Source organism: Streptomyces sp. NPDC050439 (assembly GCF_040655335.1).
Taxonomy (GTDB): domain Bacteria; phylum Actinomycetota; class Actinomycetes; order Streptomycetales; family Streptomycetaceae; genus Streptomyces.
On the sequence record NZ_JBFAJT010000006.1, the window covers coordinates 113,213 to 224,784 of the forward strand.

The following is a 111,572-nucleotide window of genomic DNA, read 5'->3' on the forward strand; positions in this document are numbered from 1 at the left end:
GGATGTTCGGCCACAGGGTCCGCGGATCGGGCCCGCCCACGGGAGCCGAAGCCTGGGCCGGGGCCTGCGCCGGAGCCGGGGAGGCCGCCGGAGCGGGCGTCGCCTGCGCGGGCGCGGGCTGCTGCGGAGCCGGGGCGCCACCCCCCGCCGCCGCGGCCGTGGGCCAGCCGCCCGGCCGGGGGGCCGCCTCCGCAGCGGGAGCGGGAGCAGACGGAGCGGAGGCCGCGGGGGCGGCCTTCGCCGGGCCGCTGCCGGGCGCCGAAGCCGTGGGCCACCCACCGGGGCGCCGCTCGCCGGACGGTGGGGCGGCAGCCGGCTCCGGAGGGGCAACCGGAGGGCTCTCCTGAACCGGAGCCGCCGGCTCAGGGGCGGGGGGAGCAGTGGGAGCGGGCGCAGGGGCCGACGCAGGGCCGGGAGCAGGAGCCGCCTGGCCCCCGCCCCGCACCGCGGCCCGCGCCGCCGCGACCCCGCCCCCCGGCGGAACCTGCGACGCGGCAGGCCCCGGCTGCATGGGCGCCCCCTGCTGCACACTCGCGTGAGCCTCGGGCCCCGGCGCATACCCCATGGCCGGTCCGGGCCCCCCGCCCTGCGCCCCCGCCATGAAATTGCCGCCGCGCTCCAGCCGGTCGAGGCGGGCCATGAGCGAGCGCTCGTCGTCGTACGCCGCCGGAAGCAGCACTCGGGCGCAGATCAGCTCCAGCTGCAGTCGGGGCGACGTCGCTCCCCGCATCTCCGTGAGGCCTTCGTTCACGAGGTCGGCCGCGCGGCTGAGCTCCGCGCCGCCGAAGACGCTCGCCTGCGCCTGCATCCGCTCCACGACGTCCGACGGGGCGTCGATGAGCCCCTTCTCCGCCGCGTCCGGCACCGCGGCGAGGATCACCAGGTCCCGCAGCCGCTCGAGCAGGTCGGCGACGAAGCGCCGCGGGTCGTTGCCGCCCTCGATGACGGTGTCGACGATCTCGAAGGCGGCGGCGCCGTCCCCCGAGGCAAAGGCCTCCACCACGGAGTCGAGCAACGACCCGTCCGTGTAACCGAGAAGGGACGTCGCCATGGCATACGTCACACCGTCGTCGGCCGCGGAGGCGAGGAGCTGGTCCATGACGGACATCGAGTCACGCACGGACCCGGCACCGGCCCGCACGACCAGCGGGAACACACCCTCCTCGACGGCCATCTGCTCCCGGCCGCATACCTCGGCCAAGTACTCGCGGAGGGTCCCCGGCGGCACGAGACGGAACGGATAGTGATGCGTGCGCGACCGGATCGTCCCGATGACCTTCTCGGGCTCCGTCGTCGCGAAGATGAACTTGAGGTGCTCCGGCGGCTCCTCGACCACCTTCAGCAGGGCGTTGAAGCCCGCCGAGGTGACCATGTGCGCCTCGTCGATGATGTAGATCTTGTACCGGCTGCTCGCCGGGCCGAAGAAGGCCTTCTCGCGCAGATCACGGGCGTCGTCCACGCCTCCGTGCGAGGCGGCGTCGATCTCGATGACGTCGATCGATCCCGGGCCGTTCCTCGCCAGGTCGCGGCAGGACTGGCACTCGCCGCAGGGCGTCGGGGTGGGACCTTGCTCACAGTTGAGACAGCGGGCCAGGATGCGCGCGCTCGTCGTCTTGCCGCAGCCGCGCGGGCCACTGAACAGGTAGGCGTGGTTGACCCGGTTGTTGCGCAGCGCCTGCTGCAGCGGGTCGGTTACATGCTCCTGCCCGATGACCTCGGCGAACGACTCCGGGCGATAACGGCGGTACAACGCGAGAGACGACACACATACGAGGTTAATGGCGACCACTGACAACCAGGACCGCCCCAACGCAAAGCGCCCCCCACGCACCCGCCAGAGCCAACCTACCCTTGCTGCCTTCCGGCCCTGGGGGAGTTCAGTCAGATAGCGCCACGTGAGGGGCTGAGCCCCACCCTAGCCGATCCCGGGGCCCGGAAGCGACGCCGGACCCGACCTCGGTGCTCGCCCCCGGGAGACCGGAGGACGATCTTCGAGTTCGAAGCGGATCGTGTTCGCGAGCACTCCCCAACGTCTTGTATTGTTTGCGGCGGAGGATTCGCCTAGTGGCCTAGGGCGCACGCTTGGAAAGCGTGTTGGGGGCAACCCCTCACGAGTTCGAATCTCGTATCCTCCGCCAGTGCCTCACCGGGCACGATGTTGAAGGGCCTCGCTGCTTGCAGCGGGGCCCTTCTCCGTTGTCCGTCTCAGTTTCCGTCTCAGTCGGCTTCTGGGGCCTCCGGGGACGCCTCCCAAAGAGCGTCGCCCACTTGCTGCGCGACCTTCCGCAGCATCGGCCCGGTGATGTGCATGTACCGCGCGCGCATCCGAGCCGCTCCCCCGGGCTCCCAGCCCATGATCGAGTCGACAACGACGTCCGGGACGCCGAGGAGCAGCAGCACGGTCGCGGCGGTGTGGCGTGCGTCATGGAGTCGGCCGTCCCGTACGCCCGCGTCCCGAAGGAGCCGCTTCCACACGTGGAAGTCGGTGTTGGGGTTCAGCGGCCCACCGAGCGGAGACGCGAAGACGTACCCCTTGCCCTCCCAGTCGGACCCGGCGCGAGCCCGCTCCCTGTCCTGCTCCTCCTGGTGCTGGCGCAGAAGCTTGATGAGCGGATCGGGCAGCCCGATCGTGCGCCGCCCGGCACGCGACTTGGTGCTCTTGTGCTCACGGCGGATCTGCTCGCGGTGCGGGCAGTAACCAGGCCTCCGGCCGCAGGGCTTGGCGCCGCATCCGTGCGCGTACTTCGGCCGCAGCCGGTTCTTACGGATACGGGCGTACCCCGCGTCGAGGTCGACGTCCTCCCAGTGCAGCCCGAGCGCTTCTCCTTGCCGAAGACCGAGCGCCAGGGCGACCACCCAACGAGAGCTGTTGCGCAGCTTGGCCGCCTCCACGAGCACGCTCTGAACCTCCTCGATGGTGAACGGCTCGATGTCCTCCTCTTCGAGCCGCGGGGCCTTGGCGATCTCGGCGACATTCGTGGCGACGTGCCCGCGCCTCACGGCCTCACCGAGGGCGACGCGAACGGTCCGGTGGACGTGGTGGGCGGTGCCGGCCGAGCTCCCGGATTGCTGCATCTTCCGGTAGAAGCGTTCCAAGTGCTCGGGCTCCACCTTGTCGAGCTTGTGGGCGCCCAGGCCCGGGACGATGTGCACGCGTACGTCGACTTCGTAGCCGTCGTACGTGTTCTCGGAGACGTACGGCTTGGCGATGTTCTCGACCCAGTGCTCAAGCCAGCTCTGCACGGTCCAGCTCTGTCCCGGCTTCCGGAGCTTCTTGGCGTCCCGGTCCCGCTCCATCTGCCGTACGGCCTTGGTGACTTCGGCGCGGGTCTTCCGCTCGACGTGGCGGCGGTCCGGCTTGCCGTCGTCGCGGACTCCGACGGTGACGCGGCCGTGCCATTTGCCGTCCTTACCAAGGTAGATCGACGAGGCCCCGTTGGGCTGACGAGTGCGCTTCTTCGGCTCTGTCATGTCGCCCCTCCTCAGGCCGCTTCTGCGGGTCGGTGACGCAGCTTCGCCACGAAGGCGGGCAGAGCGTCGGCGGGAACCCTGCGCAGCCGCCCAACGGTCACCGATTCGATCTCTCCGTCCAGGACGAGCCGGAAGGCCGTCGTACGTCCGATACGCAGTCGCCGAGCTGCCTCCTCGACGGTCAGCAGCACCAAGGCGGAATCGACCGCCTCCAGGACGGCGACAGCGGAACTGGACTCAGTCACGGGTCGGTTCTCCTTCTGTTCCGAGGGCGGGTTCGAGGGTTTCGGCAAGCCAGGCTTCGGCGTCGGTGAGGCCGGTTCCGGCGTAGACCCAGTGGGCGAGGACGAGGGTCGTGTCGACCACCTCCGGATTTCCGTAGGTGGTCTCGCTGTTGGTGGCCGCTGCGGCTTGAGCTGCGCGCCATTCGGCGCGGGCCGTGCGGAGGGCTCCGAGGGTGGTCGAGTAGCGGCGGGACTTCGTCGAGAAGTGGCCGCGAAAGCCGAGCATGTGGGCCCAGGCCCGGAGCCGGAGTTCTTCCAGTTCCTTGCGGGCGCCGAGGGTCCAGGCGGTGCGGATCATGCAGCGGGCGTGGTCGCTGATGTCGAGCTGGGCCAGCTCGGCGAGGAACTTGAGGGGACGGTCCAGAGCTCCCGTGGCAGTCTCGGCGCCCTTGGTCGCGTACTTGGCGATGTACGCGGCGACAGCCCGTTCGGTCAGCTCCTGGCCGCCGTCGAAGTCGGCCGAGCGGATCGTGCGTACGTCGAGTTGGCGGCCGAAGGCGAAGGCGTGGGCGCGGCCGTCGATGACCGGGCCGTCCACGCTGGCGGCGGTGGCAGCAGCTCGGATGGCGTCCGTCAGCAGCTCGGCGGTTGCCCAGGCGGGAGGCGGAGTGTCACCGCCGTCCGGGCCGTCGATGCGGATGACCGCGTGGAAGTGGACCGCGCCGCGCTTCTGGTACTCGGCGACCTTGGCGAAGGACACACGTGCGTAGTCGCGGAAGGCGCGCTGTGTGAGTCCGGCGCGCTTGGCGACCTCCCGCCGGAGGTACGTGGAGAAGCGCCGCCAGAGCGCACCGGCGTGTGCGTTCCAAAGCACGGCCGCTTCGTAGTCGTAGGTGTCGGGGTTCAGTGGGGTGCCGAGGGCGGCGTCCTCCTGGTCGTGGACGACGCCGCAGCGGCAGGGGCGGACCGTTCGGGCCGGTCCGGTGGGACGGTTGTGGACCGGGCCGAAGCCAGGAGCCGTGAAGGTGGCGAAGACGCGCGGGTGGGCCGCGACGCGTTCGGGGACGCCCTTGCCGCCTCGCAGGCCGGAGGTGATCAGGTGGAAGGTGTCGCGGCGGTAGACCTCCGCGCAGGCCGCGCAGCGGGTCGTACGGCGGTTGTTGCAGCGGACCAAGAGGTGACCGGCCGGGAGGGCGGTCGAGTCGAGGTGGTGGAGGACGTTGCCGATCTCGCCGGTTCGGGTGTCGACGGTGTGCTCGGTGCGGTGGCCGTCGAGGCGGATCGGGTGCGTGCAGCCGCCGAGGCCGGAGAGCTGGCGTAGGAGTGCGGGCATGGTGCCGAACGCGGCCAGTTGACCGATCTCGCGGAGCGGGGGCGGGGTGGCGCGGGTGACGATGGCAGTTCTCCTTCTGGCTACGGCTAGGAGGGGCAGGGCCCCCGGGGCGGCGGATGCTTGGCGGTATCAGGGCCGCCCCGGGGGTCTGGCAGTGCTGGCGTCTAGCGGCGGCGCTGGTCGCGGAGCATCGAGCGGATGACCACGGCGCACACCGCTACGGAGATGGCCGTGACGGCGACGGCGGTCAGGAGCGCGGTCAGCACGACGCCGCCGACGAGGATGGCCGCGACCGCTCCGGTAGTGACGGATATCTGCGGCGCAGGCCGCTGCGCGGGGGCTGCCGGGTCGGCAACGGTGTGGGGGTGCGCGGGCGGCGGTGTCGGGCTGTCGGGGTACTTGGGCAGGAACACGGCGAAGTTCTCCTTACCTACTCGTCTAGTCATGTGAGCCGTTTACGACGCCCACGCCGGAGCGCGTACCGGATTCGATGGCCGGGGCCATGAAGGTGTGCGAGAGCCAGAAGCCGAACAGTGCGATCAGCACGACGATCCAGGTGCGGACGCCGAGGAACTTGACCGCTCCCCAGGCGAAGAAGCCGAGGACGACCACGAGCGGCAGGCTGACGGTCACGGAGACGGGTCCTTTCAGCGGACGGGGCAGCGGTGGGTACGGGCGGCCAGCTCGGCGGCGGCGCGACTGTCGTAGTCGGCGGAGAAGCCGCAGCGCGGGGCCGTGCAGGCGGCGGTGTGCTTCTCGCGGCCACGGCTGTCGTACGCCGTGCCGACCTGGACGGGACCGATACGGACCACGTGGCGGAAGCGCTTCTGCAGAGACATACGTCATCCCTCCTGTCGGAGGCTGGGGCCGGAGTAGTCGCGCAGGATGCGGGCCGCCTGCACGGGGTCGGCGGTGCGCTCGGCGGCCTCTTCGGCGAGGAGCCGGGCCAACGTCGGGCGGCCGGTGTCGGCCATCTCGCGGGCGGCGTCGAGGTAGTCAGCGGCGGTGTCGTAGGGGTGCTGCGGCATTGGTGAAGCCTCCTTGTCAGGTGAGACGGGCAGAGATGGCCTCGGCCATTGGTGCGGGGACCCCCAGCCGAGCGCGCAGGGTCGTGGTGTCGATGGCCGTACCGGTCCGGGTGCGGTGCTCAGCGGCGACCTTGCGGGCGTGCTCGACCAGGGCGGCCGGGACCGGGACGGCGGGCGCAGGAGCCGGAGAGGGCACGACGTCGACCGATGTCTGCGGGAGCTCCGGCACGGGATCGGGCGCGTCCTCCTGGTCGTCGATGTCCTCGGACTCTCGGCCGTCCTCCTCGATCGCCTCGTGCCAGGTCGGCGCCGAGTGGGCGAGGAGCGTCCCGCCGAGGAAGGCGACCGCAGGCCAGCCCGCGACGAGGATGCGGAGCCAGGCCGGCACATGGCCCATGTCGAGCAGTCCGGCAGTGGCGACGTTCGCGCCGAGGGAGGCCGCGAGCGCGATGACGAACCAGCACCAGCCCGCGGCTTTGGCGTCACCGGTCCGCAGTCGACGCCAGGCGGCGACGAGCAGCAGGTCGACCGAGACCGGATAGGCCCACGCTTTCCATCCGTCCTGTCCGGCCGCCGAGGCGACGTCGTGGATGTGGGCGAAGGACAGGGCGGCGGCGATGACGGCTTGGACGAGTACCGCATCGATACGGGCCAGTTGGGCGCGCATGCTGCGGCTCCTTCCGGATTCAGGCATGGCAGGGGTAGGGACGTGGCGCGAGGCGGTCACGCCGACCGGGGTGGGAGGGTGCGGGTCAGCCGGTGACCGGTCGCGGCTTCACGGCCGGGGCCGAGGACTCGACCGGCTGTACCGGCACGGAGGGCCGGAAGGACTTCAGCGCGGGCAGGTCAGGGACCTGGTCGGCCGACGCACGACAGGTCTCGGCCGCATCAGCCAGCGAGAGATACGGCGTACGGATGCGGGACCAGCCGCCCGAGGTGTCACCGGCAACGGCGAGGCCGGGCCGTTCGGCAGGGATGGCGCAGGCGGCGGAGACCGCTTCGGGGGCGATGTCGCCGAGTGCCATTTTCGCGGAGGCTTCGTCGTTCACGCGGTGGCAGACCCGCCCGGTGAGCTGGGCTCGAAGCATGGTCGCGCCCTTGCCCAGTTCGGCGCCGAAGCGCTGCCCGCACACCTCCAGGTAGATACCGGCCGCGCGGCCGAGCTGAGCGAGCCGGATGAGCTGGGTGACCATCTCGTCCCGCCGCTCTTCCTCCTTCTTCGTGGCGACGAGGAACAGTTCCGCCACCTCGTCGACGAACAGCACCACGGGTACGGGCCGTTGCTGCTCGGGAAGTCCCCAGATGTCGGAGGTGATCTCCTCGTCCGGAGTGCCCGGGGCGATCCCCTGCCGGGCCTTGATCAGGTCGTACCGGTCCTCCATCTCCTTGATGAGCACGGGCAGCAGCTCGGCGGCCTGCTCGGGGTCGGTGGCGAGTGCCGACAGTCGTGGGGCGAAGGGCGCCAGTTCCACACCGCGCTTGCAGTCGATGCCGACCAGGGCGACGGACTGCGTCGCGAGTCCGGCGACGAGGTGCCGCAGGTACATGGACTTGCCCGACAGGGTGGCGCCGAGGGAGAGGCCGTGCGGCACGGCCCGGTAGTCCCGTACGAAGGGCGTCGCGTCCTCCCGCAGCGCCACGGGCACTCGCAGGAACCCGCCCTCCGCTTTACGCGGCATGCGGACCTTGCTCAGCACGTCGTAGCCGACGAGTCGCAGGTCGACCACGCCAGGCTTGACCGTGGTGACGTAGACGGCGTGAACTCCCCAGGCGTGGCGCAGACGTTCGGCCGAAGCGGCCACGTCGGCGGGTTCCTGGCCGGGCGCGAGTCGCAGGCGGAGCCGTAAGCCGGTCGTGGTCGGACGGATGATCCCGCGACGAGGCGGTACGGGCCGGATCTCCCCACGGGTGGTGGCCTTGGTCGCCAGGACCCGCAGTCGGGACGGAGCCACCGTCAGACCGCAGGCCTCCATGACCGAGCCGTACGAGCTGAGCAGTCGGGCCGTGGATATCGGCAGGCCGACCGCAGACCAGTAAGCCCCCGGGTGCTTGGCCCGGGCGTAGGCAGCCCCGCCGCCGAGCGCGGCGACAGGACCACCCACCTCCAGAAGCGTCGTCAGGTCGGTCATCAGGCCGAGGCCTCCATGGCGGCCGGGAAGGCGGCCGGAGTGACGGCGGCGCAGCGGTAGGCGATGCCGTGCCGCTGCTGGCCGTTGAACACGCTTTCCCACGGCCGGGCCACGAGCCCCGGCAGCGAGACCGGCGCACCGAGCGCCAGCCCTTCTGACACTCCGCTCTCCGGGATGGTCACCTTGATCAGCGACGACTCCCCTTCCTCGATGTAGACGACGCCGATCGTCATGAGTGCCTCGCCGCTGTTGATGTCCTTGGCGATCTCGCCGGTCTGACGGTCGCGGACCTTGGGCTCAGGCGCCTCGGTCAGCAGGATCGTCGCGGCCGAGGTCTCCACACGGATGGTTCGCAAGATTCTTCCCATCTACTCGTCTATACAAGATGCAGCCTTCGAACCCGATCTCCGGGAACGACGACCACGTTGCCACAGAACTTGCCCACTCGTCTATACGAGTATGCCTGTTGGCGTGTACGAGTTCGAGGAGCGGACCACCGTGCGCCACGGCCGCCAAGGCCCTTACGTGGCCGGGAGTTGGTACGACAGGACGTATGCGTCCGCCGCCATGACGGTGTCGCAGACTTCGACGGCCCGACCCTCGGTGTCGTATGCGGTACGAATCAGGCTGATGACCGGCACACCGGAGGCCAACCGCAGGGTCCGCACCTCGGAGGGCGAAGGCATCCGAGCCCGGATCTCCTCCTCGAAGTGGTCAAGGTGGTGCCCCAACTCTTCAAGGCGGGCGTAGATGCCGCCGGGGCCGGGGTTGGGCTCGGCGATCTGCGTACCGCGCGCGATGTCGAGCGGCAGGAAGGAACTGGCGAACTCAACCGGCCGACCGTCGAGGAGATACCGACGCCGACGAGCGAGCACGCGCCGCACGGAGCCAAGGCGGGTGGCGATGTCCTGGCTGGCCTTCTCCTCCTTGACCTCCAGGCTGTCGACCTGCGGATGACTGCCTGCGGCATCAGCTTCGACGATGAAGGCGGACTTGCCCTGCTCACGGTGGCGCCGGGCGAAGCGGTCGGAGGCCAGACGCCGGACGGGCGGGCGGGGCCGTACGAAGACGCCCTTGCCATGCTCGGCATGGACCAGGCCCTCACCCGTGAGTACAGAGAAGGAGTTCCGAACGGTCATCCGAGAGACGCCGTAATGCTCGACAAGTTCGGCTTCGGAGGGCAGCTTCTCCCCCTCCTTGAATCGCCCACGGTCGATGGCCTCGCGCAGCTGGTCGGCGATCTGTCGAAAGACCGCACGATCGCTCGTGGGGTCGATATCGCCGAGCAGGCTCGGGAGTGACGTCACGTGTACTCCTTTAGGTATCTAGACGAGTGGGCGAGTGTTGTTGCTACGGTGGAGAGCCTAGCCATTCGGGAGGATCGAGGACCTTGAGCACTGACCGTCCGCACTCCGTGAGCGTTGCCGGAGTCATCGTCGACGACCAGGGCCGAGCCCTCCTGATCAAGCGCCGCGACAACGGCCACTGGGAGCCCCCGGGCGGCATCCTCGAACGCGAGGAAACCATCCCCGAGGCCCTGCAACGCGAAGTTCTCGAAGAGACCGGCATCAAGATCGCGCTTCCTGCGACCCTCACCGGCATCTACAAGAACATGACGGGGTTGATCGTCTCCATGGTCTTCCGCTGCGAGGCCGCCGACGGTACGCCCACTACCGGCGACGAGACCCGAGCTCTGCGCTGGGCCACCCGCGAAGAAGTCAACGAACTCGCCGACGAGGCATACGCGATCCGCGTCCTGGACGCACTCGACGCCACGTCCCCGCCGGCCATCCGCGCCCACGACGGCGTCAAACTCGTCTAGCTCGAACCCGCTGCACATGGCGGCCTACCAGCACGAAGGAACTTGTATGCACGAGTATACGAGCACTATCCGAGTCTGGGGCCTCACTTGCCCAGGTTTCCCTGAAGAGGTCAGCCGGGCCCGACGCTGGACGCGCGACATCCTCCGTGACTCGCCCCTGGCGGAGGACGCCGAACTGATCGTGAGCGAGCTGAGCGCGAACGCGATCCTGCATACGGCGAGCGGCCACCAGGCAGGCAGCTTCTCCCTGGCCGTCGAGGTATCACCGCAGATGGTCGCCCTGTCGGTCACCGACAACGGAGGCACGGGAACCGCCCCGAAGGTCGAGCACCATGACGAGGAGTCGGAACACGGCAGAGGCCTGGGCATGGTCAGCGCGATCGCACACCGGGTCGTCGTCCGCGACAGCGACAAGGGCCACACAGTCACCGCGGAGCTCTTTACGGGTGCCGGCCGAGGAGTCCAACCATGCGGATGAGCGAGCCCCGGCGGGGCTACTGGTGCGAGTGCTGGACGGAGGCCGCGGGCCACCAGGGCGGGCCGCAGCTACGAGGATCGTTCGACGCCTATTCGGCACCGCAGGCGGACAGGTGGATCGCGATCGCACTCCGCACGATCTCACCAGCCCTGGACGCCGACGCTTCGGATGAAGCCTGGGGGTGGCTGTACGCGGGACGGGTCCAGACCCGCAGAGCCCTCATGCGTATGGAGCCCTGCACGGTCACAGTGACGCATGCCGACACCCGCATAACGTGGACGATCCGCCCAGTCCTCTTCTTGCCGCTCGCCCAGCGACAGGCAGCCGAACTCCCAGCCTGCGCATACGACTTCAAGCCCCAGCAGACAGACTGAGTTACAACTTTCTCTACGGGTTCAAGGCGGCTCGCTCCGCTCCCCGCGCGCGGCCCGGCTCCCCGGGCCGCCGCTCCTGTCTCCGCCCCGCTCCGGCCCGGTCCACCAGGCCGCGCGACAAGAGCTGGCGGCCAGCTGCACTCAGAGAATGGGTACATCGTGGCTGGGGCGGTCGGCTCCACGGCTTTACGCAGCCACTTTGGGGCGAGCCTCTAAGATCATGGCCCCAACGTCGTGCTTTAACGGGCAGGTCCACAGACTGCCCGACTCGCCGGAAGCTTACGGGGCCATGATCACTCGCCCCAAAGCAGCTCCAGCCCAAAGCCGCTCCACCGACCTGGCGTTGCTGATGGATCATTAGTCCACGGAAATGGGAGAAACGAAGTTGGCACGCGGACGATCCCCTTTCCCATGCTCATCGACCTCGAAGATGACGTGTACGCCAACAGGATTGATGGAGTCCCACTCCACCCCATGTCTTTCCTGTACCGCTGCTCCCGGAAAAAACACGTCGCTAGGATAATCGGGGTGAGAAATGAACCCGTAAGTCCCGCGCCAAGCCTTAACGATCCCGCGGGTAGAAGCATCCGAGCCATCACCTTGTTTCGGTTTGGCCACATTCACCAAGTCCTCGCAAAGGCTTGATACCTCCTCACTAACTCCCGTTAGTCGGTACACTCTGCCCACCCGTCCAGGGAAGTGACGCCAAGCAACGCAGCGCTCAAAAAGCACGGCGTGGCGCTTCACGCCTTTCAGGGTACGGACCGCATCGTTCTCGAAGATTGGAGGAAAGACCCCGAGTTCACCGATCGCCCGCAGGAAGGCATTCGCACACTCCAAAAGCATCTCGGCAAGTCGCTGGTCCCACGCCCCAGCGTCCAGCTCTTTAACTCCCTGGGAGAACCCTGCCGATGCCTTATGCGCCGCTTCTACGGGCCGCCGGTCATCCTCAAGTAGCGACTCGGACCACCGACGCCAAGAGTCGACGAGGCTAGTAAGGATGATTAGCCGAAGTCTTCCTCGGCCAGTCATGTTTTCTAGGGCCCATTCAAGGTGCTCTTGAGAATCTTCGTAGTTGCGGGCCCAAAGGTTTATCTTGCCCAGAAGCTGCGCCGTGTCGGCCGTTCGGAAATACTCATGCGCAGACTTGGCCATAGGAAGTGCAGAGTCCACGTCATGACCGCGGCCAGCAAGGTGTCCAGCGAAGTAATAGTAGATGATGGCCTTGCCAGCTCCGTCAGCCTTACGCAAAGCCGATCGATAAAGGGAAGTGGCCTGGTCGATCTGATCATTCTGGGAGAGGATGAAGGCCTCAACACGGTCTACCTCCCAAAACTCGGGGTTCAGCGCCCGGGCACGCCTCAGATAACTTTGGGCGCGATCGATCGACCCGGCGCGTGATTGCGCCAGGGCCAGCCGCAATAGATGTGCTGTGGGTTCATCGTGAGCCGAACGAACCCTGACGACGTTAGGAGCGAGTTGACGCTTACTCTCGTCCGCACGACGTTGCTCCTCTGAGCGCTTGAACTCCTGTTCTCGCATCAGCGTCCCACTGATGTCAGCTTTGGGTGGCGGTGCGACTCGACGCAGAAAGTGTTGAGCCGCTTCAGTTATCTGGACTCGCGAAATCAACTCGTCGTCGGAGTCGGGCTTTTGGCTGACTAGAGAACCTGCACTCAACTCTTTAACTGCTAGGTTCAAGGCGTCAATTGGGGAATCTGTCAGGATTGCCAGTTCGTCGAATGTCGAAGATCGATCAAGAGCATAGAGAACAGACAAGATGGCTTTCGGTGTTTCACTGAGAGCATCAAATACCGACCGAACACAAAAGTCGATCAACTCATCCTGGTCAGTCAAGGTCGGGTGAGGCTCTCGCCCGGATTCGACAGAGAGTACGTACCATCGAATAGCCAAGGGGCTAAATCGCAACCGAGTCACAATCTGCTCGACAGTTTCCTGTCTGAGACTTGCCAGGAAATCGGCCCTTCCTCCGCGCACTCTAGCAAACGACCTAAACAGCGTCTGCGCATCTTTCTTTTCTAGTGGGGGGAGAGGAATTCGGCGCTCAATTTGACCCACACCGATCCTGCTCGTCATGAGATAAGTGACGTTATCGGGGAGCGTTTCATATAGCGTTACGATTTCGCTTCCACTTACCGTCTCAAGGTTATCGATGACGAGTAGCGTCTCGATGCCCTGAAGAGCCTCGGCTAGCTCCTCGGCACCGCCCTTAAAGTCATCTGCTAGCACCCTTCCGAGCGATTGAGTGGCACCAGTAATGTCACGCACCGCGCCTGCGATCTCTACGACTCCGTTGGCCGTTAGCCGCTCAGTCTTCAGAGAGGTCCAGAGAATGCACTCGTACGGAGAGTCCGGATTATCGAGGAGCGAATAGGCCACGTCAGATGCGAGGGCTGTCTTACCGATCCCGCCTTCCCCAGTGATCGTAATCATTGGCTCGCGACGACGGAGAAGATGCTTCACGATAGCATTGCATGCCTGAGACCTACCAATAAGGCCAGTGTCATCGTAATCGAAAGGGGGAAGGTTATGGAGAATTCGGTCCGAGTAGCGTCGCTCTGAGCCGTTGAACGCCGGCTCCCACTCCGGCTCGGCTCCCAGCCTGTCCAAGGTGTCGCGCATGGTTGGCCAGAAGCGACTTTTGAATTCTCGACATACACTTATCGCCCCTTCGGCATCACCGGCCTGTAGTGGCCGACCATGCATGACGCGGTTACGGACAGGTACCAGCGTGTCCATTCTCGGCGTGCCATGCCGAAGCTCTCGGGCTAGCTCCACGGGGAGCGCTTCCCGATGACGATTGAGAATGTCGTACGCCTCACGCATGTCGAGGTACTCAACAATGGAGAGTTCATCGTCACTCGCATCGGCATAACGGCGCTCAGCTGCGCGTTGGTAGCTGTCACCCAAAGCCTCACTCTCACTCATGTGGTCGAGAATGAACCGTAGGATCATTTGCCGTACGTCAGATTCGAACGAGTCCACGAGTACGTAGAGCCGTGCGCGCGTCATGCGAGTGTGAAGCAAGTGGCCCCCTCCGCCGCCCTGTCCACCCAGATTATGTGACGGATGACACCATGTCAGGCAGTCGTCGCAGTAACCTTCGGAACCTGCCCCGATTGACGACAGCAAGGGCATGGCTGACGCCGCTGGGAGCACTGTGAGGCGCATGCTCACCATGCCGACGACACGAACGTACGGTTCTCGACCAAGACACGAGGGCAGTCACGTCTACGTGAGCGATGACCACAAGCAGGAGCTACACGACCTCGTCAGCCACTTGGGCACCGATATACGCGATACCCACTACCGACCTGCGTACGACGCAGCCGCGAACGTCTGTTCCGGAATCTTTGCTGCGATCCCGGTAGACCTCCACGACGTCTCACACAAGGCGCCCACAGCTGGATACGCAGTCGCGCAGCACGATTTGGAGAAGGGCAAGTCTGACTCCCACGTTCGAGCGCGATCCGAGATCATCGAGTGAGATGCCGTGCCGTGGACCGTCTCAGTCTCCGTCTCATTCAACCCCATTCATTGACGTTCAGACGAGACGTGTCGCAGTCCTGACGGTAGGTGTCAGCCGCCCACGAACGCAGGTGAACGGCCCCGTTCAGAGCCCCAAGGACCACCACCACAGTTGGAAAGCGTGTTGGGGGCAACCCCTCACGAGTTCGAATCTCGTATCCTCCGCCAGTGCCTCACCGGGCACGAGGTTGATGGGCCCCACTGTTCGCAGTGGGGCCCTTCGACGTTTCCGGGGGCCCTCAATGGCAGAGGACCGGGACGCGTTGTGTGGCGTTGTTTCCGAAGCCGCCTCTGTTCCAGGGGGGTTTGAGGGGCTGGGTGTGGCCGGTGGTGTCGGAGGCGCGGACGGTCAGGGTGTGGTGGCCGGGGGTCGCGGTCCAGGTGGTGTGCCAGGGCTGCCAGGCCCAGCGGTGCGGGCCGGGCGGGGTCACCTCGGCGTCCGTCCAGGTGTGGCCGTCGTCCGTGCTCAGCTCGACCCGCGTGACGGGGCCCTGTCCGGACCACGCGCGTCCCCGCAGAAGCACCGGGCCGCTCTGCACCACACGTACCCGTGACATGAAGTCCGGGAAGCCCGGCGGGATCAGCAGGGCGCGCGGGGCGATCCGCGTGACGGGCTCACCGGGGTCCTCCGGAGACTGCCGGTAGCGGTACGCCACCGCCTGTTGGAAGCCGGTGAAGGGGGTGTCGACCAGCTCGATGGAGCGAAGCCATTTGACGTTCCCCATGCCGTACCAGCCGGGAACCACGAGACGCAGCGGGTGGCCGTGCTGGGGCGGGATCGGGGCCCCGTTCATCTCGTACGCGAGCAGCACGTCCGCGTCCACCGGGAGCGGCAGGCTGCGCCGGTAGTCCTGCTCCACGCCGCGCTCGACGCCGTGGTCCGCGCCCGTGAACACCGCCTCGACCGCGTCGGCGTCGACCCCTGCCCCGGACAGCACGGTCCGCAGCGGTACGCCCGTCCAGTCCGCCGTGCCCACCGCCTCCACCAGCCAGGGCTGGCTCACCGGGCGCGGCATCAGTCCGGCGCGGCCGTTGCCCGCGCACTCCATCGTGACCCGGTGCGTGACGGACGGCAGTCGCCGCAGTTCCGCGAGGCCGAGGCTGAGGGGGTCACTGACCCGCCCGCCTACGGAGAGCCGCCATTCGTTCGCGTCCGCCTCGGGGACGTACGGGATGTCGTAGTGGACCAGTACGTAGTGCAGGCCCGGCGGTGTGAGGTCGTGGCGCAACGCCTCAAGCGGCAGCCCGTGATTGCGTGCCGCGAGCGCCAGTTCTTCCTCGCTGATGCCCTCACCGGCCGCGGCGACGCGTCCCGGTGTGCTGACATCGCCCAGGGGTGCCGGCTCCATCGAAGTCCGCTCCACGGTGGCCTCGCTCAGGCTCCGGGGATCCAGTGGTTGTAGATCGTGGACACCTCGGACTTGCCTCCGCTGACCGGCCAGCCGAGGCCGGCCGCCACCGGCATCATCTTGTCGCCGAACGCGTTCATGTGCTCCTCGGACTCCCAGACGTCGTAGATGTCGATGCCGTCCTGGCCCGCCACGCACACGTGGGCGATACAGCCGTCGAAGATCTCGGGTGTCTCCTGGAGCTTCGCGTTGAGGGTGTCGTACTGGTCCGTGGTGATTCCCGGGACGGCAGCGTGCATGAAGATCGGCATGACTACTGCTCCTTGTCGAGTGATGAGGTGAGTGATGGGTCGGTCGGTCGTCGCTTCGCGACGCGGGGTCACGGTGCCGGGGCGATGTTCTGGTTGGCGTGGAAGAGATTGGCCGGGTCGTACGCGTTCTTGATGCGGGTGAGGCGGGCGTAGTGGTCCCGGTAGGTGGCCCGCACGCGGCTGTGGCTCTCGTCCTCGCCGATGAAGTTCACGTACGCGCCGCCCATGGAGTGCGGGTGCAGCTCCTCCCAGTAGTCGACGCACCACTGCCTGATCGCCCCGGCGTTGGCCGGGTCCGGGTCGATGCCGCCGATGACCCCGGACCAGACCGCGTCGCGGTAGCCCCACGCGGTGTCCTCCTGGTCGACGCGGGCGGCGGCGCCGTCGACGGGGTAGAGGTGCATCGTCGACAGGTCGGTGGGGAGGTTCTCGGCGTACTTTTTGTGCACGTCGATCGCGTCGTCGGTGATCCGGTCGAAGAAGTCGCCGCGCCAGTACCACTGGAGGCCGGCGGGGATCAGCTCGTCGAACATGGTCTGCAGCGCCGGGTAGGGCATCGGCGCGGTGAAGTGGAAGGCGGGCGGGCCCGGTTCGCGTACGGCGGCCAGGGCGTCCCCGGCGTCGTCCGGGTCGCCGGTCCAGCACCACACGACACCGCACATCTTCTGGCCGTGGATCTCCTCCGGGAACGGCGGGCCCGGCGGAACGGTGAGCGCGGCGAAGAAGCCGTTCAGGTCGTCGGGTGCCTGCGGCAGGAAGTCGCGGTACCAGCGCAGTACGTCACCGGTCAGGTCGACCGGCCACACGGTGGCCCCGGCGACCACGTCGCCCACCGGGTGCAGCCGGAAGCGGAACGAGGTGACGACGCCGAAGTTGCCGCCTCCGCCGCGCAGCGCCCAGAACAGGTCCGGGTGCTGGGACTCGCTGGCGGTGACGAAGCTGCCGTCGGCGAGCACCACGTCCGCGGCGACGAGGTTGTCGATCGTCAGGCCGTACTTGCGGGTGAGGTGGCCGTGCCCGCCGCCGAGGGTGAGGCCGCCGACGCCCGTCGTCGACATGATCCCGGCGGGGGTGGCGAGGCCGAAGGCGTGGGCGGCGTGGTCCAGGTCGCCCAGCTGGCTGCCGCCGCCGACCCGGGCCGTCCTCGCCACGGGGTCGACGCGCGCCCAGCGCATCGGCGAGAGGTCGATGGTGACCGCGTCGTCCACCTCACAGAGCCCGGCGCCGCTGTGGCCGCCGCCGCGGACGGCGAGTTCCAGGCCCCGGTCGCGGACGAAGTCGACGGCGGCCATGACGTCCGCCGCGTCCGCACACCGCACCAGGGCGGCCGGGCGGCGGTCGATCATCGCGTTGTAGATCGTGCGGGCCCGGTCGTATTCAGGGTCCGTCGGACCGATGACCGGGCCGCGCAGCGCGGCTCTCATGTCTTCGAGGGTGCTGCCGTCCATGACGGACTCCTTGCCGAGGCGCACACCGCTTCTCGCCACCGGCCTCGCGACCGGCCTCCCCCTGTCGGGCCGTCGGTGAGCGGTGCGTGCGCCGGCGTCCTGGCGCCCCCCGTCAGCCGCGGAGCCGACATCTTCCACCAGCCCCAGAGCTGACTTCTCCAGCGTCCCGCCGTTCGGCCATGACCGCAATTCATCGGCCGTGACCGCGAATCCGTGACCGCTGTTCATGGGCGCCGCCGCTCCAACTGACAGGCACCGACAGGCGCTGACAGCTTCTGTCAGCTTGCCGTCCGCCCGCTGTCAGCGGCCCCCGGCATCGTCTTGCTCGTCGAGAAGGACAGGACGCAGCACAGGACGAGAGGCCCGGACAGGGCCGCGGAGGAGAACCACGATGTCGTACGCCATCAAGGCCGAGGGTCTGGTCAAGAAGTACGGGGACTTCGTCGCGCTGGACGGCGTCGACCTGGAGGTCCCGGCCGGGCAGGTGATCGGGGTGCTCGGTCCGAACGGTGCCGGGAAGACCACCACCGTGCGCATCCTGTCGACGCTGCTGCGGCCCGACGCGGGGCACGCCACCGTCGGGGGCCACGACGTGGTCAGGGACCAGGTGCGGGTCCGCGGCCTGATCGGGCTCACCGGTCAGTGCGCCTCCGTGGACGAGGAGCTGTCCGGCGCCGAGAACCTCGTGCTCCTCGGGCGGCTGCTCGATCTGTCGCGGCGGGACGCCAAGGCGCGGGCCGCCGAGCTCCTTGAGCAGTTCGAGCTGACGGAGGCCGCCCAGCGGCCGATCAGCACCTTCTCCGGAGGGATGCGGCGTCGGCTCGACCTCGCGGCGAGCCTCGTCGGACGGCCCGAGGTGCTGTACCTGGACGAGCCGACCACCGGTCTGGACCCGCATGCCCGCAAGGAGGTCTGGTCGGTCGTGCGGCGGCTCGTCGCCGACGGCGCCACCGTGCTGCTCACCACGCAGTATCTGGAGGAGGCCGATCAACTGGCCGATTCCATCACCGTGTTCGACCGTGGCCGGGTCGTCGCGGAGGGGCGTCCCGACGAGCTCAAGCGGCGGGTCGGCGGTCAGACGCTGCAGGTGCGGCCGACCGTCGCCGGTGACCTGGACGTCGTGAGCGGCATCCTCGCCGAGCTGACCGGCACCGCGCCCCAGCGGGACACCGACAACGGTCTGCTCACCGTGCCGGTCGACGACCCGATGCTCGTCTCCGCCCTCGTACGACGCCTCGACGGGGCCGGCATCACGGCCGACGAGCTGGGGCTGCGCCTGCCCAGCCTGGACGAGGTGTTCCTGGCGCTCACGGGCGGGGCGGCGAAGAAGGCCGCCGTCGGGTGAGCGGTCACCACGCCGCGACCCGACGCCCCGACCACCGCACGCAGACCACGACCTCACGCCGAAAAGGACCCGCCATGAGCACCGTCACCCTCCCGCACGCCCCTCGGTCGGCCGCCCCCGCGCTCCGCATCACCCCGGCCAAGGCCGCCCGCCACAGCCTCGCGCTCGCCGGGCGCGGCATCACCAAGTTCGTCAAGTCGCCCGCACGGCTCGTCGACGTCGTCCTCACGCCGATCGTCTTCCTGCTGATGTTCGTCTACCTCTTCGGTGGCGCCATCGCGGGCGGCGACACCGACGCCTACCTGCAGATGATCACGCCCGGCATCATGGTGATGACCGTCTTCCAGGCCAGCATCGGCATCGGCGTCTCCCTCAACGCCGACTCCGGCACCGGCATCTTCGACCGCTTCCGCAGCATGCCGATCGCCCGCTCTGCGCCGCTGATCGGCGCGGTGCTCGCCGACGTCGTCCGGTACGTGGTCTGCCTCGTCACGCTGGTCGCCCTCGCCCTGGTCATGGGCTATCGGCCCGACACCGACCCGGTGGCGGCACTGGCCGCGCTCGCGGTGCTCATCGGCTTCGCCGTCAGCTTCTCGTGGATGTCGGTGTATGTCGGCATGCTGGTCAAGACGCCCGGCTCGGTGCAGGGCCTGATGACCGTCCTGGTCCTGCCGCTCACCTTCGCCAGCAACGTCTTCGTGCCGGACACCACCATGCCGGGCTGGCTGCAGGTCTGGTCGGACGTGAACCCGGTCAGCCTGATGTCGGACACCATGCGCGGCCTGCTCAACGGCGGCGAGGTCGCGACACCGCTCCTCGGCGGCCTGGCCTGGATGGTCGGCGTGATCGCGGTCTTCGCACCCCTCGCGATGCGGGCCTACCGCAAGCGCGCCGCCTGAGCCGCCGTCACCGCCGCCGTCACCAGCACGCCCCCGGAGTACACCTCACCAGTACGACGTCACCGGCTGACCGGCCTCCCCGGTCAGTCGGTTCAGTGCGTCCGCCCTCGGGAGCCCCGCACCCAGGCCGTACGCCTCCTCGTACCCGGCGGCGCCGAGCCGCCCCGTCACCTCGCCCACCAGCTCCCGCAGCTGCGGATCCCCCTCGTCGAACACACCCCGGACGACCTGGCTCATGCCCAGCGCGGTGGCCGCCCCCGCCGCGTCACCCTCCGACAGGAGCAGCCGGGCCAGGAGTTCGGCGGCCCGCGCGATGTCCGCGACCTCGCCCCGGGCGAAGGCGCCGCTCACCGCTCTCGGCAGGAGCTCGCGCGCCCGTACGGTGTCGCCCTGCGCGAGCCGGTTCGCCATGCGGGCGCCCGCGATCAGGTCGCGGGCCATGTCGTCGGGGAGCGTGAGCCGGTCGGCGACGCTGTCCAGGCGGTCGAGGATCAGGTCGGCCTGCTCCCACTCGCCCGACCTGCGGTGCAGATCGGCCAGGCTGAACAGCATCTCGGCCTCCATCCGCCGGTAGCCCCGCTCCTTGGCCTGCCGCTGTGCCGCGTGGATGTCCCGCAGGGCGCCCTCCCGGTCACCGCTGCGCAGCCGCTCCGCCGCGAGCCGGGCCAGGCTGTTGAACAGGTCGTCCTCGGCGCCCAGTTCACCGCTGACGGCCACCGCTCCGGCGTACGCGGCGATCGCCTCGCCGTGCTCCCCGCGCAGGGAGTGGTCACCGCCGACGGCGAGCAGCGCCAGGCCGAGGCCCCACCGGTCGCCCACCGCCTCGAAGCCCTCCAGGGCCGCGCGGCGCGCCTCGGCTCCCGCGGGCTGCTCGCCCCGCCCGGTGAGCACGAAGTCCCGCGCCCAGTGCGCGGTCGCCCGCACCCAGGGCTCCGGCCGCTCCGCCGCGCGCCGCAGGCCGCTCTCGCCCAGGTCGGAGTTGCCGGTGAGGAACGCGAGCATCGGTATCCACAGCAGCAGCGCCGGGTGGAACTCTCCGGCGTCGGCCCGCTCGCAGTCCTCGATCAGGGTCCGTACGGGGATGTCGTCGGAGTCCGCGGCTCCGGGCGTGCCCGCCATCAGGCGCACCACGCGGAAGGCGGCCCGCGCCCGGCCGGGCAGGGCCTCGTCGAAGGTGAGCACCTCGGCGAGGAACGTCTCGAACTGGGTGCTCATCCCCCTGATCCCCCAGTACCAGAACAGCGCGCGCACGAACCGGGACGCCAGGGCCGCGTCCCGGGCCTCGAAGGCGCCGCGCAGGGCGGCGACCAGGTTGTCGTGCTCGGCGTCGAACAGCGCGAGCGAGCGGAGCTGGTCGCCGGTGCGCAGAGCGGGTTCGTGGTGCTCCGCGAGGGCGAGGAAGTAGGTGGCGAAGCGGTCCGCGGTACGGGCGCCGGCGCCGCCCTCGGGCAAGGGTGCGGCCTCCGCCTCCGCCTCGGCCAGGCGGCCCGCCGCGAAGGCGCGCACCGTCTCCGACATCCGGTAGCGCTGCTCGCCGTCGGCGTCATCGGAGGTCTCCACGAGGGATTTCTCCACCAGGGAGCCGAGGACGTACAGCACGTCGTCGGCCGGCAGCGTCTCGTCCGAGCAGACCGCCTCCAGGGCCGCGACGGTCGCCCCGCCGGGGAACACCGACAGCCTGCGGGCGAGGAGACGCTCGGGCTCGTCGAGCAGGTCCCAGCTCCACTCGACGAGCGCGTGCAGCGTGCGCTGGCGCGGCAGCGCGGTCCTGCTCCCCGAGGTGAGCAGCCGGAACCGGTCGTCGAGGCGGCGCGCGATCTGGCCGACGCTCATCGAACGCAGCTTGGCCGCGGCCAGTTCGAGGGCGAGCGGGAGGCCGTCGAGACGCCGGCAGATCTCCACCACCGGGTCCACGGTGGACGCGTCGAGCGCGAAGCCGGGCCGTACCCCGGACGCCCGGTCGGTGAAGAGGCGTACCGCCGCCGAGTCCGCCGCCTCCGCGAGCTCCGGGGTCCCCGTGGGCACCCCGAGCGGCCCGAGGTGGCACAGCGCCTCGCCGGTGATGGCGAGGGGTTCCCTGCTGGTGGCGAGGATGCTCAGGTGCGGGAGGCGCTCCAGGAGTTCGTGCGCCAGGTCCGCCGACGCCTCCACCAGGTGCTCGCAGTTGTCCAGGACGAGGACGGTCTCGCCGACGTCGAGCACCTCGGTCACGCGGTCGACCCCCGCGCCGCCACCGGCCGGGCCTCCGCCGCCGGACGTCACCGATCCCGTGCTGAGCGCGGCGTGCACGGCGTCCGCCAGCTGGTCCGGGGTGCCCACACCGGCCAGCGGCACGAACCACACCCGGCCGAGCCGGTGGGCCCGGTGCCGGGTGACGGCTTCGAGCGCCAGCCTGGTCTTGCCCGCGCCGCCTGGCCCGACGAGCGTGACGAGACGGGAGGCGGCGAGGAGCGCGGCGACCTCGTCGAGTTCGGCGTCACGGCCGACGAAGCTGGTGAGGCGGGCGGGGAGGCGGTCCGGTGCGGGGGCGGCTCCGGTGCGTGCGGGCGGCAGCTTCAACTCCCCGCGCAGGAGCGCGAGATGGACGGCTTTCAGTTCGGCGGACGGGTCCACGCCGAGTTCGTCGTCGAGCCGTCCCCGCATCTCCTCGTACACGCCGAGCGCGTCGGCGTTACGGCCCGCGGCGGACAGCGCGCGCATCCGCAGGGCGGCCGTGCGCTCGCTCAACGGGCGTTCCGCGCCCGCCGATTCGAGGTCGGCGAGAACGTCGGCGTACCGCCCGATGCGCAGTTCCGCGTCGAAGCGGTCCTCGGCTGCGGCGGTCCGCAGGTCGTCGAGACGGGCGGCCGCGGGGCGGGCGAAGGGGGCGTCGAGGATGTCCGTGAGGGCCGGGCCCCGCCACAGGGCGAGGGCGTCGGCGAGTGTCGACGCGGCCTCCGCCGGGCGTTCCGCGGCCAGTTCACGCCTGCCCTGCGCGGCCAGCGCCTCGAAGCGGTGCGCGTCCACGTCGTCGGCGTCCACCGTGACGCGGTAGCCGCCCGCGACCGCTTCCACCGTCCCGGCGCCGCGCAGCGCCTTGCGCAGCCGGGACACGAGCGCCTGGAGGGCGTTGCCCGCGTCCGCGGGCGGCTGCTCGCCCCACAGGCCGTCGACCAGCGCGTCGACGGAGACCGGGCGCCCGCCTTCCAGGGCGAGCCGCGCGAGCAGCATGCGCAGCCGTACGCCGCCCAGGGCGAGGGGCTCCGCGTCGCCGGCGGTGACTTCGAGCGGGCCGAGCAGGCAGATCTTCACCGGGGTCCTCAGCCCTCGACGAAGTAGCTGTCGTGCTTGACGAGGAACTCGCCGAACTCCTTGCCGCCCTTCTGGGCCATCTCCGCCACCTGCTCGAAGTACTCCTCGCGCGGGGCGCCCGGCGCGAACAGCAGGAGCATGGAGGCGGGGTCGTCGCCGTCGTTCTTGAAGGCGTGCAGGCCGCCGACCGGGACGTACAGGAAGTCGCCGGGACCGCCGGTGATCCAGCGCTCGCCGTTGTAGAGCTGGACCTGGCCGGACAGGACGAAGAAGGACTCCGAGATCGCCTTGTGGAAGTGGGTCTTCGGACCGGGGGACTTCGGGCCCAAGTCCACCTTGTAAAGGCCGAATTCACCGCCGGTCGAGGCGTGCGTGGCCAGGTAGTGCGTGCGGTTGCCGCCGGGGCGTACCAGCTCGGGCTCCTGGTCGGCCGGCCTGAACACGGCGTTGATCTCGCCCTCTTCGCCGAGATAGCGGGGCTCCGGGTAGGACATGGTCCGCTCCTTGCGTCGTGACAGGGTCAGTTGTCGCTCATTGGCAGTTGTCGCTCCCTGGTTGCCGACCTTATCCAGTGGCTGCCCGCTCACCCTGTTAGTTGTGCGAAAGGGTTGCCGGGCGGGATTAAGGTGACCTGCATGCTTGATACGCGGCGCATGCAGGTCCTGCGGGCAGTGGTCACCAGTGGCTCCGTGACCGCGGCGGCACGCAACCTCGGGTACACGCCCTCCGCGGTCAGCCAGCAGATGGCGGCCCTGGAGAAGGAGGCGGGCATCGCCCTCCTGGAGCGCACCGGCCGCGGGGTGCGGGCGACGGACGCCGGGCGGCTGCTCACCGAGTACGCGGTCGCGATCGGCAACCAGCTCGCCGAGGCGGAGACGGCGCTGGCCGAGCTGCGGGCGGGGCGGACGGGCCGGGTCGCCATGCGGTACTTCACGACGGCGGGCGCCAAGCTGGTCGCCCCGGCCCTGGCCGCGCTCCGGCGCGCGCAGCCGGGTGTGCAGGTCGAGTTGAAGCTGTCGGACCCCGACGATCCGCTGCCCGCCGTCCGGGACCGGCAGGCCGACCTCGCCCTCGTGGTCAGGCCGCGGGGCCAACTGGGCGTGGAGGGTGTCCGGTTCGAGCATCTTCTGGACGACCGGTACCAGGCGGTGCTGCCCGCGGGTCACCCCCTGGCCGCGAAGCAGCTCCTGGAGATGACGGACCTGGCCGACGAGCCGTGGGTGGCGAGCGAGTCGCCGGGGCCCTGCCTCGACCCCATCCTCGACGCGTGCGGGTCGGCCGGTTTCAGCCCGGACTTCGTGGTGGAGAGCGGGGACTACGCCACGGCGCAGGGCTTCGTCGCCGCGGGGCTCGGCGTCAGCCTCGTACCGGAACTGGGCCTGGACACGCCCCACCCCGGTGTCGTCGTCCGCGAGGTCCGCAATCCGGTGCCGCTCCGGTCGATCCACGCGGCGGTGCGGGGTCCGGCGCCGGACCGTCCGGCGGTCGGCGGCCTCCTGGACGCGCTCCGGGCCACGGCGGCTCAGCTGCCCTAAGGCCAGACATTTGCCCTTCTTTAGGTTAAATACAACCTATGTCGCAGCCGGGGACCCTCATCCTGATCATGGCCATCGCCGTGCTCGCACCCCTCCTCACCCACGGCTTCAGCCGCTGGCTCCCCGTCCCCCTGGTCATCTTCGAGATCCTGCTCGGCATCCTCATCGGCCCCGACGTGCTGGCGTGGGCCCACCAGGACGCGGCCATCGACATGCTCTCGGACCTCGGCCTCTCGATGCTGATCTTCCTCGCGGGTTACGAGATCCAGTTCGGCGCCGTCCGCGGCGACACCCTGCGCCGTTCGGTGTGGGCGTGGGTGATCTCGCTGGCGCTCGGCCTCGGCGTCGCGTTCGCGCTGACCGGAGGCGCCGTCACCAAGAGCTTCGTCATCGGCACGGCGCTGACCAGCACCGCGCTCGCCACGGTGCTCCCGATCCTGCGCGACTCCGGGGACCTGCGGGGCCGCTTCGGGACGGTGATGATGGCCTTCGGCGCGGTCGGCGAGTTCGGCCCGATCATCGCGATGTCGCTGCTCCTGAGCGGACGCTCCCCCGGCGTCTCGACCGTGGTGCTCGTCGCCTTCGCCGCCGTCACGGCCGCCGCGGTCTGCTGGGCGCTGCGGCCGAGGCCTCCCTGGTTCTCCCAGGTCATCGCCAAGACCCTGCACAGCAGCGGCCAGTTCGCGGTGCGCTTCGTCATGCTGCTGCTCGCCGCGATGCTCGGCCTCTCGTACGCCTTCGGCCTCGACACGCTCCTGGGCGCGTTCGCGGCGGGCCTGCTCACCCGGCTCGTGCTGCAGGGCGCGGTGCCCGGGAGCAGCGAGGTGATCCTCGGGAAGATCGAGGCGATGGGCTTCGGCTTCCTGGTGCCGGTCTTCTTCATCGTCACCGGCATCGACTTCGACCTGGACGCCCTGCTGAGCGGCGGCCGCGCGCTCGTCCTGCTGCCCGCCTTCCTCCTCCTCTTCCTCGTCGTGCGCGGCCTGCCGGTGTACTTCCTGGCCCCTCGTGACCTGGCCGCGCACGACCGGCGCGCGCTCACGCTCTACTCCTCGACGGCCCTGCCGCTCGTCGTCGCGATCACCACCATCGGCCTCGACGACAAGGCGCTGACGGCGGGGGAGGCCGCGGCGCTCGTCGGGGCCGCGATGGTGTCGGTGCTCGTCTTCCCGCTCCTCGCGCTGAGGCTGCGGGCACGTTCGCCGCGCAGCCTCAGCGTTCCCGGCACCGGCTGAGGTCCTGCTGCCGGGCCTCCCCGTGCGGAGCCCCTCGTGGCGCGGGATGATCACTCCATGGACGTCACCCTGCACCTGGCCCAGGAGCCGGAAGCCGATGAGCTCCTCGGCCGCAGTCCGCTGGCCGCGCTCGTCGGGATGCTGCTGGACCAGCAGGTTCCGATGGAGTGGGCGTTCGCGGGCCCGCACACGATCGCGCGGCGGTTGAACGCGGACGATCTCGACGCGCACGAGATCGCCGCGTACGACCCCGATGAGTTCGCCGCCCTGCTCTCCACGAAGCCCGCGGTGCACCGTTATCCGGGGTCGATGGCGAAACGGATCCAGCAGCTGTGCGCGTACCTCGTGGAGCATTACGGGGGTGACCCCGCCGCCCTGTGGGAGGGCGCCGCGTCCGGCAAGGATCTCCTGCAGCGGCTGAACGACCTCCCCGGCTTCGGCAAGCAGAAGTCCCAGATCTTCCTGGCCCTGCTCGGCAAGCAGCTGGGCGTACGCCCCGAGGGGTGGCGGGAGGCTGCGGGGGCTTACGGGGAGCCGGAGGCGTACCGCTCCGTCGCGGACATCACGGGCCCCGAATCCCTTCAGCGGGTCCGCGCCCACAAGCAGCAGCTCAAAGCGGCGAAGGCCTCCGGCCAGTAACCCCCGGACCAGTAACCCCCGGTCCAGTTGCCCCGCACCTCTCCCCACCGAACGGGCCTCTCCCACCCACCCGCCCGAGTGCCCCGCACACCCCCGCCCTCGTAGCCCAAGAGGGCGGATCTGCGTGTCGGGGTACAGCAATGGGGGTTGGCCGTGGGAGATGACCCTCATGAGCCGCGCCGCGTCCCCCCGCCCCGCGTGGCTGCGTGCTGCTCTCATTCTGTTGGCCCTGCTCGGCACCGTCCTCGCCCCCGCGACCCCCTCCGAAGCCGTCTCCGCCCCGCCCGCGGTCGTCTCCGGCGAGCCCGCCGGGGAGGCCCATCAAGACACCGTCGACAGTTCCGTCCGGGTGTCCGGCAGGCGGGCCGTCGCCGTCAGCGTTCCGGCCGCCCGGCGCCGGACCCCGCGCCGGAGCCTCCCTCTCCCCGCCCGGTGTCGCAGACACGTACCCGCGCCACGCTCCGTCGTCCTCCGCTGCTGACAGGTCCGCTCCCCCCGCGACCACGTCCACCACAGCAGCGAGGACAGACACCCATGCCCATCGACCCGTACGCGGCCCTGCACGCCCTCCTCCGCGCCGAAGCCGTGCGCAACGCACCTGCCCCGGCGCAGCCGGAAGAGGCCGATCAGCAGCAGGAAAGGGAGAAGGAGCAGGAGCGGGGCGTGCAGACCACGCGCGACCTCTAGGTCCCTTCTGGTGGATCTCTGTGGAAGAAGGAGCGGCGTTCGGTGCGTGCGCTCGGCGCGCGGTGTGAAGGGTCATGTGGCGGAGCCACCTGTCCCTTTGCGCCGTGCGGCGAGAGTGCGTGCCGGGCGTCGCGACGCCACAGAGATCCATCACAAGGGGCCTAGGCCCACCAGGCGCAGACGCCGACGCCAGGCGCCCCCGCCAGGATCAGCGTCTGCGCCGCGCCGTCCCGAACACCGACCGCGAGATCTCCCGCCCGATCTGCGTCCCCAACGACCGCGCGAGCGACTTGAAGATCCCGCTCCCCACCACCTGGTCCACCACGGACCCGGGAGCCTGCGACGCCTTGCCGCCCTCCGCCCCCGCCTTCCCCGCCTTCCCCGCCTTCGCCGCCTCCGCGGCCGCCGCGACCTCCGCGGCCGCCTCCTCCGCCTCCGCCTGACGCGCGGTCAGCTTCTCGTACGCCGACTCCCGGTCGACCGCCTCCGCGTACCGCCCGTACAGCGGCGAACCCTTCACCGCCGCGTCGAGCGCACCGGCTTCCACCGGCCCCATCAGCGACTCCGGGGCCCGCAGCCGTGTCACGGCCACCGGCGTGGGCGCGCCCTTCTCGCTCAGTACGGTGATCACCGCCTCGCCCGTGCCGAGCGTGGTCAGCGTCTCCTCCAGGTCGTACGCCGAGTCCGGGAACGTGCGGACCGTCGCCCTCAGCGCCTTCTGGTCGTCCGGGGTGAAGGCCCGCAGCGCGTGCTGGACGCGGTTGCCCAGCTGGGCGAGGACATCGGACGGCACGTCCTTCGGCGTCTGCGTCACGAAGAAGACGCCGACCCCTTTCGAGCGGATCAGCCGCACGGTCTGCGTGATCGCCTCCAGGAACGCCTTCGACGCCCCGTTGAAGAGCAGGTGCGCCTCGTCGAAGAAGAAGACGAGCTTCGGCTTCTCCACGTCGCCCACCTCGGGCAGGTCGTTGTAGAGGTCCGCGAGGAGCCACATCAGGAACGTCGAGAACAGCTGCGGCTTGTCCTGCACGGCCGGCAGTTCGAGGACCGACACCAGGCCCCGCCCGTCCGGCACCGCCCGCAGGAACTCGCTCGTGTCGAACTCCGGCTCCCCGAAGAAGTCCCCCATGCCCTGCGCCTCGAAGGCGGTCAGCGCCCGCAGGATGACGCCCGCGGTGACCGTGGAGAGCCCGCCGATCCCCTTCAGCTCGGACTTGCCCTCGTCCGACGTCAGGAACGTCACCACGGCCCGCAGGTCCTTCAGGTCGACCAGTTCAAGCCCTTTCTGATCGGCGTAGTAGAAGATCAGGCCGAGCGACTGCTCCTGCGTCTGGTTCAGCTGGAGCACCTTCGAGAGCAGCACGGGACCGAAGCTCGTGATCGTGGCCCGTACCGGAATCCCGGTGCCGATCCCGCCCAGCGCGTAGAACTCGCTCGGGAAGCCCGTCGCCTCCCACGTCTGCCCGACCTCCCGCGCCCGCCCGGCGACCTTCTCGCCGCTCTCCCCGGGGGCCGAGATCCCGGAGACGTCCCCCTTGATGTCGGCGAGGAACACCGGCACGCCCTGCGCGGCCAGCTGTTCGGCGATGAGCTGGAGGGTTTTCGTCTTTCCGGTGCCGGTCGCGCCTGCGACGAGCCCGTGCCGGTTGAGCATGGCCAGCGGAATCCGGATCTGGGCGTCGGGGAGGCACTGTCCGTCCCACAGGAGCGCGCCGAGGTCCAGCGCGGGCCCGGCGAAGGCATACCCGGAGACGATCTCCATCGCTTCCTGCGGCAGCGCGGCACCCCCGTGCCCGGCACCCGCACCCCCACCGGAACCTTCCCCTCCGGTCGTCACCCCTGTGACCGGCGAAGACACGTTAGAGGGGTTTGAGGTCCCCGTGATGGACGGGATCGGATGGCTCTCGCTCACTTCTGCCCCTGTTCCCGGCTTGCGCGTTCCCGGTTTGCCCCGATATCAGACGTCATTTCCCAGAGTCGCACTGCGTCTCCATGGCTGCGCCCGGAGAGCCTCGCCCGGTAGGCTTTCCGTGTGATCTTCAAGCGCATCGGAAACGGCCGGCCGTACCCCGACCACGGCCGGGAAAGCACCCGGCAGTGGGCGGACGTCGCGCCGCGCCCGGTCCGCCTCGATCAGCTCGTGACGACCAAGGGCCAGCTGGACCTAGAGACACTCCTCGCGGAGGACTCGACGTTCTACGGCGACCTGTTCGCGCACGTGGTGAAGTGGCAGGGCGACCTGTACCTGGAAGACGGACTGCACCGCGCGGTCCGCGCGGCGCTCCAGCAGCGCCAGGTGCTGCACGCCCGCGTACTCGAACTGGGCTGACGGCGGCACACACACAGCCGTGACAACGGGCACGCGTGTCACACGCGTGCCCACCTCACGTTCACACCCGTGCCCGCGCCCACACCCTCATTGGCCCTTTCGGGTTGGACTGCGCCCGAGCCAATGATCATTTAGTAGGCATCACGGCGTCGTCGCACTACGCTGCGCCCATGAGCATGCTCACTCCCCCCGGCATGGGCGGCAAGTACCGCATCACGGGGGCCAAGTACCCGCGAATGCGCCGGCCCCGCGGCCGCCGCAGGCTCGTGCTCGCGGTGGTCGCGTCCGTCGTGGCGGTCGGCCTGATCGGCTGGGGAACACTGCAGCTCATCGACGTCTTCACGGGCGGCGACAAGGCCACCGCGGCGAGCTCGCGCAGCGGCTGCGCGGCCAAGCCCGCCCCCTCGGCCTCGCAGGCAGCCCCCAAGGCGCTGCCCAAGCCGGGCCAGGTCAAGGTCAACGTCTACAACGCCACGCCCCGCTCCGGCCTCGCCAAGGACGTGGCGGCCGAACTCAAGAAGCGCGGCTTCACCATCGGCAAGGTGGACAACGCGCCGAAGGAGTACGACAAGAAGGTCAAGGGCACCGGGATGCTGCTCGGCGCCAAGACCGCCACGGACACCGCGCTGCCGGTGCTCGGCACGCAGCTCGCGGGCACCGAGAGCAAGGCCGACGCCCGCAAGAGCGGCGAGGTCGACCTCATCCTGGGCACGAAGTTCAAGGATCTGGCAAAGAAAGAGGACGCCGACAAGGCTCTGGCGGTGCTCGCCGAGCCCAAGCCGGCGCCCTCGACGTCCGACGGCAAGAAGGACTGCTGAGCGCTACTCCGCGGTCCCGTACATCCGGTCCCCGGCGTCGCCGAGGCCCGGCACGATGTAGCCGTTCTCGTTCAGCCGCTCGTCCACCGACGCCGTCACGACCGTCACCGGCGTGCCCGCGAGCTCACGCTCCATGATCTCGACGCCCTCGGGCGCGGCGAGGAGCACCACGGCGGTGACATCGTCGGCGCCGCGCTTGATCAGTTCCTGGATGGCCGCGACGAGCGTGCCGCCGGTGGCCAGCATCGGGTCCAGGACGTACACCTGACGCCCGGAGAGGTCCTCCGGCATGCGCGTCGCGTACGTCGACGCCTGCAGGGTCTCCTCGTCGCGGATCATCCCGAGGAAGCCCACCTCGGCGGTCGGCAGGAGCCGCACCATGCCGTCCAGCATGCCGAGCCCGGCGCGCAGGATCGGCACCACCAGGGGGCGCGGGTGCGACAGCTTGACGCCGGTCGTCGGGGTGACCGGGGTCTCGATGTCGACCTGCTCGGTGCGCACGTCCCGGGTGGCCTCGTACGCGAGCAGGGTGACCAGCTCGTCGGCGAGGCGCCGGAAGGTAGGGGAGTCGGTGCGCTTGTCGCGCAGCGTGGTGAGTTTGTGCGCCACCAGCGGGTGGTCGACGACGTGGATACGCATGCCTTCAACGGTAACCGCGCCCGGGACCACCTGGTCTCCCCTCGTCACGGGCACCTCCGGCGCCGCCCCGCGCCGGCCCGCGCTGGCATCAAACCCGCCGTACGGGGGAAAGTGGACGTACGACCTGGGGTGGTGTTGCCCATGCCGGACAGAGAGCCCGGCGGCCGAGAGCCGGACCGCGAGACCGAAGCCGAGCGCGGCCGCCGTCGTGCCCAGTTCCTGCGCGAAAGGGCCGAGGCCCTTGAGCTCCGCGACCGGGTGAAGCCGCGCCGCGCCCGGGCGGCACGGATGCGTCAGCAGATGCGTATGCGCACGTTCCGCTGGTAGCGGCCACCTCTCACGCAGGCGTCGGGGAGCTGTCCGGGAGACGCGACGCGGACACAGCGGGCGGAAGACCTCTCCTCAGGCCGTGGTTTCTGCCACGATTCCGAGTGGGCGGGGCATGGAACAGCAACTCCCCCGCTCCCCGAACTCGCCGGGGGGACACCCAAACCGTCAACCGGCACTGTCTATGACCAGTGGGAGAGTCACGGTGTACTTCGCCGCACTGCTCGCGCGCACCGAAGACGGGTGGGAAGCGAGCGACACGGAGCTCGACGATGTGGAGACCCTGTCGGATCTCGCCGACCTGGCCCGTGAGGCCACGGCCGGAAGCGCCGAGGACGACACCGTCCTCGTCTTCATCGAACAGGAGGGCGCCTGGTTCGGCGTCGTCCGTGTGGACGGTGAGGAGGACCCTCGTATCTACGTCTCGGACGCGGCCGCGGCCGCCCGGAGTTCGTACGGCGAGATCCTGCTCACCGACGAGATGCTCGGCCGCGAGCCGGGCAACGACGATCCGGGCGTCGATCTGGACGCCCTCGACCTGGACGGCACGGAGGACGGCGAACCCGCCGGCTCCGACGCCGCCCCCGATTCCGCCGCTGACGACGAACCGGGGGACGCCTCGGGCGACGCGGTGCCCGCGGGGCCCCTCGGCGACTCCGAGCTGATGGCCGACCTCGGCGTGCCCGAGAAGGACCTGCTCGGTCTGGAGCCCGGTGACGCGCTCAGCGACATCGCCGAGATCCTCGGGGCGGCGGAGGTGCTCGAGGCCGTCCGTTAGGTTCAGGTGTGACCGAAACCGGGCGAGAAGCCGATCCCGTGCGCGACCGCTGGCGGGCCGCCATGCGGCTCGCCCTGGCAGAGGCCGAACTGGCCGCGCAGGGCGGCGACGTGCCCGTCGGCGCCGTCGTGCTGTCCCCGGACGGCACGACGGTGCTCGCGTCGGGCCACAACGAACGCGAGGCGACCGGCGACCCGACGGCGCACGCGGAGGTCCTCGCCGTGCGCCGGGCCGCTGCCGCGCTCGGGGAATGGCGGCTCACCGGCTGCACGCTGGTGGTGACCCTGGAGCCCTGCACGATGTGCGCGGGCGCGCTCGTCCAGTCCCGGGTCGACCGGGTCGTCTACGGAGCGCGTGACGAGAAGGCGGGCGCCGCGGGTTCCGTGTGGGACGTCGTACGCGACAGAAGGCTCAACCACCGGCCCGAGGTGATCGAGGGAGTGCTCGCGGAAGAGACCGCGGGGGTGCTCACGCGCTTCTTCCGGGAACGCTGAGCGGCCCTCCGGGATACGGATTTCTGACCACGGCCCTCTTTGGGCTAGAGTTCCTCTCGGTAGCGTGTCCGAGCGGCCGAAGGAGCTCGCCTCGAAAGCGAGTGTGGGGAAACTCACCGTGGGTTCAAATCCCACCGCTACCGCTCTTGAAACGAAAGCCCCGTCCGCGAGGACGGGGCTTTCGTCGTTCAGGAAGTGGTCTGGACGGTGTCAGGGCGGGGCGTGTGGACGGGGGGAGCGGCATCGGGGGGACAAGCCGCTCCCCCCGATGAGGACCGGAACCCCTAAGCCAGCGCCGTCTTCCGGGGGGAAGCCGACGGCGCGTGACCCCGCAGTGGGGCCAGTCCCGTGCCCGCGGATTCCTGCCAGATCCGCCGGGCACAGCACCCATCCTGCGCCCGGCGCCACCGGGGGCGGCACGGCAAAGGGCCTCTGCTGCCGGGCCGTTGGTCCTTAAAGACCTTGTGAGCACTGGCCGGGTTAGACTCACCGCCGTCACAGGGGCCACAGAGCGCAGCAGGTAAGGGGAGGCCGAGAGCATGGCGGTGCAGTGGAAAAAGATCGGGCTCTTCGCGCTCGTCGTCTTCATGCTCTACGTGATCATCACTGACCCGGCCAAGGCCGCGGACTACGTCCAGATAGGCTTCGAGGCGGTCTCGGACGCCGCTCAGAGCATCGGCGACTTCATGACGTGGGTCGCCAACGGAGGCAAGGACTGAGCGGCTCGGCCCGCCGTCCTCACCCTCCTCTCCCCGCTTCCCAGGAGTGCGCATGATCCGCCATCTGGTCCTCTTCAAGCTCAACGACGGTGTGGAGCGCGACGAGCCGCGCGTCGTCGAGGGCGTCAAGGCCTTCCGCGCGCTCGGCGAGCAGATCCCGGAGCTGGCGTTCTGGGAGTGCGAGTGGAACATCACCGACCGGCCCATCGCGTACGACTTCGCCATCAACTCGGCGGTCGAGGACACCGATGCGCTGAAGCGGTACATCGAGCACCCGGCCCATCAGGCGGGCGTCGCGCTGTGGCGGGAGTTCGCCACGTGGGTGATCGCCGACTACGAGTACTGAGCCACCCGGCTCAGCACCCCCGCCCGAAGCGGCCCCTCACCGGAACGGTGAGGGGCTTTTCTGCGTCTTATGGCCCAACTTGGCCCACAACACGTAGTTATCGGGTGCTTGCACACAGTGCACATGTCTTGTGATGCTATGACCGCTTTTGACGGATGAGTTGACGAAGGTCGACTGATCTTGACTGAGCTCGACAGGACTTGACTTGGCTTGACCGAGAAGGGGTGGCGTTGACCGTGCCGGCCAGTACTGCGCCCGAAGCACCACCCGTGACCCCGCAGGCGAGCAGCCCCGGCCCACCTGGCGCACAGATCGCCGGCAGCCCCCAGAACGCGCCGGCCCTCCAGGACACGCAGCCGGCCCCCAGCACCCCCAGCAGCAGGGGCGCCGACACCCGGGCCCTCACCCAGGTGCTCTTCGGCCAGCTCAAGGGCCTGGAGCCGGGCAGCCCCGAGCACGGCCGCGTCCGCGGTGCGCTCATCGAGGCCAACCTCCCCCTGGTGCGGTATGCCGCCGCCCGCTTCCGCAGCCGCAATGAGCCGATGGAGGACGTCGTCCAGGTCGGCACGATCGGTCTGATCAACGCCATCGACCGCTTCGACCCCGAGCGCGGCGTGCAGTTCCCGACCTTCGCGATGCCCACCGTGGTCGGCGAGATCAAGCGGTACTTCCGCGACAACGTACGAACGGTCCATGTGCCGCGCCGTCTTCACGAGCTGTGGGTGCAGGTGACCGGGGCGACCGAGGACCTCACCACGGCCCACGGGCGCTCGCCCACGACCGCGGAGATCGCCGAACGGCTGCGGATCACCGAGGAGGAGGTCCTGGCCTGCATCGAGGCCGGACGTTCGTACCACGCCACTTCGTTGGAAGCGGCTCAGGAGGGCGACGGCCTGCCCGGCCTGCTCGACCGGCTCGGCTATGAGGACCCGGCACTCGACGGCGTCGAGCACCGCGATCTCGTCCGTCATCTTCTCGTCCAACTGCCCGAGCGCGAACAGCGCATCCTGCTGCTGCGCTACTACAGCAATCTGACGCAATCACAGATCAGCGCCGAATTGGGCGTTTCTCAGATGCATGTGTCAAGACTGCTGGCCAGAAGCTTCGCGCGACTTCGATCCGCAAACCGTATCGAGGCGTAACCGTATCGAGTGGACTGCCTCGATGGCGGTTCCCGACGATCTCGCGTGCAGAAATGCCCCAGACCCCCTCTTTCCTGCATCGATGTCACCCTTCTTTGTCGACATGTAACTACAGCGTGTTGCCGACATGTGACATTCTGCTGGAACCGCGTTTGCCGGAGCCCCACGTCCGGTATTCAGGTGGAGGCTGCGTTCCTCCGACGGGAACGTCCGCCGCGACCGTCCGCGACCTCAAGGGGGTGGCATGTCCGCAGACCAGGGCAGCTCGAAGGTGCTCACGCTCACGAAGAGCGAATCAGCGCCGAGCGAATCAGCGCCTGACGCGCTTGTGAGTTCAGTAGTTTCCGGGACTTCCGGAGCCATCGACACCCGCACCCTGTCCCGCTCCCTGTTCCTGCGGCTCGCCGCGCTCGACCAGGACAGCCCGGAGCGTGTCTACGTCAGAGACACGCTGATCGAGCTCAACCTCCCCCTCGTCCGGTACGCGGCGGCGCGCTTCCGCAGCCGGAACGAACCGATGGAGGACATCGTCCAGGTCGGCACGATCGGCCTGATTAAGGCGATCGACCGCTTCGACTGCGAACGGGGCGTGGAATTCCCGACGTTCGCGATGCCGACGGTCGTCGGTGAGATCAAGCGCTTCTTCCGCGACACCAGTTGGTCGGTGCGCGTCCCGCGCCGCCTCCAGGAGCTGCGGCTCGCGCTGACGAAGACGAGCGACGAGCTGGCGCAGCGCCTGGACCGCTCGCCCACCGTCCCCGAACTCGCCAAGGCGCTCGGGGTGTCCGAGGAGGACGTGGTCGACGGCCTGGCCGTCGGGAACGCGTACACCGCCTCCTCGCTCGACTCCCCGGCACCCGAGGACGACGGCGGCGAGGGCTCCCTCGCGGACCGCCTGGGGTACGAGGACAGCGCACTGGAAGGCGTCGAGTACCGCGAGTCGCTCAAGCCGCTGCTCGCCAAGCTCCCGCCGCGCGAGCGCCGCATCATCATGCTGCGCTTCTTCGCGAACATGACGCAGTCGCAGATCGGCGAGGAAGTCGGCATCTCCCAGATGCACGTCTCGCGCCTGCTCACGCGGACGCTCTCGCAGCTGCGCGAAGGTCTCATCGCGGATTGATGTCGCTCCCCCTGTGGCCCAAGACACCGCAGGGGAGCAGGAGTTGCCGTAGGCCTACAGTTGCTGACGGGGTTCCTAATTGACGACCCGTCAGCCACACTGTCGCGATGCGACGTGGCATGCGGAACGTACTGAGTGCGTCTACGGCTGCCCTGTGCCTGGGCGGGCTCCTCGCGGCCTGCGGCGGCGGGGACGGCGACGGCTATGTGGCCACGGGGCCGGCTGCGGCGGGGCCTGAGCGGGCGCCGGGGCAGGGTGTCGCCCCCACCGGGGACGTGGAGTTGGTTCCCTTGGACGGCCAGTCGCCTCCCGGCAAGGGCGACGACAGGCGTGACGGCTCCGGGTCGCCGGAGCCCGGCTCCCCTGACTCCTCCGACAAGTCCTCTGCCGACGAGGCCAGTTCAGACTCTCCGGCCGCCTCGGACAGCAGTGACTCCCCGGCCGACGGCGCCAAGTCCGGGCGTACGGAGAGCAGTTCCGGAAGCGGCTCAGCGGGGCGCTCTGAGGGCTCTGGGGCCTCTGGGGGCCCGAGTGGCTCTCCCTCCGCGCCCGGTGGCTCCAGCGGGCCCAGCGGGCCCGCGAAGCTCAGCGTCGGTGAGCCGCAGCGGAAGCCCGCGGACGATCGCTGGTGCGAGAAAGTGACCGTCTCCTTCCGGAACACCGGCGGATCGCCGGTGCGGTCCGGCACGGTCACCTTCGGTACGCATGTCATCGGTGCGCTCGGCGTCGACTGGGCCACGCTTGAATCCACGGAGAAGCTTCCCGCACCCATTGGTGCGGGGGAGACCGTGAAGAAGACCTGGCCTGTGTGTGTGGAGGCCTGGCGGGTGCCGCTGGGGATGCATGTGGAGACGCGGGACGTCTCGGTGAAGTGGGATTAGCGAGTTCTCTGTCCGCGGGCCGGCTGTGGCTGGTCGCGCAGTTCCCCGCGCCCCTGAACGCCCCTCCGGGGCGTCCTGAGGCGCCCCTCCGGGGCGCTCCAGGGCACCCGTCCCGGCCGGGAGGTCTACTTCAGCGCCAGCCAAGCCACCCCCGCGATCACCACGATCGCGAGGACGACGCCGATGATCAGGCCGACGCGCGGGCCCGCGGACGCGGTCGCCGGCTGCTGGGTGCGGCCCTGCGGGGACTCGTCGACGAAGGCGCGGAACATCTGCGTGCTGCCGGCGGGGTCGGGGGTGTTCTGGGGGCCCTGGGGGTTGTGTGCCATAGCGCAGGACCCTAGCGAATCAGCGGGGGTCCGCCCAACCCCCGCTGACCATGGACTTTACGAGCGCTCCCCCAGACCTTTGCCGACTCTTTAGGGCGTTGGTCCAGTTTTAGTTTGCCTGCGGCAACCAACTGTCTCTATGGTTGCCCTAAGCAACAACATAGGAGGTGCCGTGGCCGCGCAGCGTCATTACGAGGAGCTGGCCCGACAGCTCAGCGCCATCGGTGCCGTGAAGCGTGGCCTCGGCAGAGGCTTGCCGCACGACTGCCCCGGCGGGTCCGCCGCCGTACTCATCCTGCTCGACCGGCACGGAGAGATGCGGATGAGCAGGCTCGCCGAGCTGCTCGCCGTGGACATGTCGGTGACCAGTCGCCACGTGGCCCATGTCGCCGAGAAGGAGTGGATCCTGCGGGACCCCGACCCGGCCGACAAGCGCTCCCGGATCCTGCGCCTGACCCCCGAGGGCAAGGCAAAGGTCAACGAGCTGTCCGACCTGTCCATCAGGACACTCACCCACTACTTGCATGACTGGTCAGACGACGAGGTCGTCCAGCTCAGCACGCTGCTCGCGCGACTGCGCGACAGCTTCGGGGACTGCCGTGCGGCTTCGGCCCGGCTCCCCCTGGAAGAGACCACCCGTACACCCGCGTAACGAAGAGGAAGCCCATGGCAACAACCACACCATCCGGTGTGCGGGGCAGCCACGCCAAGCACGGAGCGGCGCATGACGCGTCCGCCCCGATGACACACCGGCAGATCATGGAGGCCCTCTCCGGCCTCCTGCTCGGCATGTTCGTCGCGATCCTGTCGTCGACGATCGTCTCCAACGCCCTGCCTGAAATCATCGGCGACCTGGGCGGCGGCCAGTCCGCCTACACCTGGGTCGTCACCGCCTCGCTCCTGGCGATGACGGCGACCACGCCCCTGTGGGGCAAGCTGTCGGACCTCTTCAGCAAGAAGGCCCTGGTCCAGATAGCCCTGATCATCTACGTCGGCGGCTCGGTCGTCGCGGGTCTCTCGCAGAGCGCCGAGATGCTGATCGCCTGCCGTGTCGTGCAGGGCATCGGCGTGGGCGGTCTCTCCGCCCTCGCGCAGATCGTGATGGCCGCGATGATCTCCCCGCGCGAGCGGGGCCGCTACTCCGGCTACCTCGGCGCGACCTTCGCCGTCGCCACCGTCGGCGGCCCGCTGCTCGGCGGTGTCATCACCGACACCTCGTGGCTGGGCTGGCGCTGGTGCTTCTACGTCGGTGTGCCCTTCGCGATCATCGCCCTGATCGTCCTGCAGAAGACCCTGAAGCTCCCCGTCGTGAAGCGGGACGTCAAGGTCGACTGGGGCGGCGCCTTCTTCATCACGGCGGCCGTCTGCCTGCTCCTGGTCTGGGTGACCTTCGCGGGCGACAAGTACGACTGGATGTCCTGGCAGACCGGCGCCATGGTCGGCGGTTCGATCGTCCTCGGCCTGCTCTTCCTGCTCGTCGAGTCCAAGGCGAGCGAGCCGATCATCCCGCTGCGCCTCTTCCGCAACCGCACCATCACCCTCGCCTCGCTCGCCTCGCTCTTCGTGGGTGTCGGCATGTTCGCGGGCACGGTGTTCTTCAGCCAGTACTTCCAGCTGGCGCGCGACAAGTCGCCGACGATGTCCGGCGTCATGACGATCCCGATGATCGGTGGCCTGTTCATCTCCTCGACGGTGTCGGGGCAGATCATCACCAAGACCGGCAAGTGGAAGGTCTGGCTGGTCGCCGGCGGTGCGCTCCTGACCGCGGGTCTGGGCCTGCTCGGCACCATGCGGTACGACACCGAGTACTGGCACATCGCGATCTTCATGGCGCTGATGGGTCTCGGCATCGGCATGATGATGCAGAACCTGGTGCTCGCCACGCAGAACCAGGTCGCTCCCGAGGACCTCGGCTCCGCGAGCTCGGTCGTCACCTTCTTCCGTTCCCTCGGTGGCGCCATCGGCGTCTCGGCGCTCGGCGCCGTGATGGCCACCCGCATCACCGACTACGTGAAGGACGGCCTGGCCGACCTCGGCCCCAAGGCCGCGCAGGCGGGGCACGGCGGCACGGGTGGCGGCGCCATCCCGGACCTGGACAAGCTCCCGGCCCCGTTCCGCACGGTCATGGAGAGCGCCTACGGGCACGGCATCGCCGACGTCTTCCTGATCGCCGCGCCGCTGGCGTTCCTCGCCTTCCTCATCACGATCTTCATCAAGGAGGTTCCGTTGCGTACGTCGGGTGCGCTGGCGCAGGCCAACGAGGCGTCCGAGTCTCCGGCCGCCTCTCCCGCCTCTCCCGCCACGGCCGACACGGCAGCCACCGAGCAGCCCGTCCTCGCCTCCGTCGGCGCGCACACCGAGACGGGCCCCGACGGCACGCAGAAGCTCGCCGCCCTGGCCTCGTCGGCCGCCGGTGACGCCCCTCTGCAGACCACCGGCGGCACTCCCGTCCGCGGCTTCGTCCGCGGCGCGGAGAGCACCCCGGTCCCGCGGGCCGCGGTCACGCTGATCTCCCTCGGGGGACGGCAGCTGGGCCGCTCGGTCGCGCAGGGCGACGGGTCCTACGCGGTCGACGCCCCCGGCGCCGGCTCGTACGTGCTGATCGCGTCGGCCGACGGCTTCCAGCCGCAGGCCTCCACGATCGTCGTCTCCGACGAGGCCCTGACGTACGACATCCTGCTGAGCGGCACGAGCGGCCTCAGCGGTGTGGTGCGGGCCTCCGACGGCAAGCTGCCGGTCGCGGGCGCCATGGTCATCGTGACCGACGTGCGCGGCGACGTCCTGGCCACCGGGCTCACCGGTGAGCAGGGCGAGTTCACCTTCGCCGAGCTGGTGCCCGGCCAGGTCACCATCGCGGTGAACGCCGCGGGGCACCGTCCGATGGCGCTGCCCGTCGAGGTCGGCGCGGTCGGTGTCACCCGGGTCGAGGTCGAGCTCAACTCCGGTTCGCAGGTGCTCGGCACCGTGCGTGCCGCGGGCGGGCCGCTGAACGACGCGCGGGTCACGCTGGTGGACGCGGCGGGCAACGTCGTCGCCACCGCGACCACCGGCTCGGACGGCGCGTACGCCTTCACCGACCTGGACAGCGGCGAGTACACGGTCATCGCGACCGGTTACCCGCCGGTCGCGACGGGCCTGACCGTCGCCGGTGAAGGTGTCGGCGACCACGACATCGAACTCGCCCACCCGGGCGAGTAGTTGACCCCGGCCCGTGCGCGCGCTTTCGAGCGGATGGGCGCGCACGGGCCGGTTGTGGAAAGGGCCCCCGGGTTGGTGGTGACGTACACGGCAGGGGACGGCCGTGTCACCACCGCCGGGGGCCGCACCCTTTTTAGAGACTTTTTGAGACTTCTGAGCTCTTGCGCTCTTGAGCTCTGGCAAGGAGAAACGGGATGGGACTCAGCGCTCGGATCCGGACGCGCGACGGGTGGGCGGTGTCGCACGCCGTCGTCACCCTGACGGACATGACCGGCGCGCAGGTGCTGCGCGCGGCCGCGGACCAGGAAGGTGCCGTGCGCGACGCGACGGACCTGCCGCCCGGCCCGTACACCGTCATCGTCACCGCGGTCGGCTACGCGCCCGTGGCCTCGACCGCGCTCGTCACGGCGAGCGGCCGTGCCGAGGTCGGCAACATCGTCCTCGCCCGGCAGGGCGGCACGGAGCTGCCGCCGCCCGGGCCGTGGACCATCGACCCCGCGCACTCGACCGTGGGCGCGGTCGCCCAGCACCTGGGGATCACCAGTGTGCACGGCCGGTTCACCGAGTTCGGGGGGCTCGTGGAGATCGCCGAGGACGTGGCGAAGTCGCGCGTCGAGGCGGTCATCAGGTCGGCGTCCATCGACACCGGCAACGGCATGCGCGACGGCCACCTGAAGTCGCCGGACTTCCTGGACGTCGAGCAGTACCCGGAGCTCGTCTACCGGTCGACCGGCCTCACGCCCGCCGGCGCGGACCGCTGGACGTTGCACGGCGAGCTGCAGATGCACGGCGTCGTACGCCCGGTCGACCTGGACCTCAGCTACCTCGGTACGGGGGCGGACCCCTGGGGCGGGACCCGCGCGGCGTTCCGGGCCACGGCCGAACTGCGCCGCGAGGACTTCGCCATGAACTACAACCAGGTGGTCCAGGCGGGCATCTCGGCGATCGGCACCACCCTGCGGGTGGAGCTGGACATCCAGGCCGTGCAAGGCGACTCGCTTCCGCAGGTCTAGCCGTCCGCGGCCAGAGGGGACCTAGGGTGCGGTCATGGCACCCAACATCGCTACCAACACCGCGGTCTCCCTCGACGAGTTGCTGGACTTCGTCCGGTCCCGGCACCGGGCGGTCCTGCTCACCGCCCGTGCCGACGGCACCCCGCAGGGATCTCCCCTGACCTGCGGGGTCGACGACTCCGGCCGGATCGTGGTGTCCACCTACCCGGAGCGGGCCAAGACGCGGAACGCCAAGCGGAATCCGCGGGTCAGCATCATCGTGCTGAGCGACGACTGGAACGGGCCGTGGGTCCAGATCGACGGCACGGCCGAGGTCATCGACTCCCCGGAGTCGGTCGAGCCCCTCGTCGAGTACTTCCGGAACATCTCCGGCGAGCACCCTGACTGGGACGAGTACCGCGAGGCCATGGTCAAGCAGGGCAAGTCCATCATCCGCGTCACCCCGGAGCGGTGGGGGCCGGTGGCCACCGGGGGGTTCCCGGCGCCCAAGGCCTAGCGGTCACCGGGCCGGGGGGTCTACAGCGTCGCCTCGATGCCCGCGACCAGCAGGTCGAGCGCGACCTTGAAGTCCAGCTCCCACATCTCCTCGACCGTGGCCCCGCCCCGCGCCTTCATCAGGTCGGCGGAGCTGTGCAGGGTCTCCTCCAGGCTCGGATGGTCGCTCACCGCGCCCATCGCCTCCCTGAAGTACTCCTCCGGCGTGAGCCCGGCCGCCGCGCACCGCGCGATGTAGTGGCCCTGCACGGTGCCGAATCCGTACACGAACTGAAAGACCGCGGCGATCGTGCCGGCCTGCTTCTCCGCGGGCAGGCCGGTCCCGCGGACCACTTCCTGCACGGCGAGGGCGAACTTGATCCAGTTCGGCCCGATGTTCAGGAAGTTGCCGACCAGCGGTGACACCCAGGCATGCCGGACGAGCAACCGCCGGTACTCCTCGGCCAGTTCGCGCAGCGCCTCGCGCCACCGCTCGGTCGTGACCGACTCCGGGTCGGGCAGGACCATCTCCCCGGCTGCGGCGTCCAGGGCCAGTTCGAGGAGGTCGTCCTTGGTGTCGACGTACCAGTACACGGACATCGCCGTGACGTTCAGGTCCGCCGCCAGACGGCGCATGGAGAACTTGGCGAGGCCCTCCTCGTCCAGGAGGCGGACCGTGGCCTCGGTGATGCGCTCCCGGTCCAGGCCCGACGGCTGATCACTCCTGCGGCCCGCGCCGTTCCGGGGGGCCTTGCCCTCCAGCCAGACGCTGGTCCGCGCGGGGCGCTTCGCGCGGTCGGCTGCCTTCGCCATGGCGCACCTTCCTGGTCCTGAGCTCTTGTACTGGTACCGGTGGTCCGAAGCGGGCGACAGACCGGAACAAGCCAGTCCGCCGCCCGTCCGTCGATGCTATGCGGACGCCGGGGCCGGGTCCGTCTTCGCAGAGTCTGCCCTCTCCGCACGCTTCAGCAACGCCGCTGCCAGCATGCCCCCGAGGAACACGGCCACCGCGCCCACCAGCTGACTGGTCTGAAGACCCGAGGAGAAAGCGTCGGCGATCCTGGTGCGTTCGGCGTCCGACCCCGCCGCGGCAAGCGCGGCGGGCAGCGAGACCGCGGAGACGGTGACGAGCGAGGCGAAGCGAGAGTTCAGGACAGCGCCGAGCACGGCCACGCCGAGACCGTTGCCGAACTCCGCGAGCGTCCCGTTGACGCCCGCCCCCACGCCCGCCTTCTCCGGCGGGATGGCGCTCATGATCGCGTTGGCCATGGCGGGCATGGCGAGCGCGATGCCCGCGCCCATCACGATCAGACCCGCCAGCATCCCGCCGTAGTTGTCGCCGCCGAGCACGGCGATCGCCGCGAGGCCCGCGGCGAGCAGGCTCATGCCGATCGCGATCGTCGCGGGGGTGCTGGTCTTCTTCAGGAGGCGCGCGCCGAGCCCGGTGAGGTTCAGCGCCACGACGGTCACCGCGAGCGGCGCCGTGCGCAGGCCCGCCTCCAACGGCGTGTACCCGAGCACGAACTGCAGGTGCTGGGTGAGCAGGAACAGCGAGCCGCCCATGCCGAAGGCGACCAGGATGGCGCCCGCGACGGCGCCGATGAACTTCTGGTTGCGGAAGAAGTGCATGTCCAGCATCGGGTACGGGATGCGCAGCTCCCAGACGACGAAGACGCCGAGGACCACCACGCCCACCGCGGCCGCCGCCAGGACCTGCGTCGACGTCCAGCCGTGCTCGGGGCCGGAGATGATCGCGTACACGATCGAGGCCATGCCGATGGTGGAGAGCAGCGCGCCGAGCAGGTCGGGGCGGTCACCCAGGGGGTTCTTGGACTCGGGGACCAGCTTGACCGTGGCGACGAGCCCGATGAGCGCGACCGGGATGTTGATCAGGAAGATCGCGCCCCACCAGAAGTGGTTGAGCATGACTCCGCCCATCAGCGGACCGAGCGCGAAGCCGAGGGAGTTGACGGTCGACCAGAGGCCGATCGCCTTCATCCGCTCGGTGTCGTCGAAGATCTGGACGACCACCGCGAGCGTGGTGGTCATCAGGAGCGCACCGCCGACGCCCATCCCGGCCCGTGCGGCGATGAGCTGCGACGAGGACTGGGCGAGGCCCGCGACCAGCGAGCCGATCCCGAAGAGGGCCAGGCCCGCGACGAGCATCTTCTTGCGGCCGTAGCGGTCGGCCGCGCTGCCCGCGGTGAGCAGCAGGCCGGACTGGACGAGCGAGTAGGCGTTGATCATCCACTGGATGTCGGCCGTGGACGCGTCCAGTTCCTCGGTGAGGGAGGGGATGGCGACGTTCAGGACGGTGTTGTCCAGGAGGACGGTGAGCTGAGCGAGGCAGATGACGCCGAGGATCAGCCAGCGCTGCGGGTGCCCTTGTGAGGGGGTGGGGGTCTCGGCGGTCGTCGTTGCCGTCATGCCCTCTCCTTCTGCTTATACGGTGTACGTGTGGGGTGTGATGTACACCGTAGAGCATGTCCCGTACGGCGTACAAGAGAGTTTTCGGCGGGCATGCGTGAGGGGCCGGCCGCGGGTGGCGGCCGACCCCTCGCCGTACGGGTCGCGTCAGCTCTTGGGCTGGGTCAGGACTTGGGCTTGGGTCAGCTCTTGGGCTGGGTCAGGTCGTAGAACGTCGCGCTGCCGACCGTGACCTTCCTGTAGTTGTCCTCCACCCAGGAGGTGATCTTGGAAGAGGTGCCGCTGTCGCCGCCCATGCCGCCTCCGCCTCCACCCATGCCGCCGCCCGAGATGAAGTAGTGGATCTTCCCGTCATCGACGTACTGCTTGAACTGGGCGAGGGTCGGGGACGGGTCGCTGCCGTTGAACCCGCCGATGGCCATCACCGGATCGCCGGTGGCGAGTTGATAACTCGCGGCATTCTGCGAGCCGATGGCGGCCGCCGCCCAGGTGTAGTCCTCGGAGTCGGCCTCCAGAAGCTTCTTCGCCTTGGCGCTGACCTGGGCGCCGTCGAGGAGACCGCCCATGCCGCCGCCTCCGCCCATGCCACCCCGCTCGGCGGTACGGCCGCCCTGCTGCTTGCCCTGGGCGTTGTTCCCCTGCTGGCCGTTCTGGCCCGGGGGCTGGCCCATGCCGCCGCCGTTCTGGCCGCCGGTCGGGGGCTGCATGGCGTTGCCGCCCTGCTGGCCGCCCTGCTGGCCGTTCTGCCCCTGCTGGCCGGGCGGCTGCATCCCGCCGCCCCCGCCACCAGGCCGACCGCCGCCACCGCCACCGGGTCCGCCACCGGGTCCGCCCATCCCGCCCGCCGAAGCCGGCCCCGCGGTCACGATCGACCCGGTGTGCGCGCTTTTCACGGTGGAGAGGGTGTACGCGACCGGTCCGGCCATGGAGGCGGCGAAGCTCAGGCCCACCGCCGCGAGCGCGAGTTGCCGTCCGAGCCGCGCCGCGAGCAGCAGCCCGAGCGCGCCCACGAGGCCGCCGATCAGCACCGCCCAGCGCAGCCACGGAAGGTAGTCAGGGGTGCGGCCGAGCAGGACGTACGCCCACCACGCCGTGCCCGCGACGCTCACGCCGAGCAGCGCGCCCGCCCACCACTTGGCCCGCTCCTCCCACAGGACCGTGGCGCCCATGCCGACCAGTGCGGCGATGTAGGGGGCGAGGGCGACCGTGTAGTACTGGTGGAAGATCCCCGCCATGAAGCTGAAGACGGCCGCCGTCATCAGCAGGGCGCTGCCCCACGCCACGAACGCCGAGCGTGTGGTGTCCGTCCTGCGGGCCTTCCAGGTGAGGACGATGCCGCCGACGAGCAGGATCAGCGCGGCGGGCAGCAGCCAGGAAATCTGGGCGCCGACCTCGGAGTTGAACATCCGCCCGAGCCCGGTCTCACCCCACTGCATGCCACCGCCGCCACCGCCGGGGCCGCCCCCGCCTCCGACGCTGCCGGTCTCCTCGCCGTTGATGCGGCCGAGGCCGTTGTAGCCGAAGGTCAGCTCAAGGAAGGAGTTCTTCTGCGAGCCGCCGATGTACGGGCGCGATGACGCGGGCCACAGCTCCACGATCGCGACCCACCAGCCGCCGGCCACGATCATCGCGAGCCCGGAGAGGGCCAGCTGACCGAAGCGCTTGCGCAGCCGCACGGGTGCGCACACCGCGTAGAGGACGGCGAGCGGCGGCAGGATCAGGAACGCCTGGAGCGTCTTGGCGAGGAAGGCGAGACCGACCGCGACGCCCGCCCACACCAGCCACTTGGTCCGGCCGTGCTCCAGGGCGCGCAGGACGCAGTACACGGTGACGGTCATCAGGAGCGCGAGCAGCGCGTCCGGGTTGTTGAACCGGAACATCAGCGCGGCGACGGGCGTCAGCGCGAGCACGGCGCCCGCGATCAGCCCGGCCGCCGGGCTGAAGCGACGGCGTACGGCGGCGTAGAGGACACCGACCGTGGCGACGCCCATCAGCACCTGCGGGGCGAGCACGGCCCAGGAGTTGAGCCCGAAAAGCCGTACCGACAGGGCCATCGGCCAGAGCGCGGCCGGGGGCTTGTCGACCGTGATCGCGTTGCCCGCGTCGAGCGAGCCGAAGAACATCGCCTTCCAGCTCTGGCTGCCCGCCTGGACGGCCGCGGAGTAGAAGGAGTTGGCGTAGCCGGACGCGCTGAGGTTCCAGAGGTAGAGGACCGCGGTCGCGAGCAGCAGGCCCAGGAAGGCGGGGCGTGCCCAGCGGGGGTCGTCGGGGCGTCCGCGCCAGAGCCGCGTGGGGAGAGTGCGGGTGGCCCGGTGGGCGGGCTCACCCGGCACCGCGAGCGGCGGCAAAGGCGCTTGTGTGGGTGAGGTCGTCGTCATCGTGCGTTCCTCGGGTCGTGTGCGGAGGTGAGCTCGTACGAGGACGAGGCGTCGGGCGAGGGCAGTGGCGCGGGCAGTGGCGCGGGCAGTGCCGGATCCAGGCGGCGCTCCGGGAAGACCCAGGCCCGCAGGAGCAGGAACCGCAGCACGGTCGCCGCGAGGTTGGCGGCTATCAGCACGGCGAGTTCCGTGGAGTGGGACGGGTCGCCGGAAGCCGCGCCGAGTGCGGCGAGCGAGCCGCTGGTGAGGGCGAGGCCGATCCCGAACACCACGAGCCCCTGTGCCTGATGGCGCATCGCCCGGTCACGCCCGCGCACCCCGAAGGTGAGCCTCCGGTTCGCGGCGGTGTTGGCGACCGCCGACACGAGGAGGGCGAGCGCGTTGGCCACCTGCGAGCCCGAGAACGTACGGAAGCCGGAGTACAGGAGCAGGTAGAAGAGCGTGGAGAGCGCGCCGACCACGCAGAAGCCGACCAGTTGGCGGGCCAGGCCACCCGGCACGCCGGTCAGCTGCCGGTCGCGCGGGTCGTCCCCGAAGGGGCGCGCGAGGCGGTCGAGCGGGAGCGCGCCGACCGCGAGGGCGCGCCCGACCCGCCACACCCCCTTGAGGTCGTCCGTGGCCGTCCTGACCAGGTGAACCGTGGAGTTCGGGTCGTCCACCCAGTCGACCGGTACCTCATGGATACGGAGCCCCGCGCGCTCGGCGAGCACCAGCATCTCGGTGTCGAAGAACCACCCCGTGTCCTCGACGAGCGGCAGCAGCACCCCCGCCACGTCACCCCTGATCGCCTTGAACCCGCACTGGGCGTCGGAGAAACGGGCCTGCAAGGAGCCGCGCAGGATGAGGTTGTACGAGCGCGAGATGAACTCACGCTTCGGGCCGCGCACCACGCGCGAGCTGCGCGCGAGGCGGGAGCCGATCGCCAGGTCGGAGTGCCCCGAGATCAGCGGCGCCACCAGCGGAAGCAGCGCGTTCAGGTCGGTGGAAAGGTCCACGTCCATGTACGCGAGGACGGGGGCGTCCGAGGCGGACCACACGGCGCGCAGGGCCCGCCCGCGCCCCTTCTGCTCAAGCCGCGTGTAGCGGACCTCTTCGCTCGACGCGGCGAGCCGCGCCGCCACCTCGGGGGTGCGGTCCGTGGAGGCGTTGTCCGCGATGGTGATGCGGAAGGGGTAGGGGAAGGTGCGTACGAGATGGTCGTGCAGGCGCAGTACGCACGGCCCGAGGTCCTTCTCCTCGTTGTAGACGGGGATCGCGATGTCCAGGACGGGCACGTCGCGCCAGGCGGCGGGGAGGTGGGCCCGGGCCGGCAGAGGGACCGAGAAAGCACCGCCCGAAGCAGAGTCGGTTTGCATGACACCGACATTCGCCAACTGCTCTGTCAGGCCTGTGTGGTGAGCCTGTGCCCCGCCTGTGAGTGCCGGCCGACCTCGCTGACCTGCTCGGACGCCGCAGGCAGCGTCACCGTGAAGACGGTCCGCCCCGGCACGCTCTCGACCCCCACACCACCGCCGTGCGCCGCGACGATGGCCTGTACGAGGGCGAGGCCGAGCCCGGTGGACCCGGCGTTGCGGGAGCGCGAGGCGTCGCCGCGGGCGAAGCGTTCGAAGACGTGGGGGAGGAGGGCGGTCGAGATACCGGGTCCGTTGTCCTCGACCTCCAGGCAGACACCGGTCCCGGCCCGCCGTACGCGTGCGGTGACCTTGGTGCCCGGTGGCGTGTGGGTGCGCGCGTTGGCCAGCAGATTGACGACGACCTGCTGGAGGCGGGCCGGGTCGGCGAGGACGAGAGCGGGCTCGTCCGGCAGCTCCAGGGCCCAGAGGTGCTCGGGCCCCGCGGCGCGCGCGTCGCTGACGGTGTCCACGACGAGCGGAGAGAGATCGGTGCTCTGATACGAGAGCGGCAGTCTGGCTCCTGGGCGGCCGGAGGTCGCGGAATGCCCGCCATCCCGCCCCTCGTCGAGGCGCGCGAGCAGGAGCAGATCCTCCACGAGCCCCGTCATCCTCTGGGCCTCGGACTCGATCCGCCCGAGCGCGTGCCGGGTATCGGGCCCCGTGGACTCCCGCCCCCGGCGCGTCAGTTCGGCATAACCACGAATCGAGGCCAGCGGCGTACGCAGCTCATGGCTGGCGTCCGCGACGAACTGGCGTACGCGCGTCTCGCTCTCCTGGCGGGCGTGCAGCGCGGAGTGGACATGGTCGAGCATGCGGTTGAGCGCGGCGCCCACCTGCCCGACCTCCGTGTTCGGCGCGGCGTCGGGGACGCGCTCGTACAGCGTCACTTCACCGCTGTGCAGCGGGAGTTCGGATACGCGGGTCGCGGTGGCGGCGACCCTGCGCAACGGCCGGAGCGCGACGCCGACCATGGCGGCGCCGGCCAGTGAGGCGGCGACCAGGCCCGCGGCGGTGACGCTGACCTCGACGATGATCAGCGTGTTGAGGGTGTTCTGCACCTTGGCGGTGGGGACGCCGACGAGGAAGTCGCCGTGCGGACCGCTCGTGTACTCGACGCGGTACTCGCCGAGACCCGGGATGTCGACGTTGTGGGCGCGCTCGTCGCGCGGGACGGAGCCGAGCGCGTCCGACTGCGCCGCGTCGAGCCGCTCGGTCTGCGGGACCACGTCACCGCTGTCACTGTCCTTGCTGACCAGAGCCTCGCCCACCGCGCCGTCCTTCTCGACGACGGCGCCGATGGTGCCGATCTCCTGCGGCCCCTTGGACACGAACCGCAACGGATCGCCCGAGTCGTCGGAGAAGCCTCCGGGAAGGTCCTCCCCCGGCTTGGGCACCGGCCCCGAGGCTCGCATGGCCACCGCGCCGAGCGAGCCGTCCAGTTGCTCGTACAGGTGCGAGCGCAGCGCGATGGTGGTCACCGTGCCGATCACCGCGCAGACGACGGCGATCAGCGCGACGGCCGAGACGACGAGCCGCGTCCGCAACGACCGCAGCTGCGGCCGCCGCTTCATCGCTTCATCGCTTCATGAGGCGGCAGCCACCTCGGTCGAGGGCGCGGCCTTGATCAGATACCCGGCGCCGCGCCGGGTGTGGATCATCGGCTCACGTCCGGCGTCGATCTTCCTCCTGAGATACGAGATGTAGAGCTCGACGACGTTGGCCTGGCCCCCGAAGTCGTAGTTCCACACGCGGTCCAGGATCTGCGCCTTGCTGAGCACGCGGCGCGGGTTGCGCATGAGGAAGCGCAGCAGCTCGAACTCGGTGGCGGTGAGGTGGATTGAGTCCCCGCCCCGCGTCACCTCATGGCTGTCCTCGTCGAGGGTCAGATCCCCGACGGCGAGGACGGACTCACTGCGCCGGTCGGCGGCCCCCGCCCGGCGGATGAGCCCGCGCAGCCGGGCCACGACCTCCTCCAGGCTGAAGGGCTTGGTGACGTAGTCGTCGCCCCCGGCGGTGAGTCCGGCGATGCGGTCCTCGACGGCGTCCTTGGCGGTCAGGAACAGCACGGGCACGTCGGGCAGTTCACGGCGCAGCCGCCCGAGGACGGCGAGGCCGTCCATGTCGGGCAGCATCATGTCGAGCACGACGGCATCGGGCCGGAAGGACCGCGCGGCGCGTACGGCTCCGGCGCCGTCCCCGGCGCTGCGGATCTGCCAGCCTTCGTAGCGAAGGGCCATGGAGAGCAGCTCGGTCAACGAAACTTCGTCATCGACGACGAGCACGCGAACGGGGCTCCCGTCCGCCCTGAGCAGTTCGGTACGCCCCTGGGGCGAGGTCGTAGTCATGCCACATAGCGTGCGGGGCGGCCCTAAGAGGGTTCTTGCCGGAACCTGTGAATTCCCTGAGAAAGGGGGGTGGGGGGTACTGCCTGGCTGCGGGCCAGGGGCTACCGGCTACCGGTTACGGGCCCGGGCTCTGGGGTACGGCCCGGGCTACGGGCTACGGGCTACGGGCTACGGCCCAGAGCTACCGGCCAAGACCCGGGCTCCCAGGCCCCGGGCAACCTGCACCGGCCTTCGAGCTCCGGCTCCGGCTCCGGCTCCGGCTCCGGCTCCGGCTCCGGCTCCGGCTCCGGCCCAGAGCTACCGGCCATGTCCCGCGCTCCCCGGCCCCGGGCCACCTGCACCGGCTACCGGCCCCTGCTCTGGGGTACAGCCCGGGCTCCGGCCCGTACGGCTCCGGCTCGGGGTCGGGCTACGGCTCGGGCTCGGGCTCGGGCTACAGCCCAGAGCTACCGGCCAGGTCCGGGCTCCCAGGCCCCGGGCCACCTGCACCGGCTACCGGCTACCGGCTACCGGCTACCGGCTACCGGCTACCGGCCCATGCTCTGGGCTACCGCCCAGGCTCCGGACTACTGCTCAGGCTCTCGGGACGCTCGGCCACGAACGAGCCGAGACCGACCTCGGCTCGGACGAGGCCCTTGTCCCGAAGGTGAGCCAGGACCTTGTGGGCAGTGGATTCCGAGATGCTGAACTCGGAGGACAGCTTCGCCACCGATGGCACCGGTGCACCCACGGGGTAATCGCCCTCCGCGATACGCGCAGCCATGACCGTGGCGACTCTCCGCCAGATGGGCTGAACGTCCCGGATGTCAGGGGCCCTCCCGGGCGGCGGGGCATCGGCGGGGGAGACGAACGAGCCGAGACCTGGCTCCGTGTAGGTCAGCCCTTCAGCGCGCAGCCCGCCGAGCACTTTGTGCGCGGTCGCGTTGGCGATGCCGAACTCGGCAGTCAACTGGATGACGGACGGCACACGTGTACGCGGTGGGTAGGTGCCGTCCTCGATCCGATCACGGATCACGTCGGCCACCTGGCGCCAGCGGGCTTTGTCTGGAGCGAATTCCATCACCAGACCATGATGAGTATGCCGCGCACTCTAGTGCGATTCATGCATTGCCTAGATATCCCTAGCATGCTTACTAAACCGGCAGTACGGTGACGGAACGCAAGACCCCCGCGACGGCAGCAACCGCCCGGGGGCACGGCCACCAGCTACATCGGAGCTGACGACATGCCCGACCTTATCCGCCACCTCACCGCCTGGGTGAGACTCCTCCTGTTCCCCCACCCCACGCCCACGGCAACCGCCCCCGCACCACCAGCACAACCGAACCCCGACCCTGCGCACCCCCGCAGCCGCTACGGCCTCGACGCCCTACTCCCCCTGACCGGTGAGGCGACCCGCCTCGTACGCCCCTACCTCACCGCGCACGAACAACACACCCGCCGCCGTGAACTGGTCCTGGCGACACTCGGGTTGGATACGCCCGGCCCGTACTGGATCCACGGCGTGGAGGTGGCCTGATGGCGGACGACGACGACCTCATCGCCCCCGCCCGCCTGCTGCCCTGGTCCGGCCCCGAGGGCAAGCCCTGCTACCTGATCGGCGATGCCACGGGCCCGGTGTCCCGGGTCGCCGACGCCATGGAGTCCGTACAACTCGGCATGGGCGGCGAACTACTCACATACGCGCACGGCATGCTCGCCGACGCCCCCGAGGGCGAACTCCGCTACCTCGCCCAACGGTTGACGGAGGCATTGCAGGACGCGCTGCGGGTGGCGGAGAGCCGGGGTCACAGACTGCGCTGAGCGGGGGGCGTTGCAGGAAAATCCCGGCGGGAGGACGTACCGCCGGGATTTTCCTGCAACGGACAGCCGGCCAGGCCGCCGCCCCTACCCCCGCTCGAAGCCGTAGCTCCGCTCCACCTTGGCCACATGCACGACGTACCGCTCGTACCACTCGCCGCGCCCCCGCTGCTGCGCAGTACGGTGCTCGGCGTGGCCGCGCCACTGCTTGATCGCGTCTACGTCGCGGAAGTACCCGACGGTGATACCGAGCCCGCCGGGCGTCCGCGCGACGTCCATCCCCAGGAAGCCGGGCACGGAGGCGACGAGCTCGTCCAAGCGGTCGCCGGTCTCGTCGTAACCATCGTCGACGTCGGTCCTCACGGAGCTGAACACGACGGCGTAGTAGGGGGGTTCAAGATTCGGGACAGGTCTGACGGATTGATCACTCATGACCACAGCCTCAACGGCCCCCACCTGCCTGTCCACCCTCGCCCGCCCTTCATTGCCGTACGGGCAGAGAGACTTGACCATCCGGTCAGCTGGGGGGCGCGGGGTCGCGCCACCCCGCAGGCACCGCAGCGTGACGGCACCCGGCAGCCCCCTCCGTAGACGATCAGCGCCCCCAGCTTTAGCCACGCGCGGCAGCCATGAGCGCGGTATCGCGGTGAGCGTGGTCGCGGCCTACCGGCTCGGGCGGCCGTGAGCGTGGCTGCGGCCTACCGCCTCAGCCATGGCCGCAGCCTCCCCCGGCAGCCAGGTCAGAAAAGGCCGCCCTGGATCACCGGAATCTCCCGTACCGGAACAGTCGTACGCGCCGCTGCCCCCGCTCCCTCCAGCCGCCACCCCCGCAGCAGCCTGCTGTCCAGGACGAGCAGGCGGCCTCCGTCGTCGAGGTAGACGTCGGGGCCCGCCACCGCGACGAGGTCCCCGAGAACCACCCCGCCGTCTACGAGTTCCGTCACCGCGTGACCCGCGTCGCCCGCCAGGCGGTCAAGGCCGAACGCCTCGCCGTGGTCCACGACGGCCGCCCGCACCCGTTCCAGGGACTCCGGCCAGCCTTCGAGGGCGAGGGCGAAGCCATGCAGCGCCTCCAGTTCGCGGCGGCGCTCCTCCATGCCCGGCAAGTTCGCCCTCACGGCACGCTTCCTGGCGTACGAGATCCGGTCCGGCACCCCGAGTGCCACCCGCAGCAACTCCTCGGCCCGGCGCGCGGCCATCAAGGGCCCGCGACCCAGCCAGGCGAAGGCCACCGCGCCCTGTTCGAGGAGCCGGGCCGGCCCTCGCTCCTCCCGGGTGATCCCCACCTTCAGCAGTTCGGCACCGAACCATGCCAAGTACACGCGGTACGTACGCGGATCGTCGGCGATCGTGTCGGCGGCCACCGAGTGCGCACGGTCGAGGCGCGCGCACTCCGCGCATCGGGCCTGCGTCCCCCGCGCCGGGACCGCGGCGGCCACGGGGCAGGGATTTCCTCGTGCTCCCACGCACTGCCGGTGGCCCCGCGCGCGGAAACCCACGCGCCGACCCACGGCCAAGGGACTGACGACGTCCCCCCGCTCCCACACGAGCACAGGCCGGCCACCTGCACCGCCCGCGTCCGCGTCCGCCCAGTTCAACCCCGCACTTCGCCACTCCATACCGCCAGTCTCGCGCGAAGCGCTACTGCTCCGCCCGCTCCGTCTGCCGCGGCCGGCCCGTCGCCGCGGCCACCACCCCCGTCAGCCACAGCAGCACGGCCACCACCGCAGCCGACGTACTGGACGACGCGTGCAGCGACCAGGCCCACGACTCCGGAGCGTTGTCGCTGTCCACGCCGAGCAGCAGCGTCGGGCCGAACATGCCGAGCGGCAGGAGCCAGGCGAGCCCGCTGCCGAAGAGGCGGGCGCTGATCATGCTCAGGCCGAGGTAGCCGACGACGTTGCGGGCCGCCGAGGCGAACACCTCGGCGGTCGCGCCGGTGAGCAGCGGCAGCGCGGTCAGGCCGAGGGCGAGCACGAGCAGCAGCACCAGATACCCGCCCCGCAGGCGGCTCATCGGCTGGGCCGCCGTCTGCTCCAGGTCCGCCATCGGCGAGAAGAGCGTGGTGGCGAGGACCACCGCGTGGGCGAGCGGCACGATCTCCGCCACCGGCACGCTGAAGTCGACCAGATAGCGGAACTCGGGGACCGCCACCCGCTGCCCCGCGAACGCGGTCGCCGCGAGGGCGATCAGCAGCGCGACACCGGCGGCCCGGGGCAGGCCACGACACCGTACGAAGGCGGCCGCAGCGCTCACCGCGGCGGCTCCGGGACGGCGCGGCAGGCGCGGATGTCCCCGGCCGCCTCCTCGATCCACGCGTCCTGCCGGGCGGCCGGAGCCCCGGTGACCCGGGCGAGGACGCGGCCGAACTTCTCCCCGTAGTACTCGCTGGGCGCCCCGGCGCGATCACGGATTACGGCCTCGAAGAGGAACGTGTCGGGGTAGCCGCCGGTCTCCTTGAGCAAGTGGGGCTCGCAGGAAGAGGACTTGGGCTGGGGAAGCGCCGCCGCGAAGAGCGCGTCGGTGAGGTCGGCCTCGGTCTCCGCGGGCGTCATCAGGGACAGTTCGGCGGCGCCCGACGGCCGCTTCAACCCGCTCGCGTAGAAGGCGCGGTTGAGCCCCTTCAGGCCGCCGAGCCGCGCGTCGACGGTCTTCACCGCGGCACGCGCCTTCGGCAGCAGATGGCGGTCCTCCGGCCAGAGGCACACCTCCGTGCCGCCACTGGTGGCGCAGAGCGGCCGCGCCGGCTGGGCCTTGCGCACCGCCCAGTACGAGTCGGGCGTCGGCGTACGGAAGGCCACGAGCGCCCCGCCCGCGACGACGGCCGCCACGACGAGCGCGCCGAGGGCGACGGGACGCGGGGTGAGCGACGCACGGCGGCGCAGTGCGGGCAGTGCGGTCAGGAGCAGGCCGAGGGCCAGGCACCAGGCGAAGGCGATCAGCATGCGCGTGGTGTTGGGCTCGAACTCCGAGCTCCAGAACTCGTCTATCGCCGGGAACAGCTTGTCCAGCGGGGTGTCGGGGACGAACGCGACGAAGACGAAGAGCCCGTACCAGAAAATTCCCGCGAAGGGCGCGACGACGCGGGACGGCAGCGCCGAACCGATCGCGACCCCCACGGCGATCTCCAGGCCCATCATCCCGGCCCCAAGGAGCAGCGGCGTCCAGGCGGGCTCGCTGACGTCACTGACGCCCGCGGTCCGCGAGAACGCGACAGCCACGAGCACGGCGTACGCGAGCAGCGCCCACAGCCACACCGCGAGCCACAGCAGCAGCGCCTGCGACCAGCCGCCGCGCGCCGTGGTGTCCGCCCAGACCCTGGTGCGGTGCCGGAAGGCGCGGCCCGCTCCCCAGGCGGCCGCCGCGCTCATCACGGAGCCCATCACGATCACCGAGTAGAGCTGGACCTGGAGGCTGGTCTGGGTCCACCAGCCGATCCAGTCGCTCTCGTCGGGGCTGTCGGCGGTGAAGTAGTAGACGCCGATCGCGCCCATGAGCGCGGCGGCCCACTTGGCCTCGCCGCGCCGCATCTCGGTCAGCAGCACACGCATCAGGTCGCCACCGCCTCCGTACCGGCGAGATGCAGATAACCGGCTTCCACGGCTCCCCCGTCGACTTCCTTGCCGTCCGCTCCTGACGGACCCCCGTCCGGCAGCGCGCACAGCTCGGCGACCGTCCCCGTGAAGCGGACCGAACCTTCGAGGAGAACGGCCACCCGGTCGCACACGTGGGCGACGTCCTCGGCGAGGTGCGTGCTCATCACGACGGCCGAACGCTCGCCCAACTCCTGGATCAGCGCACGGAATCCGACGCGCTGGGCCGGGTCGAGGCCCACGGTCGGTTCGTCGAGGAGCACCAGGGCCGGTTCGTTGACCATGGCCTGGGCGATGCCGACGCGGCGCAGCATGCCGCCGGACAGGGCGCCCATCTTCCGGTCCGCGTGCTTCTCCATCTGTACGAGGCGCAACGCGGCGCGGGCCCGCTCGCGCCGCTCGCCCGCGGGCACCTTGCGCAGCCAGGCCGCGTACTCGGTGAACTCAAGGACGGTGAAACGGGGATAGAACCCGAAGGACTGCGGCAGCACCCCGATCCGCTGCCGGATGCGCTGCACCCGCGCCCGTCCGGGCGCCTCGTCACCGAGGAGGGTGACCGAACCGGACTTGGGTCTGCGGGCCGTGCTGAGCAGCGACAACAGGGTGCTCTTCCCCGCCCCGTTGGGGCCGAGCAGTCCGGTGACGCCGGAGGGAAATTCGAGGGACACGTCGTCGAGGGCGACCGTGGAGCCGTACTTGACGGTCACGGCGGTCACGGCCGCGACCGCCGCGACCGGCCGGGAGCCGGTCGCGGCGGCGCGCTTGCTGATGGTCACGTGATTCCTGATCAGTTCTGGTTGTTCACGAATCAGTTCTGGGCGTTCACGTAACCGTAGGCCCGGCTGCCGGGGATCCCCGCCCAGGTGGCCTTGGTGTAGTACTTGCCGCTGGTGCTGGTGCCCTTGTAACCACTGCAGCCGTACGCCTGCTTGTAGCTGCGGGAGGTGCCGGCGATCTTCGGGTCGGGGCGGAAGCTCTTGTCCTGGTAGATGTACGCGCTGAACGTCCTGGTGTCGTTCACCGGCACATCGCCACAGGCCTTGGCGTGACCGCTGCTCTTGCCCTTCCAGCGGTCACCGTCCTCCTTGTTCCCCGCGGTGGCTATGGAGAAGGGCATCCTGCTGCCGCTGATCTCCGCCGCCACCGCACCCACGGCCGGCACACCGATGGCGATCGCCGTCAGCGTCCCGACCACCGCGAGCTTGCGCTTCCCCGTGTACAACTTGCGCATCAATCCTCCAATAAAGCAGGACTTACTTGGTCGTTGATCACGCTATGTGTGGAATCCGTGACTCCGGCGACGATCACCACGTCTGTGCCGATGATCACATCGGCGGTCGGCACGGGGGCGCGGGCTAGGATCCGCAGCATGGCTCTGACCGTGAATGACGTGGACCGGTTCGAGGCCGCGAGGCCCCGCCTCGAGGCCATCGCCTACCGCCTCCTCGGCTCGGCGAGCGACGCCGAGGACGCCGTGCAGGACACCTTCCTGCGCTGGCAGGCCGCCGACGTCGACCACGTCGAGGTCCCCGAGGCCTGGCTGACGAAGGTCCTCACCAACCTGTGCCTCAACCAGCTCACCTCGGCCCGCGCCCGCCGCGAGACCTACGTGGGCCAGTGGCTGCCCGAACCCCTGCTCGCCGGTGACCCGATGCTCGGCCCCGCCGACACCGCCGAGCAGCGCGAGTCCGTCTCGTACGCGGTCCTCGCCCTGATGGAGCGCCTCTCGCCCAACGAGCGCGTGGTGTACGTGCTGCGCGAGGCCTTCGGCTACTCGCACCGGGAGATCGCGGAGATCCTCGACATCACCGAGTCCGCGGGCCAGCAGATCTTCCACCGCGCCAAGAAGCACGTGGCGGCGGGCAAGGCCCGCACCGAGATCGACGAGGCCACCGCGCAGCGCATCGTCGAGGAGTTCCTCGCGGCCGCCACCAGCGGTCAGACCGAGCCGCTCGTACGACTCCTCACGCAGGACGCCGTCTCCATCGGCGACGGCGGCGGCAAGGTCCCGGCGCGCGCCAAGGCGTTCGAGGGCGCCGTCGCGGTCGCACGGTTCATGCGGGGCCTGTTCGGCAAGCCCAGCGAGGCCAAGCGCGCCATCGTCGGTGGCTCGCCCGACGTCTGGGCCGCCACGGCGAACGGCGGCCCCGCCCTGGTGGTGACCGTCGAGGGCCGGGTCGTCGGCGTCATGTCCCTGGAGATCACCGCGGACGGCATCGTCGCGTTCCGCAACCAGGTCAACCCCGACAAGCTCGAACGCGCGACCCAGCAGTGGGCGGCGACGGACCACGGGGAACCCCTGCTCAAGGCGTTCTGAACCACCCACTGCCGCCATGTGACCTGCTTCACACCACACACCTGTCAGGAATCGCGGGGCTGCCCGGTTCAAGTGGCGAACCCGCTGAAGAGCCGCAGAGCCTCAGAGCTGAAGAGCTGATGACAGGAGCAGGAAAATGCAGCAGCACCGCATCGTCGTCATCGGAGCCGGATACACCGGAGCCACCGCCGCCGGACGCCTCGCCGGGCGCCTGCGCCGCGAGGATGTCGCCATCACCCTCGTGAACCCGGAGCCCGACTTCGTCGAGCGCGTCCGGCTGCACCAGCTGACGGTCGGCCAGGACCTCAGGCACCGCCCCTTCAGCGAGATGTTCGCGGACACCGGCGTCGAACTGAGGCTCGCGAAGGTCACCGCGGTCGACGTCGACCGCAAGGTCGTCTCCGTCAGCGACGCGCAAGGCACCGCTGAACTCACCTACGACACCCTCGTGTACGCCGTCGGCAGCGGCTGGAACGCCCAGGGCGTCCCCGGCACCGCCGAGCACGCCCACGAGATCGCGAGCCGCCCCGGAGCACTCCGGACGCGCGAGCGCCTGGCCGGTCTCGGCGCCGGGGAGAGCGTGCTCGTCGTGGGCGGCGGCCTCACTGGTCTGGAGGCGGCCACCGAGATCGCCGAGGCCCGCCCGGACCTCGACGTCGCCCTGGCCGCCCGCGGCGGGCTCGGCGACTGGCTCTCGCCCAAGGGCCGCGAGCACGTGCGGAAGGTCTTCGCCGGCCTCGGCATCACCGCGTACGAGCAGACCGCCGTCACCGGCGTCCGGGCCGACCAGGTCAGCACGGCCGACGGAGAGGTCATCCCGGCCGCGGTCACCGTGTGGACCACCGGCTTCGCGGTGCACCCGATCGCGGAGGCCACGGCCCTGGAGGTCAACGACACCGGCCAGATCGTGGTGGACCGGAGCATGCGCTCGGTCTCGCACCCGGACGTGTACGCGGTCGGCGACGCTGCCGAGGCGATGGGCCCCGGCGACAAGCCGCTGCGGATGTCGTGCGCCACCGGCACCCCCATGGCGTGGCAGGCCGCCGACGCCATCGCGGCCCGCCTGACCGGCCAGAAGGTCCCGAAGACGCCGATGCGCTACTTCAACCAGTGCATCTCGCTGGGCCGCAAGCAGGGCCTGATCCAGTACGTCACCGCCGACGACCGCTCGGTCAACGCGGCCCTGACAGGACGCCTCGCCGCCGTCTACAAGGAACTGATCTGCAAGGGCGCGGCCTGGGGCGTCGCCAACCCCCTGCTCGGCATGCCGACCCGCCGCCGCCCGGTGACCCAGCACCCGACCACCCCGGCCGAGACCCCCGCCGAAGCCACGGCAGCCTGACCCGGCACCGCCCCCGCACCCGGTGCGGGGGCCGCCCCCGGACACGCGACGGACCAACGCGAAAGGCCCCCGGCGAACCGGGGGCCTTTCGACTGCGTGCACTCGGCAGGATTCGAACCTGCAACCTTCTGATCCGTAGTCAGATGCTCTATCCGTTAAGCTACGAGTGCTTGATTTTTCTTTTTTCTGTCTTCGCTCCCCGGCCTTTCGGCCCGTTCGCGGCGACAGGAAGAACATTACATGACCGCCGCCGCCATGTGAAATCCGTTAGCCGCACCGCTTGCGACCTGCGGAAACGTTCCTCACGGGGAGGAAGCGCCGAAGCCCCGGTCCATCAGGACCGGGGCTTCGGATCTTGCAGCGGAGGCGGAGGGATTTGAACCCTCGATGGGATTTAAGTCCCAAACCGCATTAGCAGTGCGGCGCCATAGACCGGACTAGGCGACGCCTCCAGCTTGCACTCCGGCGCGAGCGCGGGGGTGCGTTGCAGATGATGACACAGCCGGGCGGCGTGCCACCAATCGCGGCTTCCAAGGTACTAGTCGGGCGGCCCGCAGGGCAAAGCATCTTTCGCGCGCCCATGACTCCTGCCCCTGACTCCGTTCCCGCGACTCCTGCCCGCAACGTCACGGCGTCAACGGCGTTAGACGCAGCAGAGCCCGTACGTGTTCGCGTACCCGGTACCCCGCACCCAGTGGAGCCCCGTCATGCTGCGCCGTCTCGTCCTCACCGCCGCCGCCTCCGTCGCCGCGCTGTCCGTCGCGCCCGCCGTCGCCCAGGCCGACATGCTGCCGCTGCCCCTGCCGACGCCGGTGACGGAGTCGACCCCCAACCGGCTCACGGTGGAGGTCACCGACACCGCGAACGGCCGGGACGGGAAGTTCGAGCTGGAGTGCCACCCGGCAGGCGGCACGCACCCGCAGGCCGAGGACGCGTGCGCGAAGCTCGACCAGGGCACCTGGGGCACCGACACGTTCGCGCCGACGCCGGCCGACTCGAACTGCACCATGCAGTACGGCGGCCCCGCCACCGCGCACATCACCGGAACGTGGAACGGGCGGCCCGTCGACGCGACGTACAACCGCAGCAACGGATGCGAGATCTCCCGGTGGAACCGGCTCGTGCCGGTCCTGCCCGAGACCGGCGCCTGACTCCGGCCGAACCGTTCCGCCCGCTTCCGGCCACTTCCGGCCACTTCTGAATCGGTTACCGGCCACGGCGAAATCCGCCCGGCCGGGACCTCGTCGTGACCAGGCGGTACGGAAGCCACACATCTTCTGCGTGCGACCTCCCTCTCATCCGGCGTCGCGCGCACAACCACTCCCCGTAGACTCCCTCCCGTGACACGCCGCGGGCCGCGGGGCAAGATGGCCTGGGCGAGTCGGCAAGCAGCAGTAACCAGGGAGGAAGCGTCGTCGTGAGCAGCAGGCCATCCCGAGGCGCTGCTCGCCTCGCAGCCATACTCGACGCGCTCCCGGACGCGCTGGTCCTCGTGAACGCGAACGGGACCGTCGTGAACGCGAACGCGATCGCGCTGGAGGCGTTCGAGGCACCGGGCACAGCCCTCGTGGGTCGCGGGCTCCTCGATCTGTTGCCGGAGTTCGACTCCCGGCTCATTCCCGGATCGATGCGCAGACCCGAATCCATCGACGAGCGCGGGCGCACCAAGCCCACGCGGATGGTCGCGCGCCGCACGGACGGCAGTGAGTTCCCCGTCGAGGTCACCAGCTCGAACCTCGAGGACATCCGGGACGCGTACGACAATTACGGCTACACCGGCGACGAGTTGCTCATGCTCGTCGTACGGGACCTTTCGGGCGCCGTGGACACCGAGGCCGAACTCGCGCGTTCCCAGCGGCAGACCGAGATGATCCTGCGCGCCGCTGCCGAAGGTGTCGTCGGCACGGACACCGACGGACGGGTCGTCCTGGTCAATCCGGCCGCCGCGCAGATACTGGGCTTCAGGGCCAGCGACCTCGGCGGGCAGGAACTGCATCATCTGGTGCTCCACTCGCGCGCCGACGGCGAGCCCTTCCCGTACGAGGAGTCCCCTCTCGCCGACACGCTCCGCTCCGGGCGCAAGCACCGGGTGCGCGGGCAGGTGTTGTGGTCCAAGAGCGGCGACCGGGTCGCCGTCGACCTGACGACGGCCCCCGTGCGGGACGGCGATCAGCTCGTCGGCGCGGTCATGACCTTCACCGACCGGCGGCCCTACGACGCGCTGGCCGAGGAGCACGAGGCCGCCCTCGCGGCACACGCCGAGGAGATGCAGGCCGCGACCGAGCGGCGCACCGAGGAGCTGCGGGCCGCCACCGAGCGGCACGCGGCCGAACTCGCCGCCGCCGCCGAGCAGCGCGCCGAGGAGATCGCCGCCGAGCAGGAGCGGTACGCGGCGCTGGCCGAGCGCGAGAAGGACCGGTTCGAGGAGCTCGCCGAGCGCGAGAAGGCGCGGTACGACGCGCTGGCCGCGCGGCACGAGCAGTTGCTGGCCGTACTCGGTTCGTCGTTGCGTGGCCCGCTCGACGAGCTGCGGCGCGAGCTGTCGGCCCTCGCGGCGGACGACGCCGGGCAGTTGTGGCCCGAGGCGAATCAGGTGCTTCATCACCTCTCGGCCGGATACGCGCGCATCACCACCCTTGTCGACAATGTCCTCGGCTTCCAGTTGCTCGACTCGGGTGCGGACGAGCTGGCTCGCACGAAGGTCATGCTCGACGCCGTCGTCGCGAGCGGCGTGGAGGGCGCGGTCGAGCTGATCGGGCCCGGACGCGCGCAGTTCGCGGTGCACGCGCCGCCGATCGAGGTCGAGGTGGACCCGGGGCGGCTCGCCACGGCGCTCGCCCACCTGGTCGCCGACGTGGCGGGCATCGACGCCACGGGCAACGCGCGCGCCGGCGCGGCCCCTTCGGCCGTGGCCCCCGGTGGGTACGTGGACTCGACGGTCGTCGTGGCCGCCGCCCAGCGCGGCGAGGTCGTCCGCATCGAGGTGCGGGGGCCGTACGCCGGGGGAGACCCGGTGCACGAACCGATCGTCCGGGGCATCGTGCGGGCGCACGGCGGCGTGCTGCAGACGCACGAGGTGCCGGGGATGAGCGGCAACGCGTACGTACTTGAAGTACCGATCGGTGCGGGGGGCGGGGCGGTTGCGCCTGCACCTGCGGTTGCGGGTGCGGGTGCGGTTGCGGGTGCGGGTGGCGCGGACGGTTCTGTCGGCTCTGTCGGCTCTGTCGGCTCTTCGGTCGTGGTGCCCGCGCAGGCTTCGCCCGCCACGGGCGGCGGACGGCGACGGGCGCGGCGGGCCGCCGGGCCCTCGGTGGACTCGTTCCTGGAGAGCTCGGTTCCCGACGGCGAGACTTCGGGAGGCGCTGCCGGTACCGAGGACGCTCCCGTCGGGACCTCACCCAGCGGTACCGGGCGAAGGCGTGGGCGGCGCGCGGCGGAGGCCGATGCGGCGGAGGCCGATGCGGCGCAGGCCGCTGAGGCTGAGGCACGGGCCGCTGCCGAGGCGGCGGCGCCAGCTGTTTCAGAGACGTCTGCGGGGGGCGAGGATTCCTCACCGTCACGGGCTTCCGGCGGTACGGGGCGGCGGCGTGGGCGGCCGAGTCCTGCGGACGGCCTCGCGAGCTCCGTGCAGTCCGTGGGTTCCGTCGTGACGGCTGCCGAGCATGCTGCCGGGTCCGCGGCTCGGGGGGAGACGGTGCCGCCGCAGGGCGTACCGGTTCCCGCGGGTGGGGTGGCCCCTGTCGCTTCCGGGCAACGGGCTCGACGGAACGACGACCAGCTGGCGTTGCCCGCTCTGCCTTCGGGCGGCGTTTCCGGGAGCGGCGTTTCCGGGGCCGGGACGGCTGTGGCGGTCGCCGGGGACTCGGGCGAGGGCTCACCCCGTCCGACGGGGCGGCGCCGCCGTGCGCTGGCCGCCGCCAAGGAGCGGGCCGCTGCCGAGGAGGCTCCCAGCGGGCGCGTCTTCGCGCTGCCGCCGGCCTCCGCGGACCAGGACGACACGGGGCAGCACGAAGCTGCCCTGCACCACCCGGCCGACGACCACACCCCGCCGCAGCCGCACCCCGCGGACGCCCCGACGGGCCGCCGCCGGTCGCGTCCGGCACAGGGCGAGGGTCAGGGGCTGGAACAGGGTCAGGGGTTGCAGCAGGGTCAGGGTCAGGGGCTGGAGCAGGGGGCGGTGCCCGCTGCCTCCGCCGCTTCTGCCGCGCCGGGGGCGCCTGTTGCTCCCGCCGCGCCCGCGCCCGCCGGTCCTGCGGGGGGCGCGCAGGGTACGCCGCCCGCCGGTGTTCCCTCGCAGCCCACCACGTACGCCGAAGGCACTCCGGCGCGCGGCGTCCACACGCCTGGCAGGGGGGTCGCGCTCCCGCCCGAGCGTGGAACCCAGGGCGGGCGGGCCGCGCAGCCGCTGCCCGCCGAGGCCGCGCCCGGCGACCCCAACTCGACGCAGGGGCGCGCGATCAGCGTGCGCACGCTCGGGCAAGGCGTGCCCTTCGGCCAGCAGATCGCGGAACAGCAGCAGCGCCGCCTCGGGTTGCAGGGGAGGGGACAGGCTCCGGGTACTCCGGCAGCTCCGGGTGCTTCGGGTGCCGCGGGTACTCCGGGTACTCCGGCAGCTCCGGGTGCTCCGGCGACGGCCCCGCAGCCTCCGCAAGCTCCCCCGGCCCAGCAAGCCCCGCAGTCACAACAGCCCCCGCAGCCCGCTCCGGCCCCCCAGGCGCCCACCGCCGGACCGCTACCGGAGCAGGCGCCCGCTCAACCCGCGGCACCCGCGCCCCCCGCGGCTCCCGGCCAGGCGCAGTCCCACACCCTCGGCGGCTCTCCGGGGGGGACCCAGGGGGGAGCCCAGGGCGGGTCGCTCGGTGGCTCCGTGGGAGGTTCGGGGCGTCGGCGCAGGCTGTCCACTCCCCCCGCCCCCGCGGGCGATGACCGCCCCGAGGCCGCGGCGCGCCCGCACCCCCAGGCGCAAGCCCACCCGCAGTCCCGTATCGCCTCTTCCAGTGAGGGCGCGGGACGGGCGTACGCCATCGGCGCCCCGGACGAGAACGCCGACGAGGGCCCGGAGCCGCTGGACGGCCCCGGCGGCGCCGTCGAGGTCGCCAACCGGCCCCAGCCGCAGCCCATGGACGACGAACTGCCGCCCGAGCCGCTGGACAACCCGCGCCGTCTGCTCGTCTGGCCCGCGCCCGACGTCACCACCCAGCAGGCGCTGAGCGACCGCGGCTACCGTCCCGTCATCGTGAACTCCCGCGAGGAGGTCGACGCCCAGATCGCCGCCTTCCCCGCGGCCCTGTTCGTGGACCCGCTGACCGGACCGATCACGCGTACGGCCCTGCAGTCGCTGCGCACGGCGGCCGTGGCCGCCGAGGTTCCCGTGCTCGTCACGGCGGGCCTCGGCCAGGCGACGCGCGAGGCGGCGTACGGCGCCGACCCCGCCGTACTCCTGAAGGCCCTCGCGCCGCGCGACAGCGAGCAGCATCCGCCGCGCGTCCTGCTGATCGAGGAGCACGAGGAGATCGCGCTCGCCCTGACCGCGACGCTCGAACGGCGTGGCATGCAGGTCGCGCGGGCCGAGAGCGACGCGGACGCGGTGACGCTCGCGGCGCAGATGCGGCCGAACCTGGTGGTGATGGACCTGATGCAGGTGCGCCGCCGCAGGGCCGGGATCATCGACTGGCTGCGGGCGAACGGTCAGTTGAACCGCACCCCGCTCGTCGTCTACACCGCCGCCGTCGACGAGACGGAGCTGCCGCGCCTCGCGGCGGGGGAGACGGTGCTGTTCCTCGCGGAACGGTCGACGAGCACCGAGGTGCAGGGCCGCATCGTGGACCTGCTTGCGAAGATCGGCACGAACTAGCCCTCCGACCTCCGGACATGCGCGTTGCGCCGCTCCCCCCGGCGGGGGAGCGGCGCAACGCGTCTGCCGTGCTTGCCCTGAGGTCAGAGCTTGGTGACGTCCAGTTCCCCGGCCGCGTACTGCCTGCGCAGTACCTTCTTGTCGAACTTGCCGACGCTCGTCTTGGGCACGGCCGGCACGATCGCCCAGCGCTCGGGCAGCTGCCACTTGGCGATGGTGCCCGCGAGGAAGTCGCGCAGGGCGGCGTACTCAAGGGTCGCGCCCTCCTTCAACACGACGGTGGCGAGCGGGCGTTCGCCCCACTTGTCGTCGGGTACGGCGACGACGGCCGCCTCCGCGACGTCCGGGTGGGCCATGATCGCGTTCTCCAGTTCGACGCTGGAGATCCATTCGCCGCCCGACTTGATGACGTCCTTCGCGCGGTCGGTGAGCGTCAGGAAGCCGTCGGCGCTGATCACGCCGACGTCGCCGGTCTTCAGCCAGCCGTCCGCGCTGAACTTGTCCTCGGGCTTGAGCTCCTCGCCGCCCGCGCCGCCGTAGTACGCGCCCGCGATCCACGGCCCGCGCACCTCCAGCTCGCCCGCGGACTCGCCGTCCCACGGCAGGTACTCGCCGCCGGGGCCGACCAGGCGGGCCTCGACGCCGGTGGGGAAACGACCCTGGGTGAGGCGGTAGGCGAACTCGTCGTCGGTGCCGAGGGCCTTGGCCGGCGGCCGGGCGACCGTGCCGAGCGGGGAGGTCTCCGTCATGCCCCAGGCGTGGCAGACCCGCATGCCGAGCTTGTCGAAGGCCTCCATGAGCGAGGGCGGGCAGGCCGAGCCGCCGATGGTGACCTGGCCGAGCGAGCTGACGTCGCGCGGCTTCGCGGAGAGTTCGGCGAGCAGGCCCTGCCAGATGGTGGGGACGGCGGCCGCGTGCGTGGGCCGCTCGGTCTCGATCATCTCGGCGAGCGGGGCGGGCTGGAGGAAACGATCCGGCATCAGCATGTTCACGCCGGTCATCAGCGTCGCGTGCGGCAGGCCCCAGGCGTTGACGTGGAACTGCGGGACGACGACGAGGGTGGTGTCCGCATCCGTCAGGCCCATGGACTCGCTCATGTTCACCTGCATGGAGTGCAGGTAGATGGAGCGGTGCGAGTAGACGACGCCCTTGGGGTCTCCGGTGGTGCCGGAGGTGTAGCACATGGCTGCGGCCGTACGTTCGTCCAGCTCCGGCCAGTCGTAGGCCGTGGGCTTGGCGGCGATCAGGTCCTCGTACTCGTGCACCTGCGCCTGGATCCCGGCCAGCGGCGAACGGTCGCCGGGACCCGAGACCACCAGGTGTTCGACGGTCGGCAGCTGCGGGAGGAGGGGCGCGAGCAGCGGGATGAGGGAGCCGTTGACGATGATGACGCGGTCGGCCGCGTGATTCACGATCCAGCTCAGCTGGTCGGCGGGCAGCCGGAGATTGAGGGTGTGCAGTACGGCGCCCATACAGGGAACCGCGAAGTAGGCCTCGACGTGCTCGGCGTTGTTCCACATGAACGTGGCGACTCGCTCGTCGCCGTCGACCCCGAGGTCCTCGCGCAGCGCGTGCGCCAGCTGGGCCGCTCGTTCACCGATCTCGCGGAAGCTGCGGCGCTGGGGGGTGGACTCGCCGGTCCACGTGGTGACCTGCGACGACCCGTGCACGGTCGTCCCGTGCCGGAGGATGCGGGTGACGGTCAGTGGTACGTCCTGCATCGTGCTCAGCACGGCGTCCTCCCGATGGGCGCGCGGCATTCATCCGGGGCGGCTCCCGGATGACCTACCTGGCAGTAGGGCTCGCCAGATTCTTGCCGCATACCGCACGGTATGTCACTAGGTCGGGAGAAGAAAGGTCCGGCAGCGGGTCGGCAGCAGGCCGGGCATCAGGTCGGGCAGCAGGTCTGGCATCAGGTCTGGCATCAGGTCTGGCATCAGGTCGGGCAGGGCTGCGGCGGTCAGCGGACCGGTGTGAGCTCCGGGTCCTCGCGCAGCTTGCCGAGCGCACGCGACACCGCGCTCTTGACCGTGCCGATGGACACCCCGAGCACCTCGGCGGTCTGCGCCTCGCTGAGATCCTCGTAGTACCGCAGGACGACCATCGCCCGCTGCCGCGCGGGCAACTTCATGATCGCGCGCCACATCGCGTCCCTGAGCACCTGCTGCTCGGCCGGGTCCGCGACCGGCGTCACCTCGGGCTCGGGCAGCTCGTCGCACGCGAACTCGTCGACCTTGCGCTTGCGCCACTGCGAGGTCCGGGTGTTCAGGAGGGCCCGGCGCACATACCCGTCGAGCGCCCGGTGGTCCTCGATCCGGTCCCACGCGACATAGGTCTTGGTGAGGGCGGTCTGCAGCAGATCCTCGGCATCGCTGGGATTCGCGGTCAGCGAGCGCGCGGTGCGCAGCAACACGGGCTGACGTGCCCGGACGTACGACGCGAACGACGGATACGCCGAAGGACTCGCTGTCCGCGTCGCGGCCTTCGATGCGCTGGTGCACATGGGCACCATGGATACGGTCATGGCTCCACGCTAGAAGCGCCCCCTACTTCAGCGGATCGGCCGCAGGTCCCTAAGCCGTGTCCGCCTCAGGTTGTACGCGGGGTGGTAGCCCCACCTCCTGAAGGTGGAGGAGGCGGAGCACACCCCTGAGGGTTCATCCCTGAGAGGGCCGCGCCCGGGTCGCACTCGCGGCCCGCCCGCACCCGCCCGGGGACTAGCCGACGCGGGCCACCGGTGCGTGCACAAGATTCCGGTCGATCTTGAGCGTGCGCCCGCCGTGCCGCTCCTTCACGTTGCCCGCGTACTGGTGAATGCGCCGCTCAGGGTGCCACGCGGTGCGCCGCAGCACCGGCTCGCGGTACAGGTGCGGCCGCTTGTGCCAGCGCGCGAACCACATCACCGACGGCAGATCCCGCACCCCCGCCCGCCGCGCCGTCTCCATGTGCCGTACGCCGGAATTCGCACTGCTGTAGAAGCCCGGAACGTACCCGAACCTGCGCACCTCACGGTTCCAGGACCGCACGAACGCCAGGGTGCCGTGCGCGCACCACTTCTGCCGGTAGGTGTACGACTCCATGTCCAGGTAGAGCGGACTGAGCCGCCGCATCCCGAGTGCCTTCGCCTTTCGTACCGCGTCACGTCCCTCCTGTTTCCCCTGCCGCACGGGATACCGCCCCATGCGGACGTTCTTCTTGTGCTTCGCCGTCACACAGGGCGACTGCGAACCGACGTACACCGGCAGCACCTTCCACCCCTGCGCCCGCACCGTGCGCATCCAGGCCCGGCTCAGGTTCGGCTGGCGCTTGCAGGCCCGGCCGCGGCCCGCGTAGTAGACGCCGACCGCCCCGTAGTTGGAGGCCTTCCAGCGGCGCATCGTGTCGGCGGACGGAGCGAGGCAGGTGTCGAAGGCCCGGCCGCGGAAGGTCGACACCCCGGCCGGCCACCCGACCGAGCCGGCCGAGGCAGCCGGGTCAGCCGGGGCTGGGGGTGCGGCCGGGGCTCGTGCGGCTGCGGCAGCCGGAGCGGCTGGGGCAGCCGGAGCCGGGAGGGCGGTGGCGAGGGTTGCGGAGAGGGTCGCGGAGAGGACAAGTCCCATCATCAGCTTTCGGCAGCTCATACGCCGAGTGAAGGGCCCAGAGCCTCCGCCGTGCCCGGGACACGCGCCGCGTTCAGCCGTCCGCCGCCAGAATCAACCCTGATGTGGGGACACCGGTGCCCGCGGTGACCAGCGTGCGCGCCGCGCCCGGTATCTGGTTCACGGACGTGCCGCGCACCTGCCGGACCGCCTCCGCTATGCCGTTCATCCCGTGCAGATACGCCTCCCCCAGCTGCCCTCCGTGCGTGTTCAGCGGCAGCGTCTCCTCGGCCACGAAGTCCGCCGCCTCACCCGGCCCGCAGAAACCGAACTCCTCCAGCTGCATCAGCACGAACGGAGTGAAGTGGTCGTAGAGGATGCCCACGTCGATGTCGCCGGGCGCCAGCCCGGAGCTGCGCCACAACTGCTTCGCCACCACACTCATTTCCGGCAGCCCGCTCAGGTCGTCGCGGTAGAAGCTGGTCATCTGCTCCTGCGCCCGGCCCGCCCCCTGGGCCGCCGCCGTGATCACCGCCGCCGGCTTCGGCAGATCACGGGCCCGCTCCACGCTCGTCACGACGATGGCCTGCCCGCCGTCGGTCTCCTGGCAGCAGTCCAGGAGTCTGAGCGGCTCGACGATCCAGCGCGAGGCGGCGTGCTCGGCGAGCGTGATCGGCTTCCCGTGGAAATACGCCGCCGGGTTGGTCGCCGCGTACTTCCGGTCGGTGACCGCCACATGGCCGAAGGCCTCGGGGGTGAGGCCGTAGGTGTGCAGATAGCGCTGGGCCGCCATCGCCACCCATGAGGCGGGGGTCAGCAACCCGAACGGCAGGGACCAGCCGAGCGCCGCTCCCTCCGCCGACGGCTCCCGGTGCTGCACGCCCGAACCGAAGCGGCGGCCCGACCGCTCATTGAACGCGCGGTAGCAGACGACGACTTCGGCCACCCCGGTCGCCACCGCCAGCGCCGCCTGCTGCACGGTCGCGCAGGCGGCACCGCCGCCGTAGTGGACGCGCGAGAAGAACGACAGCTCCCCGATGCCGGCCGCCTGCGCGACGGTGATCTCCGGGTTCGTGTCCATGGTGAACGTGACCATGCCGTCCACGTCGGCGGGGCTCAGCCCGGCGTCGTCGAGCGCAAGACCCACCGCCTCCACGGCGAGCCTGAGCTCACTGCGCCCCGAGTCCTTCGAGAACTCGGTGGCCCCTATCCCGACCACCGCGGCCTTCCCCCCGAGCAAGTCGCGCGTACGTACGCTCATGCCGCGCCCCCTGCCGAGGCCCCGCCCGGCGCCCCGCCTCGTGCTCCGGCCGGAACGGAGACCGTGACCGTGCCGGTGACGTGCTTCCCCACGCCGTTGGCGCCGACCACCCTCACCGTGGCCGTGTCACCGTCGACCTGCTCCACCGAGCCGGTCAACACCATCGTGTCCCCGGGATAGTTGGGCGCTCCAAGCCGGATCGCCACCTTGCGGAGAACCGTCCCGGAACCGAAGTGGTCGGTGATGTACCGGCCCACCAGGCCGTTCGTGGTCAGGATGTTCATGAAGATGTCGGGGGAGCCCTTCTCCTGTGCCGCCACGGCGTCGTGGTGCACGTCCTGGTAGTCCCGCGAGGCGATCGCACCGGAGACGATCAGCGTCCTGGTGACCGGGATGACGAGCTCCGGCAGCTCGTCCCCGACCTGCACGACGTCTCCTCCATTTGCTGTGGCTCGTTGTCTTGCTGTGGCCCTCTGTCTTGGCGTGGCTTGCTGTCTCCCGGTCACGTCGTCCCGGCCCCCGTCATGTCGCACCTGTTCCTGCCTGCCTGTCGTCCCCGTCACGCCGCCCCCTCGCGTGGGGCCTGCGCCTTCTGACCGTCCTGGGCGTCCTGGGCGTCCTGGGCGATCAAGTTCCCCATTTCTGCGAGCACTTCGCTGCCGCACCCCAGGTACGCGTCCAGCTGCCGCCCCCACAGGAAGTGCCGGTGTACGGGATGGTCGAGGTCGGCCCCCATGCCGCCGTGCAGATGCTGGCCCGCGTGCACGACTCGCTTTCCGCCCTCCGATGCCCACCACGCGGCGGTCAGCGCATGGGTGCCGTACGCCAGGCCCGCGTCGCGCCGCCAGGCCGCCTCGTACGCCGTGACCCGTATCGCCTCGGTGTCCATATGAGCGTCCGCCGCCCGGAGTTGGACCCCCTGCTTGGCCGCGAGTGGGCGCCCGAACTGCTCCCGCTCGTTCGTGTGGGCCACCGCGCGGGCCAGCGATCCCGCGCACACCCCGGCCTGCAGTCCCGCGAAGGCGGTCCGCGCGCTCGCCAGGACGTCCTCGTACGCCCCGCCCCCTCCGATCCGCTCCCCGGGTGTCCCGTCCAGGACCAACCGCCCCGCCGCCCACGGCGCGGTCAGTTCCACGGGCCCGGTCTCAGCGTCGGCCACCCGCACCCTCCACAGGCTGTGGCCGCCCCGCGTCTGCGGCTCACGCACCGCCACCAGCACCTCCGTGGCATCCCGCAGCCACGGCACCCAGGGCACCACCCCGGTCAGTGCACCGGTCAGCGTCCCGGTCAGCGTTCCGGCGGGCTCCTCGGTCAGCCCGCCGCCGGTAGCTCCGGACGACCCGCCGGCCGGCGCTCCCTCCGCGACGGCCACCACGCCACCCCGCGCCGGGAATGCCCCCGTCGCCACCGCCGTACCGCCCCGCAGCCCCGGCAGCAGTCGCCCCCGCTGTTCCTCCGTGCCGTGCGCGGCCACCGCGAGCAGCCCGTAGACACAGCTCGCCGCGAAGGGAACCTGGGCCGTCGTCCTCCCCTGTTCCTCGAGCAGCAGCACGAGTCCGAGCAGCCCGACGTCCTCCACCGCGCCCGGCAGCCCCGCCGCGCACAGCGCCTTCCACAGCTCGGCGTCCGACTCCGGCCCCGCCGCCGCGAGCCGTTCGGGCGTGGCCAGGTCGCCGAAGATCTCTGCGGCAAGGTCCCGTGCCGCGGCCTGCTCCTCCGTAGGTGTGAAGTCCATGTCAGACTCCGCCCCCCGCCATGCTCTCGACGGCGCGGAACACCGGGAGCTCCAATTCGGCGTCCACCTGCTGGAACTCGAGCCGGACCGGCTGCCCGATCCGCACCTTGTCGCTGGGCACCCCCACCACGTTGCTGACCATGCGCACGCCCTCCGCCAGGTCGATGAGTCCGACGGCGTACGGGGGATCGAAGGCGGGGAAGGGCGGGTGGTGCATGACGACGTACGAATAGACCGTGCCCTCGCCGCTCGCCTCGACCGTGTCCCATTCGAGCGACCCACAGGCGTTGCACCCCGGCAGCCAGGGGAAGCGCAGTGCCCGGCAGCCGCCGCAGCGCTGGATCAGGAGCTGATGCCGGGCCACGCCTTCCCAGAACTCCGCGTTGTCCCGGTTGATCACCGGTCGGGGGCGCTTGCCCCGGGGTTTCTGTCGCGCGGGTGCGTACTTGAGGATGCGGAAGCGGTGAGTTCCCGCCGGCTCGCCGCCCGCTCTGACGTCCATCCGGGTCGTGACGAAATGGCCCGTGCCCAGCTTGGTCGTCTTGCGCTCCGAGACCGACTCGATGACCGCGTCGAAGGTGATCTCGTCCCCCGGCCGCAGCGGCCGCAGATACTCCTGCTCGCAGTCCGTCGCGACGACGGAGGTGTACCCCGCGCCGTCCAGGAGCGCGAACAACTCGTCGTACGCGGCCGACCGCCCCTGGTGCCCGGAGAGTCCGCCCATCGTCCAGGCCTGGAGCATCGTCGGCGGCGCGATCGGATCCGCTCCCGCGTAGGCCCGGTTCGTGTCGCCCATGGCCTCGCACCAGTGCCGGATCATCGGTTCGTTGACCGGGTCCTTGCCCTCGCCCGACGTGGCGGCCGCCCGCCCCTCGAATACCTTCAGCGTCTCGTACGAAAGATCGGTCACCGCCGTCCCCTCCGCATCCCGAGGCGCATCGTCGCCACGATCTCCCGCTGCACCTCGCTCACCCCGCCCCCGAACGTATTGATCTGTGCCGCCCTGTTCATCCGCTCCAACTCCCCCTCAGCCGCCGTCCCGAGCGTCAGGGAGCCGGGTGAACCGGACCGGACGAGACCCGCTTCGCCCGTGACTTCCTGACATATTCGGTACACCTCCACCGCCGATTCGGTTCCCACGAATTTCACGCCGCTCGCGTCTCCCGGCGCCAGCGCACCCGCCCCTACATCCCCCACCAAACGCCAGTTGAGCAGGCGCGTTGCCGCCAACCGGGCCTGCGCTTCGGCCAGCCTGGACCGGACCCACGGAGCGTCAATCCGGCGCTCGCCCGTCACCGGATCGGGTGTGCGGGCGAAGGCGAGGGCCGCGGCGTAGAAATCCTCGGCCTGCATGCCGATCGCCGCGAGCGCCACCCGCTCGTGGTTGAGCTGGTTGGTGATGAGCCCCCAGCCGCCGTTCTCCTCGCCGACGAGGTTGGCGGCGGGCACGCGGATTCCGTCGTAATACGTCGCTGTCGTCGTCAGGCCGCCCACCGTCTCGATCGGCGTCCACGAGAACCCGGGCGCGTCGGTCGGGACGAGGATGATCGAGATGCCTTGGTGCTTGGGGGCTTCGGGGTCGGTGCGGCAGGCCAGCCAGATCCAGTCGGCGTTCTGGGCGTTCGACGTGAAGATCTTCTGCCCGTCGATGACCCACGTGCCCCCGGGCGTACCGGCTCGCCCATCGGTCTCGCGCAGCGCCCGTGTCCGCAGCGAGGCCAGGTCCGTACCCGCCGAAGGCTCGCTGTACCCGATCGCGAAGACGAGTTCACCGCTGAGGATGCGCGGCAGAAATGCGGCCTTCTGCTCCTCGGTGCCGTACTTCATGAGGGTCGGACCGACGGTGTTCAGGGTGACCATCGAAACGGGCGCGCCCGCGCGGTAGGCCTCGTCGAAGAAGACGAACTGTTCGTCGGGGCCGCGCCCCTGCCCGCCGTACTCGACCGGCCAGCCGAGGCCGAGCATGCCGTCGGCCCCGATGCGCCGCAGCAGCCGGCGCTGCCCCTCCAGGTCGCCCCCTTGAGGCGGCCCCCCGGGCATCAGATCGCGGAAGTAGGAACGCAGTTCGGCGCGCAACCGCTCTTGGCGTTCGGTGGGGGCGAGGTGCACGGCGGCGGCCTCTCCTTCGCGTAGGGGCGTCGCACCGACAATGGTTTCTGACTGTCCGTCAGAAACGTTCGCGGTGTCAAGAGATCACCCCGGATATGGGAGGGCTACGAAGCCGGGACCCGTTACGCGCGAGGCCCAGAACCCGGTACTCCCGGACACGACTGCGCGGCGGTGCAGATGCACCGCCGCGCAGAACGCCACACACCCCATCCAGCAGACCCCGGGGAGCTGCCCCGGGGCGCCGTCACCTCACCAGAGGTGGGTGAAGTTGACGGCGATGTTCTCGTTCGACTGGTCGATCGCCGTGAACGCCGAGCCGTTCACCTGGGCGGTGTTGTTCTGGTTCGAGGCGCCTGAGCCGACGGCCTGCTGCTGCGACGTGGACGAGTTGCCGCTGTTGTTGCCGCCGACGCCGCTGCCGTTGACAGTCGCCACGCCCGCATTCGATCCGTCGTTCGCGAAGGAGCCGTTGTCGGCCGTCGCGACACCCGTGAAGAGTGCGGCAGCCAGGGGCAGGGCCGCGGCTGCAGCGATGACGCGGGCGGTACGGATGCTTGCCATGTCAGTTTCCTCCGTTACGGGGGTACGCACCGGCGACGTGCCGGGACCTACCTGAAGTGCGTCTTGATCCAGGGCAGTTGGCCGACCGCCTTGGGGGTTCTGCACGACGTCGCGACTCCAGAGTTGCCCACCGAATCCCCGGCGAACCACCCCGGAAGCCTCAATTCCCCCGCAAGCGTGAGTACAAGTCGATAAACATGCTTCGATCCCCCAAAGGCCCTGTTCAGCCCCCAAAAGCGGGCTCAAACCCAGGCGCCGCACGGGCTGAAGCGTTCCGCCACAGCCGGAAGATCGACCGGCGCACCCGCGTTTCGTCCGCGCGCCGCGCCCACCCCTCTTCCTTTCTTCGAACGCTTGTACGAAAATGGAGTCATGGCCACCATCGACCGCCATGCCACAGCACTCGTACTCGCCCACGCACTGTCCGCCGCCGAGCGCGGCCTCGCCGTCATCCCCCTATCCCGCACCAAGCTGCCGGCGCTCCGCTCCCCCCATCACGAGCAACCGGAAACGCCCCCCTGTCACGGTGAATGCGGCCGTCCCGGACACGGCGTGTATGACGCGTCGACCGACCCCTTGCGCATCCGCGAACTCTTCGCCGCCGCCCCCTGGGCCACCGGCTACGGCATCGCATGCGGTCTGCCCCCACACCATCTGATCGGCATCGACCTGGACACCAAGTCCGGTACGGACGCTCCGGCAGCCTTACGGGAACTGGCGCTGCGGCACCTCTTCACGATCCCGGCCACGGTGGTCGTGGCGACCCCCAGCGGCGGCCGTCACATCTGGCTCGCGGGCCCGCCCGACGCCGTCGTCCCCAACTCCGCGGGGCGCCTGGCCCCCGGCATCGACATCAGGGGCGCGGGAGGCTATCTCGTCGGCCCCGGCTCACGCACCGAACACGGCGTCTACAGCACCGTGGCCGGCACCGCCCACCTCCCTCCGGCGAGCTGTCCTCCCGCGCTGTTGCGCCTGCTCATGCCCCCGACCCGCGCCTACCACCCCACGCTCCCGCAGATGCCTGCTCCGGCCCAACGAGGCCAGGGCCTGGTCCAGTTCGTGCTCGCCGCGCACGAGGGCCAGCGCAACACCCGCCTGTTCTGGGCCGCCTGCCGCGCCTACGAGAACGGCATCGGCGAGACCCTGGCCGACGAACTCGTCGCCGCGGCGCTCCAGGTGGGCCTCACCGAGCGCGAGGCCCGCTCGACGATCGCGTCGGCGGAACGGCTGACGGGGCACACGTGACGGCGTGCCGCGCGTGACGCAGCAGGGGACGCAATGAGAGACGCGGTAAGGGACGCCCGCAATGGCGGACGCCCCTTACCGCGTTCCCCGGCACGCCTACCGCTGAGGCCGCCCGAGCATCGAACGCACCGCGGCACGGTCGATGTTCGTCAGGGCGCGGACCAGCTTCGGGGTGAGGAAGACGATGACGAGGCCCACCAGGGACGCCCCGGCGATCTGCACCGGCGACTCCAGGTAGAACTCGTGGCGCTCACCGCCGGAGGTGTAGTCGAACACCTGGTAGCCGGGCCAGCCGACGTAACGCGGGAACACCCAGGAGTACGCCGGCAGGAGCGCCACCACCCAGCCGGTCACCAGGAACGTCACGCTGAGCACGAAGGACGCCACCCGGGACGGGAACATCACGACCTGGAACAGCAGCGCACGCCAGCCCGCCCCGTCCACGAGCCGCGCCCGCATCCCGCCCCACGCACCCGCGCCCCGCGGCGTCTCCACGGCAGCGGGAGCGGCGACATCCAGCCCCAGCAGCCCCCTGGCCCGCCCCCGTTCGGCCGCCCCGAGCCCCCGCGCCCCGGCCAGCGCGACCGCGAGGACCGGCAGCCCTAGCACGGTGACGAACAGGCCCACGCCGAGCGAGAACATCGTCACGGCGAAGGTGAACCCCACGATGGCGATGGGCAGCGACGCCACCGTGTAGCCGATCTCCCGATACGTCGAGGCGGCGAACGGCGCCCGCCAGAAGCCCGGGGCCTCCGGGGCTCGCTCAGCGGAAGGAGCAACCGGAGCAGAGGGAGCAGCAGAAGCGGCGGGAGCGGCTGGGTACGGCAGTGCGCTGGTGCTCATGACGGGCCTCGAATCTTCGCGGTGGGGAGGTGCCGGGGACGTGCCCTGCTGACGTCCTCAACGATCGCGAATCCGGGCGGCCCGGAACATACGGTGACCCGGCCTCTCGGGGGTGTTGCTGGCACCACCCCGGACGAAGCCACAGCGTCCGGGGCACAAGGAGGGGGTGCCTCTCAGCGAGAGACACCCCCGACCGGACGGAGAAACCGTCAGTGGTCGAACCCGTCGAAGACGCCGTTGAGGGCGGTGGCGTCGCGGTGACCGCCCTCCGTCTGGCCGGCGGTGGTGATGCCGTAGGGGCCGCCCATGTTGGTGAACGACTGCCCTGCGTAGCGGCCCTCGTCGAGGGTCCCGGTCGGGCCGTCGGAGGCGACGGCGGTGCCGGCGGCCAGGAATCCGGCCACGGTGGCCACGGCGAGAGCGGATGCGATGCGCTGCAACACGGTTATCTCCTTTTGGGGTGATCCAGTGATCCTCTGCAGCGAAACGACACCTCAATCACCCCGCGCCTTCTCCCAGGCTCGCCGCGCAGCGGCCACGTGGAGTACCAGGTTCATCCAAGGTGACCTACACACCCACAAACGGCCGCACACCACCCGAAAAAGCGAGGGCCCCCGACCGATTGTGCTGGTCAGGGGCTCTCAAGAAGTGCGGTGGGTGTGGGATTTGAACCCACGGTGACTCTCGCCACGACGGTTTTCAAGAGCGTCGCGCGTACAGGTTTTGCGTAGCCCTGACCTGCCGAAACGTCGAATCAGCCAGCGCCGTAGCCGTATTCGGCCCACACATAGCCCACAAGCATCTAGTCCGTAGGCCTGTGCCGTTCTTGGAGGACCCGGGCAGGCTGACCCCAACAACGGCCGTGCTGAAGGTCGGCAACGAGCAGAGCAACAGTCCGGGCAGGGTGGCGAGAGTATCCTTCGCAGGTGACCTCAGGAGCCTTGGCTGACTGGAACTCGAAGCGCGCGTCGAGCATCGCCTTGGAGTGGCAGATGCACGCGACGCAGGCCGCGTCCACCCCAGCCGGGTGGCAGGCCGATCAAGCGCTAGCTGGAGTCCTCCAACGACTGGCAACAGAGTTCCAGGGTTTTTGTCGCGCCCTGCATGACGAAGGTAGCGAATTTTTCGCTGTCACTACCGCCAATGGAAACACCAACCTGGAAAGTACCCTGCGTCAGCTTTTGACAAATAGCAGAGGACTAGACCGAGGGAACGCACAGAACACCAGTATCGCCCAAGACTTCAGCCGGTTCGGTTTCATTTTTTGGAAGGCGATGCAAACGGCAGAACCTCGGGCGGCAACTTGGCCGGACGATCTGGCTAAATGCAATCAGATGCGAAATGCCGTAGCACATGACGACACGGCAAAACGGCACGCTCTCACAACAGAGGGCTATTTGCTGGATGTACCAACCGTTAAAGCCTGGCACACGATGCTAGACGATATGGCTAATGTAATGGACGACGTTGTAAGTCTTTCACTAAGCAGCCTGCTAAATGTTCCCCGACCGTGGTGAGGGATGACATGACTGATCGTGAATACGAGGTCGGCGAGTCCATCACAGTGCCGTGGGGGCTCGACACTGTTGAGGGCACGGTGGTGGGCGCCTACGGCGAGGGTAGCGGGCGACGTGTCCTCGTCGAGGTCAACGTCGGCGACGGGGCGACCGAGACACTTCCATTTCCTCAGCGAGCGCTAGACGCCGCCCGCAGCCCGGAGCTGCAGAGCCCGCCAGGTGCGTGGGTTAAGGCTGCGCGTTTTGAAGAGTCCGTGCGTGCCGCCCTCATGGAAGCGCTTCATGAATCGCTCCCCACCTGGGAGGGAGAAGCTAGGTCGAATATCCAACTGCTTTTGCATCAAGAAATCGACTTTATGGCCTCATTGCCCGATCGAGCACTACTGGTGGAGGTCAAGTACCACAGCAGTGGAGGGTATACGGGATACTCGTCAACCATGGAAAGGCTCGCCGCAATCCTGATGGCTTTTCGGCGCGAAAGTACGCCAGCCGTGGGTCTACTAGTTATGAACACCGAACCGCCGAAAGGGCTATCCAAGCAGGCGTTCGAGCTTCGTCGTAGGGATATCCCTATCTGGGCCGTGGGGTGGGACACTGATAGGCCATACACGGATAGAATTTTGCGCCAAGCCGTCGGAGAGGCGGTAAATTATAGATTCCCCCTGACTTCGTCAGGGAAAGAGCCGGGCTGACATAAACGCACTAGGCGCCGCCGCACGCCTGCTGGGTCAAGCGAGGGCGAGCAGGATGCGGAGTCTCAGTGCCTACCCACGTGCAAAGGACGTGTTGGGAGAGAGAGCTCGTCTGACGACCTCTGCGCAAGCCAGCCGGAACGGCGGTGAGCAGGCGCTTCTGTACGCACATGCTTGAACCCCAGACGCTCGTAGTAAGCATGCAGTCCCGTGTTCGTGCGCCAGGTGTCGATGCGCACCCAGTCTCGCCCCTCCAGCGCAGCAACACGGGAAGCCCAATCGACGATTCGCGCCCCGAGTTGCCTGCCGGCCGCCGACCTCGCCACGATCAGCTTGTAGAGGTAGAACGCAGACTCCGGCTTGTCGTCGTCGTTCCAGAAGTCCCGATCAATGGGGCCGCGGCTCACAGTCGCCAGCGCCGCCCCACTGTCGTCTACGACGATCCAAGCCCGACCGTCGTCGATTGTGGCGTGCCACTTACTGATCGCTCGCTGGCCAGCCTCAGGGTCATTCCACTGATCCGAGCCTTTCGCGTGCAGCCACTGCTCAGCTTCCGTCCTCAACGCCATGAGCGCAGGTACGTCCTCGGCCGCCGCAGGGCGAAGGTACTCAGTCGGCATCGACTTCATAAAGGATCTTGTGCCTGTCTCCTGGGAGGATGGTGACCATGCAGCGAAGAGGTTTCCCGTCTTCGTCGTAACCAGTCCGGGTGTGTTCGGCCACCGGCGTCGCCGACGGCAAGGCCAGCAGTTCGGCTTCCTTGAGGGTCGGCATCCGTACGGCGATCTCATCGCGGTACTTGGCTTGAACGAGGCCGACAGATGCGAGCACTCCCCCAGGGGCGGACACGTCACGGGGTTCCATGAGCGGGGTCCCGGAAACGAGTTCCTGCGGAAAGTACGAGTCCGCGAGGGCATACGGCCGGTTGTCGACGTATCGCACTCGCTTGCGTGCGACCGCCAGCCCTCCCTCAGGCAGATCGAGTGCCGCATGGACGTGCTTGGGGGGGTCCACAATCGAGACGCTGATCTCCTGCCGGGGGCTCTTGCCCTCATCGGTAACGGCGCTGGCCCATTGGTCGCCAGCCGTTCGGCCCTCCACAGCCGTTGCGTGACGCTTCCGGCTCTCTAGGGTCGTCCAGTTCCAAACGACGGGCGGGTAGTCCTCGCGGACGTACTTCCCCTGCCCCTGCCCCGTCACGACCAGGCCCTCATCGACCAGGGCTCGGACGCCAGCGCGCACGGTTTCGCGGCTGTAGCCGTACTGGCTCATCAACTTGGCTTCGCTTGGCAGCGCTTGACCGCCCGCAAGCTGACCCGAATCGATCTGTTCCCGCAGGTCAGCCGCAATCTCTTGCGCCTTCGTAAGTCCCCGCCGCATGTGTCCCCTCCGCCTCAGTAGCCCAACTCCTCCATACAAGTTAGACCAGGGGGCTTGACTCTCCAAGGGTGAGTGGGCATTCTCATCTCACGGCACTCCTCCAGACAAGTCGTACGGGGTGTCACGTACAGCGTTTCCGGTTCGGGATGGCTCGTGTTCCTTGCGGGCCCCTTGCTGGTCGTTCTTTGACAACTGAATGGGGATCACGCCGCCTCTCCTCGGCCAAGTAGGCGGCCACGCGGGTTCCCGCGTGATGTACAGCGCGATCCAATCCTTCGCAGCACATCCCGTGCTGCGGCCGGTTGCCTCCGCTGCTCGTCTCGTACGAGCAGTGCTGAGGGGAGCCGGATGTCCCGACTTCAACGGCGCGCGGCCCCGGTGCTCGAACACCGGGGCCGCTTTTCGGGCCGTCTCTACTTCTAGGGAGAACACGACCCATGGACCACATCGTCACTGTTCAGGACGCTGTTACCGCCTTCGAGCCGTGGATGGAGCCCACGGCCGCTGAGCTGGACGCGATCGAGCAGGAGATGCCCGTCATCCTGGCGGACGTCGAGCTGCTGGACGCACAGATCATCACCCTTGACCGCACGCCGAACGAGCTGGACGCACGGCGCCTTCGCCGGGCCCGCCGCAAGGCCCTGGCCGCCCGCGTGACCCTCGCCAACGCCACCGCCACGGTGCTGCCGGGGGTGGGCGCGTGAGTGCCATCGACTCGAAGCTGACAGCCGCGCACGCTGAGGTGAAGGCCGAGATCGCCCGGACCGACACCAAGACCAGCCTGCTGCTCGCCTTCGTCGGCGCGCTGCTCGCCGGGACCTGGACGGTCGCCAAGGACGCCCCCCTGACCGCCCCCGCCTACCTGGTGGGCGGGCTCGGTATGGCGCTGCTGCTCGCTGCGGCGGCGCTGTTGCTGCGGTCAGTGCGCCCCAACCTCGGTGGCCGTCACGGCTTCCCGCTGTGGGCCACGCTCACGGCCGAGGAGATCAGCGCCACCCTGGCCACGGACCTGAGCGCCGATATCGCGGGCCTGTCCCGCATCGCGGTCGCCAAGTTCACCGGCCTCAAGCGCGCGGTCGACCTGGTCTGCGCGGGCGGGGCGCTGCTCGTCCTGGCCGCGCTGCTCGCGGTCGGGGGCGCGGCATGAACCGCAAGGGCAAAGTCCTCCTGATTGCCGCGCTGGTCGCGGTGGTCGCCATGGCCTTCCGGGTCTCCTGGAACGCGCTGCGCGACATCGCAGGCGCGGTGGGCGCGGACGATACGGCCGCGACGCTCTACCCGTTCGTGGTCGACGGCCTGATGGCGCTCGCCCTGGTCGCCACCCTGGTCCTCGCCGGGCGGGACCGGACGTTCGCGCTGCGCGTGCTGGGCACCTACACGCTCGCCTCGCTGGTCCTGAACTACGTGCACGGCCTGGTGCCGGACCTGCATGGCCGGTCTGTCGACTGGGGGCGGCTCGCCGACTGGGACCCCGCCAACTGGGCCCTGGTGCTGCTGGCCACGTCGCTGCCGGTCGGGTCGATCTACTTCGGGTCCGATCTGGTCGCCAAGGTCTTGCACCACCGCCCCACCCCGATCGACCCTCCTGCCCTAAATGCGGAGGAATCGGCTGAGATCGTGAGCAATCGGTCTACCGCTGACCTGCCCGAATCCACCCCCGAGCCGATCACCACGAACCCCGTGGCGCTGCCGACTCCGGTGGCGGTCGGGTTCCTGAAGTCGGCGATGCCGCTCAAGCCCGTGCCGTCCGCCGCCCCGGCGATCGAGCCGACCCCGGTGGCGTCGATCGAGTCGCGGGCGGTGGCCGCAGAGTCGACCCGCCCGCGTCGGGCGACCGGTCGAGTGCCGGAGATTGCCCGACCGCCCCGCCGTAAGCGCACGCCTGACGAGCTGCTCGCTGAGGCGCGCACCGCGACCGCCGATTGGCCGGACGAGAAGCTGACCGCTGAAGGTATCCGGCTGGCGGTGCACACCTCGCCGAAGAACGCCCGGATGCTGCGCGAGACGCTACGGGCTGAGCGCGCTGAGGCGGTGGCCTGATGCCTACCGCCTATGCCGAGTGCTTCGACCCCACCGGGGCCCGCTACGGGGTGCCCACCTACCCGTGGAAGTACGCCCCGGACGGGCTCGCCACACGCCGCCAGCTGCGCGCGCAGGGGCTGCGTCCGGGCGGTCAGCCCATAGCGGCCCAGCTCATGCGCCGCTCACGCCGCCGCAAGAGCGGCGCGGCCATCGCCTACCTGTACTACGTCGACCGCGCGAAGCCCGTGCGGCCGATGACCTCCCGCAAGTGCGGGGCGCTCGCGCTGGCGATGCTCGCCCGCCGCACCTGCCCCGAGTGCGGGGTCATCTACAGCTACTGCCTGCCCGTCTCGCTCGGCATGTGCGTGCTGTGTGCCGACGCCAACCGCACCGCCCCGAGGAGGGGCTGACCATGGCCAAGCCCGACACCCGCCGCATCGACCGCGAGATCCGGCAGACGACCCGCAAGCTCGAAGCCGCCCAGCAGCGCCAAATGTGGCCGCTCACCGGCCGCGAGCGACGCGCCATCCTCGCCGCCGCTGCGGGCGGCTCGTACGAGATCGCACGCCACCGCAGCGGCGCCCGCAGCGAGGAGAAGGCCGACACCGCCTGGAACGCGGCCACCACCCGTCTCCAGGCCGAGATCACCGCCTTGCAGGTCGAGCGGCAACGCGTGGTGAACGAGGCCGCCACCACCAAGGTCGCCAAGAAGTCGTCGGGGTGGTTCTGACCATGGCCGCCAAACCGACCCCGCCCGGTGAGTGCCCGCAGTGCTGGCAGCACGCCCACGACAAGAGCATCCACCGCCGCCTCAAGCCGCGCGAGGACTGCCAGCCGTGCATCGCCCACATGGTCAACGGCTGCCCCAACCGCGTGCCCAAGAAATCCCGCTGGTTCTGAGCGCGCCCCTGCCGGGGGCGGCCCCTGCACCGCCGCCCCCGGCACCCCTCAACTTCCCGCCCCGCACGGGGTAGTCAGGAGTCTTTCCGTCATGGGTGACAACGTCGTTCACCTGCACAAGAACCCCGAACCGCCCGCCGACACCGCGACCGTGACCACGCTGAGCGTGGTCCCCGAGCCCGCCGCCGCGCCCCTCGTGCCGCTGTGGGTGCGCTCCGGGCGCGCGATGCGCCGCATCGCCACCGACGAACGCACCACCACGGCCGCGCGTGCCATGGCCCGCCACAGCATGTACGTGGTCGGCGGCACGCGGATCGTGGCCCGCCGCACCTGGGACGGCCGCACCGGCTCCCGCTACGAGCGCATGCTGCGGGCCGCCGAAGCGGCCGGCAACTACGAGGTGGCCGAGGAATGGGAGGAGCGCCTGCAGCGCTTCCGCGACGGACGCCATCGCCGCCGCATGGACCTGCTCCACTCGCCCGTAGATGCGGCCAAGGGCGCGCTGGTCGGCACCGGCATGGGCATCGGGGGCCTGGTCGCGCTCGGCATCGTGATGGCGATCAACAACGGGAATGTCGCCGACGTCATCACCCCGCTCGCGGCCACGATCGAGTTCATTGGCCTGCTCATCCACATCGTGCAGGTCGTGTGGGGTCCGGCCCTGACGATCGGCCCGTTCCTGGTGCTGCTGACGCTGTGGTCCGTGGGACGAAAGCAGCAGGCTGCTCCCGCGTGGGCGCTGCCCGCAGGCGTCCGCAACGGCGAGGGTGAGCCGATCACACCGTCGATCGTGGTCAAGGCGCTGCGCGATCTCGGGGTGCCCGCCCTGCGCAACGCCATCAAGGAGATGGGCGATGCCGGGGCCGCGATGCTCGGTCCGATCCGGATCGCCGGATGCGGCGTGGAAGTCGACGTCACGCTTCCTTCCGGGGTGTCGACGGTGGAGGTGCAGAACAAGCGGCGCAAGCTCGCGGAGAACCTCACCCGGCACGAGCACGAAGTGTTCATCACCATCCCCCAGGCGGCCCGCACCGTCCGGCTGTGGATCGCCGACTCCGGGGCGCTGGATGAGCCGATCGGCCCGTCGCCGCTGGTCACTGACGAGTCCATGACGGCCGACTACGCCAAGGGCCGCGCCCCCTGGGGGCAGGACCTGCGCGGGGATGCGGCGCTGCTGAGCCTGTTCCAACGGATGCTGCTGATCACGGGTCTGTCCAACCAGGGCAAGACCGCAGCCCTCCGGGCGCTGGTCCTGTGGCTCGCCCTGTGCCGATCGGTGGAATTCCGGATCGCCGACCTAAAGGGCGCGGGGGACTGGGCCATGTTCGAGGGCCTGGCCACCGTCCTCATCCAGGGGCCGACCGATGAGCACGTGATCAAGACGACCGAGATGGTCGAGTCCGGGGTGGAGGAGATGAACCGCCGCCTCCAGGCCCCGCCCGGCACGGAGTTCCCGCTGCTGCTGCTCGTGGTCGATGAGGCGCAGGTCGCGTTCATGTGCCCGCTCAAGGATGAGGACAAGCGGCCCTACGGCGGCTCCAAGGCCACGTCCCGGTACTTCATGGGCTGCCGCAAGGTCCACAACCAGGGCCGCGCGGTGAACGTGCTGCTGTGGCAGGGCACGCAGGACCCCACCGACGCGAACCTGCCCAAGCTGGTCCGCGAAGGCGCCCACACCCGCGCCTCCCTCGCCCTGGGCACCGAGTCGCAGGCCCGTATGGCGCTGGGGGACAAGGCTGTTGACGGGGGCGCGGCCCCGCACCTGCTGCGGCAGGGTCTGGACAAGGGCACCTTGGTCATCGCCTCCGACGGCATCGACATCCCCGCCGGACAATCGTCCATCACGGTGCGCACGCACTACATCAGCACCGAGGACGCCACAGTGATCGCCGAGCGGGCCAAGCTGCTGCGCGACGGGGTGGCCACCGTGAACAGCATCGACCGCGGCGAGCAGCGCGACCCGCTCGCCGACATCGCCGACGTCGTCGGCGACACACAGCGCCTGGTCACCCAAGACGTCCTCAAGCGGCTCGCCGCACTGAACGAAGACGCCTACGGCGGCTGGTCGTTCCTCGACCTCAAGCGCGTGCTTGAGGGCACCGGGGCCGAGCCGTACAAGTCGCACGGCCGCATGGTCATCGACCGTGACCGGCTCGCCCGCGCGCTGGCCAACCGCCCCGAGGACGACGGTTCCGTTTCCGTCGCCGACTAGGGGGAGGCGAGCCGTGCCGGGTCGGGGAGGCGGGGAGAACTCCCCGACCGCCTCCCTGCCCTGCCTCCCCCGTGCTGATCAGCGAAAACACCCCTTCGGGGAGGCGGGGAGGCGCCGCAGGTCAACGCCCCCAACCCCCTCCCGCGGGGCCTCCCTCAGGGGGTGCCGCAGCCTCCCCGGACCATGCTGAGAAGGGATTCCGCATGCACCCCGACACCACCCCCAAGGCGACGCCCGTGGGCGCCGAACTGAGCGAGGCACAGGCCGACATCGAGGCCCGACGGATCATCGCCGACGCCTACCGGCCCACCGCCTACCGCGACACCACCCCCGTGCCCGCCCACGGCGACACCCCGGCCGTCGCCCAGCCCGGACGGCCCCCGATGAGCCAGGGCGCCACCGATGCCAGCGTGCTCATGCTCGCGGGCGGCACCACCACGGTCATGGTCGGCGGCACCGCCGCCGTGCTCATGTACGTGTCGCAGTTCGCCGACCCGGTCGTCTGCGGCCTCGTGTTCGGCGCCCCGACCGCGCTCGTGCTCGCCCTGGCCCGACTCCTCCAGCGCGCCAAGCCCGCCCCGGATGTCCACCACCACTACGAAGGCCCCGTCTACCAGGACCGGCGCCACGTCCACAGCCGCACGAGCGGGGTGTGGGCCAAGACCAACAACCAGCAGTAGCTACGCCAAGGGCGGCCCCCGCATCTCGCCAAAGAACTGGGGCCGCCCTTGTCACCAGCACTCATCACAGAACTGGAGACATCCAGCATGACGCAATCCACCGCCAACCGGCGAGAGGGCCTGTTGGCCGCCGCCCTGGATGCCGCCGCTCGCGGCTGGCACGTCTTCCCGCTCCGCCCTGGCACCAAGCGCCCCGCCCTGCATGGCGAAGCCTCCTGCCCTCGCACCGGAGTGTGCGCGAGCAGCCACCTCAAGTGGGAGCAGCGCGCCACCACCGACGCGGACCGCATCCGCGCCACCTGGTCGCACGGCGCGTTCAACGTCGGCATCGCCACCGGCCCCTCCGGGCTGCTGGTCGTCGATCTCGACATGCCCAAGGACAAGAGCAATGCGGACACGCCTTGCGGCGTGACGACCTTCACCGCGCTCTGCGAGCGCACCGGCCACACCGTCCCCCACACCTACCGGACGCGGACCGCGAGCGGCGGGCAGCATCTGTACTTCGCCGCTCCGTCCGGCGCGCGGCTGACCAACACCGCAGGCAGCATTGCCCCGTTGATCGATACCCGTGCGTGGGGCGGCTACGTTGTCGCAGCGGGCAGCATCACCCCAGCCGGACCCTATGAGGCCCTGTGCGGCCCTGAGACGGCCGCACTGCCCAGTTGGCTGCTGAGCATCTTCAAGCCCGCCCGCAAGCCCGTGCAGGCGCCCTCAACGCCCGTACCGGGTCAATCCAGTCGATATGCGGACGCGGCATTCGCTGCCGAGGTACACAACGTGGCCACCGCCGCCGACGGCACCCGCAATGCGACCCTCCTGCGTGCCGCACGCGCTCTGGGTCGGTTCATCGCGTCCGGCGACCTCACGCGCACCGGGGTGGAGCAGGCTCTTAGAGGGGCTGCGGGGGGCAACGCCACGGAGTCGCAGCGCTACTACGACGACGTGATCCGGCGTGCTCTGGACTGGTCGATCACCCACAACTCGCCCCGGGGCCGGGCCGCATGACCGCCCCCGCCCCCGCCCCCTCTAAGAGCCTCACCGGAACCACCGCCCGCCCGTACGCCGCTCCACAGCCCGTGGACGCGGCGGCCGTGGGCGAGCCGAAGGGCGTCGCCGAAGGCGTCCCCATTGCTGTTCGCCTTGGCCCGCCATCCGGCGACGGACGGTACCCCGTGGCATGGCTGCACATCGTCGCCCCCAAGGGCGCCATCCCCACCGCGACGTCACGGTGCCTGTGCGGCCGTGACCGCAGCGCAGTCGGCCACGGCAAGGTGCTCGCCCTCATCGACGACCACACCGCCCACCGCGATCAATGCCCCCTGCGCGCTCCCCAGGAAGGAAGGGCCGCCGCATGACCGACAACACCGACGGCGCCGCACTGCTGGACGAGGTGGAAGCCTTCCACCGCCGCTTCAACGTCTTCCCCTCAGAAGCCGGATACGTTGCGGTCGCGCTCTGGGACGCCCACGCCCATCTGCTCGATGCCTTCGACTCCACCCCGCGCCTCGCTTTCCTCAGTCCCGAACCGGGCTCGGGGAAGTCACGGGCTTTGGAGGTGGTCGAGACGCTCGTACCGCGCGCCATGGCCGCAGTGGACGCATCCGCCGCCGCCCTGTTCCGGTCCGTCTCCGGGATCGACGGAGGACGCCCCACGATCCTGTTCGACGAGATCGACACCATTTTTGGCCCCAAGGCAGGAGAGAACGAGCAGCTCCGGGGGTTCATCAACGCAGGCCATACACGGGGCCGCGACACCTACCGGTGCGTGGGAGACGGCGCCAACCAGCAAGTACAGGCTTTCCCCTCGTACTGCGCCGTGGCCGTCGCAGGGCTCGGCAGGCTGCCCGACACGATCATGACTCGCTCGGTCATCGTCCGCATGCGTCGCCGAGCCCGGAACGAGAAGGTCGAAGCCTTCCGCACCCGCATCCACGTACGGGAAGGCAACAAGATCCGTGACCGCCTCGCCAAGTGGGCGGAAGGCATTCAGGAGCAAGTCACCGACGTCTTCCCCGAGATGCCCGACGGCGTCGCCGACCGGCCCGCCGACGTGTGGGAGCCGCTCCTCGCCATCGCTGACGCGGCCGGGGGCCACTGGCCAGACCGTGCCCGCGAAGCCTGCGTTGCCTTCGTCAATGCATCTCGGATCAACGACAAGGGCAGCATCGGCATCCGCCTACTGACGGACCTGCGGGATCACGTCCTGAGCGGCATCGACCGCCTTCCCACCGTCGCCATCCTGGACCGGCTCAACGCCTTGGACGACGCCCCGTGGGCCGACATGGGCGGCAAGCCTCTCGACAATCGACGCCTGTCTCGGATGCTCAACGAGTACGTCACCGCCGACGGTGACCCCGTCGCCTCTCGCAACATCAAGACCGGTGGCGGGGTCCTCAAGGGCTACTACGCCGCCGATCTGCACGACGCGTGGCAGCGGTACTGCCCCCCACCCCCTGAAAGTCCGCTACCTCCGCTACCTGGCACCGAAAACCTAGCCTGACCAGCGATAACGAGGTAGCGGCAAGCCGTCGTACTTGCCGCTACCTATCCGCTACCGCTACCCCGTCCGCTACCTCCGGCAGGGCCCCTGACCTGCGAGGTAGCGGAGGTAGCGGAAGTAGCGGCCCTCAGGAGGACCCCTCCCCGAACGCTTCGCCAAGGAGTTGAACCATGGCCCGCCCCCAGATGCTCAAGCTCCCTGAAGTACTCACCGAAATCGGCATGAGCCGCGCCGCCTTCTACCGCATGCGCGCACGCGGCAAGGCCCCCAAGCTCCGCAAGCTCCCCAACGGCCAGGTTCGCGTATGCCGCCGCGACCTGGACGCGTGGTGGGAGGTCTGCGAGCAGAACGCCGCATAGTCCAACTCAACCGACCGAGGGGCCCACCGATCCGGTGGGCCCCTCGCCTTTGGGAGCCGCATGCTCACGTACGACGTCGATGTCTGGTCCATCCGCAAGCGCGCAGGACGCCCAAAGCCTTTCGAACTGCGTTGGAGGGTGGGTTCCCGCCCACACTCGCGGAGCTTCAAGCTCAAGCCCCAGGCACAAGGTCGTCAGTCAGAGCTGTTGACCGCCCTGCGAGAGCGGGAACAGTTCGACGAGGAAACCGGCCTGCCTGCACGCGAGTTGGCCGCTCTATCCTCCCCCACCTGGTTCGAGCACGCGACCGCGTACGCGCTCATGAAGTGGCCCCGCGCTGCGGCCAAGCATCGCGCCGGCATCGCCGAAGCGCTCGCGGTCGTCACGCCGACCCTCGTCACCACGACCCGGGGGGCGCCGGACGCGAAAGTCCTGCGAGCAGCTCTGTATCAGTGGGCCTTCCGCGCGATGCCGGGCACTGACGGCAAGCTGACCTCTCGCCACACGGTTGAGGAGCCGCCCGCAGAGATTCATGCAGCTCTGTCCTGGATCGCTGGCCACTCGATGAAGGTCAAGGCACTGGAGGACCCCGCACTACTCCGCCCGGCCCTTGAAGCTCTCTCCCGTCGGATGGACGGCAAGAAGGCAGCAGAGAACACGGCCCGCAGAAAGCGCATGGTCCTGAGCAACTTCCTCCGCTACACCGTCGAGGAGAAAGGGCTCCTGTCAGCTAACCCCCTCCCTCGCGTCGACTGGACGCCACCAGAAACCGATGACGAGATCGATTTCCGGTACGTCCCTGGCCCCGCCCTGGCTCGCTCGTTCCTCAAGGCCGTGCGGGGTTCTGGGCCGCGTGGTCGCCACCTCGAAGCGTTCTTCGGGTGCCTGTATTACGCCGCGATGCGTCCCGCTGAGATCGCTTCGTTGAAGCGTGCGGACTGCACGCTGCCTCCGGACACCGAGGAATCTCGGGAGCACTGGGGTGAGCTGCTGCTCGGGGAGAGCCGCCCGGAAGTGGGCGGGGGCTGGACTGATGACGGGGCTTCATACGAGGCGCGCAGCTTGAAGCGCAGGGCTCGGGGCGCCACGCGAGCAGTGCCGATCCCGCCCGTCCTCGTGCGGCTGCTGCGGGATCACCTCGCCGAACACGGGACCGCAACGGATGGCCGTCTGTTCCGCGCTGCTGAGGGCGGTCGGGTTCGCTCCACCGAGTACTGCGATCTCTGGGAAGCGGCCCGTGCCGAAGTGCTGTCCAAGGAGGATGCGGCAACACCTCTGGCGAAAGTGCCGTACTCGCTCCGCCACGCTGGCGTATCCCTGTGGATCAAGTCAGGTGTCGACCCTGTGGAAGTCGCGGCGCGAGCTGGGCACAGCATCGCCGTGCTCTACCGCTTCTACGCGAAGATCCTCAAGGGGAATCAGGGGCGCTCAAACCAGCTCATTGCCCAAGGGCTCGCCGCCGATGAGTAGCGCCATCCTGGCCCACAGATGGCCCATACGTACTGGTCAAAGGTGGGATACCGGCGAGTCAGGGTGAGACAAGGTCAACGCAGAAGGGGTGTCTCTCAGTGAGAGACACCCCTTCTGACCTGCAATCCATCTGACCTGCTGCGGTGGGTGTGGGATTTGAACCCACGGTGACTCTCGCCACGACGGTTTTCAAGACCGTTCCCTTAGGCCGCTCGGGCAACCCACCCCGCACCGCCGTTCAGGGCGGTGCGGGGACAAGAGTAGCGGGTCAGCTCTCGCCCTTGCGCTCGCCCAGGACCACGTCGACCTTGTGCTCCTTGCCGTCGCGCTTGTACGTGATCTCGACGGTGTCGCCCGGCTTGTGGGTCCAGATCTGGCCGATCAGGGTCGGGCCGCTGTCGATCACCGAGCCGTCCAGCTTCGTGATGACGTCACCGGGCTTGAGGCCCGCCTTGTCCGCGGGGCCGTTCGGGGTGACCGCCTCCGTACCGCTCGCGCCCTCCCGGGAGATCGTGGCGCCGCCCGTGTTCTCCTGCAGGGCGACCGAGGCGCCGATCACGGGGTAGACGGCCTGGCCGTTCTTGATCAGCTGCTGGGCGACGTACTTGGCCTGGTTGACCGGGATCGCGAAGCCCAGGCCGATGGAGCCGGACTGGCCGCCTCCGCCGAGGCCGCCGCCGCTCTCCGCGGGCTTGATCGCGGAATTGATGCCGATGACCGCGCCGCCCGCGTCGAGGAGCGGACCGCCGGAATTGCCGGGGTTGATGGAGGCGTCGGTCTGCAGGGCGCTCATGTACGAGCTCTTGCTGCTCGCGCCGTCGCTGGACGTCACCGGGCGGTCCTTGGCGCTGACGATGCCGGTCGTGACCGTGTTCGAGAGGCCGAAGGGGGCGCCGATGGCGATCGTCGAGTCGCCGACCGCCACCTTGTCGGAGTTGCCGAGGGGGAGCGGCTTCAGGTTCGACGGCGGGTTCTTGAGCTTGAGGACCGCCACGTCATAGCCCTCGGCGCGGCCGACCACCTCGGCGTCGTACTTCTTGCCGTCCGAGAACGTGGCCGCGAGCTTTCCGCCGTCGGCCGCGGAGGCCACGACGTGGTTGTTCGTCAGGATGTGGCCCTGCTTGTCGTAGACGAAGCCGGTGCCCGTGCCGCCCTCGCCGTTGCCGCCCTGGGCCTCGATGGTGACGACGCTGGGCAGCGCCTTGCCCGCGATGTCGGCGACCGTGCCGGGGTCACGCTTGAGGTCGGCCGGTGTGTTCGACGCGGACACCGTGGTCGAGCCCGTGCTGTTGTCGTTCCGGTCGGCCGCCCAGAAGCCGATGCCGCCGCCGACACCGCCCGCGACGAGGGCGGCCACGAGCACCGCGGCGATCAGGCCACCGCGTCGGCCCGCGGGCTTGGACCCCTCCGGGTGCTGCGCCGCGTACGACGCGCCCCATCCGGAGCCGGAGCCTCCCCCTTGGGCGTACGAGGGGACGGCGGGCGGCGGCGGAGGCGGCCATGCTCCGGCACCGGAGGCGTGCGAGGGCGCGCCCGGGGTGGTACCGGCGTGCGTGTGCGCGTGGTGCGCCGACGGTTCCTGGCCGGGGGCGGCGGGCGGCGTCATGGGGTCGGGTGCTCCGGAAGCGTGCGTCACGGGGTCGGCGGAAGCAGCGGGAGACTCCACCGGCGCAGGGGGCGCTGACGGGGCCGGGGGTACCTCGTTGCCCTCGTTCTCGGTGCTCACAGCTCTTCTCCTCGGTCCACGCTGTCGTTCTCGGTCACGGCCTGGCTGTGCCCAACTGTGCATCTGTCTGCAGTCAGCTTTTCCCATGGGCTGTCAGGGCACCATAAGCCGATCCTGTGGATCCGGCTCTGTGTGCGACACCTTGGGCAAGCCTTCGAGTACCCCGTGATGGCACCATGACGCGGTGACCCTCGCACGACAGCAACAGATCCAGGTCGTCGCCCACCGCGGAGCATCCGAAGACGCCCCCGAGCACACGCTGGCCGCCTACAAGAAGGCGGTCGACGACGGGGCCGACGCTCTCGAATGCGATGTACGCCTCACTGCGGACGGCCACCTCGTCTGCGTCCACGACCGCCGCGTGAACCGGACGTCGAACGGCCGGGGAGCCGTGTCGGCCCTGGAGCTCGCCGATCTCGCCACCCTCGACTTCGGCTCCTGGAAGAACAACCACGGTGAGGCCGACGAACTCCCCGACTGGGAGGACACCTCCGTCCTCACCCTGGAGCGGCTCCTCGAGCTCGTGGCCGAAAGCAACGCGTCGGGGCGCGACGTCCAGCTGGCCATCGAGACCAAGCACCCCACCCGCTGGGCGGGTCAGGTCGAGGAGAGGCTGCTTCTTCTACTGAAGCGCTTCGGTCTGGACTCCCCACCCGCCGACGGCCCCTCTCCCGTACGCGTCATGAGCTTCTCCGCGCGCTCCCTGCAGCGCGTGCGGGCCGCGTCCCCCACCCTGCCGACGGTCTACCTGATGCAGTTCGTCTCGCCGCGTCACCGCGACGGCCGCCTTCCCGCGGGCGTCCGGATCGCCGGTCCCGGCATGCGGATCGTCCGCAATCACCCGGCCTACGTCGCCAAGCTCAAGCGTGCCGGACACCAGGTGCACGTGTGGACCGTGAACGAACCCGAGGACGTGGAGCTCTGCGCCGAACTCGGCGTCGACGCCATCATCACCAATCGCCCCAAACAGGTGCTGTCCCAGTTGGGCCGCCGCTAACCCCGATCCCGTCGGTCACGGGGTGTGCACCGGCGCGTTCGGTCCGTATTCGATCGTATCGAGTGCGTCACCGCACAAGGATTGGCCGGTTTCCGGTCCAGTCCATTGGGGCATTCACACCGTGGCGTGGGGCGAAGGAGGTCTCGGGGGTGGCGTTGGTGGTGGCACGGGAGGTGCCCGCGTCGTCGAGCATGGCCGTACCCCATGGCCCGGCGGGCGTGGGGGAAGCAAGGCACCGGATGCGCGATCAACTGCGCGGGAACGGGGTGCCGGAATCGGTCGTCGACGATGCCGTACTGATCCTTTCGGAATTGCTCAGCAACGCCTGCCGGCACGGCAGGCCGCTGGGCGAGGGAATGGTGGGCGACGGTGATGTCCGGGCCGCCTGGCGTGTGGACACGACAGGCAGGCTGACGGTCGAGGTGACGGACGGCGGTGGCCCGACCCGCCCCGTTCCGGCCACACCCTCGGTCACCGCGCACGGCGGGCGTGGGCTCAACATCATCACGGCCCTCGCCGAGACATGGGGTGTGCGCGACGACATCCACGGTGAGGTCACGGTGTGGGTCGTCGTACAAGCCGGGCACTGCCACGAGGACTTCGCTACGCGCGTCGCGGCTCCCGCGGGCTCGGCGATACCCGACCTCGCGTTCGCGGACCCCTTCGACGACCGCGAGCGGTGACTTCGAGCACCGGCTTCAACTGAAGCCGTCCGATGGCGCCTCCCGATGGGAGGCTCCCGGTGACGGCTCCGTCCGACCGAGGCCGAAACCCGATGCCTCGACGGTGAGCGGCTAGGCTCGCGCCCGTACGCCCAAGACGTACGAAGAGCCACGCTGGAAAGCCGCATCCGGGAGACACCCAAGATGGCCAAGAAGCGCCCTCAGACCAAGGGCAAGCAGCCGCAGCTGACGGATGGGCAGGTCCCTGTCGTCGGTGCCCGCGAACCCTGCCCCTGCGGTTCGGGCCGCCGTTACAAGGCCTGTCACGGCCGGGCCGCCGCACACGCGGCGACCGAGCTGGTGCACCGCCCCTTCGAAGGCCTGCCCGGCGAGGGCGACTGGGTGGCGCTGCGCGAGCTCGTCCCGGCGGCGACCGTCGAACTGCCCCTCAAGGACGGGCTGCCGGACGGCGTGCCCTCCGTCTCCCTGGCGACCGTCCTGCCGATGGCCTGGCCCGCGCTGCGCCGCGACGACGGCTCGGTCCTCCTCGGCCTGCAGAACGACACCGCGTCCGGCGACATCAGCCGCGACCTCGCCGACACGCTCCAGCGCGCCCTGACGGCCGAGCCCGGCTCTCCGGTCCAGGCCCGCCGCGCCCCCGCCGACGGGCCGCGCCTGCAGGACCTCCTCGACCCCGACGGCACATTCGAGCCGATCGTGCACACGGGCTTCGAGTTCTGGGTCCCGGACTCGGAGAACGCCTCCACGGAGGTGTCCGCGTCCCTGGAGCGGGCGAACGCCGCCGCCATCCCGACCGTGCGGCTCTCCGGCGTGGACTGCGCGTACTGGTGCGAGACCCCGGACAAGAACCACCTGCGCTGGGTCATGCCGCACCCCGAGGAGCAGCTTCTCGACGCGCTCGCCCGGCTGCACGCGGCCGGCACGTCGAGCCTCGGCGAGGGCACCCGTCTGGTCGGATCCTTCCGGGCGCACGGTCTGACGGTCCCGGTGTGGGACCTGCCGACCGGAATGGGCGCCGAGGACATCGAGAAGCCCGCCGCGGAGTTCGCCGAGCGGCTCGCGACGGCGCTGGACAGCGAGGCCCCGCTCACGCCGGAGGAGCGCCGGGCGCGCGGCGGTCTCACCAACCGCCAGGTGACGTTGAGCTGACCCACCAGTCAGTCGGAAGGGGAGGGGTGACTCCTGTCACAACTCCCCGTCGTCGCAGGTGAATCCCTGTCCGGATATCCGAGATCGAATTTGCCCAGAGCAGATCTCTTGTTACCGTTCAGGTAGCCCGGTTGCTGGTGCATCCCCCGTCGCCAGCAACCGGGCGCTTCCATGTCCGGCCGACCGCACGGCCCGACCTGCTGACTCAACTGGCCTTCGGCCGCGCCGAGTTGCTTCCTGAGCGCAGGAGCAACGGACCGCCACTCCCGTCAGCGAACTCCACCACCGCCGAATACGCCGCTGAATTCCCCGTCGTACGCTCCCGGGGCGTTTCGCACGCCCCTGGCTCGTCCGCCGCGCCGACCGCGCAATGCATCTGCACGGTGCGTCCGCCCGGCGCCATAACGCTCAGTACGGCGCTCAGCTCATCGCCTGTCGTGTTGCGGTAGTACGTGCGCCCCCAGGTGTCGCGCCCCTGTGTCAGGACGCATGTCTGGGCCTCGATGCCCTTGGGGGAGGTGACTTCGGGGCCACACTGTGCGGCGCTGTCGAGGCCGAGCCCCGCAAGCATCGATGACTCGTCCGCGGATCGGTCGCCCGAAGCCGCGCTCTCCGTAGTGGAGCGTCGCGAAGTCGGCTTCTCCGTAGAAGGCTGTTTCGCGTCGGGATCCGGTGCCGCCCCCGGTGCCGCGTCCGCCGGCCGCTCCGTCGCCCTGGCTTCGGCGTCACCGTCGCCCAAGGGCCCCGCGGAGGCGCCGGCGAGCGGCAGGAGAACCGTAATGGCCACGACGCCCGTGAGCGCGATCAGGCGGGGGTTCATGAGGCCTGACAGTAACGACGTTTGACGGGCGCCCGGCTCCCCGCGCGCCCATTTCCCCTACAACTCGGGCGCGCTCACACCCGTACGAGTGAGCGCGTCGACCACCGCGTCCACCACGGCCTCGACATCGGGCACCCAGGGCGCCGCCGAGCCGGGCAGTGGAGCCCGCTCCCAGCGCACCGGCCCCTGGCCCGTCTCGGAGGGCGGCAGCGCGAGATACCCGCCCTCTCCGTGGAAGCGCAGCGAGCCCGGTACGTAGTCCTTCGCGTACAGGAGGTCGCCCAACTGCTCCATGGAGTACGGCGCGACGAGGATGAAGAGGCGGGCGGGGGTCGCGACGACCGGGCCGAGCCTGATGCCCATCTCGTCGAGCGCGGTCAGGGCCCGCGCTCCCGCGATGGCGGGCAGGCTGACGGCGCACGGGGCGCCCGCGCCGGTGGCGAGCACGATCGGCGCGTCCGGGCGGTTCGTCCACCACCAGCGCACCATGCGCTCGTCGGTCGTCGCGGCCAGCAGGCCGGGGTCGAGGGGGTGAGCTCCTGGCACCGTGCAGTCGGGGTCGGGGCAGGCGCAGCGGGTGCCGTCTCGCCGGTCGAGTCCGACACCGGGAACCACGGGCCATTTCCATGCCGTGGCTGAGGTCAGGGCCGCACCGATCAGACCGGGACTCTGGTCAGACTTCCTGCCGGTGAGCCTGGCAAGGAGCCTGCTTCGCCTTCCGAGGATCTCGCGCATGAGCGCTCGTTCCTTTCCGTTTACACGCCGAGGAACACGGCGGGCCACATCACACCATGTGTGGATCACTTCGCTGTGCGTAGAACTGGCGCATCACACCCCAGCCTGCGGCATGGGGAACCCGTTAGGGCCGAGCGTTAGCGTGGCGTGGGGTGGCGGTGCCTGGCGTTTGCTGTCCCGCGTACTTCTTCGCCGCCTCCCCCACGGGAGGATGGGGCGCGGTCGTCGTGAGTTAAGACGCCCGGGTCCGTCGCCAGGTTCCGGGCTGATCTCAACTGCCCCTGGTCATCACCGAGTACGTACCCATCACGGCCGCTGTGACGCGCCTCCCATGCCTGAGGGCTTGGGAGTACCCCTTGTTGAACAATCCCAGTCGATCGCAATAAGCCGTCGCCTCAGGCACTTTTGAGCCAAGTTCCCAAGATCGCGAAACGTCACAGAATTCCCATGGACACCAGGAATCCCAGCTGGACAATGCTGGACATCCCCTAACCAGTGCGTGTAGATGTGGAGAACATTGCTAGCGGCGCAGAATGACATGGGGGTTTGCGATGCTATTGAGCAATACGCACCGGCCGGAAAGCCGTCAGCCATGAACGCTCCGCACCTCCCGAAAGTGGCCGGAATCGATTCCACTGTTCCGCCACCAGCCCACACTGTCGCGCCCGCCCCACAGGCCCAGAGCGCACCGACCCTCATGATCCAGGACCGGCTCGCGGGCTGGGTCTCCGATCTGACCACCCTCCAGGAGCTCACCGAGCGCCTGGCGCGCACGGCCACGCTGGACGAAGCCCTGCACGAACTGCTGCGCGCCGGAGCCGCCCTCGTCGGCGCGCGCCGCGGCCTGCTCGTCCTCGAGCCGGCCGACGGGCTCGGTCCCGACACCACCGTCGGCCTCGGCCTCGGCCGCGCCGACCTCGGGCACATCGAGACGGTCCCCCGCGCCGCCACCGCCTTCGGGCGCCTGCTCGACGCGCCGCCCGCGCCCCCGGCCGCCGAGACCGAGATCGTGGACGCCGATCTGCTCGCCGACAGCAGCCTCGACCCCCGTCACCGCGAAGTGGCCGCCCGGCTCGGCTACGCCGCGAGCTACGCGCTGCCCCTGTCCACCGAGACGGCGGGCCGCATCGGCGCCGCCGTCTGGCTGTACGACGAGCCCGCAGAGCCGGGCGAGCGCCAACGCCACCTCGTCGGGCTCTACGCACGCCAGGCCGCCGAGCACCTGGCACGGCTGATCGAACTGGACCGCGCGCGCACCACGGAGGCCACCTTGCGCGAGGAACTGCTGCCCTCGCGTCTGCCGCGGGTCGCCGGGGTGCGGCTCGCCGCCCGGCACCGCACCTCCGCGCTCGGCGGCGGCGACTGGTTCGACGCGCTGCCGCTGCCCGACGCCGCGCTCGGCCTCGCGGTCGGGTCCGTCACCGGGTCCGGGCCGAGCGCCGTCGCCGCGATGGGGCGCCTGCGGGCCTCCTTGCGGGCGTACGCCGTGATGGAGGGCGAGGACCCCGTCGCCGTCCTGTCCGATCTGGAGCTGCTGCTGCGGCTCACCGAGCCCGCGCGGTCCGCGACGGCCCTCTTCGCCTACTGCGAACCGGCGCTGCGCAAGATCGTCCTGGCGGGAGCCGGCCACAGCCCGCCCCTGGTGATCGGCGAGCGGCGCACGGAGTTCGTGGAGACCTCGCTCTCGGCGCCCCTGGGGATGCTCGCCTGCTGGGAGGCGCCGAGCGTGGAGTTCCAGACCACACCGGGAGAAACGGTGCTGCTCTACACGGACGGCCTCCTGCACCGCACCGGCGACCCGATGGACCGGGCCTTCGCACGGCTGCACGCGGCGGCGGCGAGCGTGCCCAAGCAGGTCCGCGACGACCCGGACGCGCTCGTCGACCACGTCCTGCGGACGATGCTGCCGGACGGGCTCGACACGGCCGAGAGCGACGAGGACGTGGTTCTCCTCGCGGCCCGTTTCGAGTGACCCCCGCCCTACGGCATGTAATGGGCCTTCCGGCCCTGGGCCCCCTTCCGTACGCCCGTACGATGGAGGGGGCCCAGTGTCGTACATAGGAGGCAGATCGTGTCGGAGGAGCTCATTCGGGAGAACCCGGAGACCCCGGAAGACCTGGAGATCGAGTCCGAGGAAGAGCCGATCAAGCAGCGCAAGAACGGCCTGTACCCCGGCGTCTCCGACGAGCTCGCCGAGAACATGAAGTCCGGATGGGCCGACACGGAGCTGCACGACCTGCAGCCGATCGCCCAGGCCGAGCACACCGCCGCCCGCCGTGCCGCGCTCTCCGCGCGCTTCCCGGGCGAGCGCCTCGTGATCCCCGCGGGCAACCTCAAGACACGCTCGAACGACACGGAGTACGCCTTCCGCGCCTCCGTCGAGTACGCGTACCTGACCGGCAACCAGACGGAGGACGGCGTCCTCGTCCTGGAGCCGACGGACTTCGCGGACGGCACGAGCGGCCACGAGGCCACCATCTACCTGCTGCCGCGCTCCAACCGTGAGAACGGCGAGTTCTGGCTGGACGGCCAGGGCGAGCTGTGGGTCGGCCGCAGGCACTCCCTCACCGAGGCCGAGACGCTGTACGGCATCCCGGCGTCCGACGTGCGCGAGCTCCCCGGGCAGCTGCGCGAGGCGACCGGCTCCGTCCGTGTCGTCCGTGGTCACGACGCGGGCATCGAGGCCGCGCTGACCGACAAGGTGACCGCCGAGCGCGACGAGGAGCTGCGCGTCTTCCTCTCCGAGGCCCGTCTGGTCAAGGACGAGTTTGAAGTCGGCGAGCTGCAGAAGGCGTGCGACTCGACGGCCCGCGGCTTCGAGGACGTCGTGCGGGTCCTGGACAAGGCCGAGGCGACCAGCGAGCGCTACATCGAGGGCACGTTCTTCCTGCGCGCCCGCGTCGACGGCAACGACATCGGCTACGGCTCGATCTGCGCGGCCGGACCGCACGCCACGACGCTGCACTGGGTGCGCAACGACGGCGCCGTGCGCTCCGGGGAGTTGCTGCTGCTCGACGCCGGCGTGGAGACGCACACGTACTACACCGCCGACGTGACGCGGACGCTGCCGATCAACGGCCGCTTCAACGAGCTGCAGCGAAAGATCTACGACGCCGTGTACGAGGCCCAGGAGGCCGGTATCGCGGCGGTGCAGCCGGGCGGCAAGTTCCGCGACTTCCACGATGCCGCGCAGCGTGTGCTCGCCGAGAAGCTCGTGGAGTGGGGCCTGGTCGAGGGTCCGGTCGAGCGCGTCCTGGAGCTGGGTCTCCAGCGCCGCTGGACCCTGCACGGCACCGGTCACATGCTCGGCATGGACGTCCACGACTGCGCTGCCGCGCGCCGTGAGACGTACGCGGACGGTGTCCTGGAGCCCGGCATGTGCCTGACCGTCGAGCCCGGCCTGTACTTCCAGGCGGACGACCTGACGGTGCCCGAGGAGTACCGCGGCATCGGCGTGCGGATCGAGGACGACATCCTCGTGACGGCCGATGGCAACAAGAACCTGTCGGCCGCGCTGCCGCGCCGTGCCGATGACGTCGAGGCGTGGATGGCCGAGCTCAAGGGCTGAGAGTCTTCCCCGTCGTCTTCTTCGTTTCAGGAACCGGGCCTCTTCTTTAAGAAGGGGCCCGGTTTCGCGTTCCCGGGCAGGGGTTAGCGCTCATCCTCGCCCGCCACCTTGGCGGTGCTCAGGGCGATGCGGTTCCAGGTGTTGATGGTGAAGATCAGGGCCAGGACGTGGCCGAGCTCCGTCTCGTCGAAGTGCGCCGCCGCGCGGGCGTAGACGTCGTCCGGGACACCGCCCTGGTGGACGAGCGTGACGGCCTCGGTCAGGTCGAGGGCCGCCTGCTCCCTCTCTGTGAAGAAGTTCCTGGCCTCGCGCCAGACGCCCACCATGTGCAGCCGTGCCTCGTCCTCGCCCGCCTTGCGCGCGTCGGAGGTGTGCATGTGGAGGCAGTAGGCGCAGCCGTTGAGCAGCGAGGCGCGAATCTGGATCAGCTCGACCAGGGCCGGGTCAAGGCCGTCGCGGGCGGCGGCGTCGAGGCCGATCACGGCCTTGAAGGCCTTGGGGGCGGCCTTGGCGAAGTTGAGGCGGGGAGTGGTGGTGAGGGTCTGCGTGTTCGTCATGACCATGAATCTACGGACCGGATAGACCTTGGATAGGGTGCATTCTCATGACGGAATCATGGGTCAATCTGGCGGAGCGCATCGGGAGTGACCTGCACCTGGAGCTCTCGGGGGCGGGTGGCCGCCGGGCCGTCCTCATCCGCGCGCTGCGGGACGCCGTGCGGGAGGGTCGGCTCGCTCCGGGGACGCGGCTTCCGCCCTACCGCTCCCTCGCCGCCGATCTGGGCATCGCCCGCAACACCGTCGCCGACGCCTACGCCGAGTTGGTCGCCGAAGGCTGGCTGACCGCACGGCAGGGTTCCGGCACCCGGGTGGCCGAACGGGCGGCGCCGCCCGCCCGCGCCCGCGTCCCCAAGCGGGCGCCCACCCGGCCCGCGACGCCCGCCCCGCCCGCGTACGACCTGCGCCAGGGCCAGCCCGACGCCGCCTCCTTCCCGCGCACCGCCTGGCTGGCCGCGGCCCGGCGCGCCCTCAACTCCGCGCCGAACGAGGCCTTCGGGCCGGGTGACCCGCAGGGGCGCGTCGAACTGCGCCGGGCGCTCGCCGGTTACCTGGGGCGCGCCCGCGGGGTGCGTACCGACCCGGAGCGCATCGTGGTGTGCTCCGGGTTCGCGCACGGCCTGCGGCTGCTGTTCGGGAGTGGGGGAGGCGGGATGCTGCGGATGCCGCTGGCCGTGGAGTCGTACGGCCTCGGCTTCCATCGGTCGATCCTTGCCACCGCGGGCGTACGGACGGTCCCGCTGGCCCTGGACGAAAAGGGTGCCCAGGTCGAGGAGTTGACCGAGGGTCAGCGAATCCGGGGCGTACTGCTCACGCCCGCACACCAGTTCCCGACCGGCGGCCCCCTGCATCCGACCCGCCGCGCGGCGGTGATCGACTGGGCGCGCACGCGCGACGGCCTCGTCCTGGAGGACGACTACGACGGCGAGTTCCGTTACGACCGGGAGCCGGTGGGTGCCGTACAGGGCCTGGACCCTGAACGCGTCGTCTACATGGGCTCGGTCAGCAAGAGCCTCTCTCCGGGGGTGCGCATCGGGTGGCTTGTTCTGCCCGAACACCTCATCGACGGAGTGCTCGCGGCGAAGGGCGAGCGAGAGGCGTGGGCGAGTGTGATCGACCAGCTCACGCTGGCCGATCTCATCGAGTCGGGTCACTACGACCGGCACGTCCGCCGGATGCGTCAGCGCTACCGCGGGCGTCGCGACCAGCTCGTCTCCGCCCTGGCCACGCACGCCCCGCACATCAGCCCGACCGGAGTCGCCGCGGGCCTGCACGCCGTCCTGCGGCTGCCGCCCGGCACCGAGCAGTCCACGGTGAAGGCGGCCTCCTGGCAGGGTCTCGCCCTGGAGGGCCTCGCCGATTTCCGGCACCCGGAAGCCACGATGCCCGCGCCCGACGGTCTGGTCGTGGGCTACTCCACTCCGCCGGAGCATGCCTACAAAGCGGCCCTGGAGGCCCTGTGCCGGGCGCTGCCGCCCGGCTGAGGCGTCGGGTGGCCCCGGGGTCGTCCGGGGCGCTCCTCAGGCCGTGACGAGCGGCGTGTCCTCGCGCCACTTGAGGATCTTGTCGAAGCTGATCACCGTGCCGCCCCTGCCCCCCGGCTTGTTGCCGAAGTGCACGTGGTCGGCGAGCTCTTGGATGAGGTACAGACCGCGCCCGTGCTCGGCGGTGTCCGATGCGGGCTGCGCGACGGGGACGAATCCCGGGCCCGAGTCGGCCACTTCGATGTGGCACTTCTCGCCGTCCAGGTAGGCCGTCACCCGGTAGGCACCGGCCGCCCCCTCGGGGGGCACCGCGTCGCCGCCGTGCTCCACCGCGTTGGCACAGGCCTCGCTGAGAGCCACCGAAAGGTCGTACGAGACGTCGGGATCCACCCCCGCGGTCTCCATCGTGCCCATCAGCAAGCGGCGGGCCAGCGGGACGCTCGCAGCTTCGCGCCGCAAATGGAGAGACCACCACATGCTCATGCTCCAGCCTCCTGGCCGCGGCTCGACATACCGATACGTATTGCCGCAAGCGCCCGTGTATAAGCGCGCACTTGACGTGATGCCGCCCATACGGCCGACGCGCGGATGGCCGGGGACGGTGTAGACACGCCTCTCACGAGCCTCTTTCGAGCCCCTCCAAAGGCACCCATTCGGTGCCGATGGGCACCGATCGCCACTCATCGGCATCCATGGGAGCTTGCGGACCTGCCGTGTGCGGCGGTTGGGCCCAGTGCAATGATGTTCCGGCCATGACTGCCCCCCACCAGCGCGAAGCGCGCGCCGGAGTCGACCTCCGGCTGCTGAGAGCCGCGGTGTTCGCCGTGCTCTGCGTCGTGCTGTCCGCCGGGGGCCATGTGCTCGCTTCCTGCGCCGCCGTCCCGCTGTGGACGCTGGGCGTCGGGTTCGTCGCCGTTTTCGCCGTGGCGGCACCGCTCGCCGGGCGTGAGCGCTCCTTGCCGGGCATCGCCGCCGTACTCGCTGCCGGGCAGGTGGGCCTGCATGCGCTCTTCGGTGTCGGTCAGCACGGCGGCACGGCGGTGGCGTCCGCCGAGCCCTCCATGGTGGAGCGGGCCGCGCGTCTGGTGTGCGGGGCCGGGGCAGCCACGATCAGCCCCGCCCAGGCCCACCGGATCCTGACGACGGCCGGCATGGAACCGGGCGCCGGGGCCGCGGGCCATCCCCCGCACCACGGCGCTCCGGCCACCGCGGCGGACTCCGCGATGGGCTCGATGTCGCTGCTCCCGTCGCTTCCGATGCTCCTTGGACACGTACTCGCCGCCGTCGCCGCCGGATGGCTGCTGCGCCGCGGCGACATCGCGCTGCTCCGCCTTGTGCGGCTCTCGGCACATGGGGCGTACGGAGTCGCCGAGGGGGCGCTCGTCCGTTCCCTGCGCGCGGCGCTCGGTCTCGTACGCGCCCTCCGTGCCGGGCTCCCCGGGGCTCCCGGCGCCGCTCTCCGCGCGCCCCGCACCGCCTTCCCGGGACCGTCGAAGCCGCACACCACCGCGCTCCAGCACACGGTGATCAGGCGAGGGCCGCCGGCCACCGCCGCACTCGCACTCGCTGCCTGACGCGACGCACTCCTGCCGCAGCACTACGGAGAGGTGCCTCACGCCCGGCGGCGTCCACGCGCGCGTGCCCGCTCGGTTCGCCGCCGCGCGCACTCTCCCCTGATCACCGCTGCCGACCTGTTCGGCGGTGCTGGTCATCACCGCTGAAAGTGGAGTGTTTCTGCCATGTCTGTTCTGTCTGCGCTGTCCACCGTGAAGGCCTCCCGCGTCTCCGTCGTCGGTGGCGTCGCCGCCTCCGCCGTCCTGCTGCTCTCCGTCCCCGCCTTCGCGCACGTCAGCGTCTCGGCCGAGGGCGAGGCCGCCAAGGGCGGCTACGCCACGGTCAACTTCAAGGTGCCGAACGAGATGGACGACGCCTCGACCAACAAGCTCGAGGTGTCCTTCCCCGAGGACCACCCGCTCGCCTCCGTCATGACGCAGCCCGTCCCCGGCTGGACCGCGAAGGTCACCAAGACGAAGCTCGACAAGCCGCTCGAGATGCACGGCGAGAAGATCGACGAGGCCGTCTCCAAGGTCACCTGGACCGCCGACGGCAAGGGCGTCCAGCCCGGCTCCTTCCAGAAGTTCCCGCTGTCCCTCGGCGCGCTCCCCGAGGACGCCGACGAGCTCGTCTTCAAGGCTGTCCAGACGTACGACAACAAGGAAGTCGTCCGCTGGATCGAGCCGCAGCAGAAGGGCCAGGAGGAGCCGGAGCACCCGGCGCCGGCCCTCGCGCTGACCGCCGCGTCCGAGGACGGCCACGGCGCCGCGGCCTCGCACGACGACGACGCCAAGGAAGACGCCAAGTCCGGCGACGAGAGCGAGACCGCCTCGGCCGACAGCAGTGACTCCACCGCCCGGGTCCTCGGCATCGTCGGCATCGTCGTCGGCGCCGCCGGCGTGGCGTTCGGCGTGCTCGCCGGACGTCGGCGCGCCTACAGCTGAGCCACCCTTCGGGCCGCACCGGGGGCGTTTCGCCTGCCCCCGGTGCGCCCGGGCCCCCCTCACATCTGGGACATTTTCGTATGCGCAAGAAGAAGCTGCTCGCCGCCGCCATGCTGGCCGCGGCCACCCTCACCCTGTCCGCCTGCGGTGGCGGTGACGACGGCAAGAAGCCCGTCGCGGACGTCTCCGTCGAGTCCAACGGCGACAAGGCCGCGACCATCCTCGACAAGCCCTTCGAGAAGCCGGACCTCGTCCTCACGGACACGCACGGCAAGAAGTACGACCTGCGCGCGCAGACCAAGGGCAAGCCGACGCTCGTCTACTTCGGCTACACCAACTGTCCGGACGTCTGCCCCCTGACGATGAGCAACATCGCCGTCGCCAAGAAGGCGCTGCCCAAGGCCGAACAGGACAAGCTCCAGGTCGTCTTCGTCACCACCGACCCCGAGCGCGACACCCCCGCTGCCCTCGGCAAGTGGCTCAAGGCCCAGGACACCGACTTCATCGGTCTGACCGGTGACTTCGACACCATCCAGGGCAGCGCCCGCACCCTCGGCATCAGCATCGAGCCCTCCAAGAAGGAGAAGGGCAAGGTCGTCTCGATGCACGGCACGCAGGTCATCGCGTTCTCGCCGAAGACCGACGCCGGATACGTGCTGTACGGCGAGGACACCACCGTGGACGACTACACGAAGGACCTCCCCAAGATCGTCAAGGGAGCGACCCCGTGAACCGCCGCATCCTCACCGGCGGCGCCCTGGCCCTGACCGCGGGGCTCGCCCTCGCGGGCTGCTCGGAGGCGTCCGCGGACAAGGGCGGCAAGACCGCCGACAAGCCCGAGCTCAAGGTCGCCGGCGCCTTCATGCCCGAGCCCGCCATGGACACCATGGCCTCCGGGTTCTTCACCGTCACGAACAAGGGCGGCGCCGACAAGCTCACCTCGGTCACCAGCGGGATCGCGAAGAAGGTCACGCTGCACAGCACCAAGGGCAACGCGATGAAGGAGCAGAAGTCGTTCGACGTGCCCGCGAACGGCGAGCTCGACTTCGCGCGGGGCGCCAACCACCTCATGTTCGAGGAGCTCGAGCACAAGCCGAAGGAGGGCGACAAGGTCTCCGTGACGCTGCACTTCGAGAAGTCGGACCCCATCGACGTTGAGGTTCCGGTGAAGGCCGCCACGTACAACCCCAAGCCCGGCAAGCACGCGTCGCACTGAGGGACTGATCGCTGATGCAGACCATCGCTCCCCTTCGTGGAGCTCGCTCCGGGGCCGCCGCCCTCCTCGGGATAACCCCGGGCGTCGGACGGCTCCTGCTCGTCGTCGCCGTCTTCCTCGGCGCCCTGCTGGCCACGGCGGCACCCGCCTCCGCCCATGCCGCGCTGACGGGCAGCGACCCCAAGCAGGGGGCGGTGGTCGACCAGGCGCCCGCCAGTGTGTCGCTGACCTTCTCGGAGAAGGTCGCCATGTCCGACGGCTCCGTACGGGTGCTCGACCCGGCCGGCAAGCGCGTCGACACCGGCAAGACCAGTGACCTCGGCTCGAACACGTACGGCGTGAAGCTGCACAAGGGGCTGCCCGACGGCACCTTCACCGTGGCCTACCAAGTCGTCTCCGCCGACAGCCATCCCATCTCCGGGGCCTACACCTTCTCCGTGGGCGCGCCCTCCGACACGAAGGTCGCGCTGCCGGACCAGGAGGCGGGCGGCGGATTCGTGGGCGGGCTCTACGACTTCACGCGCTACCTCTCGTACGCCGGGTTCATCCTCGTCGTCGGCGGTGCCGCCTTCGTGCTCGGCTGCTGGCCGCGCGGCGCCGGCGTACGCCCTGTGCAGCGCCTCGTGGTGTCCGGCTGGGTCACGCTCACCGCGTCCACCCTCGTGATGCTGCTGCTCCGCGCTCCCTACACCGGGTCCGGGAAGATCGCCGACGCCTTCGACATGGCCAAGCTCGGTGACGTGCTTCAGACGAAGACGGGCGCCGCGCTGGTCTCACGGCTGCTGCTGCTCGCCGCCGCCGCGCTCTTCATCGCGGTGCTCTTCGGCGCGTACGAGAAGCGGACGGACCCCAAGGAGCGCAAGGACCTCACCTTCGGGCTCGCGATCGGCGGCGGTGTCGTCGCCGTCGGGCTCGGCGCGACCTGGGCCATGGCCGAGCACGCCTCGACCGGCATCCAGGCCGGTATCGCGATGCCCGTGGACGTCGTGCACCTGCTCGCCGTCGCCGCCTGGCTCGGCGGGCTCGCGGCGCTCGTCGTCGCCCTCTACTTCGCGCCGTCGGTCGAGGCCGGGGCGGTGCGGCGCTTCTCGCGCGTGGCGTTCTGCAGCGTCGTCGCGCTGGCCGCGACCGGGCTCTACCAGTCCTGGCGGCAGGTCGGCTCATGGTCGGCGCTCACCGGTACGTGGTACGGGCAGCTGCTTCTCATCAAGGTCGGCCTGGTGGTCGTCCTCGTGGGCATCGCCTGGATCTCCCGGCGCTGGACGACGCGGATCGTGGGCCAGGCGGGCGACATGGCGCCGGAGGCCGCCGCGGCGGCGGTCGTCGAGAAGCACGCCGAAAGGAACTCCGAGAAGCGCACGGCGGCCAAGCGTGTGGAGAAGAAGCCGGTGACGGTGCCCGCCGGGAGCACCGGCACGGACTCCAAGGGGTCCAAGGACGGCAAGGACGGCAAGGACTCCAAGCGCTCCGCCCAGCTCGCCCGCCAGCAGGCCGCCATGAGCACCGCCCGCGAGAAGCGGATCCGCGACGCCGACCCGAACCGGTCGGGACTGCGGCGCTCCGTGCTCGCCGAGGCGGGCGTCGCCGTCGTCCTGCTCGCCGTCACCACGGTCCTCACCTCGACCGAGCCGGCGCGCACGGAGGAGGAGGCGGCGGCTTCCAAGACGGCCGCGGCCGCCCAGCGGACCGGTCCGCTCACCCTCAAGATCCCCTTCGACACGGGCTCCAAGGACGGCAAGGGCACCTTGCAGCTCGATCTGGACCCCGGCCGCACCGGCAGCAACGAGATGCACATCTTCGTGAAGCGGCCGAACGGCAGCGCCTTCGACATCCCCGAGGTGAAGGTGTCGTTCACCCTCAAGTCGAAGGATCTCGGACCGCTGCCCGTCGTCCCGGACCACATCGCCACCGGACACTGGAGCTCCAGCGGGGTCCAGATCCCGATGGCCGGCAACTGGAAGGTCGCGGTGACGGTGCGCACCTCCGACATCGACCAAGTGACCGTGAACAAGAACGCGCAGATCGGCTGAACGGAACCACCATGGCGGACAACGGGATCTCGAGGCGGCGGCTGCTCGGCACCGCCGGCGCCACCGGTCTCGCGCTCGGCGCGGCGGGCGGTGCGGCCGGGTATGCCGCGGCGCCCTCGGACACCCCCGAAAAGGCGGCGTCGCTGACGTCACTTGGCGCGGACACGGTCATGTTTCACGGGAAACATCAGCCCGGCATCACCACGCCCGTGCAGTCCCGCGGTCACCTGGTCGCCTTCGATCTGACGGCGGGCGCGGGCCGCAAGGAAGCGGCCGCGCTGCTGCGCCGCTGGTCGGTGACGGCCGAGCGGTTGATGGCGGGCAAGGCCCCGGCGGGCGAGGACACGGATGTCGCCCGGGACGCCGGTCCGTCGTCGCTGACCGTCACCTTCGGCTTCGGGCACAGCTTCTTCGGGCGCACCGGCCTGGAGAAGCAGCGCCCGTCGGCGCTCGACCCGCTGCCGGACTTCTCCTCCGACCACCTCGACAAGGCGCGCAGCGACGGTGACCTGTGGGTGCAGATCGGCGCGAACGACCCGCTCGTCGCCTTTCACGCGCTGCGCGCACTCCAGAAGGAGGCGGGCGAGGCGGCGCGGGTGCGCTGGCAGATGAACGGCTTCAACCGCTCGCCCGGCGCGACCGCGCAGCCGATGACCACCCGCAACCTGATGGGCCAGATCGACGGCACGAACAATCCGAAGCCGTCGGAGGACGACTTCGACCGACGGATCTACGTGCCCGCCACGGGGGACCCTTCCTGGATGGCCGGCGGCTCGTACGTCGTCGTGCGCCGCATCCGGATGCTCCTCGACGACTGGGAGAAGCTCGGCGTCAAGGATCAGGAGGCGGTCATCGGGCGCCACAAGTCGGACGGTTCACCGTTGACCGGCGGCACGGAGACGACCGAACCGAAGCTGGAGAAGGCGGGCGCGGACGGCAAGTACGTCATCGCCCTCAATGCCCACGCCCGCATCACCCGGCCCGACCAGAACGGCGGCTCCGCGATGCTGCGGCGCCCGTTCTCGTACCACGACGGCTTCGACAAGGGCGGGGAGCCGGACGCGGGCCTGCTCTTCGTGTGCTGGCAGGCCGACCCGCTCCGCGGCTTCGTGCCGGTGCAGCGCAAGCTCGACCGCGGGGACGCGCTGTCGGAGTTCATCCGGCACGAGGCGAGCGGGCTCTTCGCGGTGCCGGGCGGGGCCGCGAAGGGCGAGTACGTGGGGCAGCGGTTGCTGGAGGGGTAGGGCCGGGTGTCGTGCGCGTGTGGGCGGGCGCCGCTTGGCGACACGCGTGAGGCGGGCGCCGCTTGCTGAGACGCGTGAGCCGTGCCACGGGCAGGCCATTAGGGTGACGGTATGTCGGCGATGCGCTACACCTATCTCGGCCCCGAGGGCACCTTCACCGAGGCCGCCCTCCGTACGCTCCCGGAAGCGGCCACCAGGGAGCTCGTCCCGATGGTGTCCGTGCCGGCCGCGCTGGACGCGGTCCGGAGCGGCGACGCGGCGGCGGCGCTGGTGCCGATCGAGAACTCCGTCGAGGGCGGTGTCACGACCACCGTCGACGAGCTCGCCAAGGGCGCGCCCCTGATGATCTACCGCGAGGTCGTGCTGCCGATCGCCTTCGCGCTGCTCGTCCGGCCGGGCACGCAGCTCAAGGACATCAAGACGGTGACCGGCCACCCGGTGGCCCAGCCCCAGGTCCGCAACTGGCTGGCCGCGAACCTGCCGGACGCCCTGTGGGAGTCGGCGGCCTCGAACGCGGACGGTGCGCGCCTGGTCCAGGAGGGACGCTTCGACGCGGCTTTCGCGGGCGAGTTCGCGGCGGCGACGTACGGCCTTGAGCCGCTGGTCAGCGAGATCCACGATGCGGCGACCGCCGAGACGCGCTTCGTCCTGGTGGGCCGTCCGGCCCGCCCCGCGGCGCCGACCGGTGCGGACAAGACCTCGGTGGTCATCTGGCTCGGCGACGACCACCCCGGCGCCCTGCTCGAACTGCTCCAGGAGTTCGCCGTACGCGGCGTCAACCTGATGCGGATCGAGTCGCGGCCCACCGGTCAGCGCATCGGCAACTACTGCTTCTCCGTGGACGCCGAGGGCCACATCACGGACCGCCGTGTGGGCGAGGCGCTGATGGGCCTGAAGCGGATCTGCCCTCAGGTGCGCTTCCTCGGGTCGTACCCGCGTGCGGGAGTGTCGCCCGCCGATCTGCGGCCGCTGCGGGCGGGGACCACCGACGGCGAGTTCCTCGCGGCGTCGGACTGGCTGACCCAGTGCCAGGACGGCCGGTTCTGAGCCGACCGTCGGGTCGGGCGCTCGGGTCGGCGGGCGGTCTTACCTGCTGATTTACGTTGTCCACAAAGTTATCCACAGGGGTCGTTCTCGACCTGGGGACAAGTCGACAACGAAGCGTGACATGGTCGACAAATCGGCCTACACCCCACAAGTCCGTCCACAGTCGCGCACGTCACCCCTCGTCCACCCTTTTCCATTGATCAACTCTTTGGAGCGAACCATTTCCACTCGAAAGTGGGTGTGAGGGTGGTTTGGGACGGGAATCCTTCGTCGCGCATGCGGCTTTCGGAACGATCTCTTCCGGCATCCACAGATCTTTCGCACAGCCTGTGGATAACTTTTCGGCAGGGGATATTCCTGTGGACAACGAGGCCTCAAGTGCCGCCTCCCGCAAGGGGATCGAGTCAAGGGCGCGAGTCCCCTCTGCCCCGTTTCGGGGAATGGCGCCCTTTTCATTGACCTCGCGCCCGGGGCTCACGAAGCAGGCCGCAGGGTGGACCCCGACAGGAATTCCCATTCCGGCAAATCGGTCATAACGCATCGCAGGGGAATATCGAGTCGAGAGCCGGAACCGCTCGACGGTAGCCTGGTGGGGTGATTGACCTTCGCCTGCTCCGTGAGGACCCCGACCGTGTTCGCGCCTCCCAGCGCGCCCGTGGAGAGGACGTCGCGCTTGTCGACGCCCTGCTCTCCGCCGACGAGCGGCGCAGGTCGTCCGGGCTCCGCTTCGACGAGCTCCGTTCCGAGCAGAAGGCGCTCGGCAAGCTCATCCCCAAGGCCTCGGGTGACGAGAAGGCCGAGCTCCTGAAGAAGGCCGGCGAACTGTCCGCCGCCGTCAAGGCGGCCAACGCCACGCAGGACGAGGCCGACGAGGAGACCAAGCGCCTGCTCGGGCAGCTGGGCAACCTGGTCCACCCGGACGTCCCGGTCGGCGGCGAGGAGGACTTCGTCGTCCTCGACACGATCGGCACCCCGCGCGACTTCGCGGCCGAGGGCTTCACGCCCAAGGACCACCTGGAGCTCGGCGAGGCGCTCGGTGCCATCGACGTCGAGCGCGGCGCGAAGGTCTCCGGCTCGCGCTTCTACTACCTGACCGGTGTCGGCGCCCTGCTCGAACTGGCCCTGGTGAACGCGGCGATCGCGCAGGCGACGGAGGCCGGGTTCATCCCGATGCTGACGCCCGCCCTGGTCCGCCCGCGCGCCATGGAGGGCACGGGCTTCCTCGGCCAGGCCGCCGAGAACGTCTACCACCTGGAGAAGGACGACTACTACCTGGTCGGCACCTCCGAGGTCGCGCTCGCCGGTTACCACATGGACGAGATCATCGACGCCGACAAGCTGCCCCTGCGGTACGCGGGCTTCTCGCCCTGCTTCCGCCGTGAGGCCGGCACGTACGGCAAGGACACCCGCGGCATCTTCCGCGTGCACCAGTTCGACAAGGTCGAGATGTTCTCGTACGTCGACCCGGCGGACGCGGAGAACGAGCACCAGCGGCTCCTGGAGTGGGAGAAGCAGTGGCTGACCGGCCTCGGCCTGCCCTTCCAGGTGAT

The 111,572-nt window shown here is 70.1% G+C and carries 112 protein-coding genes, 5 tRNA genes and 1 other RNA gene (2 of these 118 running past the window's edge); 62 read left to right on the forward strand and 56 right to left on the reverse strand.

Going from position 1 to position 111,572, the window contains the following annotated elements; translation table 11 throughout:
• Together AB0I66_RS24960 and ffs are read right to left on the reverse strand one after the other, a co-directional pair.
• Positions 1–1,765, reverse strand: partial view of a DNA polymerase III subunit gamma and tau gene (locus AB0I66_RS24960; RefSeq protein WP_363210167.1) — the 5' portion only. The gene continues 572 nt to the left of window position 1, outside the view; only the first 1,765 of its 2,337 coding nucleotides appear in the window; its start codon is at positions 1,763–1,765; its stop codon lies beyond the left edge, outside the window.
• A 44-nt stretch (positions 1,766–1,809) separates the two neighbouring features.
• Positions 1,810–1,908, reverse strand: an RNA gene (ffs, locus tag AB0I66_RS24965) — signal recognition particle sRNA small type.
• 142 nt (positions 1,909–2,050) lie between these two features.
• Between ffs and AB0I66_RS24970 the strand changes: the two genes are divergently transcribed.
• Positions 2,051–2,138, forward strand: a tRNA-Ser gene (locus AB0I66_RS24970).
• A gap of 79 nt (positions 2,139–2,217) precedes the next feature.
• Here the strand turns inward: AB0I66_RS24970 and AB0I66_RS24975 are convergent.
• From AB0I66_RS24975 to AB0I66_RS25025, 11 genes are all read right to left on the reverse strand, one after another.
• Complete coding sequence (locus tag AB0I66_RS24975; protein WP_363210168.1) at positions 2,218–3,471, reverse strand: site-specific integrase; 1,254 nt, start codon at positions 3,469–3,471, stop codon at positions 2,218–2,220.
• An 11-nt stretch (positions 3,472–3,482) separates the two neighbouring features.
• Complete coding sequence (locus AB0I66_RS24980) at positions 3,483–3,716, reverse strand: excisionase family DNA-binding protein (protein ID WP_363210169.1); 234 nt, start codon at positions 3,714–3,716, stop codon at positions 3,483–3,485.
• Positions 3,709–5,028: a replication initiator gene (locus AB0I66_RS24985; protein WP_363210170.1), complete on the reverse strand. Its 1,320-nt coding sequence runs from the start codon at positions 5,026–5,028 to the stop codon at positions 3,709–3,711. The genes AB0I66_RS24980 and AB0I66_RS24985 overlap by 8 nt, the downstream gene beginning before the upstream one ends.
• Before the next feature lie 164 nt (positions 5,029–5,192).
• The gene (locus tag AB0I66_RS24990) at positions 5,193–5,441 is read right to left on the reverse strand and encodes a SpdD protein (RefSeq protein ID WP_363210661.1); all 249 of its coding nucleotides are present in this window, start codon (positions 5,439–5,441) and stop codon (positions 5,193–5,195) included.
• 25 nt (positions 5,442–5,466) lie between these two features.
• Complete coding sequence (locus AB0I66_RS24995; RefSeq protein WP_256032819.1) at positions 5,467–5,661, reverse strand: hypothetical protein; 195 nt, start codon at positions 5,659–5,661, stop codon at positions 5,467–5,469.
• A gap of 14 nt (positions 5,662–5,675) precedes the next feature.
• Positions 5,676–5,867, reverse strand: a complete 192-nt coding sequence (locus AB0I66_RS25000) for a mobile element transfer protein (protein WP_363210171.1) — start codon at positions 5,865–5,867, stop codon at positions 5,676–5,678.
• A gap of 3 nt (positions 5,868–5,870) precedes the next feature.
• A complete protein-coding gene (locus AB0I66_RS25005; RefSeq protein WP_363210172.1) occupies positions 5,871–6,056 on the reverse strand; it encodes a hypothetical protein in 186 nt (61 codons plus the stop codon).
• 16 nt (positions 6,057–6,072) lie between these two features.
• Positions 6,073–6,723 carry a DUF2637 domain-containing protein gene (locus AB0I66_RS25010; RefSeq protein WP_363210173.1) on the reverse strand — a complete coding sequence of 217 codons (651 nt, stop codon included), beginning with the start codon at positions 6,721–6,723 and terminating at the stop codon, positions 6,073–6,075.
• Between the two features lie 85 nt (positions 6,724–6,808).
• Positions 6,809–8,185 carry an FtsK/SpoIIIE domain-containing protein gene (locus tag AB0I66_RS25015; protein ID WP_363210174.1) on the reverse strand — a complete coding sequence of 459 codons (1,377 nt, stop codon included), beginning with the start codon at positions 8,183–8,185 and terminating at the stop codon, positions 6,809–6,811.
• Positions 8,185–8,541 carry a hypothetical protein gene (locus AB0I66_RS25020; protein WP_363210175.1) on the reverse strand — a complete coding sequence of 119 codons (357 nt, stop codon included), beginning with the start codon at positions 8,539–8,541 and terminating at the stop codon, positions 8,185–8,187. The genes AB0I66_RS25015 and AB0I66_RS25020 overlap by 1 nt, the downstream gene beginning before the upstream one ends.
• A gap of 165 nt (positions 8,542–8,706) precedes the next feature.
• Positions 8,707–9,492, reverse strand: a complete 786-nt coding sequence (locus tag AB0I66_RS25025; protein ID WP_363210176.1) for a GntR family transcriptional regulator — start codon at positions 9,490–9,492, stop codon at positions 8,707–8,709.
• 107 nt (positions 9,493–9,599) lie between these two features.
• On the opposite strand from AB0I66_RS25025, the gene AB0I66_RS25030 reads away from it, so the two are divergent.
• From AB0I66_RS25030 to AB0I66_RS25040, 3 genes are read left to right on the forward strand one after another with little or no spacing between them, the layout of a single operon-like run.
• Positions 9,600–10,007 (forward strand): NUDIX hydrolase, encoded by a 408-nt coding sequence (locus AB0I66_RS25030; RefSeq protein WP_363210662.1) that lies wholly within the window; start codon positions 9,600–9,602, stop codon positions 10,005–10,007.
• A 46-nt stretch (positions 10,008–10,053) separates the two neighbouring features.
• Positions 10,054–10,485 carry an ATP-binding protein gene (locus AB0I66_RS25035; protein WP_363210177.1) on the forward strand — a complete coding sequence of 144 codons (432 nt, stop codon included), beginning with the start codon at positions 10,054–10,056 and terminating at the stop codon, positions 10,483–10,485.
• A complete protein-coding gene (locus AB0I66_RS25040; protein WP_363210178.1) occupies positions 10,476–10,859 on the forward strand; it encodes a hypothetical protein in 384 nt (127 codons plus the stop codon). Before AB0I66_RS25035 ends, AB0I66_RS25040 begins: the two co-directional genes overlap by 10 nt.
• Positions 10,860–11,216: 357 nt before the next feature.
• On the opposite strand, the gene AB0I66_RS25045 is transcribed toward AB0I66_RS25040, so the two are convergent.
• From AB0I66_RS25045 to AB0I66_RS25060, 4 genes are all read right to left on the reverse strand, one after another.
• Positions 11,217–13,808, reverse strand: a complete 2,592-nt coding sequence (locus AB0I66_RS25045; RefSeq protein WP_363210179.1) for an NB-ARC domain-containing protein — start codon at positions 13,806–13,808, stop codon at positions 11,217–11,219.
• A gap of 839 nt (positions 13,809–14,647) precedes the next feature.
• A complete protein-coding gene (locus tag AB0I66_RS25050; protein WP_363210180.1) occupies positions 14,648–15,757 on the reverse strand; it encodes a sulfite oxidase in 1,110 nt (369 codons plus the stop codon).
• Positions 15,758–15,783: 26 nt separating this feature from the next.
• Positions 15,784–16,068, reverse strand: a complete 285-nt coding sequence (locus AB0I66_RS25055; RefSeq protein WP_363210181.1) for a hypothetical protein — start codon at positions 16,066–16,068, stop codon at positions 15,784–15,786.
• Between the two features lie 68 nt (positions 16,069–16,136).
• Positions 16,137–17,516: an FAD-binding oxidoreductase gene (locus tag AB0I66_RS25060; protein WP_363210182.1), complete on the reverse strand. Its 1,380-nt coding sequence runs from the start codon at positions 17,514–17,516 to the stop codon at positions 16,137–16,139.
• A gap of 391 nt (positions 17,517–17,907) precedes the next feature.
• Here AB0I66_RS25060 and AB0I66_RS25065 point away from each other — a divergent pair, with 391 nt between their 5' ends.
• Positions 17,908–18,861, forward strand: coding sequence for an ATP-binding cassette domain-containing protein (locus AB0I66_RS25065; RefSeq protein WP_363210183.1), 954 nt, complete (start codon positions 17,908–17,910; stop codon positions 18,859–18,861).
• Positions 18,862–18,935: 74 nt separating this feature from the next.
• Complete coding sequence (locus AB0I66_RS25070; protein WP_363210184.1) at positions 18,936–19,760, forward strand: ABC transporter permease; 825 nt, start codon at positions 18,936–18,938, stop codon at positions 19,758–19,760.
• 45 nt (positions 19,761–19,805) lie between these two features.
• Here AB0I66_RS25070 and AB0I66_RS25075 read toward each other — a convergent pair whose 3' ends face one another.
• Both AB0I66_RS25075 and AB0I66_RS25080 read right to left on the reverse strand, forming a co-directional pair.
• On the reverse strand, positions 19,806–23,051 hold the full coding sequence (locus AB0I66_RS25075; protein WP_363210185.1) for a BTAD domain-containing putative transcriptional regulator: 3,246 nt from the start codon (positions 23,049–23,051) through the stop codon (positions 19,806–19,808).
• Between the two features lie 8 nt (positions 23,052–23,059).
• Complete coding sequence (locus tag AB0I66_RS25080; protein WP_363210186.1) at positions 23,060–23,545, reverse strand: cupin domain-containing protein; 486 nt, start codon at positions 23,543–23,545, stop codon at positions 23,060–23,062.
• A gap of 141 nt (positions 23,546–23,686) precedes the next feature.
• On the opposite strand from AB0I66_RS25080, the gene AB0I66_RS25085 reads away from it, so the two are divergent.
• The 5 genes from AB0I66_RS25085 to AB0I66_RS25105 all read left to right on the forward strand — a co-directional run bounded on the left by AB0I66_RS25085 (position 23,687) and on the right by AB0I66_RS25105 (position 27,147).
• Entirely contained in the window at positions 23,687–24,586 is a 900-nt protein-coding gene (locus AB0I66_RS25085; protein WP_363210187.1) for a LysR family transcriptional regulator, read from the forward strand.
• Positions 24,587–24,624: 38 nt separating this feature from the next.
• Entirely contained in the window at positions 24,625–25,821 is a 1,197-nt protein-coding gene (locus AB0I66_RS25090; RefSeq protein WP_363210188.1) for a cation:proton antiporter, read from the forward strand.
• Positions 25,822–25,878: 57 nt separating this feature from the next.
• Positions 25,879–26,460 carry an HhH-GPD-type base excision DNA repair protein gene (locus AB0I66_RS25095; protein WP_363210189.1) on the forward strand — a complete coding sequence of 194 codons (582 nt, stop codon included), beginning with the start codon at positions 25,879–25,881 and terminating at the stop codon, positions 26,458–26,460.
• A gap of 169 nt (positions 26,461–26,629) precedes the next feature.
• Entirely contained in the window at positions 26,630–26,941 is a 312-nt protein-coding gene (locus AB0I66_RS25100; protein WP_363210190.1) for a hypothetical protein, read from the forward strand.
• Between the two features lie 53 nt (positions 26,942–26,994).
• Positions 26,995–27,147 carry a hypothetical protein gene (locus tag AB0I66_RS25105; protein ID WP_363210191.1) on the forward strand — a complete coding sequence of 51 codons (153 nt, stop codon included), beginning with the start codon at positions 26,995–26,997 and terminating at the stop codon, positions 27,145–27,147.
• A 208-nt stretch (positions 27,148–27,355) separates the two neighbouring features.
• Here AB0I66_RS25105 and AB0I66_RS25110 read toward each other — a convergent pair whose 3' ends face one another.
• A complete protein-coding gene (locus AB0I66_RS25110) occupies positions 27,356–28,909 on the reverse strand; it encodes a helicase HerA-like domain-containing protein (RefSeq protein ID WP_363210192.1) in 1,554 nt (517 codons plus the stop codon).
• Positions 28,910–29,179: 270 nt separating this feature from the next.
• Between AB0I66_RS25110 and AB0I66_RS25115 the strand changes: the two genes are divergently transcribed.
• Together AB0I66_RS25115 and AB0I66_RS25120 are read left to right on the forward strand one after the other, a co-directional pair.
• Positions 29,180–29,476 (forward strand): type II toxin-antitoxin system VapB family antitoxin, encoded by a 297-nt coding sequence (locus AB0I66_RS25115; RefSeq protein WP_003955420.1) that lies wholly within the window; start codon positions 29,180–29,182, stop codon positions 29,474–29,476.
• A 170-nt stretch (positions 29,477–29,646) separates the two neighbouring features.
• A complete protein-coding gene (locus tag AB0I66_RS25120) occupies positions 29,647–30,294 on the forward strand; it encodes a LytR C-terminal domain-containing protein (RefSeq protein ID WP_363210193.1) in 648 nt (215 codons plus the stop codon).
• 3 nt (positions 30,295–30,297) lie between these two features.
• Here AB0I66_RS25120 and upp read toward each other — a convergent pair whose 3' ends face one another.
• Positions 30,298–30,933 carry a uracil phosphoribosyltransferase gene (gene upp, locus AB0I66_RS25125; RefSeq protein ID WP_363210194.1) on the reverse strand — a complete coding sequence of 212 codons (636 nt, stop codon included), beginning with the start codon at positions 30,931–30,933 and terminating at the stop codon, positions 30,298–30,300.
• Between the two features lie 141 nt (positions 30,934–31,074).
• Between upp and AB0I66_RS25130 the strand changes: the two genes are divergently transcribed.
• From AB0I66_RS25130 to AB0I66_RS25170, 9 genes are all read left to right on the forward strand, one after another.
• Positions 31,075–31,260 carry a hypothetical protein gene (locus AB0I66_RS25130; protein WP_363210195.1) on the forward strand — a complete coding sequence of 62 codons (186 nt, stop codon included), beginning with the start codon at positions 31,075–31,077 and terminating at the stop codon, positions 31,258–31,260.
• 205 nt (positions 31,261–31,465) lie between these two features.
• Complete coding sequence (locus AB0I66_RS25135; protein ID WP_363210196.1) at positions 31,466–32,038, forward strand: hypothetical protein; 573 nt, start codon at positions 31,466–31,468, stop codon at positions 32,036–32,038.
• A 62-nt stretch (positions 32,039–32,100) separates the two neighbouring features.
• Complete coding sequence (tadA, locus tag AB0I66_RS25140; protein WP_363210663.1) at positions 32,101–32,532, forward strand: tRNA adenosine(34) deaminase TadA; 432 nt, start codon at positions 32,101–32,103, stop codon at positions 32,530–32,532.
• A 58-nt stretch (positions 32,533–32,590) separates the two neighbouring features.
• A tRNA-Ser gene (locus tag AB0I66_RS25145) sits at positions 32,591–32,675 on the forward strand.
• A gap of 396 nt (positions 32,676–33,071) precedes the next feature.
• The gene (locus tag AB0I66_RS25150; RefSeq protein ID WP_160505981.1) at positions 33,072–33,251 is read left to right on the forward strand and encodes a hypothetical protein; all 180 of its coding nucleotides are present in this window, start codon (positions 33,072–33,074) and stop codon (positions 33,249–33,251) included.
• 52 nt (positions 33,252–33,303) lie between these two features.
• Complete coding sequence (locus AB0I66_RS25155; protein WP_363210197.1) at positions 33,304–33,597, forward strand: Dabb family protein; 294 nt, start codon at positions 33,304–33,306, stop codon at positions 33,595–33,597.
• Positions 33,598–33,833: 236 nt separating this feature from the next.
• Positions 33,834–34,739 (forward strand): SigB/SigF/SigG family RNA polymerase sigma factor, encoded by a 906-nt coding sequence (locus AB0I66_RS25160; RefSeq protein ID WP_363210198.1) that lies wholly within the window; start codon positions 33,834–33,836, stop codon positions 34,737–34,739.
• A 244-nt stretch (positions 34,740–34,983) separates the two neighbouring features.
• Positions 34,984–35,859 (forward strand): RNA polymerase sigma factor SigF, encoded by an 876-nt coding sequence (locus AB0I66_RS25165; RefSeq protein ID WP_363210199.1) that lies wholly within the window; start codon positions 34,984–34,986, stop codon positions 35,857–35,859.
• 107 nt (positions 35,860–35,966) lie between these two features.
• Positions 35,967–36,740 (forward strand): hypothetical protein, encoded by a 774-nt coding sequence (locus AB0I66_RS25170; protein WP_363210200.1) that lies wholly within the window; start codon positions 35,967–35,969, stop codon positions 36,738–36,740.
• A gap of 125 nt (positions 36,741–36,865) precedes the next feature.
• Here AB0I66_RS25170 and AB0I66_RS25175 read toward each other — a convergent pair whose 3' ends face one another.
• Entirely contained in the window at positions 36,866–37,069 is a 204-nt protein-coding gene (locus AB0I66_RS25175; protein WP_363210201.1) for a hypothetical protein, read from the reverse strand.
• Positions 37,070–37,241: 172 nt separating this feature from the next.
• Here AB0I66_RS25175 and AB0I66_RS25180 point away from each other — a divergent pair, with 172 nt between their 5' ends.
• The 4 genes from AB0I66_RS25180 (at position 37,242) to AB0I66_RS25195 (ending at position 41,776) form a co-directional block, all read left to right on the forward strand.
• Positions 37,242–37,721 carry a MarR family transcriptional regulator gene (locus tag AB0I66_RS25180; RefSeq protein ID WP_363210202.1) on the forward strand — a complete coding sequence of 160 codons (480 nt, stop codon included), beginning with the start codon at positions 37,242–37,244 and terminating at the stop codon, positions 37,719–37,721.
• 14 nt (positions 37,722–37,735) lie between these two features.
• On the forward strand, positions 37,736–40,267 hold the full coding sequence (locus AB0I66_RS25185; RefSeq protein ID WP_363210203.1) for an MFS transporter: 2,532 nt from the start codon (positions 37,736–37,738) through the stop codon (positions 40,265–40,267).
• A gap of 194 nt (positions 40,268–40,461) precedes the next feature.
• Positions 40,462–41,280 (forward strand): YceI family protein, encoded by an 819-nt coding sequence (locus tag AB0I66_RS25190; protein WP_363210204.1) that lies wholly within the window; start codon positions 40,462–40,464, stop codon positions 41,278–41,280.
• A 34-nt stretch (positions 41,281–41,314) separates the two neighbouring features.
• Positions 41,315–41,776, forward strand: a complete 462-nt coding sequence (locus tag AB0I66_RS25195) for a PPOX class F420-dependent oxidoreductase (protein WP_363210205.1) — start codon at positions 41,315–41,317, stop codon at positions 41,774–41,776.
• Between the two features lie 20 nt (positions 41,777–41,796).
• On the opposite strand, the gene AB0I66_RS25200 is transcribed toward AB0I66_RS25195, so the two are convergent.
• From AB0I66_RS25200 to AB0I66_RS25230, 7 genes are all read right to left on the reverse strand, one after another.
• Positions 41,797–42,567: a TetR/AcrR family transcriptional regulator C-terminal domain-containing protein gene (locus tag AB0I66_RS25200; RefSeq protein ID WP_363210206.1), complete on the reverse strand. Its 771-nt coding sequence runs from the start codon at positions 42,565–42,567 to the stop codon at positions 41,797–41,799.
• Between the two features lie 96 nt (positions 42,568–42,663).
• Positions 42,664–44,181, reverse strand: coding sequence for an MFS transporter (locus AB0I66_RS25205; protein WP_363210207.1), 1,518 nt, complete (start codon positions 44,179–44,181; stop codon positions 42,664–42,666).
• A gap of 182 nt (positions 44,182–44,363) precedes the next feature.
• Complete coding sequence (locus AB0I66_RS25210; protein WP_363210208.1) at positions 44,364–46,559, reverse strand: glycosyltransferase family 39 protein; 2,196 nt, start codon at positions 46,557–46,559, stop codon at positions 44,364–44,366.
• On the reverse strand, positions 46,556–47,914 hold the full coding sequence (locus AB0I66_RS25215) for a bifunctional glycosyltransferase family 2/GtrA family protein (protein WP_363210209.1): 1,359 nt from the start codon (positions 47,912–47,914) through the stop codon (positions 46,556–46,558). The genes AB0I66_RS25210 and AB0I66_RS25215 overlap by 4 nt, the downstream gene beginning before the upstream one ends.
• Positions 47,915–47,940: 26 nt before the next feature.
• Entirely contained in the window at positions 47,941–49,524 is a 1,584-nt protein-coding gene (locus tag AB0I66_RS25220; protein WP_363210210.1) for a HAMP domain-containing sensor histidine kinase, read from the reverse strand.
• A gap of 12 nt (positions 49,525–49,536) precedes the next feature.
• Complete coding sequence (locus tag AB0I66_RS25225; RefSeq protein ID WP_363210211.1) at positions 49,537–50,298, reverse strand: response regulator transcription factor; 762 nt, start codon at positions 50,296–50,298, stop codon at positions 49,537–49,539.
• A 547-nt stretch (positions 50,299–50,845) separates the two neighbouring features.
• Positions 50,846–51,358, reverse strand: coding sequence for a winged helix-turn-helix domain-containing protein (locus AB0I66_RS25230; RefSeq protein WP_363210212.1), 513 nt, complete (start codon positions 51,356–51,358; stop codon positions 50,846–50,848).
• Positions 51,359–51,523: 165 nt separating this feature from the next.
• Here AB0I66_RS25230 and AB0I66_RS25235 point away from each other — a divergent pair, with 165 nt between their 5' ends.
• Both AB0I66_RS25235 and AB0I66_RS25240 read left to right on the forward strand, forming a co-directional pair.
• Positions 51,524–51,817, forward strand: coding sequence for a hypothetical protein (locus AB0I66_RS25235; protein WP_363210213.1), 294 nt, complete (start codon positions 51,524–51,526; stop codon positions 51,815–51,817).
• Positions 51,817–52,101 (forward strand): hypothetical protein, encoded by a 285-nt coding sequence (locus tag AB0I66_RS25240; RefSeq protein WP_363210214.1) that lies wholly within the window; start codon positions 51,817–51,819, stop codon positions 52,099–52,101. Before AB0I66_RS25235 ends, AB0I66_RS25240 begins: the two co-directional genes overlap by 1 nt.
• A gap of 84 nt (positions 52,102–52,185) precedes the next feature.
• On the opposite strand, the gene AB0I66_RS25245 is transcribed toward AB0I66_RS25240, so the two are convergent.
• The 6 genes from AB0I66_RS25245 to AB0I66_RS25270 all read right to left on the reverse strand — a co-directional run bounded on the left by AB0I66_RS25245 (position 52,186) and on the right by AB0I66_RS25270 (position 56,922).
• Entirely contained in the window at positions 52,186–52,530 is a 345-nt protein-coding gene (locus tag AB0I66_RS25245) for an antibiotic biosynthesis monooxygenase (RefSeq protein ID WP_363210215.1), read from the reverse strand.
• A gap of 308 nt (positions 52,531–52,838) precedes the next feature.
• Complete coding sequence (locus AB0I66_RS25250) at positions 52,839–53,717, reverse strand: DUF2797 domain-containing protein (RefSeq protein WP_363210216.1); 879 nt, start codon at positions 53,715–53,717, stop codon at positions 52,839–52,841.
• A 22-nt stretch (positions 53,718–53,739) separates the two neighbouring features.
• A complete protein-coding gene (locus tag AB0I66_RS25255) occupies positions 53,740–54,354 on the reverse strand; it encodes a hypothetical protein (RefSeq protein ID WP_363210217.1) in 615 nt (204 codons plus the stop codon).
• A complete protein-coding gene (locus tag AB0I66_RS25260; RefSeq protein WP_363210218.1) occupies positions 54,351–55,649 on the reverse strand; it encodes a hypothetical protein in 1,299 nt (432 codons plus the stop codon). The genes AB0I66_RS25255 and AB0I66_RS25260 overlap by 4 nt, the downstream gene beginning before the upstream one ends.
• Positions 55,649–56,467 carry an ATP-binding cassette domain-containing protein gene (locus tag AB0I66_RS25265; protein WP_363210219.1) on the reverse strand — a complete coding sequence of 273 codons (819 nt, stop codon included), beginning with the start codon at positions 56,465–56,467 and terminating at the stop codon, positions 55,649–55,651. Before AB0I66_RS25265 ends, AB0I66_RS25260 begins: the two co-directional genes overlap by 1 nt.
• A gap of 32 nt (positions 56,468–56,499) precedes the next feature.
• Positions 56,500–56,922, reverse strand: coding sequence for a hypothetical protein (locus AB0I66_RS25270; protein ID WP_363210220.1), 423 nt, complete (start codon positions 56,920–56,922; stop codon positions 56,500–56,502).
• Between the two features lie 138 nt (positions 56,923–57,060).
• On the opposite strand from AB0I66_RS25270, the gene sigJ reads away from it, so the two are divergent.
• Positions 57,061–58,008 carry an RNA polymerase sigma factor SigJ gene (gene sigJ / locus AB0I66_RS25275; protein WP_363210221.1) on the forward strand — a complete coding sequence of 316 codons (948 nt, stop codon included), beginning with the start codon at positions 57,061–57,063 and terminating at the stop codon, positions 58,006–58,008.
• 136 nt (positions 58,009–58,144) lie between these two features.
• Positions 58,145–59,350, forward strand: coding sequence for an FAD-dependent oxidoreductase (locus AB0I66_RS25280; RefSeq protein ID WP_363210222.1), 1,206 nt, complete (start codon positions 58,145–58,147; stop codon positions 59,348–59,350).
• Between the two features lie 97 nt (positions 59,351–59,447).
• On the opposite strand, the gene AB0I66_RS25285 is transcribed toward AB0I66_RS25280, so the two are convergent.
• A tRNA-Arg gene (locus AB0I66_RS25285) sits at positions 59,448–59,520 on the reverse strand.
• Between the two features lie 191 nt (positions 59,521–59,711).
• A tRNA-Ser gene (locus tag AB0I66_RS25290) sits at positions 59,712–59,802 on the reverse strand.
• 255 nt (positions 59,803–60,057) lie between these two features.
• On the opposite strand from AB0I66_RS25290, the gene AB0I66_RS25295 reads away from it, so the two are divergent.
• Positions 60,058–60,501, forward strand: a complete 444-nt coding sequence (locus tag AB0I66_RS25295; protein WP_363210223.1) for an SSI family serine proteinase inhibitor — start codon at positions 60,058–60,060, stop codon at positions 60,499–60,501.
• A 266-nt stretch (positions 60,502–60,767) separates the two neighbouring features.
• A complete protein-coding gene (locus tag AB0I66_RS25300) occupies positions 60,768–65,204 on the forward strand; it encodes a PAS domain-containing protein (protein ID WP_363210224.1) in 4,437 nt (1,478 codons plus the stop codon).
• Between the two features lie 83 nt (positions 65,205–65,287).
• Here AB0I66_RS25300 and AB0I66_RS25305 read toward each other — a convergent pair whose 3' ends face one another.
• The 9 genes from AB0I66_RS25305 to AB0I66_RS25345 all read right to left on the reverse strand — a co-directional run bounded on the left by AB0I66_RS25305 (position 65,288) and on the right by AB0I66_RS25345 (position 74,448).
• Complete coding sequence (locus tag AB0I66_RS25305) at positions 65,288–66,937, reverse strand: long-chain fatty acid--CoA ligase (protein ID WP_363210225.1); 1,650 nt, start codon at positions 66,935–66,937, stop codon at positions 65,288–65,290.
• A 227-nt stretch (positions 66,938–67,164) separates the two neighbouring features.
• Complete coding sequence (locus AB0I66_RS25310; protein WP_249588982.1) at positions 67,165–67,728, reverse strand: SigE family RNA polymerase sigma factor; 564 nt, start codon at positions 67,726–67,728, stop codon at positions 67,165–67,167.
• 193 nt (positions 67,729–67,921) lie between these two features.
• On the reverse strand, positions 67,922–68,824 hold the full coding sequence (locus tag AB0I66_RS25315) for a DUF1906 domain-containing protein (RefSeq protein ID WP_363210226.1): 903 nt from the start codon (positions 68,822–68,824) through the stop codon (positions 67,922–67,924).
• Between the two features lie 52 nt (positions 68,825–68,876).
• Positions 68,877–70,043 (reverse strand): lipid-transfer protein, encoded by a 1,167-nt coding sequence (locus AB0I66_RS25320; RefSeq protein ID WP_363210227.1) that lies wholly within the window; start codon positions 70,041–70,043, stop codon positions 68,877–68,879.
• Entirely contained in the window at positions 70,040–70,471 is a 432-nt protein-coding gene (locus tag AB0I66_RS25325) for a MaoC family dehydratase (protein WP_363210228.1), read from the reverse strand. Before AB0I66_RS25325 ends, AB0I66_RS25320 begins: the two co-directional genes overlap by 4 nt.
• A gap of 131 nt (positions 70,472–70,602) precedes the next feature.
• On the reverse strand, positions 70,603–71,778 hold the full coding sequence (locus AB0I66_RS25330) for an acyl-CoA dehydrogenase family protein (protein ID WP_363210229.1): 1,176 nt from the start codon (positions 71,776–71,778) through the stop codon (positions 70,603–70,605).
• A 1-nt stretch (position 71,779) separates the two neighbouring features.
• Positions 71,780–72,688 carry an OB-fold domain-containing protein gene (locus tag AB0I66_RS25335; protein ID WP_363210230.1) on the reverse strand — a complete coding sequence of 303 codons (909 nt, stop codon included), beginning with the start codon at positions 72,686–72,688 and terminating at the stop codon, positions 71,780–71,782.
• A complete protein-coding gene (locus AB0I66_RS25340) occupies positions 72,685–73,887 on the reverse strand; it encodes an acyl-CoA dehydrogenase family protein (protein ID WP_363210231.1) in 1,203 nt (400 codons plus the stop codon). Before AB0I66_RS25340 ends, AB0I66_RS25335 begins: the two co-directional genes overlap by 4 nt.
• Positions 73,888–74,136: 249 nt before the next feature.
• On the reverse strand, positions 74,137–74,448 hold the full coding sequence (locus AB0I66_RS25345; protein ID WP_363210232.1) for a hypothetical protein: 312 nt from the start codon (positions 74,446–74,448) through the stop codon (positions 74,137–74,139).
• Between the two features lie 372 nt (positions 74,449–74,820).
• Between AB0I66_RS25345 and AB0I66_RS25350 the strand changes: the two genes are divergently transcribed.
• On the forward strand, positions 74,821–75,693 hold the full coding sequence (locus tag AB0I66_RS25350; protein ID WP_363210233.1) for a bifunctional DNA primase/polymerase: 873 nt from the start codon (positions 74,821–74,823) through the stop codon (positions 75,691–75,693).
• A 96-nt stretch (positions 75,694–75,789) separates the two neighbouring features.
• Here the strand turns inward: AB0I66_RS25350 and AB0I66_RS25355 are convergent, their stop codons facing one another.
• Both AB0I66_RS25355 and AB0I66_RS25360 read right to left on the reverse strand, forming a co-directional pair.
• Positions 75,790–76,536 (reverse strand): sensor domain-containing protein, encoded by a 747-nt coding sequence (locus tag AB0I66_RS25355; RefSeq protein WP_363210234.1) that lies wholly within the window; start codon positions 76,534–76,536, stop codon positions 75,790–75,792.
• A 209-nt stretch (positions 76,537–76,745) separates the two neighbouring features.
• A complete protein-coding gene (locus tag AB0I66_RS25360) occupies positions 76,746–76,979 on the reverse strand; it encodes a hypothetical protein (RefSeq protein WP_363210235.1) in 234 nt (77 codons plus the stop codon).
• A gap of 483 nt (positions 76,980–77,462) precedes the next feature.
• Here AB0I66_RS25360 and AB0I66_RS25365 point away from each other — a divergent pair, with 483 nt between their 5' ends.
• Entirely contained in the window at positions 77,463–78,053 is a 591-nt protein-coding gene (locus AB0I66_RS25365) for a hypothetical protein (RefSeq protein ID WP_363210236.1), read from the forward strand.
• A gap of 8 nt (positions 78,054–78,061) precedes the next feature.
• Entirely contained in the window at positions 78,062–78,745 is a 684-nt protein-coding gene (locus AB0I66_RS25370; protein WP_363210237.1) for a hypothetical protein, read from the forward strand.
• Between the two features lie 65 nt (positions 78,746–78,810).
• Here AB0I66_RS25370 and AB0I66_RS25375 read toward each other — a convergent pair whose 3' ends face one another.
• Complete coding sequence (locus AB0I66_RS25375) at positions 78,811–79,374, reverse strand: GNAT family N-acetyltransferase (protein WP_363210238.1); 564 nt, start codon at positions 79,372–79,374, stop codon at positions 78,811–78,813.
• Entirely contained in the window at positions 79,355–80,125 is a 771-nt protein-coding gene (locus AB0I66_RS25380) for a GntR family transcriptional regulator (protein ID WP_363210239.1), read from the reverse strand. Before AB0I66_RS25380 ends, AB0I66_RS25375 begins: the two co-directional genes overlap by 20 nt.
• A gap of 437 nt (positions 80,126–80,562) precedes the next feature.
• On the opposite strand from AB0I66_RS25380, the gene AB0I66_RS25385 reads away from it, so the two are divergent.
• From AB0I66_RS25385 to AB0I66_RS25445, 13 genes are all read left to right on the forward strand, one after another.
• On the forward strand, positions 80,563–80,829 hold the full coding sequence (locus AB0I66_RS25385; protein WP_363210240.1) for a DUF6284 family protein: 267 nt from the start codon (positions 80,563–80,565) through the stop codon (positions 80,827–80,829).
• On the forward strand, positions 80,826–81,272 hold the full coding sequence (locus AB0I66_RS25390) for a Pycsar system effector family protein (RefSeq protein ID WP_363210241.1): 447 nt from the start codon (positions 80,826–80,828) through the stop codon (positions 81,270–81,272). Before AB0I66_RS25385 ends, AB0I66_RS25390 begins: the two co-directional genes overlap by 4 nt.
• Entirely contained in the window at positions 81,269–82,165 is an 897-nt protein-coding gene (locus AB0I66_RS25395; RefSeq protein WP_363210242.1) for a DUF2637 domain-containing protein, read from the forward strand. The genes AB0I66_RS25390 and AB0I66_RS25395 overlap by 4 nt, the downstream gene beginning before the upstream one ends.
• The gene (locus AB0I66_RS25400; RefSeq protein ID WP_363210243.1) at positions 82,165–82,557 is read left to right on the forward strand and encodes an RRQRL motif-containing zinc-binding protein; all 393 of its coding nucleotides are present in this window, start codon (positions 82,165–82,167) and stop codon (positions 82,555–82,557) included. Before AB0I66_RS25395 ends, AB0I66_RS25400 begins: the two co-directional genes overlap by 1 nt.
• 2 nt (positions 82,558–82,559) lie before the next feature.
• Positions 82,560–82,877, forward strand: a complete 318-nt coding sequence (locus AB0I66_RS25405; protein WP_363210244.1) for a hypothetical protein — start codon at positions 82,560–82,562, stop codon at positions 82,875–82,877.
• Between the two features lie 2 nt (positions 82,878–82,879).
• On the forward strand, positions 82,880–83,047 hold the full coding sequence (locus AB0I66_RS25410; protein WP_363210245.1) for a pRL2-8: 168 nt from the start codon (positions 82,880–82,882) through the stop codon (positions 83,045–83,047).
• Between the two features lie 91 nt (positions 83,048–83,138).
• Complete coding sequence (locus tag AB0I66_RS25415; protein WP_363210246.1) at positions 83,139–85,259, forward strand: ATP-binding protein; 2,121 nt, start codon at positions 83,139–83,141, stop codon at positions 85,257–85,259.
• Positions 85,260–85,462: 203 nt separating this feature from the next.
• Positions 85,463–85,939, forward strand: coding sequence for a hypothetical protein (locus AB0I66_RS25420; RefSeq protein ID WP_363210247.1), 477 nt, complete (start codon positions 85,463–85,465; stop codon positions 85,937–85,939).
• A gap of 87 nt (positions 85,940–86,026) precedes the next feature.
• Positions 86,027–86,944 (forward strand): bifunctional DNA primase/polymerase, encoded by a 918-nt coding sequence (locus tag AB0I66_RS25425; RefSeq protein WP_363210248.1) that lies wholly within the window; start codon positions 86,027–86,029, stop codon positions 86,942–86,944.
• The gene (locus AB0I66_RS25430) at positions 86,941–87,294 is read left to right on the forward strand and encodes a hypothetical protein (RefSeq protein ID WP_363210249.1); all 354 of its coding nucleotides are present in this window, start codon (positions 86,941–86,943) and stop codon (positions 87,292–87,294) included. The genes AB0I66_RS25425 and AB0I66_RS25430 overlap by 4 nt, the downstream gene beginning before the upstream one ends.
• On the forward strand, positions 87,291–88,439 hold the full coding sequence (locus AB0I66_RS25435) for a DUF3631 domain-containing protein (protein WP_363210250.1): 1,149 nt from the start codon (positions 87,291–87,293) through the stop codon (positions 88,437–88,439). The genes AB0I66_RS25430 and AB0I66_RS25435 overlap by 4 nt, the downstream gene beginning before the upstream one ends.
• A 170-nt stretch (positions 88,440–88,609) precedes the next feature.
• Positions 88,610–88,798, forward strand: coding sequence for a helix-turn-helix domain-containing protein (locus AB0I66_RS25440; RefSeq protein WP_363210251.1), 189 nt, complete (start codon positions 88,610–88,612; stop codon positions 88,796–88,798).
• Between the two features lie 60 nt (positions 88,799–88,858).
• Positions 88,859–90,268, forward strand: coding sequence for a site-specific integrase (locus AB0I66_RS25445; RefSeq protein WP_363210252.1), 1,410 nt, complete (start codon positions 88,859–88,861; stop codon positions 90,266–90,268).
• A gap of 141 nt (positions 90,269–90,409) precedes the next feature.
• On the opposite strand, the gene AB0I66_RS25450 is transcribed toward AB0I66_RS25445, so the two are convergent.
• A tRNA-Ser gene (locus AB0I66_RS25450) sits at positions 90,410–90,494 on the reverse strand.
• Positions 90,495–90,536: 42 nt separating this feature from the next.
• The gene (locus AB0I66_RS25455) at positions 90,537–91,994 is read right to left on the reverse strand and encodes a trypsin-like peptidase domain-containing protein (protein ID WP_363210253.1); all 1,458 of its coding nucleotides are present in this window, start codon (positions 91,992–91,994) and stop codon (positions 90,537–90,539) included.
• Positions 91,995–92,178: 184 nt separating this feature from the next.
• Between AB0I66_RS25455 and AB0I66_RS25460 the strand changes: the two genes are divergently transcribed.
• The 3 genes from AB0I66_RS25460 (at position 92,179) to AB0I66_RS25470 (ending at position 94,823) form a co-directional block, all read left to right on the forward strand.
• Entirely contained in the window at positions 92,179–92,991 is an 813-nt protein-coding gene (locus AB0I66_RS25460; RefSeq protein ID WP_363210254.1) for a glycerophosphodiester phosphodiesterase, read from the forward strand.
• Positions 92,992–93,053: 62 nt separating this feature from the next.
• Positions 93,054–93,674 (forward strand): ATP-binding protein, encoded by a 621-nt coding sequence (locus AB0I66_RS25465; RefSeq protein ID WP_363210255.1) that lies wholly within the window; start codon positions 93,054–93,056, stop codon positions 93,672–93,674.
• A 183-nt stretch (positions 93,675–93,857) separates the two neighbouring features.
• A complete protein-coding gene (locus AB0I66_RS25470) occupies positions 93,858–94,823 on the forward strand; it encodes a DUF5926 family protein (RefSeq protein WP_363210256.1) in 966 nt (321 codons plus the stop codon).
• Between the two features lie 205 nt (positions 94,824–95,028).
• Here AB0I66_RS25470 and AB0I66_RS25475 read toward each other — a convergent pair whose 3' ends face one another.
• Both AB0I66_RS25475 and AB0I66_RS25480 read right to left on the reverse strand, forming a co-directional pair.
• On the reverse strand, positions 95,029–95,643 hold the full coding sequence (locus AB0I66_RS25475; protein ID WP_363210257.1) for a hypothetical protein: 615 nt from the start codon (positions 95,641–95,643) through the stop codon (positions 95,029–95,031).
• A gap of 57 nt (positions 95,644–95,700) precedes the next feature.
• Positions 95,701–96,378: a bifunctional DNA primase/polymerase gene (locus tag AB0I66_RS25480; protein ID WP_363210258.1), complete on the reverse strand. Its 678-nt coding sequence runs from the start codon at positions 96,376–96,378 to the stop codon at positions 95,701–95,703.
• Positions 96,379–96,916: 538 nt separating this feature from the next.
• Between AB0I66_RS25480 and AB0I66_RS25485 the strand changes: the two genes are divergently transcribed.
• A complete protein-coding gene (locus tag AB0I66_RS25485; protein WP_363210259.1) occupies positions 96,917–98,350 on the forward strand; it encodes a PP2C family protein-serine/threonine phosphatase in 1,434 nt (477 codons plus the stop codon).
• A 99-nt stretch (positions 98,351–98,449) separates the two neighbouring features.
• A complete protein-coding gene (locus tag AB0I66_RS25490; RefSeq protein WP_363210260.1) occupies positions 98,450–99,946 on the forward strand; it encodes an aminopeptidase P family protein in 1,497 nt (498 codons plus the stop codon).
• A gap of 83 nt (positions 99,947–100,029) precedes the next feature.
• Here AB0I66_RS25490 and AB0I66_RS25495 read toward each other — a convergent pair whose 3' ends face one another.
• The gene (locus tag AB0I66_RS25495; protein WP_363210261.1) at positions 100,030–100,509 is read right to left on the reverse strand and encodes a carboxymuconolactone decarboxylase family protein; all 480 of its coding nucleotides are present in this window, start codon (positions 100,507–100,509) and stop codon (positions 100,030–100,032) included.
• A 41-nt stretch (positions 100,510–100,550) separates the two neighbouring features.
• On the opposite strand from AB0I66_RS25495, the gene AB0I66_RS25500 reads away from it, so the two are divergent.
• A complete protein-coding gene (locus tag AB0I66_RS25500) occupies positions 100,551–101,987 on the forward strand; it encodes a PLP-dependent aminotransferase family protein (protein ID WP_363210262.1) in 1,437 nt (478 codons plus the stop codon).
• A 36-nt stretch (positions 101,988–102,023) separates the two neighbouring features.
• Here AB0I66_RS25500 and AB0I66_RS25505 read toward each other — a convergent pair whose 3' ends face one another.
• Positions 102,024–102,470: an ATP-binding protein gene (locus AB0I66_RS25505; protein WP_363210263.1), complete on the reverse strand. Its 447-nt coding sequence runs from the start codon at positions 102,468–102,470 to the stop codon at positions 102,024–102,026.
• A gap of 269 nt (positions 102,471–102,739) precedes the next feature.
• Between AB0I66_RS25505 and AB0I66_RS25510 the strand changes: the two genes are divergently transcribed.
• The 8 genes from AB0I66_RS25510 to serS all read left to right on the forward strand — a co-directional run.
• Positions 102,740–103,561 (forward strand): hypothetical protein, encoded by an 822-nt coding sequence (locus tag AB0I66_RS25510; RefSeq protein ID WP_363210264.1) that lies wholly within the window; start codon positions 102,740–102,742, stop codon positions 103,559–103,561.
• A gap of 192 nt (positions 103,562–103,753) precedes the next feature.
• Positions 103,754–104,485, forward strand: a complete 732-nt coding sequence (locus AB0I66_RS25515; RefSeq protein ID WP_363210664.1) for a YcnI family protein — start codon at positions 103,754–103,756, stop codon at positions 104,483–104,485.
• 80 nt (positions 104,486–104,565) lie between these two features.
• Positions 104,566–105,216: an SCO family protein gene (locus AB0I66_RS25520; protein WP_363210265.1), complete on the forward strand. Its 651-nt coding sequence runs from the start codon at positions 104,566–104,568 to the stop codon at positions 105,214–105,216.
• A complete protein-coding gene (locus AB0I66_RS25525; RefSeq protein WP_363210266.1) occupies positions 105,213–105,701 on the forward strand; it encodes a copper chaperone PCu(A)C in 489 nt (162 codons plus the stop codon). Before AB0I66_RS25520 ends, AB0I66_RS25525 begins: the two co-directional genes overlap by 4 nt.
• A gap of 14 nt (positions 105,702–105,715) precedes the next feature.
• Positions 105,716–107,731: a copper resistance protein CopC gene (locus tag AB0I66_RS25530; protein WP_363210267.1), complete on the forward strand. Its 2,016-nt coding sequence runs from the start codon at positions 105,716–105,718 to the stop codon at positions 107,729–107,731.
• 11 nt (positions 107,732–107,742) lie between these two features.
• Positions 107,743–108,975 carry an iron uptake transporter deferrochelatase/peroxidase subunit gene (gene efeB / locus AB0I66_RS25535; RefSeq protein ID WP_363210268.1) on the forward strand — a complete coding sequence of 411 codons (1,233 nt, stop codon included), beginning with the start codon at positions 107,743–107,745 and terminating at the stop codon, positions 108,973–108,975.
• A 111-nt stretch (positions 108,976–109,086) separates the two neighbouring features.
• Positions 109,087–110,022, forward strand: a complete 936-nt coding sequence (pheA, locus tag AB0I66_RS25540) for a prephenate dehydratase (RefSeq protein WP_363210269.1) — start codon at positions 109,087–109,089, stop codon at positions 110,020–110,022.
• 594 nt (positions 110,023–110,616) lie between these two features.
• Positions 110,617–111,572, forward strand: partial view of a serine--tRNA ligase gene (serS, locus tag AB0I66_RS25545; protein ID WP_363210270.1) — the 5' portion only. It continues 334 nt past the right edge of the window; only the first 956 of its 1,290 coding nucleotides appear in the window; its start codon is at positions 110,617–110,619; the stop codon falls past the right edge of the window.

Bases quoted from the DNA above. Each gene is read 5' to 3' on its own strand.
- AB0I66_RS25250 (WP_363210216.1), bottom strand. From the start codon at position 53,717: ATGGAGTGGCGAAGTGCGGGGTTGAACTGGGCGGACGCGGACGCGGGC.
- AB0I66_RS25355 (WP_363210234.1), bottom strand. From the start codon at position 76,536: ATGAGCACCAGCGCACTGCCGTACCCAGCCGCTCCCGCCGCTTCTGCT.
- AB0I66_RS25280 (WP_363210222.1), top strand. From the start codon at position 58,145: ATGCAGCAGCACCGCATCGTCGTCATCGGAGCCGGATACACCGGAGCC.
- AB0I66_RS25370 (WP_363210237.1), top strand. From the start codon at position 78,062: ATGACTGATCGTGAATACGAGGTCGGCGAGTCCATCACAGTGCCGTGG.
- AB0I66_RS25425 (WP_363210248.1), top strand. From the start codon at position 86,027: ATGACGCAATCCACCGCCAACCGGCGAGAGGGCCTGTTGGCCGCCGCC.
- AB0I66_RS25000 (WP_363210171.1), bottom strand. From the start codon at position 5,867: ATGTCTCTGCAGAAGCGCTTCCGCCACGTGGTCCGTATCGGTCCCGTC.
- AB0I66_RS25295 (WP_363210223.1), top strand. From the start codon at position 60,058: ATGCTGCGCCGTCTCGTCCTCACCGCCGCCGCCTCCGTCGCCGCGCTG.
- AB0I66_RS25170 (WP_363210200.1), top strand. From the start codon at position 35,967: ATGCGACGTGGCATGCGGAACGTACTGAGTGCGTCTACGGCTGCCCTG.
- AB0I66_RS25085 (WP_363210187.1), top strand. From the start codon at position 23,687: ATGCTTGATACGCGGCGCATGCAGGTCCTGCGGGCAGTGGTCACCAGT.
- AB0I66_RS25080 (WP_363210186.1), bottom strand. From the start codon at position 23,545: ATGTCCTACCCGGAGCCCCGCTATCTCGGCGAAGAGGGCGAGATCAAC.
- AB0I66_RS25260 (WP_363210218.1), bottom strand. From the start codon at position 55,649: ATGCGTGTGCTGCTGACCGAGATGCGGCGCGGCGAGGCCAAGTGGGCC.
- AB0I66_RS25225 (WP_363210211.1), bottom strand. From the start codon at position 50,298: ATGACTACGACCTCGCCCCAGGGGCGTACCGAACTGCTCAGGGCGGAC.
- AB0I66_RS25155 (WP_363210197.1), top strand. From the start codon at position 33,304: ATGATCCGCCATCTGGTCCTCTTCAAGCTCAACGACGGTGTGGAGCGC.
- sigJ (WP_363210221.1), top strand. From the start codon at position 57,061: ATGGCTCTGACCGTGAATGACGTGGACCGGTTCGAGGCCGCGAGGCCC.
- AB0I66_RS25045 (WP_363210179.1), bottom strand. From the start codon at position 13,808: ATGAGTGAGAGTGAGGCTTTGGGTGACAGCTACCAACGCGCAGCTGAG.
- AB0I66_RS25195 (WP_363210205.1), top strand. From the start codon at position 41,315: ATGGCACCCAACATCGCTACCAACACCGCGGTCTCCCTCGACGAGTTG.
- AB0I66_RS25100 (WP_363210190.1), top strand. From the start codon at position 26,630: ATGAGCCGCGCCGCGTCCCCCCGCCCCGCGTGGCTGCGTGCTGCTCTC.
- AB0I66_RS25185 (WP_363210203.1), top strand. From the start codon at position 37,736: ATGGCAACAACCACACCATCCGGTGTGCGGGGCAGCCACGCCAAGCAC.
- AB0I66_RS25270 (WP_363210220.1), bottom strand. From the start codon at position 56,922: ATGCGCAAGTTGTACACGGGGAAGCGCAAGCTCGCGGTGGTCGGGACG.
- AB0I66_RS25150 (WP_160505981.1), top strand. From the start codon at position 33,072: ATGGCGGTGCAGTGGAAAAAGATCGGGCTCTTCGCGCTCGTCGTCTTC.
- AB0I66_RS25345 (WP_363210232.1), bottom strand. From the start codon at position 74,448: ATGGCAAGCATCCGTACCGCCCGCGTCATCGCTGCAGCCGCGGCCCTG.
- AB0I66_RS25380 (WP_363210239.1), bottom strand. From the start codon at position 80,125: ATGCGGCGGGGACTTACGAAGGCGCAAGAGATTGCGGCTGACCTGCGG.
- efeB (WP_363210268.1), top strand. From the start codon at position 107,743: ATGGCGGACAACGGGATCTCGAGGCGGCGGCTGCTCGGCACCGCCGGC.
- AB0I66_RS25070 (WP_363210184.1), top strand. From the start codon at position 18,936: ATGAGCACCGTCACCCTCCCGCACGCCCCTCGGTCGGCCGCCCCCGCG.
- AB0I66_RS25055 (WP_363210181.1), bottom strand. From the start codon at position 16,068: ATGCCGATCTTCATGCACGCTGCCGTCCCGGGAATCACCACGGACCAG.
- AB0I66_RS25530 (WP_363210267.1), top strand. From the start codon at position 105,716: ATGCAGACCATCGCTCCCCTTCGTGGAGCTCGCTCCGGGGCCGCCGCC.
- AB0I66_RS25120 (WP_363210193.1), top strand. From the start codon at position 29,647: ATGAGCATGCTCACTCCCCCCGGCATGGGCGGCAAGTACCGCATCACG.
- AB0I66_RS25430 (WP_363210249.1), top strand. From the start codon at position 86,941: ATGACCGCCCCCGCCCCCGCCCCCTCTAAGAGCCTCACCGGAACCACC.
- AB0I66_RS25480 (WP_363210258.1), bottom strand. From the start codon at position 96,378: ATGCGCGAGATCCTCGGAAGGCGAAGCAGGCTCCTTGCCAGGCTCACC.
- AB0I66_RS25175 (WP_363210201.1), bottom strand. From the start codon at position 37,069: ATGGCACACAACCCCCAGGGCCCCCAGAACACCCCCGACCCCGCCGGC.
- AB0I66_RS25495 (WP_363210261.1), bottom strand. From the start codon at position 100,509: ATGGTCATGACGAACACGCAGACCCTCACCACCACTCCCCGCCTCAAC.
- AB0I66_RS25220 (WP_363210210.1), bottom strand. From the start codon at position 49,524: ATGAAGCGGCGGCCGCAGCTGCGGTCGTTGCGGACGCGGCTCGTCGTC.
- upp (WP_363210194.1), bottom strand. From the start codon at position 30,933: ATGCGTATCCACGTCGTCGACCACCCGCTGGTGGCGCACAAACTCACC.
- AB0I66_RS25190 (WP_363210204.1), top strand. From the start codon at position 40,462: ATGGGACTCAGCGCTCGGATCCGGACGCGCGACGGGTGGGCGGTGTCG.
- AB0I66_RS25470 (WP_363210256.1), top strand. From the start codon at position 93,858: ATGGCCAAGAAGCGCCCTCAGACCAAGGGCAAGCAGCCGCAGCTGACG.
- AB0I66_RS25420 (WP_363210247.1), top strand. From the start codon at position 85,463: ATGCACCCCGACACCACCCCCAAGGCGACGCCCGTGGGCGCCGAACTG.
- AB0I66_RS25015 (WP_363210174.1), bottom strand. From the start codon at position 8,185: ATGACCGACCTGACGACGCTTCTGGAGGTGGGTGGTCCTGTCGCCGCG.
- AB0I66_RS25035 (WP_363210177.1), top strand. From the start codon at position 10,054: ATGCACGAGTATACGAGCACTATCCGAGTCTGGGGCCTCACTTGCCCA.
- AB0I66_RS25485 (WP_363210259.1), top strand. From the start codon at position 96,917: ATGGGGGTTTGCGATGCTATTGAGCAATACGCACCGGCCGGAAAGCCG.
- AB0I66_RS25235 (WP_363210213.1), top strand. From the start codon at position 51,524: ATGCCCGACCTTATCCGCCACCTCACCGCCTGGGTGAGACTCCTCCTG.
- AB0I66_RS24985 (WP_363210170.1), bottom strand. From the start codon at position 5,028: ATGCCCGCACTCCTACGCCAGCTCTCCGGCCTCGGCGGCTGCACGCAC.
- AB0I66_RS25500 (WP_363210262.1), top strand. From the start codon at position 100,551: ATGACGGAATCATGGGTCAATCTGGCGGAGCGCATCGGGAGTGACCTG.
- pheA (WP_363210269.1), top strand. From the start codon at position 109,087: ATGTCGGCGATGCGCTACACCTATCTCGGCCCCGAGGGCACCTTCACC.
- AB0I66_RS25065 (WP_363210183.1), top strand. From the start codon at position 17,908: ATGTCGTACGCCATCAAGGCCGAGGGTCTGGTCAAGAAGTACGGGGAC.
- AB0I66_RS25090 (WP_363210188.1), top strand. From the start codon at position 24,625: ATGTCGCAGCCGGGGACCCTCATCCTGATCATGGCCATCGCCGTGCTC.
- AB0I66_RS25060 (WP_363210182.1), bottom strand. From the start codon at position 17,516: ATGGACGGCAGCACCCTCGAAGACATGAGAGCCGCGCTGCGCGGCCCG.
- AB0I66_RS25130 (WP_363210195.1), top strand. From the start codon at position 31,075: ATGCCGGACAGAGAGCCCGGCGGCCGAGAGCCGGACCGCGAGACCGAA.
- AB0I66_RS25205 (WP_363210207.1), bottom strand. From the start codon at position 44,181: ATGACGGCAACGACGACCGCCGAGACCCCCACCCCCTCACAAGGGCAC.
- AB0I66_RS25435 (WP_363210250.1), top strand. From the start codon at position 87,291: ATGACCGACAACACCGACGGCGCCGCACTGCTGGACGAGGTGGAAGCC.
- AB0I66_RS25405 (WP_363210244.1), top strand. From the start codon at position 82,560: ATGGCCAAGCCCGACACCCGCCGCATCGACCGCGAGATCCGGCAGACG.
- AB0I66_RS25505 (WP_363210263.1), bottom strand. From the start codon at position 102,470: ATGAGCATGTGGTGGTCTCTCCATTTGCGGCGCGAAGCTGCGAGCGTC.
- AB0I66_RS25240 (WP_363210214.1), top strand. From the start codon at position 51,817: ATGGCGGACGACGACGACCTCATCGCCCCCGCCCGCCTGCTGCCCTGG.
- AB0I66_RS25520 (WP_363210265.1), top strand. From the start codon at position 104,566: ATGCGCAAGAAGAAGCTGCTCGCCGCCGCCATGCTGGCCGCGGCCACC.
- AB0I66_RS25415 (WP_363210246.1), top strand. From the start codon at position 83,139: ATGGGTGACAACGTCGTTCACCTGCACAAGAACCCCGAACCGCCCGCC.
- AB0I66_RS25105 (WP_363210191.1), top strand. From the start codon at position 26,995: ATGCCCATCGACCCGTACGCGGCCCTGCACGCCCTCCTCCGCGCCGAA.
- AB0I66_RS25215 (WP_363210209.1), bottom strand. From the start codon at position 47,914: ATGCAAACCGACTCTGCTTCGGGCGGTGCTTTCTCGGTCCCTCTGCCG.
- AB0I66_RS25350 (WP_363210233.1), top strand. From the start codon at position 74,821: ATGGCCACCATCGACCGCCATGCCACAGCACTCGTACTCGCCCACGCA.
- AB0I66_RS25330 (WP_363210229.1), bottom strand. From the start codon at position 71,778: ATGGACTTCACACCTACGGAGGAGCAGGCCGCGGCACGGGACCTTGCC.
- AB0I66_RS25110 (WP_363210192.1), bottom strand. From the start codon at position 28,909: ATGGAGATCGTCTCCGGGTATGCCTTCGCCGGGCCCGCGCTGGACCTC.
- AB0I66_RS25040 (WP_363210178.1), top strand. From the start codon at position 10,476: ATGCGGATGAGCGAGCCCCGGCGGGGCTACTGGTGCGAGTGCTGGACG.
- AB0I66_RS25010 (WP_363210173.1), bottom strand. From the start codon at position 6,723: ATGCGCGCCCAACTGGCCCGTATCGATGCGGTACTCGTCCAAGCCGTC.
- AB0I66_RS25375 (WP_363210238.1), bottom strand. From the start codon at position 79,374: ATGAAGTCGATGCCGACTGAGTACCTTCGCCCTGCGGCGGCCGAGGAC.
- tadA (WP_363210663.1), top strand. From the start codon at position 32,101: ATGCGGCTCGCCCTGGCAGAGGCCGAACTGGCCGCGCAGGGCGGCGAC.
- AB0I66_RS25320 (WP_363210227.1), bottom strand. From the start codon at position 70,043: ATGAGCGTACGTACGCGCGACTTGCTCGGGGGGAAGGCCGCGGTGGTC.
- AB0I66_RS25410 (WP_363210245.1), top strand. From the start codon at position 82,880: ATGGCCGCCAAACCGACCCCGCCCGGTGAGTGCCCGCAGTGCTGGCAG.
- AB0I66_RS25095 (WP_363210189.1), top strand. From the start codon at position 25,879: ATGGACGTCACCCTGCACCTGGCCCAGGAGCCGGAAGCCGATGAGCTC.
- AB0I66_RS25050 (WP_363210180.1), bottom strand. From the start codon at position 15,757: ATGGAGCCGGCACCCCTGGGCGATGTCAGCACACCGGGACGCGTCGCC.
- AB0I66_RS25230 (WP_363210212.1), bottom strand. From the start codon at position 51,358: ATGGAATTCGCTCCAGACAAAGCCCGCTGGCGCCAGGTGGCCGACGTG.
- AB0I66_RS25445 (WP_363210252.1), top strand. From the start codon at position 88,859: ATGCTCACGTACGACGTCGATGTCTGGTCCATCCGCAAGCGCGCAGGA.
- AB0I66_RS25310 (WP_249588982.1), bottom strand. From the start codon at position 67,728: ATGACCGTATCCATGGTGCCCATGTGCACCAGCGCATCGAAGGCCGCG.
- AB0I66_RS25200 (WP_363210206.1), bottom strand. From the start codon at position 42,567: ATGGCGAAGGCAGCCGACCGCGCGAAGCGCCCCGCGCGGACCAGCGTC.
- AB0I66_RS25440 (WP_363210251.1), top strand. From the start codon at position 88,610: ATGGCCCGCCCCCAGATGCTCAAGCTCCCTGAAGTACTCACCGAAATC.
- AB0I66_RS25510 (WP_363210264.1), top strand. From the start codon at position 102,740: ATGACTGCCCCCCACCAGCGCGAAGCGCGCGCCGGAGTCGACCTCCGG.
- AB0I66_RS25315 (WP_363210226.1), bottom strand. From the start codon at position 68,824: ATGAGCTGCCGAAAGCTGATGATGGGACTTGTCCTCTCCGCGACCCTC.
- AB0I66_RS24975 (WP_363210168.1), bottom strand. From the start codon at position 3,471: ATGACAGAGCCGAAGAAGCGCACTCGTCAGCCCAACGGGGCCTCGTCG.
- AB0I66_RS25400 (WP_363210243.1), top strand. From the start codon at position 82,165: ATGCCTACCGCCTATGCCGAGTGCTTCGACCCCACCGGGGCCCGCTAC.
- AB0I66_RS25385 (WP_363210240.1), top strand. From the start codon at position 80,563: ATGGACCACATCGTCACTGTTCAGGACGCTGTTACCGCCTTCGAGCCG.
- AB0I66_RS25165 (WP_363210199.1), top strand. From the start codon at position 34,984: ATGTCCGCAGACCAGGGCAGCTCGAAGGTGCTCACGCTCACGAAGAGC.
- AB0I66_RS25395 (WP_363210242.1), top strand. From the start codon at position 81,269: ATGAACCGCAAGGGCAAAGTCCTCCTGATTGCCGCGCTGGTCGCGGTG.
- AB0I66_RS25210 (WP_363210208.1), bottom strand. From the start codon at position 46,559: ATGACGACGACCTCACCCACACAAGCGCCTTTGCCGCCGCTCGCGGTG.
- AB0I66_RS25005 (WP_363210172.1), bottom strand. From the start codon at position 6,056: ATGCCGCAGCACCCCTACGACACCGCCGCTGACTACCTCGACGCCGCC.
- AB0I66_RS25475 (WP_363210257.1), bottom strand. From the start codon at position 95,643: ATGAACCCCCGCCTGATCGCGCTCACGGGCGTCGTGGCCATTACGGTT.
- AB0I66_RS25245 (WP_363210215.1), bottom strand. From the start codon at position 52,530: ATGAGTGATCAATCCGTCAGACCTGTCCCGAATCTTGAACCCCCCTAC.